We start from the raw sequence: 113,973 nt of genomic DNA on the forward strand, positions 1-113,973 counted from the left end.
CGGAGATCGTGGACAGGGTGTCCAGCATCCTCGGCCCGGACACGCTGTGCTGGCGCTCGGAGTTCTTCCCCAAGTACCCCGGTGACGAGGGCACGGACTGGCACCAGGCCGACAACTTCTCCAACGTGGCCGGCTCGAAGCACCCCCAGATCGTGTGGCCGGAGGACGCCGACTTCGGCGGCACCATCACGGTGTGGACGGCGTTCACCGAGGCGTCGGTGGACATGGGATGCCTGCAGTTCATCCCCGGCTCCCACAGGTCGATGAACTACGACGAGTCCAAGGTCATGGACTACAACCCCGACCTGGTCAACAACGTGGAGAAGTCCGGGGTGCGGCGCGGGTTCTTCGGCTACGACTACCGGCAGCTGCAGAAGGACCCCAACTGGTCTCCCGACGAGGCCAAGGCCGTCTCGCAGGTGATGCGCCAGGGTCAGTTCATCATCTTCTGGTCCACGCTGATGCACGCCTCGCATCCGCACGCGGGCAAGACCGACCAGATGCGGCTCGGGTTCGCCGGCCGCTACCTGCCGACCTCCGTGCAGGTCTACCCGCACTCGGACTCACTCGCCGAGTTCGGTGGCGCGGCGAGCCTGGACAGGTTCGGCAACGTGCTGACCTCCGGCCAGGACCACTTCGGCCACAACAAGTTCGTCGAGTCCACTGTGAACGGTTACCGCTTCCCCGTCCGCGAAGGGGCGCCGGCCTGATGGCGAACGACGACACCGAGACCGGCACCGACACCGTCCAGGCCTGGGTCCTGGCCGCCTGTCAGGACCTCGGGCTGAACGTGGACGCCGACTCCGACTTCTTCCGGGCCGGAGGGTCGTCGCTGACCGCCGTGAAGCTGATCGCCAGGGCCGAGGAGACCTTCGGCGAGGACTCGCTCCCGCCCGAGGACCTGTTCGGCAACAGCGGCATCCGGGAGATCGCCGAGAGCATCGCCCGCAACCGGCAGCAGGTCGACGCACCACAGGCGTAGTGCCCGCAGCGCGTTCCCGGGTTCGTCCTTCGGCGCTGGTCCACCCGCAGGCAGGAAGCAGATCTCAAGGGAGGCGCATGAAGCGGCTCACGGCCGGGCCCGGGGCACGCGCGGTGCACGTTTTGGCCAATGTGGACACTTCGGTTCCCTTTCCGTCGGACAGCAGCGTGAAGGAGCTGTTCGAGCACCGCGTCCGGCAGAACGGTGCGGCGACCGCGCTCGTGCACGGCGAGCGGCGGATGACCTACGCCCAGCTGAACACCTCCGCCAACCGGCTGGCGGATCACCTTCTCCACCGAGGGGTTCAGCCCGGCGAGGTGGTCGGCGTGTGCGTGCGGCGATCCTGCGAGCTCGTCGTCACGCTGCTCGCGATCATCAAGTGCGGCGCGGTGTACCTGCCGTTCGACCCGTCGTGGCCGGACGCGCGCCTGCACACGATGTTCGGCATCGCCGGCTGCGCGCGGGTGGTCACCGACCAGCCGGACGTCCTCACCCCGCGGCTGCCGCGGTGCCAGGTCGTCGCAACGTCCTCATCGGACGGTGACGGCACCGTGAACCCGGCACTCGCGGTGCTTCCCGAGGACATCGCGTACATCAACTTCACGTCGGGATCGACCGGGCGGCCCAAGGGAGTGCCGATCCAGCACAGGTCGGTCGTCCGGCTGGTCCACGACGCCCGCTACGCCCGCCTCGACGAGCGGACCGTCACCCTGTTGCTCGCCCCGGTCACCTTCGACGCGGCCACGTTCGAGATCTGGGGCGCACTGCTCAACGGCGGCACCTGCGTGCTCTACCCCGGCGGTTTCGTCCGGCTGTCCGAACTGGGCCGGGTGGTCCGGCGGCACTCGGTCAGCACGGTCTTCCTGACCACGGCGTTGTTCAACACGATGGTCGACGAGGACATCGACGCTCTCAGCAGCGTGGACACCATCCTGACCGGTGGCGAGGCGCATTCGTTGCCCCACATCGAGAAAGCACTGGCCCACTACGGCACGGGACGGCTCGTCAGCGTGTACGGCCCGACCGAGTGCACCACGTTCGCCACCTACTACCCGTTGACCGGGCCGCAGCCGGCGGATCGGCCGCTGCCCATCGGACGGCCGATCCAGAACACGCGGGTGCACGTCGTCCGCGACGGCAGGCTGTGCGAACCCGGCGAGACGGGCGAGCTGTGCCTGTCCGGCCCCGGCCTGTCCCCCGGATACGCCGGGATGCCGGAGGCGACCGCGCGACGGTTCGTGGACTACGTGGTCGACGGCGTTCCCGAACGGCTCTACCACACCGGTGACCTGGTGTACCTCCAGACCGACGGCGTACTCGTGTTCCAGGGCCGCGACGACGACCAGGTCAAGATCAACGGCCACCGGATCGAGCTCGGCGAGGTCCGGCACGTCCTGGCCGGGCACCCGGAAGTCCGCCAGGCGTTCGTCACCGTGCACGTCACCGGCACCGGCGAGCGGGTGCTCATGGCGTTCGTCGTGTCGGACGGCACGAGCGAGACGTTGCGGAACCACCTGGCGCACCGGTTGCCGCCGTACATGATTCCGGCCGTGATCGAGATCCGCGAGTCGCTTCCCCTGTCCACGCACGGAAAAGTGGACCGCCAGGCACTCCTGTCCTCCCTGCGGCCGGTGTCATGACCGACGACTTCCGCCAGGAGATCCGGTCCGTCCTGGACAAGGCCGTGCTGCCGCACGCCGACCAGTGGGAGCGGCAGGGGCACGTGTCGGCCGACGGGTGGCGCGCACTGGCCGAGGCCGGCCTGCTCTCCTTGCCGCACAACGGTCCCGGCTTCCTGCGCAGCGCCGTCTTCCTGGAGGAGCTGGGCGGCACCGGATACGCGGGCATCCGCGCGTCGATCGGCGTCAGCGCCTACATGGCACCCGCGTACCTGCACCTGTACGGCACCGAGTCGCAGCGGGCCACCTGGCTCACGCCCGGAAAGATCGCCGCGCTGGCCATCACCGAGCAGAACGCCGGCACGGACCTGTCCCGGCTGTCCACAGTGGCCAAACCGGACGGCGGCACCTACCGGCTGACCGGCGAGAAGCTGTACGTGGCCAACGGTTCCGCCGCGGACTACTTCATCGTGCTGGCCAGGACCCGCGACGGCGGTACCGCCCCGGTGTTGTCCGGCGCGAGCCTGCTCGTCGTCGACGGCCGCTCCCACGGCATCACCCGGCACCGGCACGAGACGCTCGGCTGGCGTGCGGCGGACGCGTGCCGGGTGTCGTTCGACGACGTGCCCGCAGCAGGAGTGATCGGCAAGCCCGACCGGGCGCTGATGTACCTGATGCCGGCGCTGGACTTCGAACGGCTGGTCGCGGGCCTCCTGGCGGTCGGCGGCGTCCGGCACTGCCTCGACCTGCTGCGGTCGTTCGTCCGGTCCCACCAGGTGCGCGGCGCCGCGTTGAGCGCCAACCAGGCGGTCCGGCACCGCCTCGCCGACCTCGACGCCCAGTTCGAACTGGTGCGGACGTACGGCTACCAGCTGGCGAACGAGCACTGCGCCGGACGGCTCGACACCAAGGCCGCCGCCGTGCTCAAGCTGACCGCGACCGAGCTGGCGGTGACGGCCGCGCAGGTCTGCGTGCAGTACCACGGGGCACGGGGATACCTCGACGACTCCGTGCCCGCCCGCCTCCACCGCGACGCCATGGCGGGGACCATCGCGGCGGGCGCGAGTGAACTGGTGCGTGAACTGATCTTCGAATCTGGCCGATGAGGAGTTGAACGACACGTGGGAAACCTGGACGCCGCAACGGTCAGCGGTCGCATCCTGCTCGCCATGGCCGTGCTCACGGTCGCCGTGCGGGTCGTCGGCTGGCTGGTGAGCAAGATCGGCCAGCCCAGAGTGCTCGGGGAGATCGTCGCCGGGATCCTGCTGGGCCCCAGCGTGCTGGGCCTGGTGTGGCCAGGGCTGATGGCCTACCTGTTCCCACCTCAGGTGATCACGGGACTGAACGTCCTGGCCCAGACCGGCCTGGTGATGTTCATGTTCCTGGTCGGCCTGGAGATCGACGTGAAGTCGTTGCGCGGGCAGGGACGCAAGGTCACGGTGATCAGTCACGCGTCGCTGCTCGTCCCGATCGCCCTCGCGGTGCCCCTGGCCGTGTGGCTGTACCCCCGGTTCGGGCAGCGGACCGACGAGCTGGCGTTCGTCCTGTTCTTCGCGGCGGCCATGGCGATCACCGCGTTCCCGGTGCTCTCCCGGCTGCTGCGGGAGTCCGATCTGCTGTCGACCCGGGTGGGCGTGGTCAGCCTGGTGTGCGCGGCCATCAACGACATCTACGCGTGGATCATGCTGGCGGTCGTGGTCGCCGTCGCCAAGTCCTCCGGTTCCGAGGACGTGGTGCGGACGCTCCTCCTGTCGATCGTCTACGTCGTCGTGATGCTCGCCGTCGTCCGCCCCCTGTTGCGCAAGCTCGGCCACCCGTCGATCTGGGTGATGGTCGCCGTGGCGATCCTGAGCGCCTGGACGACCGACCAGATCGGCATCCACGCGATCTTCGGATGCTTCCTGGCCGGCGCCGTGATGCCGCGTGACCCCGAGTGGCAGCGCGACGTGGAGGCGAAGCTGGAGAGCATCATCTCCGTGCTGCTGCTGCCGATGTTCTTCGGCCTCGTGGGACTGTCCACCCGGATCGACCAGCTCACCACCGCCGCGCTCTGGCTGACCGCGCTGCTGGTCGTCGTGGTCGCCACCATCGGCAAGCTGGGCGGGGCCACGCTCGCCGCACGCCTGACCGGCGACCGGTGGAACGAGTCGTTGCTGATCGGCGTTCTGATGAACACGCGCGGGCTGACCGAGGTGGTGATCCTGACCGTCGGCGTGCAACTGGGCGTGGTCTCCCCGGCCCTGTTCACGATCATGGTCCTGATGGCCCTGGTCACCACCTTCATGGCGGCACCGCTGATCACCGTCCTGAAGCGGCGCATGGCGGCCGGCCAGGTCACCCCGCCCGCCGGTGATCTCCGCGGCGCCGGTGCCGGACGATGACCCGGTTCGACCACGACGCCTGGCTGCGGAGCTTCCGGCCGCGCCAGGACCACGAGACCCAGGTCGTGTGCCTGCCCCACGCCGGGGGTTCGGCGAGCTTCTACCTGCCGTTCGCCGAGAAGTTGTCCCCGGTGGCCGACGTGCTGGCCGTGCAGTACCCCGGCCGGCAGGACCGCGGGCACGAGCCGTGCGTCGACGACCTCGCCACGCTGGCGGACCTGATCGCCGAAGCGCTGGCACCACTGGCAGACCGCCGGATCGTCCTCTTCGGACACAGCATGGGGGCGATGCTCGCGTTCGAACTGGCACGACGGGTGCCCACGGCACACCTCTTCGTGTCCGGCAGACGTGCGCCGTCGTGCTGGCGCGACGAACGGGTCCACCAGCGAGACGACGACGGCCTGATCGCCGCGATGCAGGAGCTGAACGGAACGAACTCCGCGTTGCTGCACAACAAGAAGATCCTCCGCATGGTCCTCCCCGCGGTGCGCGCGGACTACCGGGCCGCCGAAACGCACCGCTACGCCGACGGCCCCGGCGTCACCGCGCCCACCTCCGTGCTCCTGGGCGACGACGACCCGATGGTGACGCTCGACGAGGCACGTGCGTGGCAGCTGCACACCGCCGGGACGACCCAGCTGCACGTGCTGCCAGGCGGTCACTTCTACCTGGTGGACCACTGGCCGCACATCGCCCGCCTGGTCGAGGACGAGGTGCTGGAGACCGCGACTCCGTCGACGACGAAGCCCGCCGGCCGCAGCGGGAAATGGCCGAATTGATCGTAACGGGGTGTCAGGTATTCCACACCGCGCGTATCATCTGACGCCGGTTCGACCACACGACGAGCCAGGTGTGAGGTTTCGTGGGAAACGGCGCGACGGTGCGACCCACCATCGGCATGATCACGGCAGGCCCGCTCATCGAGCTCGCCGGTGAGCAGTGGCAGGGCGTCAGCGACGGCGCGGCCGCCGGCGGCTGCGACCTCGTCTGCTTCGCCGGCACCGAGCTGGCGCACCCGGACCGCCACAAACGACAGGCCAACGCGGTCTACGACCTCATCGCGCCCGGCCGGATCGACGCGCTCGTCATCTGGACGACGCGGATCAGCCAGCAGATCGGCGAGGCCGCGATGCGCGAGTTCGCCGTCCGCTACGCGCCCATCCCGATCATCAGCGTCGAGGCGCACCTGGCGGACTGGCCGACGGTGCTGATGGACAACCGCGCCGGCATGGACCAGGCGGTCAGCCACCTGATCGAGGTGCACGGCCATCGGCGGATCGGCTTCGTGCGCGGTCCGCTGGCCCACGTCGGCGCGCAGGACCGCTACCAGGGTTACGTGGACGCGCTCACCCGCCACGGCCTGCCGATCGAGCCTGGGCTCGTGACCACGCCCGCCCCGTCCTGGGATCCCGCCGCCGCGGCGGACGCGGTCGCCGCGATCCTGGCCGGGGACGCGGAACCGCCGGACGCCTTCGCGGCGGCCAACGACGAGTTCGCGCTGGGCGTCGTGACCGCGGTGCAGGAGGCGGGCCTGCGCACGCCGGAGGACGTGGCGGTCGTCGGGTACGACAACCACACGTGCATCCGCTCGAACGATCTCGGCTACCAGGCGCCCGCGCGGCCGGCCTCCGGCAGCGTGCACCGCCGGGTCAACATCGACGCGGGAACGCCCGCGCTCACGACGGTGCGTGCTCCGTTCTACGAGATGGGGCGCCGCGCCGCCGAACTCGCGCGCGCGTTGGTCCGCGGTGAGCCCGTGCCCGCGCTGGAGATCGTTCCCACCGAGCTCGTCGTCCGCCGCTCGTGCGGCTGCATCCCTTCCGGCGACGGAATCTCCGTACCGGCGCACGGTGTGCTCGCCGTGCCGGAGCACGACACCGCCGAGGCGGTCGCCGCGAACCTGCGGCGGGGGCTCGGTCCGAAGTCGGCCGTGCTGCCGGACGGCTGGGCCGAACACCTGACCCGCCTGTTCCTCGACGTCGGACGACCGGAGGACTTCCTCGGTGTGTTCGCGGAGTACCTGCGCGACAGCGCCCGCGCCGGATGCGCGGCGCAGTCGTGGTGGGCGCCGTTGTTCTACCTGCGCCGGTTCGCTCTCGCGCGCGGCGCCGACGAGGGCGCGACCGAGGACCTGTGGCTGCGGGTGCAGCTGATGGTGTCCGACGTGGTCGAGCGGGAGAGGACGTTCGAGTACCTCCTGCACGAACGGCAGGACCAGACCGTGCGCGAGGCCGGCCAGCGGCTGATCGTCTCGCGGGACGTCGCCGAGCTCAGCGACGCGCTGGTGGCCGAACTGCCCAGGATGGGGATCCCCGGCTGCCACGTGATGACGTTCGAGTCGACCCGTGAGTGGGCGCGCCCGCTGATGTCGTACGAGAACGGCGAACTCCGGCCGGAGCGCACCGCGCTGACGTTCCGGTCCACCGAGCTCACACCCCACCGGATGGACCGGCCGGCGCCGGGCAACTTCGTGGCCGCCGCGCTCTTCGGGCTCGAGGAGCAGCTGGGGTTCGCGCTGTTCGAGGTGGGCGCGATGCCGGGCTGGGTCTACGAGGCGATCCAGCAGCAGCTCAGCAGTGCGTTGCGCGGCATCAGGATGCTCGAGCGGGAACGGCAGGCACTCGCCGAGGCCGAGCAGGCGCGGCACTCGCTCGAGCTGGCCCACGCCGAGCTGGAGGACCGGGTGCAGGAACGCACCGCAGCACTGGTCGACGAGATCGCCGAGCGCGAGCGGCTGGAGGCACAGCTGCGGCACGCGCAGAAGATGGAGGCGATCGGCCGCCTCACCGGGGGCATCGCCCACGACTTCAACAACATCCTGACCGTCATCAACGGCAACAGCGAGGCGTTCCTGCGCCGCTGTTCACCGGACGACCCACGGCGTCCGGAGATCGAGGACATCCGGCACTCCGGTGAGCGCGCGGCGAACCTGACCCGCCAGCTGCTCGCGTTCACCCGCCAGCAGGTGCTGAACCCGGAACGAGTGGACCTCAACGCGGCGATCACCAAGGTGCGGGCCATGCTGGCGACCCTGATCGGCGACGACGTGGAGCTGGCGCTGGACCTGCCCGCGCACGTGTCGCCGGTCTGGGCGGACGCCGGCCAGGTCGAGCAGATCCTGTTCAACCTGGCCGCGAACGCCCGTGACGCGATGCCCGGCGGCGGTGTGCTCGGCATCGGCACGGACGACGTGGTCCTCGAGGCCGGCCACGCCGGCCGCATCGTCGGCGTGCACCCTGGTGACTACGTGGCGCTCCGGGTGAGCGACACCGGCACCGGTATGGACGAGTCGGTCCAAACGCAGATCTTCGAGCCGTACTTCACCACGAAGCCCGTGGGCAAGGGCACCGGCCTCGGCCTGGCCACGGTGTTCGGCATCGTGCAGCAGAGCGGCGGCCAGATCGACCTGACGAGCTCGCCCGGCGCGGGCACGACGGTCGCCGTGTACCTGCCCCGCGCGCAGACGCCCGCCGCACCGCTCCCCCGCGCCACGCCCCGGACGTCCCCTCAGCGGGGCTCGGAGACCATCCTGCTGGTGGAGGACGACAGCCAGGTGCGCGCCGTGGCACGCCACTCGCTGGAACGATCTGGGTACGCGGTGATCGAGGCGTGCAACGGCCTGCAGGCGCTGACACTCGTCGACACCCACGACGACATCGACCTCGTCGTGACCGATGTCGCGATGCCGAAGATGGGCGGACCGGAGCTCGTGGCCACGGTGCGGCGGATCCAGCCTGATCTGCCCGTGCTGTACGTGTCCGGCTGCACGACCGCCGAAGAGCTGGACGACACGGCGGTTCTGCTCGCCAAGCCGTACGCGGAGACCGAACTGCTGGACGTCGTCCGCAGGCTGCTCGACCAGGCGGTCTGATCCCGCATCGCTGGGCGACAGCCTGACAAACACCTGACCGGTTGGATGCGTTGACGACGGAATCGGCCGCCCCTAGCCTGAAAATTGAGAGCGCTCTCATAGAACTGTCCGGGCGCCCACCCTGCACCGGGAGGTCTCGTGCTGAGAGCTGTCCTTCTCACGTCCCTGATGATGTCCGCACTCGTCGTGGCCGCACCGGCGGAATCAGTGGCCGTTGCGCCACAAGTGAATCAGCCCTCTGTCGACTGCGACAACTACTGCGACAACCGCGATCCCTCGCTGCCTCCCAGTGCACGGCGCTCCGCCTACCGGCCTGACACCAAGACGCTGCCGCCGACCGGTGGCCCGCCGTCGACGGGGAACGCCGCGCCGGTCGCCTCGGCCGTCATCTGCAACAGGTACTGCGACGCCCGCGATCCCGCCCTCGCGCCCGCGGACCGGCTCACCCAGACCGTCACCGTCGGCGGACGCCGGGTCTCCCTGCACTTCGACGACGCCGACGCGATGGGCTGGGCGGTGATCTCGGCTGCCGGGCAGGGTGACGAGGTGTGGCTGGACCGGTCCTTCGACGCCGGTGTCAGCTGGGGTTCCGGATCGAGGCTGGGCAACACGGCGGCCCCGCCGGGATTCGGCGAGTGGCGCACCATGATGTTCAACGTCGACGACTGGGCGAACTTCGGCGTCGGCCTGCTGCGAGCCTGCGGACGGCCGGCCGGGTCGTCCGCGATCGCGTGCACCAGTTGGTATCGCACGACGTGGAACGCAGGCGAACGTCGGACGGCCGCGGCGACGGCGTTGATGGAGCGGTACAACCTCGGCAACGGACTGTTCGACACGACCGGCTGGTGGAACTCCGCCAACGCGCTCACCGCGATCATCGACAACAGCCGCCTGACCGGGATGCCCAGCTACCGCTACGCCATCGCCCGCACCTACGACCTCAACCGCCTGGCGTGGCAGGGCAACTTCATCAACGACTACAACGACGACGTCGCCTGGTGGGGCCTGGCGTGGCTGGCCGCCTACGACCTGACCGGCGACAGCAGGTATCTGAACACCGCCAGGGTCGGCGCGGACCACATCTTCCGTTACTGGGACTCGGTGTGTGGCGGCGGCGTGTGGTGGAGCTCGAGCAAGACCTACAAGAACGCGATCGCCAACTCGTTGTACGTGCAGCTCAACGCCGCGCTGCACAACAGGATCCCCGGCGACACCGTGTACCTGCAGCGCGCCAGGGCCGGCTGGACCTGGTTCGTGAACAGCAAGATGATCAACAGCGCCAACCTGGTCAACGACGGTCTGACCACGGCCACCTGCGCCAACAACAACCTGACGCCGTGGAGCTACAACCAGGGCGTTCCGCTCGCCGCGCTGACGGAGCTGTACCGGGCCACCGGCGACGCGAGCCTGCTCGCCAAGGCGCGCACACTCGCCGACGCCTCGACCAGCAGCAGCTTCCTCAACCCCGGCGGCACCCTGTTCGACGACGGCGGTGGCGGGGACGTCCCGTCCTTCAAGGGAATCTACGTTCGAGGTCTGTCCACGTTGAACAGAGCGTTGGCGGACCACCCGTACACGAACTACCTGCGCCGCCAGGCAGACACCGCCTACGCGCGGGACCGCTCCAGCGCCGACTCGTACGACCAGCCGTGGGCGGGCCCGTTCCAGCGCAGTGACGCTGCCCGGCAACACAGCGCGGTGGACCTCATGAACGCCGCCGGTTGATCAGGGCGCGACGTCGATCAGGACCTTGCCGACGGCGCCGTTCTCCACGACCCGGTGGGCGTCGGCGGTGTGGGCGAGCGGGAAGCGCAGCAGAGGCAGGCCGTGTTCCTCGCCGACGGGCAGGGCGCCGTCGGCGAGGGCGGCGGTGACGTCCTCGACGGCCGCGGCCAGGACCTGCGGTCCCGCGGTGTAGAGGACGAGGAACTGGAGGCGGGTGTTCATCACCATGTTCCGCCGCACGTCGAGCTCGACCGGCCGGCCGCCGTCGTTGGCGTAGGTGGAGATCGTGCCGCGGAAGCGCAGGACGGCGAGGTCGAGTTCGAGGTTCGCGCCGAGGGCGACCTCGGCGATGACGTCGACGCCGTCCGGGGCGATCTCGCGGATCGCGGCGGCCGGGTCGCCTTCGCGGTAGTGGATGACGTGGTGGGCGCCGGCGGCGGTGGCCAGCCGGGCTTTTTCCTGGCCGCTGACCGTGCTGATCACGGTGGCACCGGCCCAGCGGGCCAGTTGGATCACGGCGTGCCCGACCGCTCCGGCACCACCCGCGGCGAGCACGACCTTGCCGTCGAGCGCACCGGGGCGCAGGCGTTGAGGTCCGTCCTCGGCGACGGTGAGCGCGCGGTGCGCGGTGAGAGCGGGAATGCCGATCGCGGCGCCGGCCTCGAACCCGACGTCGTCAGGCAGCGGCACGGCCCGGTCAGCGGGCACGACCGTGAACTCGGCCGCGGTGCCCGCCGGTCGCCCTGCTGCGGCCATGAACAGCCACACCCGCTGGCCGACCCTGCCCGGATCGACACCGTCACCGACGGCGTCGATCGTGCCCGCGCCGTCGTTGTGCGGGGTGATCTCGGGGAAGCTCTTGGGGTGAGCGTTGCCGGAACGGGCCTGCGCGTCGGCCGGGTTCACGCCTGAGACGGCAACCCGGACGCGAACCTCACCGGGGCCAGGTGAGGGCAGGTCTCGGTCGACGAGCTCGAGAACTTCGGGACCGCCGGTGTCGCGGTAGATGACGGCCTTCATCGAGATGTCCTCGCCTCTCATCCCTCGGTGGTCGGCCGCAACGCGGCCTGGAGCAGTTCGGCGAGGTAGAGCGCCATCACCCGGTGCGCGATCGGACCGGACCGCTCCCCCGCCTCGGCCGGATCACGGCCCTCGACCTTGACCAGCCACGCCGTCACGCAGCCGCGCACCATCGCGCGCAACCGGTCGATCATGTCCACGACGATGCCGCCGATGACGGGGTCGGTCGTCGCCTCGCCCCAGATCTGCACACCGAACCTGGCCCCGACCGGATCGATGACGGCGGTCATGCGGGCGAGCAGTTCGTCGGGGCCGGGCGGCTGGTCGTCGTCGGCGTACCCGGCGAGCGCCTCGGCGCGTTCGACGAGGGTGGCGCGGGCGGTGGCCTGGATCAGCTCCGCCTTGTTGCGGTAGTGCGCGTAGATCGACCCGGTCGACAGCCCCGACTCCGCCGTGATGTCGGCGATCGACGTTCGCTCCAGACCGCTGCGCCCGAAGCAGCGCACCGCCGCCTCGGTGATCTGGGCACGTCGAAGCTCCTTGCGCGCTTCAGTGAGTCGGGGCACCGCACCTCGCCAAAAAGAGTCGTGGTTCTGTTTGTGACTACGCTAGCAGAACCGGGATTCTGTTTGCCGAGGAACCAGCACTGGACCGCCGGGCTCTGATCACGGCGCCCAGGGTGCGTCGACCGACCAGCCGAGGTCGGGGACGAGGCTCGCGGCCGTGTCCTGGGGACCGGAGCCGCCAGGGGTCGCGAGCCACAGTTCGCTGTTGACGTGCCTCAGGTACGACCCCGGGAAGTTCCACGCGCTGAACCGCACGCCGGTCGGCGCGGAACGGGCGCACCACGTGGCGTCGGCCCGCGTCAGCGTGGTGCCGTCGTCAGTGCTGATCTTCACGCGGCTGTTCTGATGGCGGAGGTAGTAGCCGGGGAAGTTGCGTGACTCCAGGCTGTAGCACCCTCCGGCGAGGCCCGGCACGATCCGCCAGGTCGCGTCGGACTTGAGCAGCGCGGAACTGCCGGAGTCGACGTGTTCGGTGTGCCCCAACGCGTTCTGGTGCCGCGCGTACCGGTCGGTGAAGCCGGGAGTGGTGACGCGCACCGAACGCGGGCCGGTGGGCACGGTGACAGGAGCGCCGTCGTTTCCGGCTGAACCGGGCACCGCGGCAAGCGCGGACGCCCACCGCGCGGCCATCTTGTCGTAGCCCCCGCGGTTCGGGTGCACTCCGTCAGCCAGGTCCGCAGTGGACAGAGCGGCGTGCATGTCGACGAAGTGGACCCGCGATCCCTTGCCCCGCACGATGTCCGGGATGGTGGCGTTGTAGGCGCCGGCCCTGGCCTCCAGCACGGGATCCGACAACGGCACCACGGAGGAGACGAACACGTCGGCGTTCGGCGCCGCCGCACGGATGTGGTCGATCAGGGCGCTCAGCCGTGCAGGGGCGTTCGGCAGGTCGTGGTTCTGCACGATGTCGTTGGTGCCCAGGTGCACCAGGACCGTGCGTGGACCGGTGTCCCGCAGCACGCCGGCGACGATCGCGTCGATCTGGTCGATCCGCCAGCCGGAATGGCCTTCGTGGTCGTGGTCCGGCAGGTCCGCGGGCCCGTTGACCTGGTTGCCCACGAAGTCGGTCAGGTGGCCCGCGCCGGCCAGCGCGCGCCACAGGTTGATCCGGTAGCCGCCGGGCACGTTGAAGCCGTCGGTGATCGAGTCGCCGAGCGGCAGTATTCGCGTGCCGCCGTTGCTCTCCGCGGCGGTCGCCACTCCCCCGAGCACGCCCAGAGCGCACAGAAGAGTCGTCGTGAGGATCGCTGTGCATCGTCGCCACATGTCGAGCTCCCAATTCTGTGAGAGACCTACGGCGCCCAGGGTGCGGCGATGGTCCAGGTGCTGTCGGCGGTGAGCGTCTGCGGCCGGTCGAAGCCCGCTTCGGCGTTGCCGGAGGCGAGGTGCACCTGTGACTCGAAGTGCCGCAGGTACGAGCCCGGCAGGTTGATCGACTCCAGCGTCACGCCCGTGCCGTTCAGGCCTGGCCTGGCGCAGAACGTGGCGTCGGCGCGGAACAACGCCGAGCCGTCGTTCGGCGAGTTCCTGGCCCTGCCGCCGGCGTGGCGCAGGAACTGGCCGGGGAAGTTCACCGACTCGAACGAGTAGCACGACGAGTCGGCGAGACCACGCCGGACGGTGTAGGTGGCGTCGGCCTTCAGCGTCGCGCTGCTGCCGCTGTTCACGATCTCCGTGTACGCCAGGCCGTCCGCGTGCCGGAGGTAGCGGTCGGTGTGACCCCACGTCGCGACCCGCAACGACTGCCGCACGTCCGTGGCGAGCCGCACGGAACTGCGCCACAGCGCCGGATCCGTTGTGCTCCAAGTGGAATCGGCGGCGAACCCCGTCGCGGTGTCCCACGCGTTGGGGCCGCCGCTGCGGGCCAGGTAGACGCTGTCCGCGTAGTGGCGCAGGTACGAGCCAGGGAAGTTCAGCGACTCGAACGACGTGCCGCCCGCGGCGAGGCCCGGCCGCGCGCACCAGGTGGCATCCGACGCGAACGAACCGCCGGTGGACGCCTCGACACGAGCGGTGTTGTTGGCGTGCCTGAGGAAACGGCCGGGGAAGTTCACCGATTCGAACGAGTGGCAGCGCGCGTCCGCCAAGCCCGCCACCGTGCGGAACGACGCGTCCTGGCGGTCGCCGTCACCGCTCGCGGCGCTGAGGACGTCCGTGCGCGCCACCGAGTTCGAGTGCCGCAGGTAGCGGTCGGTGAAGCCCGGCGAGGTCACCCGCAACGACCGGACGTGCCCGAGCGTGAAGGCGACCGGCGAGTTGCGGTTGCGCGAGGCGGCGATCAGGTCGCTGTGCGCGGCCCGCAGCTGGTTGGTGTCGACCTTCTGGATTCGCCGATCGTAGGTGTAGAGGCCGTTGTACTCGCCTTCGACGTCGGTGATCTCCGTGTAGACGTAGGCGGAGACCCCCTTGGTGGTCATCAGCTGCTTCACGTCGCGGACCATGCCGGTGTAGCGGTCGTTGAGCTGCGCGGCGCTGAACACCTGCTCGTAGGCGAAGAAGTCGTTCTTCGGGCTGTACTCGTGGCCGGGCGTGCGCAGCCCGACACCACCGAACTCGCCCAGCACGGAGACGCGCGTCGCGGACGGGCGTGGGGCGTCCGGTCCTGTGTAGACGTGCCAGTCGAGGATGTCGCCGTTGCCGGGATCTCCCTTGGAGACACAGCAGTTGTAGCCGCTGTGGGCGTTCATCAGCCGGGTCGGGTCGTAGTTCTCGAGGTCGGTGCTGACCCTGCGCGTGTCGGCGAGGTTCCACTCGCCCCAGCCCTCGTTGAAGGGGACGTAGGCGACGACGGCGGGTGAGAACCGGTGCTCGTCGACGATCTCGCGGGCCTCGGTCTCGAACTGCGCGATCTGCGCCGGTGTGCGGCTCTGGTCGAACGCGGGTGTGGACGGGACGTCCTGCCACACCAGCAGTCCGAGGCGGTCCGCGTGGTAGTACCAGCGGGCCGGTTCGACCTTGATGTGCTTGCGCACCATGTTGAAGCCGAGGTCCTTGTGCTTCTGCAGATCCGATGCCAGCGCGGCGTCCGTCGGCGCCGTGTAGAGACCGTCGGGCCAGAAACCCTGGTCCAGCGTGCCGATCTGGAACACGAACTCGCCGTTGAGGGTCGGCCGGAGCACGCCGTCCACGACCTTCGTGCCGACCTCACGCATGCCGAAGTAGTTCACGACCTGGTCAACGGTCGCGCCGGCGGCGTTGCGCAGCGAGACCCGCAGGTTGTAGAGGTACGGGTCGTCCGGCGACCAGCGGCGCGCGTTCGGCACGGGCACGGAGAACTCGGTGAACCCGCCGTCGGCGCTGCCCACGACGGTGGTCCCGGCCATCGCCTCGGCCAGCACGGTGTGCCCGGTGGTGTTGCCACGAGTGAAGACCCGGACTCTCGCGGTGTTGTTCGAGAGGTTCGGGTAGACGTCGACGGAGAACACCGACGTGGGCGCGGTGGGTTCGAGCCACACCGTCTGCCAGATTCCCGACGACGGCGTGTAGAAGATCCGGCTGGTGTCGTTGACCTGCTTGCCGACCGGCTGCTTCTCACCGCGGCCGTCCGTCGGGTCGTACACCCGCACGACGATCTCGTTCGTACCGCCGTTGAGCTGCGGGGTGACGTCGGCCTCGAACCGGTCGTAGCCGCCCTTGTGGGTGGTGACCTGGGTGCCGTTGACCCAGACCGTCGCCTCGTAGTCGACCGCGCCGAAGTGCAGTTGCACCCGCCTGCCGTTCCACGCGGGCGGCACGGTGAACGTGCGCCGGTAGAACATCAGGTCGCGGTTGTCGTTGCGCATGATGCCCGACAGCGCCGATTCGATCGGGTACGGCACGAGCACGCGTTCGGGCAGCGTCTGCCCCAGCGGCGGCGCGGCGTACCGGTTGACGTTCCCCGCCCCGTCGGTCGCGGGGTTGAGGAACTCCCACTCGCCGTTGAGGGTCTGCCAGTCCGGCCGGGTCATCTGCGGGCGCGGGTACTCCGGCAGCGGGTTCGTGGTCGACACCTGACTGGTCCACGGAGTGGTCAGCGGCGGCGTCTTGGGCACGATGGCGGCAGACGCGGTGCCGGACGCGGTGGCGACGAGGCCACTCGCGAGCACCAGCGCGGCCGCCGCCCAGGCGGCGAGGGGACGCATCGAACTCCTTCAGGCAGGGACTGGAGGGCTGACACAACTCAGGTACGCGCGAGCGACTTCAACAACAACGCACATGCAGGGTGTAGTGCGTTAACGGGATCGTAACCCAGTTCACCCCTCTGAAAAACACCAAAGACCAACTGGAACAGCGAAAACTCCACCGAAACTCTTGTCGGATTCTGTTGGAGTTTTCCCTCGTGTGTTGAGTGTGAGCGGAAGAGGTCGCTGGTCGTTGTGCATGCGACGGCCGCGGGTGTTTGGCTGGAAGCGTGCCGAAGCGAAGCATCTCCGTCAGTGCGACGGTTCCCGTGTCAGCCGAACGAATCTTCGACCTGCTGGCCGATCCGTCGAAACACCCGTTGATCGACGGTTCGGGATCCGTGCGCGCACCACGGCCGGACGCTCCCGCGCGGCTCGCGCTGGGCTCGTCGTTCGGCATGGACATGAAGCTCGGCCTGGCCTACCGGATCGAGAACACGGTGGTCGAGTTCGAGGAGAACCGGCTGATCGCGTGGCGCCACTTCAACGGGCACCGCTGGCGCTGGCAGCTCACGCCGTTGGACGGCGGGATCACGGAGGTGACCGAGACCTTCGACTGGTCGACCGCACGGATGCCGCTGCTGCTCGACCTCTCTCGCTTTCCGCGCCGCAACAAGGTCGCGATGGAGCGATCCCTGGAACGACTGGCCAGCCTCTTCGGCGCTGCCGCCTGAGCGCTCGTCCGTCCACGCGGCACGCAAGCGAATTTGGCCAGCGCTGATGCTGATCACGAGGTGCGTGGCCAGCGTCCAGCCAGCAATCGGCCACCCGCTCGGCTTTGTCAGAGATGCTGTTCGTCCCTCGATCGAACCAGCTGGTCGCACCTTGCGCTGGACATGTGCGACATGATCCCAAACGCGGAGCACTGGCGGATGTCGATGCGGGAGGCGCAGGAACTGCAGCACGCGATCATGGCCTACCTGCCCGGCTACGCGACTCCTCGCATCGTGTGCGACGTCCCGTACGTCGGCAAGCGTTGGGTGCACCAGCTCGCCGAGTACGACCGGGAGCCCGGGATCTCCCACTGGACCAAGAACTACCGCACCGGGATCGAGCTCGAAGACCCGGAGGCGTTGGACCGCCGTTACCCGCACTACGACCCGATCTCGACGTTGGGCGAGGCCGGCCAGAAGTGGTGGACCGACCAGGCCTGACAGGTCGCGATGGGGCCGTTCTCGGAGCAATTCCAGAAGGCGGTCCCATCGGCATGTTCTCCACTCGGAAGCCACGCCGGAACATCGGCCGAGACCCAGCGGATAGAACGTTGTCGCCATACGGCATGTCGACGTAGCCACAAAGCGCCAACGCTTGTGGGAAAATCGGAAAATCTCAACCGAAGGGGCACGTGGATCTCGCCGTCACCTGGCTGCAGTGGCAGAGACCTGCCATGACTGACGACCGCCCACTATGCACGCGCTTCGCCTCAGTGGTCGTTACAATCTGCCAGGCATCGCCGCGTCAAACCGAGCAGGTCATCGTGTCGATGGTGCACGCGCTCGCCACGAGCACGATCATCCTTGTCCTCGCGGCGACATCGGACTGACTGCGTTCCGCGCGCGGTGCCAGCGAGGACAGCACACCCCTGTGGACACGCAGGTTCTTCGGAATGATCCGCTTGATCGACACGCAGGCGAATGCGAACCTGTTGGACGCGACCCTGGCTTCCGTCTTCGCCGCGTCCCCACGCACGTCTACCCGACTCGCAGGCTCATCAGCGGATTGCTGCTACCGGCGAGCCAGCACGCCTTCTGGTCCTTCTCGCTGGCGAGCAACGACTTCGAGCCAGACACCTCGCCGATTCGCTGGTTGTACTTCATCCCGTTCATCGGACTGCTGCCGTTGATCCCTACTGCGATCGGGTCCAATTCAAGGGAAGCATCACCCTAACCACATCTGTCCACAATAGACTTTCAGGGCCGTGGAAGAATTCCCGCAGGAAACACTTGACCCTCGGTCTGCCCGGCAACGCGCTCGGATTGTTGTCGCACCAGTCCGCGCACCGGAGGCGTCGCAGGGATCACGGCCTACCTGTCGGGCGAGGAATCCACATTCCCACTGGGGCACGATGTTCCTGGTCGTGCTGCCGGCCGCGGGCGCCGTGGTGCTCCATCTCCCAGCTAATGCGAGATCGCCACCCTCGGCGCAACAGGTTCTGGCGACAGGTCCACACCGCCGCGACACTCGCACTCGTCGGAACCTGAGTGACAAGCGGCCTGACCTGGATGGACGATGTCCCGATTCGTGCTGGTCAGACTGGCGGCAGGCGCAGTACCCCTGTTGATCCTGACGACCAGACCGAGAAGAGCCAGGAAACAGGGCGCTCCCGCATGCCATTCTTCTTCGGCAAGGCACTCACCCTCGCCGCGTCCGCGGAAGCGGCGTCCGCAGTTCCTGGAACCCATCACCCGGAAGCACCTGGTAACGCTCACAGCACATGGAAACCTGTACGACCGCCCCCTGCACCGCGGCCCACACGGCGGACAAGGAGTGGCGCGACCAGTTCGCCTGGCTCGTCGATACTCGCGTTGCATCATCACTTCCCACACCACTACCGGCAACTGCGCTACGAACTGGCGGTGATCAGAAAGGCTGACGCACACCCGCGACTGTTCGTCCTCACCCCGCCGTCGTCCCCGTTTCGCAAGGACGGCCACATCAACCCAGCCCAGGCAAAGTGCTGACAGGACTTCGCCGACGAGGCCGCCCAGCCACACGAGAGGTTCGGCCTACCCGGCTACGTCGCCAACGAGAACCCCAGACCGGGCGCCATTGTGACGCTCGATGCCGAGGGCAACTCCGTTGTCCTGTGCCGCAACGCGAAGACCTCGGCCGACTACATCACCGCCATCCGCTCGCATCTGGACGCGATCAAGTCGCAGACCTAGGCGGACTCGCCGGGAACGTGCACCCAGCCCCGGCATTCGAGGCCAGCCACCTTCAGCGTGATCAACGGATCGAACGCGCTGGCGTCGATGCCGTCGTAGCCATGCCTGATCACCGAGCGGTGGATCTGTTCAGACACCACGAGGACGAGTGGCGACGACGTCTGCTGGGAGCGGATCTTGAGAGCGGGAGCGGCAAGCAGCCTGTTGGCGATCTCGATCTCCTCGCCGAACCATCCCGTGTCGTCGCAGGCCACGTCTCCGGCATGGATTGCGATCGCCAGTCGCAGCGGGTGACGGTGGTCCGTGTTGCGGTCGTCGAGCAGTTCCCTGAGCCTCGGCGCGAATCTTGTCAGCAGCCAGGTCTTCGGGAACCGGTCGGCAGGATGGATGAGCACCATCGGGCCGTCGACCCTGTCGACGTAACGGTCGCGGAGATCGGTCGAACTGCCACTGTCCAGCAGTGCCTGCTCGACAAGAGCGTACGTATCCCAGCGCCACTGGGCTTTCACCGAGTTGCTGCAGGCCGCAGTGCCCTGGATGGCTGCCGCGAGGATCACTCGCGGTATGGGGTGGATCGGCTGGATCGACGACAGGGTACTCATGCTCCCCGCCTCCTGACTTCGTCAGCTGGGAGGGCACTTCAGAAAACTTCAGTTTGATCTAGCTGTAAGGTCTATAGTTCAGCGTAAGGCCCGCGTGAAGTCCTAGCAATAGGCGAGACGAGTTGCCCCGGGACTGACCGGAGCGTGACTGAAGTCCGCTGTAATGCCGGGGGGGCGTGCCGCGATGAACCATCGTTGCAGTAACTTGCACTGAAGTTCAGCTGAAGGACGTGATGGCGTGACCTCCGTTGAGGATCCGGCTGTCGAACTGGCGCAGCGACTGCGGTCACTGCGCAAACAGGGCTGGCCAGGCAAGCGCATCACACAGGAGCGACTGGCGGAGGCCTTCGAGGTCAGCGTCCCGCTGATCTCCTCGTGGGAACGGCTGCGGGACCCGGTACTCCCTCCACAGCATCGCCTCGACGCCTACGCGATCTTCTTCGCCACCGCTCGCTCCGTGGAGCGCCTACCGTTCCGCCTGATCGATGATCTGACCGAAGACGAGCAGGCACGCATGGCCGACTTGCTCGCCGATCTCAGCGGGTTGCGCGACCAGGCAGTAGCCGCGACTCCTGTCGACGACTCCATGCCGGACGCCGACAACCTCTGGCGATTCCCCGTCAACGAGGACATCACGATCGTCTGTTCCGAGCTGCCGGCGCGACTCTTCGACGCTCTTCCCTTCGCCGACCCCGAAGATCTCGATTACGTGGAGTCGTACAAGTACTCGGACCTGGATTCTCTGATCGAACTGCACGGGCACATCCGTGCGCTCAACCCCGTTAACAACGTGCATATCCGCACCGGGTCGCTGTCACTTACCGCAGACGAGTTCAGCAGCCACCTGGTACTGCTGGGTGGTGTCGACTGGAACAAGGTCACCGCCGAGGTGCTGCACCGGATGGACCTGCCCATCCGCCAGCAGACTCGGCCCGACGACTCGGACACGGGCGGGTTCGAGGTCTTGGAGCACGGAAAGCGCAAGACCTTCTGGCCCGTGCTGCGCGAGACGGGAAGCCGACGGACTCTCGAGGAGGACGTCGCACACTTCTTCCGTTCGCCCAATCCGTTCAACAAGAAGCGCACCGTCACCATCTGCAACGGCATGTTCTCCCGAGGAACCTTTGGCGTGGTCCGGGCACTCACAGACACCCGGTTCCGCGATCGCAACAACGCTTACGTGCGCGGCCGCTTCGCGGGCCACGACACCTTCAGCATCATCAGCCGGGTACAGGTGCTGCACGGATCTGTCGTAACACCCGACTGGACCATCCCCGAATTCCTCCTGCACGAATGGCCAGTGACCACTAAGTGACCAGAACCGCCCGGATCCGTTCACAGCACCACCACGGCTCACACCGCAGTCTGCTGCACATCGCCTCGCGAGACTCATCTCAGGCGAAGGTGGACGCGATCATCGTGCCTACCGCCCGCAACCCGCTGGCGCTACAGCACGCCATCAAACTCGCGGCCGAGCTCAAGTGCGTTCTAGTCGCGCTCTGCAGCAAGTACTCGTCGGCCAAAGCCGTGTTCGCGCGCGCCGCCGGCACCGAAGTGGAGCTGCTCGCAATCGACACGGGCCAACCCACCGAAGGCCTGCTGCCACGGTTCCAGACGTGCGACCTGCTGGAGAAGACAAGGTTCAAGCGGCACACCGACACCAGCCACAAGCGCAATCTGGGATTGCACATCGCGTGGATGACCGGCTGGGAGCGGATCGTCTTCCTCGACGACGACATCGAGATCCCCGAGCCGGAGGATCTCGGCAGAGCGGCGGCACTGACCGACCGGTTCGCGGGAGTCGGGCTGAACATCCACGGATATCCGGACAACTCCGTGGTCTGCCATGCCTACCGCGAAGCCGGCGGGGACCAGGACATGTTCGTCGGCGGCGGAGCGCTGGTAATCGACATCAGGTCGACCTCCTCCTACTTCCCCAACATCTACAACGAGGACTGGTTCTTCCTGCTCAACGGTGAATACCTTCCGCCGACGGCAGTCACAGGCATCGCCCGGCAGAAGCCGTACGACCCGTTCAGGCGCGAGGAGCGAGCCCGGATGGAAGAACTCGGCGACGTCCTTGCGGAAGGGCTGTTCTGGCTGCTCGACGAAGGAATGCCGATCCGGGACGCCAATGCCCGCTACTGGCAACAGTATCTGACCAAGCGGCAGAACTTCATCATCGAGACCATGAACATGGTGCGCGACATGGAGAAAGTCTCCGAATCGCGGCAGAGGATGTTGAACTCACTGAAGGCCGCATGCGGACGCTCTCAAAGCATCAGGCCCGAGCTGTGTGAAGCGTACGTCCAAGCATGGCGTGCGGATCGGCAGGTTTGGCGCGAGCATCTCCAACGAGCCCAGTCGAGCCGTCGGCAGAACCACCGCTCAGGTGATGTCGGCAAGGTGCTGGCTGAACTGGGCCTCGTGTGGCGCAGCCGCTACCTAGCCCGATAGGTCCTTGACCAGCACCTTGCACGTCTCTGCGGCTCGATGCCCGTTGCCGTCACTGGACGCGTAGCACTTCACGTGGCCGTGTTGCCACTCCCGGAAGCCGAGGTTGAGGTAGAGCCTTTCCACGTCCGCATTTCCGAGCACCACCGCCAGTGCCACGTGCCGGTACCCCTTGAGTGCCAGCAAACGCTCCGAAGCACGGATCAACTCGGTCCCGATTCCCTTACGCCACAGGCCGGGGTGAACCTCCAGATGGGTGACCAACGGTGTGCCAGGCAGATGGGTCTGGATCTCCGGCTCCTCGGCCTCCTCCAGCCACAGGTAGACGTCGCCGACCACTACTTCGCCCTGCCACGCGGTGAGCAGCACGCCTCGGCCATCCCGCTGCCGGTCGAGGCGATCGGCGAAATACCGTCGCTGCTCCAGTCTCCTGACCAGCAACGGGAGGTCCTCGGGACGTGCCCGTCTGATACTCAAGCCTCGCATGACACCTCACGACCAACTGTACAGAAGCGCAGCCAGTCCACAGTGGACACAAAGCTGGAGCGATCGCCGTACGCTGACGGCATGGTCGGCGTGTTCGTCAACTATCGCGTCCAGGACCAGCCCGGATACGCCACGCTGGTCCACGAGGTGCTGACCCGGCATTTCGGCTTCAGCCAGGTGTTCCTCGCCTCCAGTTCGATCCGGCTGGGCGACGACTTCGTCGACCAGGTCTTCGACACCCTGCGCCGGTGCCAGGTGCTGATCGCCATCATCGGTCCCGGATGGCGGAATCTTCTCGGCGATCCCGAGCAGGACTGGGTCCAGCGGGAGATCGGCGATGCGTTCTCCCGCGGGATCAGGGTGATCCCGGTTCTCATCGAGGACGCCGAGGTGCCCCGCGAGGCCGAACTCCCCGAAGGCATCGCCGCGCTGGCACGCTGCCAGCACCTCAGGCTTCGGCACTACACGATCGAGGACGACCTGGCTCATCTCGTGCGGGAACTGCGCGGACTCCTGCCGATTATGGCCGACGAGACACGAGCCTCAGGCCCGAGCACTTCCTATCGAGTCGACGAAGGCTCTCCGTGTGAGCTCGCGATCGTGCCCGGTGACATTCTCCGTTGCACCACCGCCGATGTCTGGGCCAACAGCGAGAACACCGACATGCGCATGGCACGCACGAACGACTTCAGCGTGTCGGGTGTCATCAGGTTCTGGGGATCAGTGCGTGACGAGGCCGGCCGTGTCATCGACGACCTGATCTCCGACGAACTCGAAGGGCTGGTAAAACACCAGCGGGTCGCGCCCGGCACCGCGATCGTCACCGGCGCCGGCGAACTGACGCGTTCCCACAACGTTAAGCACGTGATCCACGTTGCCGCTGTGCACGGTGAACCCAACGTGGGCTACCGCCAGGTGGGTGATGTCGGTGGTTGCGTGCGCAATGTTCTCGCGGTGGCCGAAAAGCTCGAGCACCTGCCGCTGGGAAGCGTGTTGTTTCCTTTGCTGGGAACAGGTGCGGCCCGCGCCGACGTCCTGTCCACATCCGAGTCGATGGTCTCCGCGGCAATGGACCATCTCGTCGATCACCCGGACACCCGGCTGCGGCGCATCCAGTTCCTCGGATACAGCCGCCGAGAGCACGCCGCGCTCACGAGGGTTTTCCGGTTGCACCCGTTGACCGCACTTCATTGACAATAACCTGACACACCAAAGAAAGGTCGCGCGGAGCGGGTAGCTTCCCGGCAGGAGTCAACGGTCGAGGCAGGATCAGGGTGACGACTGAACCGACGGACACCGTTGTAGTGCTGACGGCCCTGGAAACCGAATACATCGCTGTGCGGGATCTGATCGAGTCCCCCACGACGTATCGCCACGCCACCGGCACCCATTTCGCGGTGGGTGCGATCAGGGGACGGGCGGGACGCGTCGCCTTGGCTCTGGTCGGCGCCGGCAATCAGTCTGCAGCGGTGCTGACCGAGCGCGCGATCGCGGAATTCCGGCCACGTGCGGTGTTCTTCGCCGGAATCGCCGGCGCACTGCACGACGACCTGGCACTCGGCACCGTGATCGTCGGCACGAAGGTGTACGGCCACCACGGCGGTTACGAGGAGAGCTCGGGCTTCGGCGCCCGGCCCCAGGCCTGGGATGCCGACCACGAACTGGAACAGATCGCGCGCGTCATCAGCCGCGACGACACCTGGTACGGCGGACGGCCCGACGCGCCCACCGTGCTCTTCCGCCCGATAGCGGCAGGTGAGGTGGTGCTCAATTCCCGGGAAACACCGACGGCTCAGCAACTTCGCCTGCACTACGCGGACGCGGCTGCCATCGAACTAGAGAGCGCAGGCACCGCGAAAGCCGCGCACCTGAACCGCGCGCCGTTCCTGACCATCCGCGCCATCAGCGACAAGGCAGACGGGCACAAACACGAGACCGACGGCAGGGGCTGGCAGTCGATAGCCGCGAGGAACGCCGCAGCCTTCACCATCGCCGTCGCCGCCCACCTGCTGGCGTCGACTCCCCCACGACCCTCGCCCAGGGCCATCACGTGGAGTGGGCTGAACAGACCGCTGGACGTCGACTGGCGCACGGATCTCACTGGCACCAGGTCGGCTGTCGAACGTTGCGCCGTGGAGACGCTCATCGTTCCGGTGGACGACTACGGGCGCCTCGAACCGCACACGCTCTCCCACATCCGGGACTCGCTTCCCGCCCACGGCAGGGCATGCGGCCTCTTCAAGGACACCGATCAGTTGACCACCGCCTTCTCGGGCGAGGTCGCCTGGGTGCGTTCGGCGCCGAGCCCGTCCGGTCACAGCGGCCTGGCCGTACATCGCACCGGCCAGCGCACGACCTGGTCCCCGCTGCCCAACGACCATCTCGGTTCGGTGCTCGACCGCGACAACCTGACCAAGCAGATCGAACGGTCACTGCGGCTGCTGGCAGAGATCCCCGATCTCCCTCCGCCCATCACGGTGGCCCTGGCCGCCGGGCTGGAGCCAGTGGCCGGGCTCACCGAGGACAACGCAGGTGCGCCGAGGCGGCAGGCGAGCACCTCACGCGTAGCTCCGCACGTCAGAGTCCATCCCATGAACGTGCTGCCGTTCACCACGCTGCTGACACACATGGCGGAGGCGGCCGACGAACTCTCGGCCCGGCTGCACCTGGCGTTCCAGCAGGCCCGCTGAAGGGTCAGGCTCCCGCACCTCCGTCGACCGGCAGAGTCGTGCCGGCGAGGCCGTCACCGAGACCTTCGCGCGCAGGGCCATCCTCACCGGGACGAACCGGACGACCGGCGACACGATCAGCAGCAGATGCAGGTCACGGTCGAGGTGCAGAGGTGCCTTGCCCGCAGCGATGAAGGTCCAGGTGGCCCGTCCCAGTAGCGTGAGGCCGGAGGACGTGATCGTGGGCAGGTAGACGTTCTGCTCGCACGTACACGGGCTTCCAGTGCCAGCGGCACGGCCTCGATCTCGATCTCGATCTCGATCTCGAACGACAGCGTGGCCTTGCGGGTGGTGGTGAGTTTGACCGGCTCTGCCGAGATCTCGGCGCGGGGGCTGAGGTCGATGATCTGGGCGTTCGGTGTGGCAGCGAAGTCGACGGTGAGGCGCACGTAGCGGAAGCGGCATTCGGGGTGCGGATCTGCGGTACAGCGTAGAGTGACCTCCAAGGCGGACATGCCGTTGCCCAGGTCGACGCAGTCGGTCTCGGACCGCCACAACGACAACGAGTTCGGCAGTGTCCAGGCCGAGTTCGACGTCGAGTCACTGCACTTTCAACTGCCTCCAGTCGCCGACCAGGACGAACCCGCCCGAGTGGTAGAAGTGACGTCCAGCGTCGCCTCACGCAGCGCGTCGGCCCGCGACATCGTGACGTCATGTTGGTGGAACGCGGCAATAGTCGTTGTATCGACTCGTCTCGTACCCGATCAGCCCAATGAGGTCAGCGCCGAACCTCTCGAACAGCCGCAGCCTGCGCAAGAGCAACCTCGCGGGCAACTACAAGATCGTCACCGGAATCATTACCTGCAGAGGTGAGCAGAACCGCTATGCCACCGAGCACCCACTCAAACTGTTGTTGGGGGCGTTCGCCGCAGCGAGGCCCACAGGGCAATTTCCCACCCCTGTGGCAGGTTGAGCTCGATCGCTACGCACGTCATGGATCGAACCCTTCTCGAACCGTTCCAAATGGACAGCAAGCTCAAGTACAGGCACGAGCAGGTGCTCCACGACAACACAGCCTCGATATGCAGGTTGCGCCAACGGGACGAAGACAGTCGGATTCTGGCGATGAAGAAGGCGTTCCTCAAAGGGGGCATCCTCGAGCAGGACGGCGCGCGGCGAGACACCCAGACCTGCACCCCAGCAGGTGAACTTGTCGCCGTTGCTGGCGGACGCCGCTTTGTCGGCCCTATGACGAGCACGTCGACCGGGCCGCAGGAGAACCGAACTCCGCCCAGGCGAGCGATCCAAGCACAATACCTGGGAGTTCGGTCTGCTCACTCATCAGTGACACCCCAACCACACTGCCCCGACGTTTGTCTGTGCAGTGTTGCGTGACCATCGAAGCACCGTCAGTATTGAAGTATGTCGAAGCAAGAGTCGGGCTGCTGCGGGTCGCTGTCCGGGCAACCACTGGCCGAGGAGCAGGCGGCGGACCTCGCGGCGACGTTCAAGGCGCTGGGCGATCCGGTCCGCCTGCGGCTGCTGTCGTTGATCGCCTCGCGGGACGAGATCTGCGTCTGCGACCTGACGCCGGCGTTCGAGCTGTCGCAGCCGACGATCTCCCACCACCTCAAGCTGTTGCGGCAGGCGGGCCTCGTCGACTCCGAACGCCGCGGGACCTGGGTGTACTACCGGGTGCGGCCGGAGACGACCGACCGGATGGCCGCGCTGCTGAGCAGTGTCAGAGTTGGGCGCGAGACGCCCATCGGCGCCGGAGCCAGAGGCTGACGTAGACGAGCGCGACCAGCACGGGCACCTCGATCAGCGGCCCGACCACTCCGGCCAGCGCTTGGCCGGAGGTCACGCCGAACACGCCGATCGCGACGGCGATGGCGAGCTCGAAGTTGTTGCCCGCCGCGGTGAACGCGAGCGTGGTCGTCCGTTCGTAGGACAGGCCGGACGCCTTGCCGAGGGCGTAGGAACCCGCCCACATGATGGCGAAGTAGACGAGCAGCGGCAGCGCGATTCGAACGACGTCGAGCGGGCGGTTCGTGATCGTCTCGCCCTGCAGTGCGAACAGGACGACGATCGTGAACAGCAGGCCGTACAACGCGATCGGGCCGATGCGCGGCAGGAACTTCGACTCGAACCAGGCCCGGCCGCGTGACCGCTCCCCCAGCTTGCGGCTCAGGTAGCCGGCCAGCAGCGGGATGCAGAGGAAGATCAGCACGGACTTGGCGATCTCCCACGCCGAGAAGTCGACCGCGGCGGTGCCCAGGCCGAGCCAGCCGGGCAGCAGGTCGAGGTAGAACCAGCCGAGCACGCCGAACATGACGACCTGGAACACCGAGTTCAACGCCACCAGCACCGCGGCGGCCTCGCGGTCGCCGCACGCGAGGTCGTTCCAGATGATGACCATCGCGATGCACCGGGCGAGGCCGACGATGATCAGGCCGGTGCGGTACTCCGGCAGGTCCGCCAGGAAGATCCAGGCCAGCGTGAACATCAGCGCCGGGCCGAGCACCCAGTTCAGCACCAGCGACAGCACCATCGTGCGCTTGTCGCGGGTGACGGTGTCGAGCCTGTCGTAGCGGACCTTCGCGAGCACCGGGTACATCATCAGCAGCAGGCCGAGGGCGATCGGCAGCGACACCTCGCCGATCTTCACCGCGTCCAGCACGCCCTGCAGGCCGGGGACGAACCGGCCGAGCAGCAAGCCGGCGACCATGGCGACGCCGATCCACACCGGCAGGAACCTGTCCAGGAAGGACAGTCGGTGCAGCACGTCCGGTGCCGTTGTTTCCTTGGTGCTCAACAGGTTCTCCTGGGTGCGGTCAGTCGCAGCACGCGCTGGCGTCGCGCAGCGGGCCGCCCGGCGCGAGCACCGCGGCGAGGGTGTCGATGGCGGCGTTGTCGATGCGGTACCAGCTCCAGGTGCCGCGGCGTTCCCTGCTGAGCACGCCTGCCTGCACGAGGATCTTGAGGTGGTGGCTCAGCGACGACTGCGGCATGTCGAACTGGTCGGCCAGGTCGCAGAAGCACGCCTCCTGCCCCTCGGTCCGGCGCACCAGGCTGACCAGCTCGACGCGGACGGGGTCGCCGAGCGCCTTGAACAGGCGGGCGGCGGTCGTCGAGTCGAGCAGCGCCTGGTCCGGGCTCGTCATGACGACGACCATAGCGGCTTGGATTGACAAAAGTCGATTCACGGGATGTGATCTGCACTGTGTCCAAGACTCCCGAGGTGTTGTTCGTCTGCGTGCACAACGCGGGCCGCTCCCAGATGGCCGCGGCACTGCTGCAGCACCACGGCATGGGCCGCGTCTCCGTCCGCTCGGCCGGGTCCGAGCCCGCCGAGAAGGTCAACCCGGCAGCCGCCGCGGCTTTGGCGGAGTGGGGGCTCGACATCACCGCCGAGGTGCCGTCAAAGCTCACGACCGAGGACGTCGAGGCGTCCGACGTGGTGATCACGATGGGCTGTGGCGACACCTGCCCGGTGTTCCCCGGCAAGCGCTACCTGGACTGGCAGCTCGAAGACCCCGCAGGACAGGGCATCGACGCCGTGCGGCCGATCCGCGACGACATCGACCGCCGCGTCCGGGACCTGATCGCCGAACTGCTCGACTAGCGCGGAATGCTGGCGGTCGACAGCACGGCCGCGAGCACGCCGATCACGCCCAGCACCACGAACACCGCCGGGTAGCCGCCCAGCCACGCCGCCAACGCACTGCCCGCCCACGGCGCGATGGCGGCGGTGAGCATGACCGGTGCGGTGAGCAGGCCGTTGAGCTGTCCGTAGTGGACGGCTCCCCACCGGTCCGTGATCGCGGTCGCCTGCACCAGCGTGAAGATCCCCCGCGTGACACCGGCGAGCACCGAGCCCGCGATCAGCAGCAGCGCCGGACCGGGCACCACGCCGAGCAGAGCGGTCACCACCGCGCTCGCCAGGAGGATCAGCAACGTGCGGGTGCGTACCGAGGTTCGGGCAGCCAGCCTCGCGTAACCGAGCCGGCCGAGCACCTGGCCGACCCCGCCGAGCCCGAGGGCGATCGCGGCGGCCGAAGTGGTCATGCCGCGTCCGGTCAGCAGCGGAACGAGGTTGATCACGACGGCGTACACGCTGAACGCGGCCAGGCTCATCGCGACCACGAGCACCAGGAACGGCCTGCTGCGCGCCACCGCCGACGGAGCGTGGGCGGTCTCGTGCTCGACCGCCGGCCACGGCAACCGCAAACCCCACAGGTGCAGCGGAATCGTCGTGACAGCGAGGAACCCGGCCAGGACGAGGTAGGTGCCGCGCCAGTCCACGTGCTCGTTCAGGACGGCGGTCAACGGCGCGAACACGGTGCTGGCCAGCCCGGCGACCAGCGTGACGGCGGTCAGCGCGGTCACCCGGCGTGACCCGTACCAGCGGGTGAGCGCGGCGAACGCGGGTGCGTAGAAGATCCCCGCCATGGCGACGCCCGCGAGCAGCCACGCGGCGGTGAACCACGCCAGCGTCTTGGCGGTCGCCAGCACCACGAGGGCGAGCACGGCGACGACCGAGCCGGTGGTCATGATGGCGCGCGGGCCGTGCCGGTCGAGCAGTCTGCCCACCGGGATTCCCACCAGGCCCGCGACGATCTGGCTCGCGGAGAACCCGGCCGTGATCGCCGCCAGCGACCACCCGGTGCGCGCGCTGATGGTCGGCAGCAGCACCGGGAACGCGTAGTAGAGCACGCCCCAGCTGATGATCTCGGTGGTGCACAACACGATCAGCACGCGGCGCAGCCCGGCATCGATGCCGGGCCGCGCCGTCGTGTCAGCGGGCACTGGGCGTGAGGCCGATCGTCACATCGACGGTCTCCGGTGCGCTGCAACAGCCGCCGCTGTTCTCCACGGGAGCGTCGAACACCCCTGCGCCACCGCAGACCCCGGTCTCGGGCAGCACCAGCTCGACCCGCCCGGCCGCCTCGTGGTCGCCGGCGATCGCGGCCACGACGGACCGCGCCTGCTCGTAGCCCGTCAGCGACAGGAACGTCGGTGCACGGCCGTAGCTCTTCATGCCCACCAGGTAAACACCCGGCTCGGGGTGCCGCAGCTCGTTTTCACCATGTGGATAGACGGTGCCGCACGAGTGGACGTTCGGATCGATCAACGGCGCCAGCCTGGAAGGCGCCTGCAGCACCGGATCCAGGTCGAGCCGCACCTCCGACAGCCACGACAGGTCGGGCCGGAACCCGGTCAGCACAACGACTTCGTCGACGCCCTCGACCCGGTGGCCGTCGAACGACTCCAGCGTGAGGCTGCCGTCAGCCGCACGTTCGACCGCCGCCGTGCGGAACCCGGTCGCGGTCTCGACGTACCCGGCCTCGGCCGCCTTCCTCGCCCGCAGTCCCAACGCGCCACGGGCAGGGAGCTGGTCGGCCTCACCGCCGCCGAACGCGTTGCCGACCGCGCCGCGCCGCAACAGCCACACGATCTTCGTGCCGGGCTCCTGCTCGGCGAGCTCCGTCAGCACCACCAGCGCGGTGAGCGCGGAGTGGCCACTACCGGCGACCGCGATCCGCTTGCCCGCGTAACGAGCGCGCTCCGCCACGAGGTCCGGCACGCGGTAGGTGATCTTCTCGGCGGCCGCCTGCTCCCCCACCGCGGGAAGTCCGTCTCCACCCAACGGGTTCGGCGTGCCCCAGGTGCCGGAAGCGTCGATCACCGCGCGCGCCGTGATCCGCTCTTCCCCGGCCGCGGTCCGCACGTGCACGGTCAGCGGTTCGGCTTCGCGCCCGGCGTCCACGATGCGGTCCCGCCCCCGCCGCGCCACACCCACCACACGCGCACCGAACCGCACCCGGTCGCCCAGCACCTCGGCCAGTGGCCGCAGGTACCGCTCCGCCCACTCCCCGCCGGTCGGGTAGGCGTCCCCGTCCGGGCGCACCCACCCGGTCGGGCTCAGCAGGCGCTCGGCCGCCGGGTCGACGAGTTCGCTCCACTGCGAGAACAGTCGCACGTAGTTCCACTGCGACACGGCCGCACCCGCACGGTCACCCGCCTCCAGCACGAGCACCTGCTCGCCCCGCTCGACCAGGTGCGCCGCCGCGGACAAACCCGCGGGTCCGGCACCCACCACGACGACTGGCAACTCACTCACGACGCACCCCTTGTATCGACATATTTCGAATCAACGTGGTGGACTGTATCGACCGACGTCGATTCACGCAATCATCGATCTGCGTCGATGCTTCGGTCCTTCGGGCGTCAGGTGTCCGACATTCCTGCTTCTGCGCTATCCCCGAAGACGGATCACGGCTTACAGTCGTCACGTACTAGATCAAAGACCTGGGGGTCGTGTTGAAGTACGCACTGGGGATGACGGCTGCCTTGGCGCTGTCACTGTTGGCTGCTCCGGCAGCTTCGGCGGAGTCCGACTTCGCCACCATCACGCTCACGAAGGTGTCCGGCTGGACCGGCCCGGAGGGTGGCTTCTGGTACACCAGGGGCCACCCGGTCACGCGGCAGAAGTTCGACGTCGACATCAAGAACGTCGCGGGCCACGGTGAGCAGGGCCTGGACCTGTTCATCTCGTTCCCGACCGACCGGCTCGACGTCACGAGCTACGCGGGCAGCGGCTGGGACTGCTGGGACGTCAACGAAGGTGTTGGCGCCGAAGGCATTCGCTGCACGCAGGACTCGGCGATCGCGGACCAGCAGGCGTGGCCGAAGCTGACGGTCGAGACCAAGGCCTTCAGCATCTACACGGAGGACACCATCGACGTGTACGCCGAGGCCGGCGGCCACGCCGAGGTGCACGCACAGCAGGCGTTCCTGATCGACACCAGCACCTGATCGACCCTGTAGGGCGAACGGGCGGTACCGGTCCTTCCGGTGCCGCCCGATTTCGTGTCAGGCGCCCGCACCACCGTCGACGGGCACGATCGCGCCGTTGACCATGGACGCCCGGTCGCTCAGCAGCCAGGCCGCCACCTCGGCGACCTCGTGCGGTTCGGCCATCCTGCCGACGGGGCTCGTCGCGGTGATGTGCGCGGTGACGCCGGGGGTGGCCGCCTCCCACTGTTCGATCATCGCCGTCGCGGTGCCGCCGGGCGTGATGCCGTTGACCCGGATGCCCTCCTTGCCCCACGTCACGGCCGCGCTCTCGGTGAGGCTGTTGAGCGCGCGCTTCATGGCGCCGTAGGCGGGGAGCACCGGGTTCGCGCGGCGGCTGCCGATGCTGGAGGTGTTCACGATCGCGCCTCCGCCGTGCCGCCGCATGAGCGCCGCTTCGGCGGTCATGGCGGTCCAGTGGCCGCGGAAGTTCACCGCGAACTGCTCGTCGATCTCGTCGTCGCTGGTCGTGTCGAGCGGGCCTGGCTGCTGGACGACCGCGCCGTTGTTGAAGGCGCCGTCGAGTCGTCCGTGCAGCTGCTCGACCTGGTCGACGGCGGACCGGATGGAGGCGCGGTCGGCGAGGTCCATCGTGATCGCGTCGGCGGTGCCGCCCTTGGCGCGGATCTCGGTGACGACGCGGGTCAGGGCGTCGGTGCCGCGGGCGGCCAGCACGACGGCCGCGCCTTCCTGGGCGAAGAGCCTGGCCGCGGCCTCGCCGATGCCTCGGCTGGCGCCGGTGACGAGCACGACCTTGCCGGTGAGAAGTCCGTTGTTGTTCATGACTCCAGCGTCGGCTCCGCGGGGAAACGGAGACAGGCACAGGCTGTACCAGGCTGAGCGGCCACCCGGCGCGGATACTCGATGTATGGACAAGCAGCAACTCGGTGCGTTCCTGCGGAGCCGGCGCGAGCGTCTCCGGCCGGAGGACGTGGGTCTGCCCGCGGGGCCGCGCCGCCGGACGTCCGGTCTGCGCCGCGAGGAAGTGGCCGTTCTCGCGCACATCTCGACCGAGTACTACCAGCGCCTCGAACAGGGCAGGGCGCCGCGTCCGTCGGCCGAGGTCCTCGCCGGGCTGGCGGGTGCGCTGCGGCTCACGGACGCCGAGTCCGACCACCTGCACGTGCTCGCGGGCACGGCGCCGAGTCGTACCGGACGGCATCGGCGGGACGTGCGGCCCAGCATCCTCGCGCTCCTCGACCGGCTTCCGCAGACGGCCGGGTTCGTCATCTCGGCGGCGTTCGAAGTGTTGGCGTGCAACGATCTGATGGCCGCGTTGATGGAGGACTTCCGCGAACTCGCCCCGAAGGACCGCAACCTGGCGCGCCGCGCGTTCCTCGGGCCGCAGGGGCTGTACGGGGTCTCGGACGCCGCCGAGTTCCGGCACCACGTCGTCATGCAACTCCGGACGACCCTCGCGCGGTATCCGACCGACCCCGTGGTGTCCGGGCTGGTGGACGAGCTGCGCGAGGGCAGCCCGGAGTTCGCCCGGCTGTGGGAGCGGCACGACGTGCAGGGCGAAACGGTGCTCACGAAGACGTTCCGGCACCCGCTCGTCGGGGAGATCACCGTCGACTGCGACTCGCTCGCGCTCACGGACAGCGATCAGCACCTCGTGCTCTACAGCGCGCCGCCCGGTTCTCGCGACGCCGAGGCGCTGGCGTTGCTGAACGTGTTGGGAGCACAGAACTTCACGGGCTCCAGCTCCTAGGCGACGACGACCTCGACGCCCGCCGCCCGCAACCGGTCCAGTTCCTCGGCGGGCGCGGACGAGTCGGTGATCAGCACGTGCACTTCGGAGATGGCGGCGATGCGGGAGAACGCGCGCTTGCCGACCTTCGACCCGTCCGCGAGCACCACCACCCTGTCGGCGGTGCGCAGCAGGCAGTTGTCGGTCTGCGCCTCGACCTCGTCGTGGGTCGCGATGCCGGTGCGGGCGTCGATGCCGTCGACGCCGAGGAAGACGAGGTCCAGGCTGATGCCGGCGAGAGCGCGGTCGGCGAGCGGGCCCACCAGTTCGTAGCTCTCCGGGCGCACGCCGCCGCCGGTGACCACCAGGTCGATCAGCGGGCGCGGGCACAGGTCCGAGGCGATGTTGAGCGCGTTCGTCACGACCTTCAGCGGCCTGGAGACCGCGAGCAGGCGCGCGAGTTCGGTGGTCGTCGTGCCGCCGTTGAGGCCGACGGAGTGGACGGACTCGGTCACGAACCGCGCGGCCGCCTCGGCGATCTGACGCTTCTCCTCGCGGCGGCCCACCCGGTAGCGCAGCGGCAGTTCGTAGATGACCTCGACCGCGACCGCACCGCCGTGGGTGCGTTTGAGCAGCTTCTGCTCTTCCAACGACTGGAGGTCGCGGCGGATCGAGGCGACGGACGTGTCCAGGTCCTCCGCGAGCCCGGTCACGCTCACCGAGCCCGCGTCCGCGAGCTTGCCCAGAATCGCAGCAAGACGCTGCTCTTGACGCATTCGATCACTATAGCGCATGAATCATGCTCGATTTAGCGCTTATTGCGCACTAACCACGCACTTTGCCTGCTCGTTATCGCAGAGCAGGCGGCAACAGGTCCGCGTGCGCGGCCGTCATCGCCGCGACGAGGTCGTTGATCTGGTCGACGGTGAGGGCCGCGGCGGTCGCCGGGTCGCACAGCGCGGCGTGCCGGACGTGGTCCGGATTGCCTTCCACGGCCGCGGCCACGGTCAGGTCGACCACGTTCAGGAAGCTCCGGTTCACCGCGGCCAGCTGGCGGGGCAGGTCGCCGACGCGGTGCGGGTGCACGCCGAGACGGTCGAGGGTGGCGGGCACCTCCACGGCGGCACCTTCAGGCAGGTTCGAGATCAGGCCGCGGTTCGCGACGTTCACCTGGATCGTGCGCGGACGTCCGGTGACCAGGCTGTGGATCACCTGCGGCGCGTACTCGACGGCGTCGTCGGCCAGCGGCGGCAACGCCTCCCCCGCAGCCAGTGCGTTCCGGGTCTTCTCATACGTGGCAACGTTCTCGGCGCTGATCGTCGCGTACTCGCGGACCGGGACGCGCAGTCGCTCCACTTCGGACTGGTGCCCCAGGTACCACGGCACGTACTCGGAGGAGTGCTCGCTGGTCTCCGTCGGGTAGTAGCCGAGCCTGCGGTACAGGTCGACGCGCACCCGGCGGGCCAGCTCCGGGTCGGCCGCGATGGCGGCGTCGAGCGCCGGATAGAGGTCACGACCCTCGTGCTGCCACCGCAGGATCCACGCCTGGTGGTTCACGCCCGCGGACAGGAAGTCGACCTCCTCGTGCGGAACGCCGACCAGCGCGCTCAGGTCGTGGATCGTCCAGTGCACCGAGTGGCACAGGCCGGCCACCTTCAGCCGCGGGGCGACGGTCGCCAGGTACTGGACGTTCATCGCCATCGGGTTGGTGTAGTTCAACAACCACGCGTCCGGGCACACCGCGAGCATGTCGGCGGCGAGCCCTTCCAGGAACGGGAAGGTGCGCAGCCCGCGGAAGATCCCGCCGATGCCGAGCGTGTCTCCGATGGTCTGCCGCAGGCCGAACGACTCCGGCACGTCGAAGTCCCGCAACGTCGCCGCGTGGCCGCCGATCGCGACCATGTTGACGACGACGTCCGCGCCCTCCAACGCTTCTCGGCGCGAGAGCGAGGTGCGGATGTGCGTCGCGCCGGCCAGTCGCGCCAGTGCCGCCGCGACCTCCAGTCGTTCCGGATCGATGTCGTGCAACGAGATCGAGCAGCCGGCGAGTTCCGGGAACGACAGGACGTCGCGGAGGAGCTGGCGGGTGAACTCGACGGAACCCGCGCCCACGAACGCGATGGTGAACATTGATCAACCTTCCAGTGCCCGGATGAGTGGCGCGTTGAGCGTGCCGGCCGACGTCCTCACGGCGTGCCGTCGAGGATCACCGACCGGGTCAGGTTGCGCGGGGTGTCGGGGTGCAGTCCCCGCAGCAGCGCCACCTCCACGGCGAGCCGGTGCACCGCGACGAGTTCGGCGAGCGGGTCGCGGTCGCGGGAGATCCACCGGCCGCCGGCACCGGCGACGTCGAGTTCGAGGCCTTCCGGTGCCGTGCCGAACACCCAGACCAGCGAGCCCTCGTCGGTGATCGCGATCGGCCCGTGCCGGTACTCGGCGGCCGGGTAGGACTCGGCCCAGCTCAGCGACGCCTCGCGCATCTTCAGCGCGGCCTCGGCGGCCAGGCCCGTGGTCCAGGGCGCGCCGCCGAGGAAGGTGAACTGGTTGCGCTCCACCAGGTCCGGGGTCAGCGGGTCGGCGAGCGCCTGTTCGGCGTCGAGGATCGCGCGCTCCAGGTGCTCGCCGAGGTGGGCGCGCAGCAGCACGAGCGCGGTCGTCGCGAACCGCGTCTGGACGACCGACCGTTCGTCGGCGAACTCCAGCGCGACCACGTGGTCGGCCAGTTCGGTCGCGGGCGTGCCGGGGGTGCCGACAACGACGGTCGTGGGCACCCCGGAAAGCCGCCGCAGCACGTCGATCACCTCGGTGGTGGTGCCGGACCTGGTCAGCGCCACAACGCGGTCGTAGCTGCGGCTGAACGAGAACTCCGAGGCGGCGAACGCGTCGGTCTCCCCCAGTCCCTCGTCCTCCCGCAGCCGGGCGTAGGCCTGGGCCATGAAGAACGACGTGCCGCAGCCGACGACCGCGACGCGCTCACCGCGTGCGGGCAGGGCGGCGACGACGGCCGGGTCGGCGGCGAGTGCGATCGCCCGGCGCCAGCAGGCGGGCTGGGACGCGATCTCGGCGGTGGTGTGCAGCTGCGCGGCATTGGTGTGCATGGCGGAGTCCTTTGGTTGTCACTTGATGCCCGCTGCGGCCACCGACCGCACGAAGAACCGCTGGGCGAAGAAGAAGACGAGCAGGACGGGCAACTGGCTCAGCACCGTACCGGCCATGAGCTTCGGCCAGTTGGTGGTGTGCGCGCCCTGGAAGCTCTGCAGTCCCAGCTGGACGGTCATGACCTCCGGGCTCTGCACCGCGATGAGCGGCCACAGGAAGTCGTTCCAGGTCTGCAGGAACGTGAGCACGGCGAGCGTCGCGAGGGTGGGCCGCATCAACGGCAGCAGCACCTGGAGCAACGTCCGCAGCCTGCTCGCGCCGTCGATCCGCGCGGCCTCCTCCAGCTCCCTGGGCAGGGTCGTGAAGAACTGCCGCATCAGGAACACCCCGAACGCGGTGGCCAGGTTCGGCGCGATCAAAGCGCCGAGGGTGTCGATCAGTCCCAGCGACCGCATCATGATCAGCAGCGGCAGCATGACGATCTGGAACGGCACCATCAGCGTCGCGAGCATGAGCACGAACGCGACCCTGTTGCCGAAGAACGGGATGCGCGCGAACGCGTAGCCCGCCAGCGAGCAGAGCAGCAGGTTGCCGGCCACGCAGACGACGGACACCACGAAGCTGTTGACCAGCCACGATCCCAGCGGCGCGTCCCGCATCGCCGCGAGGTAGTTCTCCCACTCGATCCCGCTCGGCAGGCCGGGCGGGAAGCGCCGCGACTCCGCCTGGGTGGACACCGACACCAGCAGCATCCAGACCAGCGGCGTCACCATGACGACGGAGAGCGGGAACAGGATCAGGTGCAGTGCGCTCGGCCTTCTCATCGGACCTCGTAGTGCGACGTGCGGCGGTTGAACCGCAGCTGGGCCAGGGTGAACACGCCGATGATCAGGAACACCGCGCAGCCGATCGCCGCCGCGTACCCGCCGTCGAAGCTGACGAACGCCTCGTTGTAGAGGTGGTAGACGAGCACGGTGGTCGCGCGCAGCGGTCCGCCCTTGGTCGTCACGTAGACCGCGTCGAAGAGCTGCAGGCCGTTGATCGTGAGCCACACCAGCAGAAAGCCCGTCGCGGGCGCCACCAGCGGCAGCTCGACGTGCCAGAACGACCGGGCCCGCCCGCAGCCGTCCAAAGAGGACGCTTCGAGCAGGTCCTTCGGCACGTTCTGCAGCGCTGCCAGGTAGATGATGACCGCGAACCCGAGCCAGCCCCACACCGTCATCGCCACCACCGCGAACAGCGCCTGGCCGGGATCGGAGAAGAACCCCTGCTTCGGCAGCCCCACCGCGTCCAGCGCGGCGTTGACCAGGCCGAACTGCGGGTTCGCCAGCCAGCTGAACATGATGCCGGTCGCGACCGTCGAGGTCACCAGCGGCACGGACACGGCGAGCCGGTAGAACACGACGCCGCGGATCTTCTGGTTGAGCATCACCGCGATCGGCAGCGCGAACACGAGCGTGATCGGCACGAACAGCACGACGTAGACGAGCGTGCGCCGTGCGGCGTCCCAGAACAGCGGGTCGGCGACGAGCTTGGCGTAGTTGTCGCCGCCCGCGAACGTCCCTGGCGAGGTGAGGTCGGTGTGCTGGAAGGACAGCACGATCGACCACACCACCGGGACGAGGCCGAACACCCCGATCAGGATCACCGCGGGCGCGGCGAACCCCCACCCGGCGGTGTGGTCGGCCAGGCGGCGCCGGTCGAGCGTCATGAGCCCGCCAGCACCTGGTCGACCTCGGTCCGCGCCTGGTCGAGCGCGGCCTGGGGCTCGGCCTGGCCGAGCAGTACCGACTGCACGGCGGTGCCGAGGACCTGCGAGATCTTGGGGTACTGCGGGATGTTCGGCCGCGCCTTCGTCACGTTCTTCGCGAGGTTGTCGACGAACACCTTGGTGCCGGGGTACTTGGCCTCGTACTCGACGTAGGCCGGGAGGTCCACTTCGGACTGCCGGATCGGCAGGTGGCCGGTCTCCATCGCGAACTCCAGGTGGATCTCCGCCGAGAGCAGCCACTTCAGGAACGGCAGCGCGTTCTTGCGGCCGTTGTCACCGAAGACGACGAACGTGTCCGGTCCGGCGATCGTCGCGTGGGTGACCTTGCCGGGCAGGATCTGCACGCCGTAGGAGACGTCCTCGTTGATGGAGCCGAGGTCCCACGGGCCGGTCCACAGCATGCCGACGCGGCCGGAGTTGAAGAGGTTGAGGTACTGCTGGTCGCCCGCGTCCAGGTACACCGACTTGTCCGTGACGGCCATGTCCCGCAACAACTGCATGACCTGCCGGCCGGCGTCGGAGGAGAACGCGGCCTTCTTGCCGTCCGGGGACAGCAGGTCGCCGCCGGCCTGCCAGAGCAGGGCGAGGAACCGCCAGACGGTGTCCTCGGTGCCGTCGTTGACGTAGGCCCAGCCGAACCTGCCGTCCGAGGTGAGCTTCTGCGCGGCGGACCGGAAGTCGTCCCACGTCCAGGACTCGGTCGGGTGCTCGATCTTGGCCTCGTCGAACAGCTTCTTGTTGTAGACGAGCGAGAGGTTGTCGACCAGGGCGGGGACGCCGTAGATCTTCCCGTCCACCGTCGCGGCGTCCCGGCCCGCCGGGAACAGGTCGTCCCAGCCGAACCCGGCGTCGCGCCGCAGGTCCTCGGTCAGGTCCTGCGTCTGCGGGCGGCCGGTGAGCCCGGTGATCGAGGAGCCGTACTGGTAGGCGACCTCCGGCGGGTTGCCCGACGCGAAGGACGCCAGCGTCTTCTGCAGCGCGTTGTCGTTGCCGCCGTTGAACACCAGCTCGACCTGCTGGTCGGGATGCGCGGTGTTCCAGCGCGCCGCGAGCTTGTCGAACGCGGCGGCCTCCTTGTCGGTGTAGCCGTGCCACACCTTCACCTTGCCGTTCCCGCTGGAGCCCGTTCCACAGGCGGCCGTCATGACGAGCGCGGCACCCATCGTGAGCACCGCGCGGCGACTGAACCCTCTGCCGTCCGCCATGTCGACTCCCTCGCGTTCGTGGATGCGGCTGTGTGGTCGCGAACACTAAGCCGGAATCGCTCAAACAAGCAAGACTCGTGACCGATTGAGATTGGTTACTAGCTCGTCACGCGGGATCTCGTTAGAGTCGCTCACACTCAATCACCACTTGTGAGCGATCAAGGAGATTTGGCGCCTATGACCTCCCCTGCCCGCGCCCTCACCGGTACCGCGTTGGCCGCAGTCGCACTGGCCGCCTGCGTGGCCGGCCCCCTGTCCTCGTCGAGCCAGGCCGACGACATCACGGCCGCCGCGGTCCAGCTGCCCCCTGCCGGCGCGGTCCTCGACTACCAGCTCGGCGCCGCGTACACGCCACCCCAGGGCGTGAACCTGGTGACCCGCGACAGCACGGCCTCACCCGCGCCCGGCATCTACAACATCTGCTACGTCAACGGTTTCCAGACGCAGCCCGCGGACCGGAACGTCTGGCTGAACCAGCGCGGTCACCTGATCCTCAAGGACTCGTCTGGCAAGCCGATCATCGACCCGAACTGGCCGGACGAGTTCCTGCTCGACACGTCCACGTCGGCCAAGCGCACCGAGCTCGCCGGCATCATCGGCGCGAGCATCGACCAGTGCGCGAACAAGGGCTTCAAGGCCGTCGAGGTGGACAACCTCGACTCCTACCTGCGTTCCAAGGGCAAGCTGAGCGTGAACAACAACCTCGCCTACGCGAAGCTGCTCGCCGACCGCTCCCACGGCCGCAACCTCGCCATCGGCCAGAAGAACTCGGCCGAGCAGGCCGCGCGCGGACGCTCCGAGGTCGGGTTCGACTTCGCGGTCTCCGAGGAGTGCCACCGCTGGGAAGAGTGCGGGTCCTACTCCGAGGTCTACGGCTCGCACGTCATGGACATCGAGTACACCGACGACCTGCGTGGCACGTTCGAGGACGTGTGCAACGACCCGGACACCCCTGCCACCACGACGTTGCGCGACCGCTACCTCGTCGGGCCCGGCCAGTCCGGGTACGCGTTCGACCACTGCTGACAGCCGGCTCGTGAACGAACCGCCTCGCCGGGCGGTTCGCTCACGAGCCCGCCGCGGCGCGTTTCGCGATGCTGCCCAGCACCCCTGAGAGCACGAGCGCGACGACCACCGCGCTCGCCGGCACCACGAGGACGGGCACCGACAGGTTCAGCGACGAGGACAACAACGCCTCCGCCGCCGCGTACCCCAGACCGCACGCGAGCACGACTCCCAGTGCCCACCCGCGCAGCACCACCCCGCCGCACGCCGCGGGCATGAGCGTGACCGCCAGCACGGGCACCGCCATGGCGACCACCAGCACCGCCGTCGCCGCCAACTGACCCGGCAACGGCGACCTGCTCACCCACAACAACCACAGCACCGGCCCGAACCACAGTGCGGCGGCCACACCCGCTGTCACGACAAGACCCCACCGCAGCCTCGTTCCGCGTCTGCACGTCAGCGCCACGGCAGCGACCGTCGCCCCGGCCATGACCCCGACCAGCACCACCGCCGCCCAGAACTCGTCCCCCACCACCAGCGCCGGGGCCAGGAGCGACAGCCACAGCGAGGACTGGCCTGCGAACGCGTCCAGCCGCCAGGCGTGATGGCGACGGCCCATCAGGTCCCACGCCGTCCAGAGCAGGTTGAACGCGAGGAAGCCGACCAGGAGCACCAACGCGACGAGGCCGCCGGACGGCAGCGGCAGCCCGTTGGCGCTCCCCAGGAACGACAGCCCGAAGTTCATCGCCGTGAGCAGGGTCCAGCCGCTCAGCAACAGGAACGCCGCGGTCATCCCCAGCCCTGCCATCAGCGCCACCACACCCAGCAGGACCAGCCGGGGATCGCGGTGGCGGATCGGCACGGACGAGTGCACGTGCAGGTCTCTCATCGACCCGGACTGCACGATGCTGCCGTGAACCTCTCCGTGCATCGTGTTGTGGGTCAACGGTTCTTGAGGTGCGGACATGAGCACGACCCCCTCGTCTCATCCGAGGTCGCAGCGTAGTGACGCACGGCCCTCGCCCGGACGGGAATCGTGAGGGGGTCGCCCAGGTGGCGCAGCCCTACTGGGAGTAGTCCACGAGACCGCGGTGGACGGCCACCCGCCCACCGCGGCGCTCATCTGATCAGCACTTCACCCAGTAGTTCGGCGAGGACTGCCGGATCGTGCTGGTGGTGAAGGTGTTCCACAGCCCCAGGGCCTGGTTCGATCCCAGCGCGTAGGTCTGGCCCAGGTTGGCGTAGGCGCGGGCGGCGACGGTGTGGGCGTAGTTGCTCGCGGTGACGCACTGCGAAGTCGGCGGTGTGGTGGTCGTGGTGGTTGTCGTCGTGGTCGTCGTGGGCGGTGGTCCGCTGGTGCTCAACGCCTTGACCATGTTCACCACGGCGGTCATCTGCGGGCCGGTCTTGAGCGCGTACTGCGCCGACTGGTAACCCCACCAGTCCCAGCACCCACGCGGGTTCCCGGTCATCGTGGTGGCCTGCGGATACAGCACGATCATGTTGTTGGTGTCGGCGTACTCGTTGAGATAACCCTTGTCCATCAAAGCGTTGCCGATCAGGCCGTAGTACTGGTAGCAGCCGTGCAGCGTCACCATCAGCTTGCAGGGGCCGGTGTCGCACGCCCTTGGCACGTAAGCGAATCCCTCACGTCCCATGCTGATCGACGCCGCGTTGCCGCCCGGCGCGTAGGAGTTCTGGTCGAACTGGACGAGCTTGCCGGACAACGTCGAGGCGGCCGCGTTCACCGGACCGAACAGGTGGCCCAGCATCTCCTTGACGGGGTCGGTCGTGCCGCACTTGTTGATGTACGGCGAAGTCGTGACACCGCAGGCGTTCGGGCCGATCGGGCTGACCCATGCGTGCCCCGCCGCGCTGGTGTTGTTGTAGGCGACCCGTACGCCGAAGTCGCGGTAGTAGGTGGCCAGATCGTCGTTCACCACGCGGTCGACCGTGTCGTCGGCGCTGCCGTGGAACAGCCACACCGGGTCGCCGGAGAGGTTCCCCGGCGGATCGACCGTGCCCGCCGCCGCACGGGTGCGGGTCAGCTGCTCCAGTTCGGCGGGGGTCTTGCGCGCCTGGAAGGTGTCCATGCACGCGAGAAGCGCGGTGTTGACGTTGTTCTGCGCGCAGTCGTAGGCGCCGGCGGAGAAGATGCCCGCGCCCTGGAACACGCTGGAGTACGCGACGTGGAGCTGGTTGGCGAGGTAGCCGCCGGACGACACACCGCTGACGTAGGTGCCGGTGATGTCGTACTTGGTGAGCGTGCCGGGCTGCGGTGGCGGGACCGCCGCGAGCGAGATCGACAGGGAAGCCGCGGCCAGGCCGGTGGCCGCCGCGAGGGCCACGAGAGCGTTCCTCAATCGCATGTGTTCGCCTCCGTCATTGCAGGCAGGACATGGTTTTGAGGTTAAGAGCCGATAACTGGACCGCACCACGTGTGAGGTCGCCACCTCGCGGAGCGGTCAGACGTCGAGCGGCACCATTGACAGTAGGTTGGCCTCATGCGGACGTTCAGCCAGGTCGACGTGTTCACCGACGAGTTCATGAAGGGCAACGCGCTCGCGGTCGTGCACGACGCGGAGGGCCTGTCCACGGAGGAGATGGCGGCGTTCGCGAACTGGACGAACCTCGCGGAGACCACGTTCCTGCTCCCGCCCACCGACCCCGCCGCCGACTACCGGGTGCGCATCTTCACGGTGAGCCGCGAGCTGCCGTTCGCGGGCCATCCGACGCTCGGATCCGCCCACGCGTGGCTGACCGCCGGGAACACCCCGCGCGACCCGGACCGGCTGGTGCAGGAGTGCGGCGCCGGGCTGGTGGAGGTGCGCCGCGACGGCGACCGGCTGGCGTTCGCCGCTCCCCCGCTCCTGCGCGGCGGCCCGGTCGAGAACCTGGGCGACCTGGCGGCGGCGCTGGCGATCGCGCCGGAGGAGATCGTGGACGCCCAGTGGGCCGACAACGGGCCGGGCTGGGTCGCGGTGCTGCTGCGTTCCGCCGAGGCCGTGCTGGCCGTGCGGCCCGACTACCAGCGGTTCGGCGCGTTCACGGACATCGGCCTGGTCGGCCCGCACCCGGACGGGGGTGACGTCGCGTTCGAGGTGCGGGCGTTCGTCAACGAGGACGGCAAGTTCGCGGAGGACCCGGTGACGGGCAGCCTAAACGCCTCGATCGCGCAGTGGCTGATTCCGGCGGGAATCGCGCCGCGGCGGTACGTCGCCGCCCAGGGCACCGCGCTCGGACGACGTGGGCGAATCCACCTCTCGCAGGCCGAAGGCCAGATCTGGGTGGGCGGGAACACCGTGGTCGGCGTCACCGGACAGGTCGCGCTGTGATCGTCCTTTGAGGACGCCGTACCCACTCCGCACGCGTGTCAAACGTTGTTCTTGATCCGCTTTGGATGAGACACTGGGGGACGTGGTCACGGTTTCCAGCTGGTTGCGTTCGCCGTGCCCCGCGCTCGTCGTCGACGCCGTCGGTGCGGTGCACGGCATGAACGACGCGGCCAAGACGCTCTTCACGGAACAGGTCGTACCGCCCCAGTGGCGGCACGGCGAGTCCGTGCACGTCGCGGAACGCAGCTATGCCGCGCACCGGGTCGACAACGAGGACGGCTCGGTCACCTGGTGGTTGCTCGACGAGACGGACCTGCTGCTCGAACGGGAGCGGGCCGCGCTGCTGGCGCGGATGTCCAGCGCCCTGATGACCTCGCTCAACCCCGAGCGGTGCATGACCGTCGTCGCCGAACTCGCCGCCGCGCACCTCGCGGACGAGGCGCTGGTGATCGCTCCCCAGTCCGACCACGGCCACCCCGTCACGCGGTGCCTGCGCGGCGAGTCGCCGACGTACGAGCTGCAGCACGTCGACATCGAGGAGGTCGTCGGGCTCAGCGAGGCGTTGCGCGGTTTCCCGCCGGTGCCGTCGCGCTGGATCGACCCGGCCGCGGCGCCGGACTGGCTGGCCCAGGACGTGGTCTCGATCGTCGTCACCCCGCTGCCCGGCCACGGCGTGCCGGCCGGTGCGTTGATCCTCATCCGGCGGGACAAGCAGTTCACCGACGACGAGGAGGCGTTCGCGCGGCTGTTCGCCTCGCGGGCGGGCGTGGCGATCTCGGCGGCGAGCCTGTTCACCCAGCAGGCCGAGATCACCGACCGGCTGACCCACGACCTGCTGCCGCCCGCGCTGCGCCGCTACGAGCGCGTCGAACTGGCCGGCCGCTACCGGGCCTCGGGCGACACCGAACGCGTCGGCGGCGACTTCTACGACGTGCACGAACTGCCGAACGACGAGTTGTTCGTCGTGCTCGGTGACGTGTGCGGCAAGGGCCTCGACGCGGCGGCGCAGACCGGCAAGGTCCGCACGGCCCTGCACGCGCTACTGCAGGTCGTGACGGATCACGACAAGATGCTGCACGCCCTCAACCAGGCGCTGCTCACGACGGACAAGTCGCGCTTCATCACGACGGTCGTGGGCACCGTGCGGCCCGTGGACGAAGGTCTGCGCGTGACGCTGACCTCGGGCGGGCACCTGCCGCCGTTGATCGTGCGGGCGAACGGCACGGTCGAGGCGGCCAGGACCAAGGGCACGCTCGTCGGCATCCTGCCGCGGATCGTGACGGCGACCGACGAGGTGCTGCTGGCGCCCGGTGACTCGTGCCTGCTCTACACCGACGGCATCACCGAGGCCCACGGCGGCCCGCTGGGCGACGAGGAGTTCGGCGAGGACCGCCTGCGCCGCGCTCTCACGGGCTGCGGCGGTATGCCGGCCGAGGCACTGGTCGAACACGTGCACATGCTCGCCGCGCAGTGGGTCGGTGGCGGCGCGCACGACGACATGGCGGTTCTCGCGATCACCGCACCGCGCAGGAGGTCCTCGTGAAGGCGGTCGACGCCTTGTGGGAGGCCGCGCTCGACGGCGACGAGCACCGCGCGACCGACGTGGTGCTCGAAGCGGCCGGTGAGCACGGCCACGAGGTCGTGCTGCTCGACGTGGTCGGCGCGGTGCAGCAGCGGGTCGGCCGGGAGTGGGCCGCGAACCGGATCAGCGTGGCGCAGGAGCACGCGATCACCGCGATCAACGACCGCGCGGTCACCGCGTTGTCGATCACCAGGCCCCGTACGAAAGCGGTCCACGGGCGCGTGACGGTGGCGTGCGTGGACGGCGAGTGGCACGCGTTGCCCGCGCGGTTGCTGGCGGAAGTGCTGGCGTTGCGCGGTTTCGCCGTCGACTACCTGGGCGCGCAGGTGCCGGCGCCGCACCTCATCACGTACCTGCACCGCACCAGCCCGGACGTGGTGGCGCTGTCCAGTTCGATCGCCACCCGGCTCCCGGTCGCGCACGCCACGATGACGGCGTGCCAGGCGACGGGCGTGCCGGTGATGGTCGGCGGCGCCGCGTTCGGCGTGGACGGCGTGTACGCGCGGCGGTTCGGCGCGAACGCGTGGGCCGCCGACGCCCGGTCCGCCGCGGACATGCTGCTGTCCCAAACGATTCAGCCGCCGAGCGCGCCGCACCAGCCCGTCGACGACCTGCCGCACCTCGCGGACCAGGAGTACACGCTGGTGACGCGCAGCGCCCGCGACCTCGTGCGGTCGGTGTACCGCGGCCTCGAGGAACGCGTGCCCACGATGGCGTCCTACACCGACGAACAGCGGCAGCACACGGCCGAGGACATGGCGCACATCGTGGAGTACCTGGCGACCGCGCTGTACGTGGACGACGACTCGTTGTTCCGCGACTTCCTCTCCTGGACCGGCGAGGTGCTCAACGCCCGCGGGGTGCCGGCGCAGGTACTGGAACCCGCCCTGGACCTACTCTCAGTAGAACTTCGGGACTTCCCGCGCGCCCAGCGGATGCTCGCCGCACCCGATCGGTCACTGCCCGTATAGGTCCTTTGTGGACGGACGGCGCACACGCGGCGTGTTCGCCTGATCGCACAACGATTTCCCTGGTACCAGTGTCCACACCGGTCTTGTGTCGCATAGATTCGAAATGTTTTCATCTCGACCATGGAAATGGGGACGCTCACTCCGATCGCTGCCTACGTCGTCGCGGTTCTCGGCTCGGTGCTCGGTCTCCTGTCCGCTGAACGCGCGCGAAACGCCTCCAGGACGACCCGGAACTGGTGGATCGGCGTGGCCGCCGTGTCCATCGGCGGGCTCGGCATCTGGGGCATGCACTTCACCGCGATGCTCGGCACGTGGATGGGTGCGAACGTCTCCTACGACATCCCGATCACGTTGCTGAGCATGCTCGTCGCGATCGTGGTGGTCGCCGCCGGCCTGTTCCTCGTGCGGCGGTACGGCGTCGACGGCGACACGCGCTTCTTGCCACTGGCGCTGGGTGGGCTCGTCACCGGGCTCGGCGTCGCCGCGATGCACTACACCGGCATGGCCGCGATCGTGATCAACGCCGACGTCTCCTACAACATCGGTCTCGTCGCGCTCTCCATCGTGATCGCCGTGGTCGCCTCTACCGTCGCGCTGTGGTTCACGCGGAAGGTCAGTGGCTTCGCCGCCGTCATCGGCGCCGCCCTGGTGATGGGCGTGGCCGTCACGGGCATGCACTACACCGGCATGTACGCGATGAGCATGGCGCACGACCACAGCGCGTCGATCGTCGTCGGCAACTCGCAGGAGCTGATCACGTCGCTGATCATCGGCGGCGCGGGTGTCAGCGTGATCATCATCTTCCTGCTCGCCCTCACGTCCAGCGACGACGAGGGCAGCGAGGAAGCCGAGCTGCTCGCCCGCGTCATGCGGCGGACCAGCGAACGCTGAGCTACCTGAGGTGCACGAGCACCATTCCGTCGTTGCCGGGAGCCGTTTCGACGCGCTTGTAGAGCTTCTTGACGTGCGGCTGCTTCAGCATCGCGAGCACGCGCGCCTTGAGCTTGCCAGAGCCCTTGCCCGTGATGATCTCGACCAGCGGCACCTTCTGCCCGGCCGCGCGGAACAGCGCGGCGCGGACGGCCTGGGCGATGTCCTGGTCGCTGCGGAAGATCGGGTGCAGGTCGACGGTCAGCTTGTCGGGCACGCCGCTCATTCTGCCCGAGCGGTCCCGGTGGCCTCGAAGACGCGGTGGATCAGCAGTTCCGCGCCCTCGGTGAAGGCGTTGACGGTCACTTTGCGCCCGTTGACCAACCTGATCTGACAGGCGACGTCTCCGCCGAAAACCTTGGACAGAAACGTTTTCTTGCCAACGTCGGTGACGGTGGCGACGTCCGTCCACGGCACGGTGATGGTCTTCGCGCCCCACGAGTGCACGAATCCGTGCTCGTGCAACGTGAAGTGCTCGCCTCGGCGGGTCACGGACTGCACGGCGAGGATCGTCCCCATCACGGCCGCGCCCAGGCCACCGCCGAGGAAGATCCCGGCGAAGAACATGATCGACCCCGCCCGGCCGACGTCGATCGTCAGGAGCACGAACGTCCCGAGCACGACGACGGGAGCGCCGACCGTCACCGCCAGCGCTCCCGTCACCGCGCGACGGCGGTTGCTCGTCTCGTACCGTTCAAGCTTCGCGCCCAGATCCGTCACGAGCCGGGACACTAGACACGGCTGCGCGGGACCGGTCCCAGAACACCAGCCCCGCCAACGCCCCGCCCGCGGTGACGACGCAGGCGACGCTAACGGCGGCGTGCAGCGACAGCGTTTGCGCGAGCAGAGGTCCCGCCAGCGCGCCGACCAACGTCGCCAACGCCTCCGCCGACAGGAAGACCGCGCTGATGCGGCCGAGCGCCTCGTTCGGCACCACCCGCTGCAACGCCGTCTGCGGCGTGACCAGGGTCATCGAGCCGAACACACCGATCGCGACGGCGGCCGGCAAGGCGACGACCAACGACGACGAACTGAAGAGCACGAAGAACGCCACGGCGGTCGCCAGCTGGGTCGCCGCGAGCAGGTAACGGGGTTGCACGCGGTCGACCAGCCTGCGGATCGCCACGGCGCCGAGCAGGAACCCGACGCCGAGCGCCGACACGACGAGCCCGATCTGTTCGGTGCCACCGAGTTCCTGGATCCCGAACGGCACGAGCAAAGCGCTCAGCGAGGCGTTGGCCGCCAGGAAGATCGCGGTGAGCGGCAGTAGGACGACCGCGATCGGTGTGCCCCGCAGCACCGTCCACCCGCCGGCGAGATCGACCGGAGCCCGCTTCCCCGGCGGGATTTTGCGACGGGTCGTCAGCGCGATCGCGGCCGCCGAGACGAGGTAGCTCGCGATGTCGATCCAGATGAGCGCCTGGAAGCTCGTGAGCGTCATGACCGCGGCGCCGAGCGGTGGCGCGACGAGGCGGACCGTGCCGTCCGTGAACGCGTTGAGCGAGTTCGCGCTGCTCAGCCCGCTGCCCGTGCCGACGACGACCGGGATGTGGGCCTGCGCGGCCGGACGGAACAGCACGGCGCCGGTGCTCTCGGCGATCAGCGCGGCGTAGACCAGCCAGAGCGAGTGCCCGGCCGTCGCGAACAACATCAGCGTGACCGCTCCGGCGCGGAACAGGTCCGCGGCGACCATCACCCGCCGGCGGTCCCACCGGTCGGTCAGCACACCCGCGACCGGGCCGAGCAGCAACGGCGGCAGGTACTCGGCGACGAGCGTGAGGCCGGTCGCGAGCAGCGAACCGGTGAGCGCGTAGACGTGCGCCGGGATGGCGATCACCAGCAGCCACGAGCCGAGCAGGCTCACCGTTCGCCCGGCCCACAACAGCCGGAAGTCTCTGATCTTGAGCGCTTCGAGCACCGATCACCCCCCAAGGGTGTTCAGATCACTGGCTGCTGATGCTCGCGACCAGGTTGATCGTCGTGGCCAGCACACCGGTGCCGAACAGGTACGACAGCAAGGCGTGCTTCAGGGCCGTGCGGCGCATCTCGCGGCCCGACAGGCTCGTGTCGGACACCTGGAACGTCATGCCGATGCTGAAAGCGACGTACGCGAAGTCGCCGTAGTCCGGCGGTTCGGACTGGTTGAAGTCGATGCCGCCGTCCGCGCCGTAGTAGTAGAGGCGGGCATAGCGCAGCGTGAAGATCGTGTGCACGACAGCCCATGACAGCACCACGGACAGCACGCCGAGGCCGACGCGCAGCAGTTCGGACGCGCCGGTCGTGTGCGCCGCACGGGCCAGTACGAAGCCCACGGACACGAGGCTCGCCAACGCGGCCACGAGCAGCAGCACCTCGGCGACGCGGCGGGTCGGGTCGTTGCGGACGGCGTGCTGAGCGGTTTGCTCGGCGTCCATCGGCCAGATGACCATCCACGCGCGCACGAGGTACACGAGGGTCGCGACGTCCCAGCCGACCAGCAGGCCGAACTCGCCGTGGCCGGTGAACGTGACGGCGAGGCCGCACACCAATCCCGCCGCCACCGCCACGACGATCTTGGTGCGGTCCAGTACGAAGCCGTCCGGCATCGGGCGGGACGGCAGGTCAGCCATGCAACGCCGCGTCCAGGTCGAGGTAGAGCTCCAGCGTCTGGTTCAGCGTGGTGGCCTTCAGCGCCCGCAGCACGCTTCCCCTGGGCGACACCAGGCGCAACGGGATGCCGCTCTCCTCGCCGCGCAGGTGGAACTCCACGAGCACGGAGAGACCGATGGACGCGAAGAACTCGACGGCGCTGAGGTCCAGCACGACGGGAAGACCCGCGCCGAACGCCTCGGACAGCTTGTCGCGCAACAGATCCGCGGTGTACGAGTCGACCTCGCCCTCGGCGCGCAGCACGACGGCGTTCGGGAGCTGCTCCGACTCGACCTTCAGCAGAACCTCGTCCATCTCACGCCTCCCAAGCCTGCGTCAGTGCGCGCCCGAACAGTTCGACGGGCTGAGCGCCGGACACGGCCAGACGTTCGCCGACGACCACGAACGGCACGCCCGAGACCCCGATGTCGCGAGCGCGCTGCTCGTCGGCGCGCACCTCGTCGGCATAGGCGGTGGGGTCTTCGAGGACGGTCTTGACGTCCGCGGCGTCGAGCCCGGCCTCGGTGGCGATCTCGGTCAGCGACTCCGGCGTGAACAGCGAGCGCGCCTGCGCGAAGTTGGCGCGCAGCACGGCGTCGAGCACTTCGTGCTGGATGCCCTTCTCGCCCGCCAGGTGCAGCAGCCGGTGCACGTCGAACGTGTTGCCGACCTCGCGGTCCAGCCGATATTCGAGGCCCTCGTCGCGCGCGAGCTGGGCGACGGACTCCTCCATCTCGGCGGCGCGCGGGCCGAACTTGGTGGCGAGCATGTCCTGCACGGACTCGACGCCGGTCTTGGTGGGATCCAGCTCGAACGCGCGGTGCACCACGGTGATCTCCGCGCGGTGCTCGAATCCGGCGAGCGCTTTCTCGAAGCGCGCCTTGCCGATGTAGCACCACGGACAAATGACGTCAGCCCAGAACTCGACCTGCATCGTTCGATCATGTCACGTCCCGCCCTCGCCGTCCGTTCAGAAACGACAATCATTGTCATGTAGGCTGCGCGTCATGGCAGCACGGGTCGTATTGGTAGCCGGGTTCACCCACCACGACGTGGCCGACGAACTCTGGCGGGCGTCACCGGAGTCGTCGCTGGTCAGACACGATCTGAGCAGCCTGGCCGAGGGGGTGGTGCGGCGCTGGGCGGACGGCCGGCTCACCGTCCTGGAGCTCGCGCACGGGTGCGTCTCCTGCACGTTGCGGCTGGACCTCGTTCCGTTGCTCGAGGGGCTGGACGGGCGCGTGATCGTGCAGCTGGACCCGATGCTCGAACCGGAGGCCGTCTGCTTCGCGCTGAGCGGGACCGAGGTGGAGATCGAGGCCGTGGTCACGGTGGTCGACACCGCGACCTGGCTCGACGACGCGACCGGTGCCGACTCGCTCGCCGACCGGGGCATGCGCGCGGCCGAGGGTGACGAGCGGATGGTCGCGCAGGTCGTGGTCGGGCAGGCGGAGTTCGCGGACGCGCTGGTGCTGACCGGTCCTGGCGACCCGGTGCTCACCGCGGTGCTCGACCGGCTCTCCCCCGGCGCGCCGCGTCAGCAGCTGGCCGAACTCGACGTCGTCGCGTTGCTCGCCGCGATTCCCGCCGACGCGCGGCGCGGTGAGATCGACGACGGCTTCGGGTCGCTGTTGTACGGGCGGCCGTCGCTGGAACCGGCGCACGGCGTGTCCGTCGTCCACTTCACCGACCGGCGCCCGTTCCACCCCATGCGGCTGCACAACTGCATCGACGTGCTGCTCGACGGCGTGGTGCGGGTGCGCGGCCGGGTGTGGGTGGCGAGCCAGCCCGACGCGGCGCTGTGGCTGGAGTCCGCGGGCGGCGGGTTGCGCGTGGGCAACCTGGGGCCGTGGGAGGGCGACCGCGACCAGGAGCTCGTCGTGATCACCAAGTCCGCCGACGCGAACGAGATCGCCGCGGCACTGCGGTCGGCCCTGGTCACCGACGAGGAACTGGCGCTGGTCACCGAGCTCGACTTCGCCGACCCGTTCGCCGACTGGCACGAGGAAGAGATGGAACTCTGATGCGCACCCCTGTGACCGTGCTGTCCGGTTTTCTGGGCTCCGGCAAGACGACGCTGCTCAACCACGTGCTCACCAACCGCGAGGGCAGGCGGGTGGCGGTGATCGTGAACGACATGAGCGAGGTCAACATCGACGCGGCGCTGGTCGACCGCACCGTCGAACGGCTCGTCGAACTCACGAACGGCTGCATCTGCTGCACGTTGCGGGAGGACCTGCTCGACAGCGTCGGCGAGCTGGCGCGCTCGGGCCGGTTCGACACGATCCTGGTCGAGTCGACGGGCGTCTCCGAGCCGATGCCGGTGGCGGCGACGTTCGAGTGGACCTTCGAGGACGGCACGAGCCTGTCCGATCACGCGCGACTCGACACGATGGTGACGCTGGTGGACGCGGAGGGTTTTCTGCGCGGACTGGCCGCCGGTGAGGTCTCGGACCTGCTGGTGGACCAGGTGGAGTTCGCGAACGTGCTGGTGGTGAACAAGACCGACCTCGTCGGCCCGGATCAGCTCGCGAAGCTCGACGCCTTGCTGCGACGCCTGAATCCGTCCGCACGGCTCCTGCACACGCGCAACGGCGTCGTGGACCTGGCTGACGTGTTCGACACCGGCTCGTACGACCCGATCACCGCCGCGCAGGCGCCGGGCTGGGCCCAGGAGCTGGCCGGCGGGCACACCCCGGAGACCGAGGAGTACGGGATCAGGTCGGTCACCTATCGCGCGTCACGGCCGTTCCACCCCACCCGGCTCGTGGAGGCGCTCGCGGACTGGGAAGGTGTGTTGCGCAGCAAGGGTTTCTGCCACATCGCGTCCCGGCCGGACGTGCTCGCCGTGTGGTCGCAGGCCGGTCCCAACCTCGTCATCGAACCCGGTCAGCTGCTCGACGTGCCCAGCGCACGCCAGGAGCTGGTGTTCATCGGGGTGGACCTCGACGTGACGGAGCCCGCTCAGCGCCTGGATCCCGCGCTGCTCACCGACTCCGAGCTCGCGGCGGGGCCGGAGGTGTGGCGGACGTTCGCGGATCCGTTGCCGGAGTGGGACTTCAGCGACCTGCACGACCACGCGATGACGACGAGCGTGACCAACGCGAACGCCGGGTAGGCCCAGCCGACCAGCGACAGCCAGCCGGGCCGGCTGATCGTCCAGATCGTCGGCTGCCGGTCCAGCTGGAACGCGATCACGTCCAGGAACATCACCGGAACCCACAGCGCCAGCAAGGTGACGCGAACCCACGGCGCGATCTTCTTGTGCACCAGCCAGATCAGCAGTGGCGCCACCCACACCCAGTGGTGGTCCCAGGAGATCGGCGAGAGCAGCAAGCCCAGGAACTGGACCGACAGCACGCCGATCAACGCGTCGCTCGCGCGCACCGACGCCCGCAGCGCGAACAACGCGATCACGGTCGACACCAGGGCGGCGATGATCCACGGCCAGGACATGCCGACGTCGTAGCCGAGGCTGCGGGACAACGCGCCGCGCAACGACTGGTTGTGCGCGGTGGCGATCGGCCCGACCCGGTCCGGGTCGCCGAACAGCACGAACCAGTACTGCCTGGCCTGCTCGAAGTTCACCAGGAACCCGAGGCCGACGCTCGCCGCGAACGCCGCCACCGACCACACCGCGGCCTTCCACCTGCGGGTCGCGAGGAAGTACAGGCCGGAGATCGCGGGCACGAGCTTCACCCCGGCGGTCAGGCCGATGCCCGCTCCCGCGACGCGCGGGTCGCGGGCGACCAGCGCGGCCAGCACGACCGCGGCCAGCACCAGGTTGATCTGGCCGAACTCGAAGGTGTGGAAGACCGGCATCATCCACAGCAGCACGGCGGTCCACAGGATCGCCCGCTGCCGCCACACCTTCGCGTCGGCCGTCCACGACTCCCCCGCGACGAGCCGCAGCGCCACGCGCACCAGCCAGTACAGGCACAGCACGGTCAGCAGGCGGAAGCTCCACTGCGCGGCGCCCCAGAACAGCCACGTCATCGGCAGGAACACCAGCGCGCCGAACGGCGGATAGGTGAACGGCAGCGGGAAGTCCGGCGGCGAGTGCGGCGAGACCACCTGGTAGAGGTCGCCGTCGAGCACGTGCGGGGCCAGCGACCAGTACACGTACAGGTCGATCGATTCGTTGCCGAAGCCGGTGACGATGATCCACGTGCGTGCGAGCATCGAGATCGCCAGCAGCCACGGCGCGACGGCGAGCAGCCGCCGTTCCAGCTTCGCGAGGGGCTTAGGTCGCAACACGTTCTGCCTTCGGGATCGGGTCGAGCAGCTTCGGCGTCAGCGCCAGGGTGAGCAGTGCGAGCGCCGGGTACACCCAGCCGAGCGCCGCGAGCGGCCACGGTCTCGGGATCTCCCAGATGGACGGTTGCAGGTTGATCAGGACCGTGATGACGTCCGAGAGCACCGCGACCACCCAGACGCCGGCGAGCCACAGGTTCCGTCGCGCGTAGATCAGCCACAGGACCAGCGGGATCACCCACAACCAGTGGTGGCTCCACGAGATCGGCGAGACCAACAGCCCGAAGACCTGCACGATGATCACGGCCGCCAGGGTGTCGCCGACCTTCACCGCCGCCCGCAACGCGAAACCGGTGAGCACGACGGACACCGCCACCGCGACCAGCCACGGCCAGGTCATCTCGACGTCGTAGCCGAGCGAACGCGACAACGCGCCGCGCAACGACTGGTTGATCACCGAGCCCACCGGCCCCACCCGGTCGGCCGCGCCGAGCAGTTCGAACCAGTAGCGCCACGAGTCCGCGGCGGACACGAGGAAGCCCAGCGCGACGGTGATCGCGAAGCCCGCCACCGACCACAGCGCGGCCTTCCACCGGCGCGTGACCAGGAAGTACAGGCCGGAGATCGCCGGCGTCAGCTTCATCCCGGCGGCGACGCCGACACCAAGGCCCGCGACGGCCTGCCGGGTCGCGACCATCGCCGCGAACGTCCCGGCGATCAGGACGAGGTTGATCTGTCCGAAGTCGAGGGTCTTGCGCACCGGTTCGAACCACAGCGCGATCGCCGTCCACAACAGAGCGCGGCGCTCGTCGTACGGCAACTCGGCCTTGTCCGCCAGCAACTTCAGCGCGGTGCGCACCAGCCACCACAGGCAGACCAGCGACAGCACCTGCCAGACGATCTTCGCCGCGAGCCACGGCTGCGCCGACAGCGGGAGGAACACCAGTGCCGCGAAGGGCGGATAGGTGAACGGCAGCGGGAAATCGGCCGTGAACGGCATGTCGATCGAGTAGAGCTCGTCGGTGAGCACGTTCGGAGCGAGGCTCCAGTAGACCTTGAGGTCGATCATCCCCCAGTTCGCCGTCGCGGCGTAGATGCCCAACGACAGGCACAACACCAACGGCGCGAACCTCAGCACACGCTGCTCACTCACCGGTTCCTCCAGCCACCGGGGCCGGCTCACGCACGGGGTGCAACAGCGCCCGCCCGACCCACATCCCTGCCACAACAGTGGCAGCCAGGTACGGCCACCACACCCAGGGGTTCATGGAGTCGTACGTCCAGCGCGCGACGATCGTGCCGTCGGGCAGGGTGACCAGCACCATCCACACCGAAACGCCCGCCAGCACGGCGATCCGGCGGTCCTTCCACGCGAACGCCGCTCCCAACGCGAGCGCCCACGTGAAGTACCACGGCAACACCGAAGGCGCGAGCAGAGACGCGGCGAGCAACGCGATCGTGGCGCGTCTCACCGCTTCCACACCGCCCTCGCGTGCCAGCCACCACTGCCGCACGAGCACTCCGGCGAGCAGGACCACGCCGGCCGCGCGGAAGAAGGTGAGGAAGCCGAGGTGCGTGAACCCCGGTACGACGCGGCCGATCGAGAAGTAGAGGAGCTCCGCCGCGGCGCACGGCAACGACATCCACGTGAGCAACGGCCCCTGCGACCGCAGCACGCCGATCCAGCCGAGGTCGACGCCCGCCACCACCGTCGCCGCCGCGAAGACCACGACGAACACCGCTCCAGCGGCGCCGGCGGCGGTCAGAAAGCGTTGCCGTGCCGCACCTTCCAGCCGGGCCGCCCACACCCACACGAGGAACGGCGCGACGAGCAGCGCGGTCGCCTTCACCGCCGTCGCCAGCGCGATCAGCGCGAACCCTCTCAGGTGCCTGCGGTCCAGCACCATCAGCACGCCCGCCGCCATCAACCCGACCATCAGCACGTCGTTGTGCGCGCCACCGATGCCCAGCGCCACCACCAGCGGGTTCGCGACCGTCAGCCACAACGCCGTAGAAGTCCGCCCGCCCAGGTGCCTCGTCAGACCGGGAATCGCCCACGCCAGCAACACCAGCCCGGCGAGCACGGCGACGCGCATGACGATCGCGCCGAGGATGACGTTGTCGCCGGTCAGCCACACCGTTCCCTTACCCAGCAGCAGGAACAGCGGCCCGTACGGCGACGGCGTCTCCTGCCACAGGCCCGCGACGTTGCCCCGCAACGGCAGGTCGAGCACGGCGGCGCCACGCGAGTAGGGGTCGAAGCCGCGCAGCGCCACCGCGCCCTGCGCCAGGTAGCTGTAGACGTCACGGCTGTAGAGCGGCGGCGCGATGATCAGCGGCGCGGTCCACGCGGCGGCCGTCACCGCCACCGTCCTGCCGCCCACAGCACCTGCGAGCACCAACCGTCCCAGCCGGACCCAGGACAGCACCATCAGCGCCAGCCCCGCGAACAGGACGATGAACGCGAGGTCGTGGCCATGGCCGTACCTCATCGCGTTCAGGACGGTCCCGCTCAGCAACGGGTCCCTGCGGACGATCGCGCCCGCTCCCAGCCCACCGATCGCGAGCAGGACGGCACCGAACACACCAGGCCACAGCACGTTGCGCGGAACTCGCCGGAACAGCTCCGCAACAGCGGTCACAGCCGAATCCACCCTCTTGACGTCTCTTGCCACGAGGTAATCGCAAGGGCGGGGCGCCAGCCAGGAAGAAGGGCATGAAGATCAGGTTCTTCGGGTGGTTCTTCTAGCCGGTGTGCGTGTCCATCACGACGTGGGCACCGAGTTCGCCGAGCAATCTGATCAGGTCCGGGCCGAGGCAGACCGAGTCCTGTCCCTCCTTCGGCGACCAGGAGACGAACAGGTCCACGTCACATCGGGCTGCGACCTGGACCAGCGCTTCCCGGTGCTCGGCGAGCACCGCCTCGACGAGTTTCAGCAGGTCGTCCAGGTGCAGGTCGCCGCCACCGGCGTCGACGCACCAGAGCCTGTCGCTGCGCTCGGCACCGTCGATCTTCAGGGCGGCGGCGATCTCCGCGACGGTCATCTCACCCGCCCACACCCGCAGCGTGGCCCTCGACCAGGGTTCTTCCTCCACGGGCTGAATCCTCGCAGCCCGCGCAACTCGGATCCGTCGTGGAACGTCACCCGATCATGATCTGGAAAGCGCTGAGCACGTCCGGAGTGATCCTCGCGGCGGCCCTGGTGGCGTCCCCGGCCCAGGCCGCGCCGGGCCAGGTGGTGACGGAGGTGTCCGCATCGGACCGCGCCGCCGCCCTGGCCCACTGGACGCCGGAACGGATGAGGGCCGTCGGCGACGGCGACCTCCCACCCGCCGAGAAGATCTCCCAGCCGTACGAGGGCACGGCGCCGGGCGTGGGCCGGTTGTTCATGTCCACCTCGACGGGCCAGGACCACTCCTGCACGGCCACGGTGGTGCCGAGCGCGACCAGGGACGTCGTGCTGACGGCCGGGCACTGCGTCAACGGCGGCCTGGACCGGTGGGACAATCCGATCAAGATCCTCAACGTGGTGTTCGTGCCCGGCTACGACCACGGAACGCGGCCGCACGGCGTGTTCGTGGCGCGCGCCTTCGCCTGGTCCGACACCTACAGCGGGCCGTCGAGCGGTCTGGACGACGACGCGGTGATCGCGCTCGACCCGGTGGACGGCCGGCACGTGCAGGACGTGGCCGGGACGCAGGACATCTCGTTCGACGCGGTGGGCTCGCCGACGGACCAGACGACGCTGGGATATCCGGTGTCGGCGCTCGAACGCGGCGAGAAGCTGCTCTCGTGCGCACGGCCGGCGACGTTGAAGGTCAACTCGGTCCTGTCGGTGTGGGAGACGGACTGCGATCTCGCGGGTGGGTCCAGCGGTGGGCCGTGGTTGCGCGGGTTCGACCCGGCCACGGGTAAGGGGACGATCTTCGGGGTGACCAGCCGGGGCACGATGAACGAGGACCTGGTCACGACCGACCTGAGCGCGGCGAAGCTCACCGATGCCGTGCGCGCGTTGTACGTCAGCGCTGATCACCTCTGACGACCGGTTGCTCCATTGAGACGAATGTCATCTGGGCGCATCGTCGGCCCTCGGCTGGGCATCCTTCCCAACAAGGGGATCACCACCAGGGAGGGGTGTCGAATGAACACCAGGTACAAGGCAGGTCTGAGCGTCGCCGCACTGCTCGCCGCCACCGCGTTGCCGCTGGTGGCGGCGACCGCGTCCGCCAACCCGTCCGACCAGCCGTGCGACGTCTCGGACCTCGTCGTCTCGGTGACGCAGGATCCGCACTCGTCCGCAGGTCAGCAGGCGTTCGTGCTGCACTACGCCGCGGCCGGCGAACACACGAACTGCAAGCTGCAGGGTGCGCCGACGGCCGTCACGTTCACCAAGGGCAGCGGGCACAGCGAGGGTGACGGCAGCGGTATCGCCGTCGTGCTGGACGACCCGAACGGCACGCCCGCGCCGGTGAACGTGCGGCCGGGCAGGGACGCCGAGTCGCGGATCCTGATGTCGTCGCAGGCGCCGGTCTCGTTCCAGCCCGACGTCGTCAACCTCGACCTGCCGGCCGAGGGCGGTCACACGACGACCGTCAGCTGGCCGAGTGGACAGCCGTTGCGGGGATCGTCTGTGGAGCTGACGTTCGTGTCACCTGCCTGAAAGCCAGCAGCCCCAACACCATGACGGTCAGCCACACGTAGGTGTCGAACTCGTGCAGCCGTGTCACGAACACCAGGAACACGGCGGCGAAGGCGACCCAGTTGCCGCGCAGTGCGACGAACACCAGCACCGGCACGCACCACACCCAGTGGTGCACCCAGGAGACCGGCGAGGCCAGCAGCCCGGCACCCGCGATGACGAACAGCGCGACGAGGTCGTCGCGGGTCCGCCGGGCCACCAGGAACGCCGTGGCCACCACAGCGGCCGCGAGCACGACCCACAGCAGCGTTTCCACGCCGGGTGCGAGACCGAAGCCGCGCAGCAGACCGCGGATCGACTGGTTGGTGGACAACGACATGTCGCCGATGCGGTCGGGGTTCAGCAGCGAGTGCAGCCAGTACTGCAGCGAATCCGTTGGCGCGATGAGGAATCCCGCGACGACGAGTCCGGCGAACGTCGCCATCGACGTGATCGCGGCCCGCCAGTCGCGCTTGACGATGAAGTACAGCACGAACACAGCTGGCGTCAGCTTGATCGCGGCGGCGACGCCGATCAGCACGCCACGCCAGCGCTTGTCGGTGACCAGCAGGACGTCGATCACGACCAGCGCCAGCAGGAACAGGTTGATCTGGCCGTAGCCGTAGGTCATCCACACCGGGTCCAGCGCCAGCGCGCCGATCGCGGCCAGCGGACCGGCCGTCCACTTGAGATCAGGACGGACCTTGCCCGCCACCGCCACGCACACCGCTGTGAGCGCGACGAAACCGGCCGCGACCACCAGCAGGGTGTGCCACCCGCCCGGCACGAAGCTCAGGCCGCTGAACAGCACCGCCGCGATCGGCGGGTACGTGAAGGGCAGCTGCGGGTCGAGCGGCGGGCCGGTGAACCCGACGTAGAGCGAGCGGCCTTCGAGCCACGCGAGGCCGCCGAGCCGGTACACGTCGAGGTCGATCGGGTAGTGACCGGACCAGGTGAACAGCAGCCACGCCAGGGCGGCCAGCCAGAGGGCAGCACAGAGCCGCACTGGGTTTGCGAGGGACACACCTCGAAGCTAATTTCGGCCGGGAAAGTTCACCTTGCTGAACAACCAGCAGAAGTTCCGGCAGAAATGTGGTTCTGAAGCAGCGCTACCCCGGTGCCAGGCGTCTACCTGTCAGCACCATGCGCTGAAGACATCAGGGGGTAGCGCAGTGAGCACGACCGCGTTCGGGGATTTTCTCCGCTTTTATCGATCGCGCGTTCCGTTGACGCAGGAAGAGCTGGCCGAACGCACCGGCCTGAGCACGCGCGCGATCAGTGACATGGAACGCGGCCGCACGCTCAGTCCGCAGTTCCGCACCGTGCAACTGCTGGTGGGCGGGCTCGGGCTCGGCGGCGAGGAGGCGGCGGAGTTCGCCGCGCTCGCCCGCGCCAGCCGGGTGGCCGGAGCCGACGAACGCCCGGACGCGCCGTTCGCCGTGACGTCCTGCTCGCTGCCACCGGTGCTGATCGAGCTCACCGGCCGGGAAGGCGAGAAGAAGCTCCTGGACGGGTTCGCCGCGGACGCCTCGTCGTCGTCACGGCTGCAGATCGCGGTGGTCCACGGCGCGCCCGGTGCCGGCAAGACCGCGCTCGCCGTCGACGCGGGACACCGGCTGGGCGCGCGGTTCGCCGACGGCTGCGTGTTCCTCGACCTGCGCGGCACCGACGAGCCGCTGACCCCGGACAAGGCCGCGCACCGGCTGCTGCGCTCGTTCGGCGTGGACGAACGCCAGATCCCCGCCGACCCGGACGACAAGCTGTCGCTGTACCGGTCGCAGCTGCGCGACCGGGCCGTGTTGCTGGTGCTCGACAACGCGGAGAACGAGGCGCAGGTGCGTCCGCTGCTCGCGTCCAGCCCCGGCACGCTGGTGCTGCTGACCAGTCGCCGGACCATGACCGGCCTGGATGCCCGGCACCGGCTCCCGCTGGAGTTGTTGCCGCTGAACCGTTCCGTCGAACTGCTGCGCGCCGTGACCGGCCCTGACCGGCTCGACGCCGAACCGGAGGCGGCCGAACGGGTCGCCGAGCTGTGCGGCGGCCTGCCGCTGGCGTTGCTCATCGCGGGGAACCGGCTGACGAGCAGACCACAGTGGACGATCGGTCACCTCGCCGAGCAACTGGAGGACGAACGACGGCGGCTGTCCGTGCTGCGGGCGGGCGACCTGCAGGTGCGGGCGGCGTTCGAGATCTCCTACCACCAGCTCAGTCCGGGTGCCGCCACGTTGTTCCGCAGGCTGGCGCTGGTCGCGAGCCCCGAGGTGAGTGAGGACCTGGCCGCCGTTCTGGTCGACGACGCCGAGGAGGCGTTGGAGGAACTGGCCGACGCGAGCCTGCTCGGCATCAGCGAGACGCCGGGCCGGTACACGCGCCACGACCTGCTGCACGTCTTCGCCGCCGAACGACTGGAACTCGACGACGACCCGGCCGCCGTCCTGAAGACGCGCACACGTTTGCGGCACTGGCTCATCGACACCGCCACCGGAGCGGCCCTCTTCTTCGACCACGACAGGCCCGCCGGGCGTGCGGGTCCGGTGCACGACAAGGAATCCGCGGACCGGTGGCTCGACCAGGAGCTGGAGAACTGGCGCGGCGCGGTGCGATCGGCCGTGGCGGAAGGCGAGCACGACCGCGTTCTCGAGCTGGCACAGGCGATGCACTGGTACTCGGACATGCACGGCGTCGGCGAGCTGTGGCGCGAAGTCTTCTCGGCCGGTGCTCACGCGGCCCGGCAACTGGGTGACGCCAAGGCCGCCGCCGAACAGCTGAACTACCTGTCGTGGGCGCTGTACGCGTTGTGCGGGCAGCCCCACGAAGCCTTGGCCGTGCACGAGGAGGCCGCGGCAGAACCGATCGACTCCCTCACCGAGGCGTGGAACTGCTACTACGGATCGGCGATCCGGCGGCGGCTCGGCGAACTGAACGAGGCGGTGTCACTGGGCCGCCGGTCCGTCGAGGGGTTCCAGCGGGCCGGCTACCTGATCGGCGAGAACCTGGCGCTCTCCCTGCTCGGTCTGATGCTGCACACCGCGGGCGATCTGGGCGAGGCCGCCGAGGTGCAGCAACTCAGCGTGGACCAGCACCGCAAGTCAGGCGGTGACGACGAACTGCTGTCGATGCTGCTGATCCGCCTGGCGACGACGCTGGCGGCGGCAGGCCAGGTCATCGCCTCGATGGACCTCCTCGACGAGGCCGAGTCGTTGTTCCACCGGCACTCCAACACCGCGGGAACAGCACGGGTGCGGCACCACCGCGGCCTGGTGCTGATGGACGCGGGCCGGTTCGGCGAGGCGCGGGAGCAACTGCTGTCGGCACTGGGCGAGGCGCGGCTCTCCGATCACCGGGTCGAGATCCTGGCCAGGCTCGCCGAACTCGCTGACGCCGCAGGGGATTCGGCGCAGGCCCGCGAGTACCGGGTGCGGGCGCTGGCCGAGTGCGATCGCTACGACACCCCGGCGGTCCGTCTCACGGCGGCGAAACTGGTGGCAGCGCTGAAATGAGTGCCGATCCCGCTCTGAGGCGGGATCGGCACCGTCAGGTCAGCAGGCCGAGGCCACTGGTTCGTTCGAACCGGTGTCGACGAAACCGTCGCTGATCCACTTGCCGTCCTCGAGCCGGTTCCACAGGTCCGTGCGGCCCCAGACTCCCTCGACGGCCTCGCCGCGGCTGGTGCACGCGATGGACACCGTCGCGCCGTCCGCGACCGTGCCCGCGACGGAGTAGCTCAGGCCGGGGCCGGAACGCAGGTTCACCGTGGTGTTCGGTCCCGCGTCGACCGTGCCGGTGGGCAGGGTCGTGCCGTCACCGCCGTAGTTCGTGACCCTGCCGCCGACGTTCACGCGCGTGCTGCCGCGTTGCGCGTAGCCGCCGTACGCCTGCGAGCCCTCGTAGAAGGTCCAGCCGCCGATCGTCATCCCGTTGACGCTCACGTGGGTGTTGCCGCGCAGCAACGAGAAGTGCACGTGCGCCCCGGTGCTCGAACCGCCGCACGGCAGCTCGTTGCCGATGTTGCCGAGGTACGTGCCGGTGCGCACGGCGCTGCCGTCAGCGAGCGTCGTCAGGTTGTACATGTGGTAGTAGGTGGTGCTGTAACCGTTGTCGTGCACCACCTTCACCAGTGCGCTCCGGCCCACGATGCAGCTCTTGTAGACACGGCCGTTGCCCGCGGACAGGACGCGGCCGTCACCGCCGTTGAAGTCGATGGAGCTGAACGGCCGGCTGTTGCCGCTGTTGCCGTGCGGGCCGCCGCCCATCCACCAGGCCACGTTCACCGGCCACGGCAGGCCGAGTCCGGTGGGCGCGAGCGCCTGGTTGCTCTGGTTGGCCGCGAAGGTCCGCTTCTCGCCGTCGCTGAGCACGCCGGACGGCGCCTGTGCGGCCAGGGCGGCGAATCCGGCGGTGCCGTCGAGCTCGACCCGCCAGGTGGACCTTTCCTTGCGTGCCAGGAACAACGCCATGTGCGGCGCCCCGTGTTCCTGACCGTGGGCCAGTGGAATGGTGGTGCTGCCGAACACCCACGAACCAGACGTGCGAGTCGGCTCGAACAGCGGTTCACGCAACGTCTGCGTGTCCCACTGCTGTTTCAACGCCTCGCCGTGTTGCTGGAGCATGGTGGCGCGAACGGTCGTGGCGAGGTCGGGTGCGGCGGTCGCGGACGGCGCGACCAGCACCGCGGCACCGGTCGCGAGTGCGGAGAACAACGCGGCGATTCGCCGCGCGGACAACGGACGGGACATGTGCCCTCCAGGGGGAAATCGGCACAGGGCAGGGATTCGGCGGCTCTTGCAGGGGGCCGCCGCGCCGATGACATACCGGTGCTCCGACGCGGTCAAGGTCACCTCCGGCAGGCGACCCACCACTGTGGAACGCCCTCCAAAACTGTGGAGGGATACCTACGTTTGTCGGTCATATCGGGCGCAATCGGCCTTCTAAACTGTTTTCTCCACAGTCGAGGGGGTGTGCGGTGGTCGTTCCTCCCGATGACGAGGTCGACGTGCTGCTGCGCGCCGGTCCGTTCCACGCGGCGCTGCGGGCCGCCGTCGAGCGCAGCGGCCTCACCCTGGAACGCCTGCGCGACCGTCTCGACCGCCGGGGCATCCACGTCAGCCTGTCCACGCTGAGCTACTGGCGACTGGGCCGCAGCCGTCCCGAACGCGCCGACTCGTTGCGCGCGGTCCAGTCCATCGAAAGCATCCTCGGCCTGCCCAGGCATTCTCTGGAAGCGCTGCTCGGGCCGCCGCGCCCGCGTGGCCGATGGGTGTCGAAGCAGCAGCAGACCCGTGACTACGGACGGATGCTGGAACCCGCGCAGTCGCTCGCGGAGATCGTGCGGGCGCTGGTCGGCCCGTCCGACGGCGACCTGCGCCTGTGGTCGCAGGACGACGCGGCCACAGTGGACGAGCACGGCGCGCTCCGCACGATCCACACCAGACAGGTGCTGCGCGCGATCGCCGGCAACCCCGACCGCTACCTGGCCGTGTACTGCGCGGACGCCGGCACACCACCGGACGCGTTGGGCGTGGAGGCCGTGCGCGACTGCCGGCTGGGACGCGTGCGGCGGCACCCCGGAGCACCGGTGATCGCCGTGGAGCTGCTGTTCGACCAAAGCCTGCGCGCGGGTCAGACGCACCTGCTGGAGTACCGCTTCACCATCGCGGAGAACGGCGCGCGGTCACACGACTACCGGCGCGCGTTCCGTTACCCCGTGGGCACTTACGTGGCGAGCGTGCAGTTCACCGAACCGTGCCTCCCGGTCCGCTGCTACGCCCTCGCCCAGCCCGGCGTGGACGCGACGCAGGTGCACGGCGACGAACTCGCGCTCACGCCGGGGCGGGTGCTGCACCTGACGGCGAAGGACGTGCGGCCGGGCGTGCTCGGCATGGGCTGGGACTGGTCCTAGGCCTTGACCTTGGTCCTGGCCGGCAACGCCACACCGCAGGCGACCGCCCACAGCAGCACCGGGAAGGCTGCGATGCGTTCCCACAGACCGAACAGCGCTGGACCGCCGACCTGGGCGAACAACAGCACGAGGGCCACCGCCGCCACGATCGCGGCGCCGGCACCGATGCGGCCCAGGAGGCGCCACCGGGTGGTGCCCGCCAGGGCGAGGCCGGTCAGCAGCATCGCGACCTCGCCCACCGGGATGGCGACGACCGCGCCGGCGACGTGCAGCGTCCGGCTGGTGTCCTCGGGGTTCAGGCCGACCACGGCCAGGGCCAGCCCGGTGACGACGAGGAGCACCAGACCGGCGCGGGCCGTCCGCACGTCCGGGAACAGCGGCCGGACCAGCAGGGCTCCCGCGGCCAGGCACAGCCCCGCGAGCGTCCAGGACACGCCGGAGACGACGTGCCACGGCGAACACACCCAGCGCTCGACCTGGTCCGACTGGAAGCAGGTGGCCGCACCCAGGTCGCTGATCGCGTTGCTCAGCCAGCTGTACGGAACGTCCCAGCGGGCCTCCACCACGAACAGCAGCACGAAGTACTGCGCCACCAACACCCACAGCACCGCGCCCAGCCGCGTTCGCCCGTCCACGCGGCAGAGTGGAACATAGATCATTTCGCCGCGCCGGACGGGCTCCGCGGCTACCGCTCGCCGACGAAGGCGAGGACCGCCTCCGCGAAGGCGTCGGGTTCCTCGACGTTGCCGAGGTGCCCGCTGTTCTCCAGGACGACGAGCCGGGAGTCCGGGATCAGCTTCTCGAGCTCCTCCGCCCAGCGGACACCGCACACGACGTCGTGCCGGCCGACGATCACCAGGGCCGGCACCGCGAGGGAGCCCAGCTCCTGCCGGTCGTCGATGACGTCGGGAACGAGGTGCTCGTCGAGGCTGGAAAGGTACGAACCGCTGATCGCCGCCCGAAGTGGGGCGAACTCCGTTTCCCTGCCCCAGTAGTCGGCAAGGTAGGCGGGCAGCAGTCCACGAAGGACCTCGGTCATCTGCTCGTCGGTGGAGATGGCGCCGGTCGCCTGCAACGCGCCGAGCACCGCGGGCAGTTCGGGGTTGTCCGCGTTCCTGCCGGCGAAGATCTCCACCTTCGCCATCGCCTCGGCGACGTGTTCGGGCCCGGTCAGCGGCGCGCTCTCGTAGAGGATGACGCCGGTGAAGCGGTCGGGGTGCCGCAGGGCGCAGCGTTGCGCGACGAACCCACCGTGGGAGTGTCCGAGCAGGTACGCCTCCGACAGTCCGAGGTGGTCGAGCAGCCCGATGACGGCCTCGGTGTAGCGGTCGCGGGTGTAGCCGTGGGGGTGCGAGCCGAGGCGGCCGGAGCCACCCGTGCCGAGCGGCTCCACGTAGACCATCGTGAGGTGGCTTTCCAGCGCGGGCGTGCGCAGGTACTCCCAGAACACTCCCGGGCCGCCGGGGTGCGCCAGGCAGACCGGGCCCTCGCCGTGCACGTGGTAGCGCTGGAGCACTCCGCCGATCTCGGTGGTGTGGGTGCCGGGCGCCAGCGGGTCGCGTGCTTGGGGATTCACGGTGTTTCTCCGATCAGGTGGTGTCAACGACACCGGCAAGACCAGGAGAACGGGCGAAAGTTCGATCCGCGGGGGTGTGACAGCCGCCACTACTCCGAGACGGCGGGGTGGAACAGCCGCAACTGGCTCACGCGGCCGTCCTCCAGGGACATCACCCAGGTCACGGCGGGCGGGCAGTGCCGGGGGTTGTCGGCGGGGTTGAGGATGTCCATCTCCCAGATCGTGATGTCCCGGCCGACGACCGTGTCGGCGAAGCGCTGGCGGACTCCGGCCTCCAGATCACCGGCAGCGCCGCGCACCAGGAAGTCACGTCCTCCCACGGGGTCGCGGCCGTCGAACAACATCGCGTCGGGCGCCCACCGTTCGGCCATCAGCCTGCCGAGGTCTCCCCTGTGCATCGCGTCCAGGGTCTCCAGCCCCTCCGCACGGCTGGCCACGGCCAGTGCCGCGACGTCGTCGTGCGCGGTGGCCGCGGTGGCCTGCAACGCCGCACCGAGTTTGGCGCGGGCCTGACTCAGACGGCTGCGCACCGTACCCACGGGCACGCCGCAGAGGGTCGCGATCTGCTCATAGGTGCTCGCCCTGCTGAAATGCCGCAACAGCACGGTCATGCGCAACGCCGGCGCGAGGTCTCCGATCGCGTGCCAGAGCCAGTCCCGCATGGCGTGCTGCTCGACGATCCGTTCCGGGCTCTCGTCGCTGATGAGTTCCAGGTCGGCCACCGGTCGCGCGAGACCGGCCGAACGCAGCCTCGTGCGGCACCCGTTGCGCACGATCATCCGCAACCACGCGCCGACCGCCGCCGGTTCCCTGACGTCGCCGATGCGGCTGAGCGCGACCAGCATCGCGTCCTGGACGGCGTCCTCGGCGTCCGGACCGTGCCCGGCGATGCTCAGCGCCACCGCCCGCATGCCGGCCTCGTGCCGCGCCAGCAGAACGCCGAGCGCGGTGACGTCACCGGCCTGAGCAGCACGGGTGAGCTCTTCGTCCGAAGACGGCTGCGGTGCCAACCCGTTCCTCCTGCCATCACTTCTGTGTTCTGGGCCCACGAGGCGCAGGATTGTAGGCGCAGGCCCCTCGATCGAGCGGAGATGGCGGCCGATGGCAGACGACTGGGTGTTCGGATTCGGGTCCTACTCCTGGGAGGACCTGGTCGGAAAGCTGTTCGGCGGACCGGAGGAACCGTCCGCGACGCGGCGCACCGACCGCTTCGGACGCGACCTCACCGCCGCGGCGCGGGACGGGCTGCTCGATCCGGTGGTCGGCCGGGAGGACGTGATCGACGAGGTGCTCGAGGTGTTGTCGCGGCGCACCAAGAACAACCCCGTCCTGATCGGCGATCCCGGCGTGGGCAAGACCGCCGTCGTCGAGGGCATCGCGGCCCGGATCGCGAACGGCGACGTGCCCGCCACGCTGAGCGGCAGGCGGCTGATCTCCCTGGACATGGCGGGCATGGTCGCCGGGGCGAAGTACCGCGGCGAGTTCGAGGAACGGCTGCAGGGCGTCATCGACGAGGTGTCCGCGACGGACCGGACGGTGGTCCTGTTCATCGACGAGCTGCACGTCGTGGTGGGCGCGGGCAGTGCGGAAGGCGCGCCGATGGACGCCGCGACCATGCTCAAACCGGTACTCACGACCGGACGGGTCCAGGTCATCGGCGCCACCACAGCCGAGGACTACCAGCGCTACATCGCGAGAGACGCCGCGCTGGAACGGCGATTCCAGCCGATCCAGGTCGCCGAACCGTCGGTCGACGAGGCGATCGCCATCCTGCGAGGCCTGCGCAACCGGTACGAGATGCACCACGGCGTGCGGATCTCGGACGAGGCGATCGTGTCCGCCGTGGAGCTGTCGGCCCGCTACGTCACCGACCGGTTCCTGCCGGACAAGGCCGTGGACCTGGTGGACCGCGCGGGTGCGCGCGTCCGGTTGCGGGAGAAGTCCCCGATGCCGGCGGACCCGGTGCGGCTCGAGCAGCGGGTGCGCCAGCTGGAGCGGGAGAAGGTCACCGCGCAGGACGGGGAATCCCTCGCTGACGAACTCGACCGGGCCGTGGCCGAGCTGGAGGCCGCCCGCGCCGCCCTGGCCGACGCACCCGAGGTCGTGGCGAACGACGTAGCCGAGGTCGTGTCCCGCAGCACGGGCATCCCGGTAGCCCAGCTCACCGAGGCCGAACGGCACCGGTTACTACATCTGGAAGACCACCTCCACCAGCGGATCGCCGGGCAGGACGAGGCGGTGGAGGCGGTAGCGGACGCGGTCCGCCAAGGCCGCGCGGGCCTCAAACACCCGAACCGACCCGTCGGCTCCTTCCTGTTCCTCGGCCCCACCGGCGTGGGCAAGACCGAGCTCGCACGAGCGCTGGCCGAAGCGCTGTTCGGCTCGGAGGACCGGCTGATCCGGTTCGACATGAGCGAGTTCTCGCAAGCGCACGCGGTCACGCGGCTGATCGGCGTGCCACCGGGCTACGCGGGCCACGAGGACGCCGGCCAGCTCACCGGCGCGGTCCGCCGCGCTCCGTACTCGGTACTCCTGCTCGACGAGATCGAGAAGGCCCACCCCGACGTCTTCAACACCCTCCTGCAGGTGCTGGACGCGGGCAGGCTCACCGACGCCGGCGGACGCACCGCCGACTTCACCAACACCGTCATCATCATGACCAGCAACATCGGCGCCGACCAACTCCTCGCCGCAGCCACCTCAGGCGTGCTGGCGGAGCAGCTGAGGGAACCGCTGATGGCGGCCGTCCGCCGCAGCTTCCGCCCGGAGTTCCTCAACCGCCTCGACGAGATCATCCTGTTCCGCGGCCTGAACGCCGCCCAGCTGCGCCAGATCACCGCCCTGCTGCTCGACCGCACCCGCCAACGACTGCGCGAGCAGAACATCACGCTGGACGTGGACGAGCAGGCCGTCGACTGGCTCGCCGCCCGCGGTTATGTGCCCGAGTACGGCGCGCGGCCGTTGCGCCGCACCATCGGCAGGGAGCTCGACCGGCGCCTGTCCCGTGCGCTGCTCGCGGGCGAGCTGCGGGGCGGGCAGCACGTCGTGGTGACGGTCACCGACTCGGACCTGACCCTGACGATCAGCGACACCCCGGACTGAGCGTGCAGCCGAAGACCAACCCGCAGCTGTACAACCCGTGTGTCTCCCAGTATGAAATTACTTGCTGGTGAGGAGCGCCAAGGTGGTCGCACCGTCGGACACCACCTGGGCGTTGGCGGACGCCACCACGGCTTCAAGTGCCTTGATCGCCTCCTGTTTCGGCCGCTCCAACTCTGCTCTCCGCTGAACCGAGCCAGACGTGAGTGCCCGATGGACCCACTCACCCAGCCGTAGGGCCGCCACAGCGGACAGCTCCTGGTGTCCGGAACCGACGACCATGCTGTACACCGCGATCACTCCGTCCACCTGGGCGTTCCGCAGGTCGGCGGTCTCGGCCGCCGACTGCCCGACCTCGGGCTGCACCCTGCTCTCCAGCACCTCGGCGATCTTCAGGGCGGCGGGTGCCCACACGTCGGCGGACAGGACGGATCCTGTGTAGGACAACAGACGCATGATCGAACCGGTCTCCTGCTGCGCCTCCGCGTGGGCACGTTCCAGCAGGACGTGGGGCCGCAGGTCGACCGCCTGCAGGCCGTCACGAACATAGCTTTCCTTGACACCAGGCGGTTCCAGTCCGGCGAAATGCTCCAGCAACAGCCGGTGCGCGAACATGTAGCCGCCGCCGACCTTGAGCATGAGAGTGCGGTCCACGGCGAAGTCGAGGAACCGCAACAGGTGCGCGGGCACGATGCCCGCGCGGGCCAGCAGCAGCCTGGCGAGCCAGTAGGCGACGACGCCGCGCCCGGAGTACCCGTATCCGATAGCGAGTCCGACGACCACACCGGTGACGATCCCCGGCACTCCGTAGAAGAAGCCGAGCACCGCCGCCACCGGCACGCCTGCCAGCAGCACGTACGCGGTGCAGAGCCACACCGCATCCCCCATTCCCGACCCGGACGGCCGATCGCGCAGACTGTTGCGCTTCCCGGCGAACGGATTCGTGGTGCCCGCTGTCACCAGGAAGCTCAACAACACGCCACCGGCCAGGCCGACAAGACCGCCGTGGAACACCGCGCCGAAGAACCTGTCGTCGCCCGTCAGCAACCGCACCACGCCCAGAACGAGGCCGCCCACCAGGCCGAACACGCCGCCGATCAGGCCCATGATCCCGGCCGTCAGCGTGCCGAAGAACGCCCAGTCCTCCAGGTCGTCCGCCAACTGGCTTCGACGGGTCAAGTGCCACGGGTACCTCAACTCGACCGCGTCGTCGAGCAAGGCCACCGCACCCACGACGAACCCGCTGACCAAGCCGAACCCGAGCCCGATCGGCCAACCGAAGAACAGTCCCATCGGCAGCCCGATCGCGGTACCGGATAGGAGTGCGGTGGGCACGGCCGTCGCCACCACCACCAACCGGCGCGATGATGTGGCCAGCCAGTTCGTGCCGACGGCCTCGAGGAAGAAGTAGGTCTCGAGTTCCTGTCCCAGCGCTCGGGCGAGGTAGGCGAGCATCCGCACCGCGTCCGGCGTCTCGACCTTCGGACCGCTCTTGCGCCTGGCGAAGGCGCGGTCGACGAAGGTCCTGACCAGCTCGGCCTGGCGTTGCTCCAGCGTGCCTTCCGTCGCGATGTCTCCGGCGGGCAACCCGTGGTAGGCGCGCACCGCGACGCTGAGCAGGAACGGGGTCCGCAACAACTCCCACAGCGACGGCTCACCGCGCAACGCCTCCCGCAAGCCCGCGAGCGGCTCGCCGAAGCGATCGAGGTAGTCCTCGGTCTGCGGACGCGTCAACGGCTGGATGAGCAGCGCGGTGTCGAGGGACAGGCGCAGGCCGAGCGCGTCGTAGTCGGCGATCCGGCTGGACACGATCACCGGCAGGATCTGGTGCGCCCGGTGGAAGTCGTCGATGGCCCGCGCACATGCGAGCCTGTGGCTGAGCGCGACTTCGTCGAGGCCGTCGAGCAATGGCAGCACGCGGTCGTTGCGGATCCAGTCCTCGGCCAGGTCCTTCGGCACCCCGTAAAGAGGTCCGGTGAGCTCCTCCACGAACCACACCGCGAGGGGTTTGCCACTCGCGGGCCAGGACGACAGCTGGAAAACCACGGGGATGGGCGCGACGTCGTCACGGCGCGCCTCGTCGAGCAGGTCCTCGAGGAAGGTGAGGAGCATCGTCGTCTTGCCCGCGCCGGGGGCGCCGAGCACGAGCAGTCCGCGGTGGCGGTCGACGACGTCGACCAGCGCGGTGTCCCTGTCGAGCTGGCGGGCGGCCTCGGCGCCGTGCTCGACGACGATGTCCCACGACCGCTTGAGCAGGTCAGGGCGCTCGTCCAGGTCGAGGTCGATCAGCGTGCGCCGGTAGAGCGACCTGTCGAGCACGCCTTCGATCCACACGGTCCGCAGGCGGGCGAGCATGGCCCGCCTGCTGAACGCGGCCCGGTCTCTGGACACCGGCTGCCGGACACCGTCACCGCTGTTGCCATGGAGCTTGATCGCCACCGGAATGCCGCCCACAACCAGCACTCCGAGAACCGGCCACGCGATCCACAGGTGAGGACGCCACTCCTCGGGCACGACCTCGGTGGCCAGGTTCGTCATGACCGCGACCAAAGCCGTGAGCACGTCGGCGATGATCACAACCCACAGCACCCGATTGTTGCCGCGCATGCACCACCTCCTGCCGCACAACACCCTAAAGCAGCAGATCAACGCCTTTAACGTCCCAGACACGTATAGAGCAATCCCCGTGAAGGAACTCGAGACGCCGGTGGAGCGCTGCTAGGTGTTCAAACCGGTGTATGACCCCGCAGGGCGAAATCATCGCGTTCGTCGGTTCGAAGGCACCTGAGCCTGGACCAACGTCCTGCAGGACGTCACGCGAACCCGCAGGAGTTGAGAGGTCCATAGTGGACTGCGCCCGAACAGTCGGTGATCAGGCCTTGACGAGCGACTTCCTGACCATGCTCTGCCCGGCCGCGATGACGGCCTCCGCGGCCGGACGTGGCTGCCAGCCGAGCAGGCGGCTCGCCTTGTCGTGGGAGATGACCTTCACGAAGCCGAGTTCGGCGGCGACCGACCTGAGGTCCGGGTTGACGCGGGCGGCGAGCTTGACCACGAAGTTCGGCAACGTCCGGGTGGGCACGTGCTGGGCGGCGGCACCGAGGTTGTCCTTCAGCAGTGCGCCGATGTCCTTCATGGCCGTCGACGGGCCGCTGGCGACCAGGAACCGCTGGCCCGCCGCCTCTGGTGCGGTCATGGCGAGGACGTGGGCCGAGGCCACGTCGCGGACGTCGACGATCGGCATCCACATGTTCGGGTAGCCGGGCATGTCGCCGTCGAGGATGCGTTGCACTGCGTGGTTGGCGCCTGAGATGTCCTTGCCCAGCACCGGTCCCATCACCGCCACCGGCAGCATCGTGACCAGCTCCATGCCGCGGCCCTCTGCTGCGACGAAGTCCCACGCTGCGCGTTCGGCGAGGGTTTTGCTCCTGCCGTAGGCGTCCATGCCGGGTCCATTGAGGACGGACCAGTCTTCTTCGGTGAACGTGCCGTGCGTGTGTGGGTGGCCGAATCCGACGGCGTGGAAGGCGGAGGTGAGCACCACGCGTCGTACGCCGGCATCGCGGGCCGCGCGGAGTACGCGCAGGGTGCCTTCTCGTGCGGGCCTGATGACGTCGTCCTCGTCCTTGACCTTCTCCAGGTGCACGGGTGAGGCGACGTGCAGCACGTACTCGCACCCGGCGACGGCTTCGGTCCAGCCGGTGTCGCTGGTCAGGTCTGCGGGGACGAAGGTCAGTGCCGAGTCGTCGGCCAGGCCCGCGTCGGCCAGCACGGCTCGGACGGTCTTCTCCTTGCTCAGCGAGCGCACGGTGGTCCGGACCCGGTGGCCCTCGCCGAGGAGCCGCATGATGATGTGGCCGGCGATGAAGCCGGAGCCGCCGGTCACCAGAACGTTGGTCATGTCGTCACTTTCCCTGGTCAGATGTGGTGTAAGACGATCGTTCGCCCGAACGTGTCCCGCTGCCAGGGCCCTGGTCAGCCTGGGGAGTGACAGGGCCCCTCACGGTCGTTGCCGTCGTCCTACGGTGGTGGCATGACCGACGACCCGAACCTGCTCGGCGACTTCCTGCGGGCCCGGCGTGAGCTCGTCACGCCGGAGCAGGCCGGCATTCCGGTGCACGGGGTGCGGCGCGTCTCGGGTCTGCGCCGGGAGGAGGTCGCGATGCTCGCGGGCATCAGCGCCGACTACTACCTGCGGCTCGAACGCGGCCGCGACCGGCATCCCTCGGTGCAGGTGCTCGAGTCGCTCGCGGGCGTTCTGCGGCTCGACGACGACACACGCGAGTACCTGCTCAGCCTCGCCGCCGACAAACCACGTCGGCGTCGGCGCGCCAAGAAGGAGACCGTTCCCGTTGGCACGGCCAAGTTCCTGGCGATGCTGCAATTCCCCGCGTTCGTCGAAGGGCGCTACCTCGACGTGCTCGCCGCCAACCCGTTGGCGACCGCGCTCTCGCCCCGGCTGACCGTGGGCGCGAACCGGCTGCGTGACGTGTTCCTCGATCCGGAGGAGCAGGCGATGTTCCCGGACTGGGAGATGGCCGCCGCCTACCTGATCGCGGGGTTCCGCCAGGCGGCCGGCACCGCCACCGACGACCCGCGCTTCATCGAGCTCGTCGGCGAGCTCACCCTGGTCAGTCCGCTCTTCCAGAGGCTCTGGGCACGCCACGACGTCCGGCCCCGCATGAGCGCCACCGTCCGGTTCGCCCACCCGCAGGTCGGCGAGATCACCCTCAACCGCGAGAAGTACCTGGTCTCCGGTACTGAGGGCATCATGCTCGTCGTCTACCACCCGGACGCCGGAACCGAGGACGCCGACAAGCTCGCCCTGCTGGGATCGGCGGCGGCGGCGGAACATTCGAGAACACGCCTCTGACCAGCGCACCCGTCTGGCAAAATCCGCCGCACCAAGCGGAACCACCAGGGGGAATTACGCCATGCAAAGCCGCACACGAAGAGCCGGAACCGCCGCGCTCGGCGTTCTGCTCGCCGCCGGACTGCTGGTGCCGACGGCCGCCGCGGCCGCCGAGCTGCCGACCAACATCAGCGTCGGGTCCAACGCGCTCTCGGTCGAGATCAGCCCCAACGGGGCCCTCGCGTACGTGACGAACGCGGCCGACCGCACGGTGTCCGCCATCGACACCGCGACCAGGACGGTCACCGGCACGATCGGCGTCGAGCCGCAGCCGGAGGGCATCGGCTTCAGCCCGGACAGCCGTACCGCCTACATCGCGCACGGCGACCTCACCGCCACCACCGGCAAGGTCTCGGTGATCGACACCGCGACCCGCACCGTGGTCAGGACCATTTCGGTCGCCCCGATGGGGCCGGCGGAGGCGGTCGTCGTGTCACCGGACGGCAAGAAGGCGTACGTCTCCGGGTACAACTACATGGCGGTGATCGACACCGCGACCGGCGTCTCCCGCGCGATCCGCGTCGGCAACAGCTACGGGGCGGACATCACGATCTCCCCGGACGGCTCCCGCGTCTACATCGCGGACTTCTACACCTCGAAGATCTGGGTGGTCAGCACCGCGACCGAGCAGGCGATCGCCACGGTGCAGCTGCCCACCGCGCCCAGCCACCTCGCCATCACGCCCGACGGCCTGCGCGTGTACGTCACCAGCTACCAGGCGAACAAGGTCTACATGATCTCCACGGCCGCGAACGCGGTCCACGCCACGCTGGACGTGCCAGGGAACCCGCTGGGCGTGGCCGCCGCACCGAACGGAAGCCGGATCTTCGTCACGGGTTATGAGGGACACACCCTCACGACGGTGAACGTGGAGAACAACGCGATCGTCCAGACCAGGCCGATCGGCCGTTACCCGCGATCGGTGGCGATCTCGCCGAACGGGCTGGAGGCCTGGGCGCTCCAGGACTACTACGTCACGGTCTTCGACGCCACCACCGGAGGCGAGCCCGGTCCCGACCGGGTGGTGCGCGGGGAGACCCTGACCGCCGGGCAGTCCCGGATCTCGCCCGACGGCAGGTACAAGCTGCTCATGCAGGGCGACGGCAACCTGGTGCTCTACGTCGTGGCGACCAACCGGGCGCTGTGGGCCAGCAACACCTACAACTCCGGCGCCATCCGCGCGACCCTGCAGCACGACGGCAACTTCGTCGTCTACGCCGCGAACAACGTGCCCAAGTGGAGCACCAACACCTGGTCCACCGCGGCCGACCGGCTGATCGTGCAGAACGACGGCAACCTCGTGCTCAACGGCCCCAACTCGACCCGCTTCTGGGCCCGCTGACCACCGGCGGTGGCCGCGCGAGCGGCCACCGTCACCCCGAACGCCCGGCGATGCGGTCGGCCGCGTGGTGCAGGTTCTGCCCGCGGTAGAGGTCGATGGCCTCCTGCCAGCACCGCTCCGCCTGATCACCCTCGCCCAGTTCGCGGTGCGTGTCTCCCAGCGCGGCAAGGGTTCCCGCCTCCCGGTAGGTGTTGTCGAGGCCACGCCACACCGCCAGCGCGCGCTCGTAGTGGTGCAGGGCCTGGCGGTGGTCGCCGGTGTTCCCGGTGATCGCGCCGAGGCTGTCCAGCGTGTCCGCCTGGCCGTACAGGTCGTTGTGCCGCAAGCACAACGCCAGCGCGGACTCGCAGAAGGCGCGCGCCCGCACGTGATGGCCGAGCCGGGTGTACGCGGCACCCATCATGCTCAGCACGCGGATCTCCCACTGCGTGTTCCCGCTGCGCCGGTACAGGTTCCTCGCCTCGGTGAGGTGGGCCAGCACGCCGTGGTCGTCCTTCTTCCACGTCAACGCCAGCGCGAGAACCACGTGCGCGCCCGCCTGACCGAGCGTGTCGCCGACCTGAGCGGACAGCGCGAGCGACTGTCTCAAGTGGAGCGATGCCTCCTCGTCCCTGCCCAGCGGCGCGTACACCAGGCCGAGCCGCCGGTGGGCGCGGGCCTGCACGGCGAGGTCGCCCAGCCGTTCCGCGGCGGCAAGCCCCACCTGCCAGGAGGCGATGTTGTCGTGCAGGTGCCCGCGGCGGTAGTGGAAGTTGTCCAGCGACCAGGCGAGCTGCCACACCACCGTGTCCCAGCCCGCGTCCTCGGCCGCGATCCGCGCCGCCAGGACGTTGCGGTGGTTGGCGTCGAACCACGCCATCACGGCCGCGCTGCCGGACATCGGGTGTGGCACGCAGTCGGCCGCCTCGAGTGCGATCGGCGGGTGTTGCCGGTCGAGCACCCTGCTGCCGTTGTGCGCGGTGTGCAGGTAGTAGCCGACGACTCGCCGTAGTGCCTTGTGCCGCAACGCTTCCGGCTCGTCCGTCACGGCGACGGCGTGTGCGTGCTGCCGGACCAGGTCGTGGAAGCGGTACCGGCCGGGCGCGGGTTCCTGCAGCAGGTGGTCGTCGACGAGACTTTCCAGCAGCCGTTCGGCTTCGGAGAGGTCGACGGCCGCGAGCGCCGCGGCGGCGTAGGCGTCGAAGTCCGGGCCGGGGTGGATGCCGAGCAGCCGGAACAGGCGCTGCTGCGGTGCGTGGAGGTGTTGGTAGGACAGGGCGAACGCGGCGGCGACACTGCGGTCCCCCGCCTCGAACTCGGTGAGCGGGGAATGGGCCTGGCGCAACCGGTTCGCGAGATAGCCCACCGTCCACGCGGGACGGGCGCGCAGCCGGGCGGCGGCGATGCGGATCGCCAGCGGCAGGTGCCCGCACAACGCGACGACCTCGTGCACCGAACCTTCGGCGCGACCTCCGGCAACGCTGATGAACAGGGCGACGGCGTCCTGCTCCGGCAACACGTCGAGCGACACGACCTGGGTGGCGTCGAGGTCGACCAGGCGGCGACGGCTCGTGATCAGCGTCAGGCTGCGGGACGTGCCGGGCAGCAACGGACGCACCTGCGCCGCGTCGGCGGCGTTGTCCAGCACGACGAGCACCGAACGGGTGGCCAGTTCGGCACGCCACAACGCCGCCCGCGCGTCCGGGTCCTGCGGAATCCGGTCGGGCGGCACGCCCAACGCCCGCAGCAACGCGTCCAGCGCCGTCATCGCCGTGACGGGACGGTGGCTGGACGCGTGGCCGTGCAGGTCGATGAACAGCCGGTCGCGGTAGTGCTCCGCGAACCGGTGTGCCGCGTGGACGACCAGCGTCGTCTTGCCGACACCGGCCATCCCGTCGATCGCCTGGATCACCACGGCCCGGCCCGCGGCACGCGCGGAGGCCAGCGCGGCGAGTTCGGCGTCACGGCCGGCGAAGTCCGCGATGTCACCGGGAAGGTCGTCACGGGCCGGTTCGCTCGCCGCGATGGCGGGCACGCCGAACAGCCGGGCGTCGTTGTCCAGCACCTGCTGGTGGATCTCGGACAGCCGCGGTGAGGGATCGAGACCGAACCGCTCGATGAGCGCGGTGCGGGCCCGCAGGTAGGCGTCGAGCGCCTCGGCCTGCCTGCCCGCCCGGTACAACGCGGTCATCAGCTGCCCCCACAGGCGTTCCCGGCCGGGGTGCTCGCCGGTCAGCGCGGAGAGCTCCTCGACCAGCGTCACCCCCGCGCCGGTCGCGAGGTCGGCGTCGACGCGGTCCTCGACGGCGCCGAGGCGCAGGCCTTCCAGCCGTGCGGCCTCAGCCCGCAGCACCGGCGTCACGGTGAACTCGCCATACGCCTCACCCCGCCACAACCTCAACGCGAGCGACAGCTGTTCGGCGGCGTCCGCGGGCCGTCCCGCGGCCAGGGCGTCGCGTCCCGTCTCGACGAGCCGTTCGAACCGACGGGCGTCGACGACATGCGGTTCGAGCCGCAGCACGTATCCCGCCGGGTGCGTGACGATCAGCCGGTCGACGGCGAGCGCACGGCGCAACCGCGAGACGTAGCTGCGCACGGTGCGGTGCGCGTCAGGCGGGGATTCCGGTCCCCACAACGCTTCCACCATCGTGCCGACGGTCGTCACCCTGCCCGCGTTCGCCGTCAGCAACGCGAGCAGCGTCCGGATCCGCGGACCGCCCAGGTCGAGCACCTCGTCTTGCACGCGCACCTCGAACGGCCCCAGCACCTGGAACTGCGGCTGCAGTGCGACGGAGTCCGCTCCCACGCAAGACAAGGAGTTGGCCGAGCCGGCCGGGATACCGTCGTGGACGAGGCAGACCACCGCTTCCGTCGCGAGGGGACGAATACCGCCTATCAGCGAGAAACCCGTCAGGCGCGGGCCAATCGACCATATCCGCCGTCGTAGTGGACCAGCGGCAGCCGGCCGGGCGAGCCGCGCTCGACGGCCACCACCAGGCCCACGACGAGGGCGCTGCGGCCCACACGGACCCGTTCCACCGGAGCGATCCGCCAGCGGGAGAGAACCCCGTGCAGCGCGGGCAGTCCCGCGCTGTCGCGGTACCAGCGCGTCTCCGGTCCGAACTTCTCCGCACCCGGCCTGCTGAACGCGCGGGCGACGTCCTCCTGGTCGTCCGCCAGCAGGTTCACCGACACGTGCTCAGCGGTCTCGATGACCGCCCACGACGCCGACCGCGTGCTGATCGCGAACGACAGCACGGGCGGGTCGATGGACACGGGCGCGAGCGAGGTGGCGCAGAACCCCACCGGTGTGACGAGTCCGGCGGTGACGACGGCGACTCCCTTGGCGTGCTGGTGCAACGCCACGGAAAGCCCGTCCGGGACCGTGGTCGTCACGCCACACGCTCCGCGATCTGCACCGCGTGAGGCGAGGTCTCCTCGCCGTACGCCGCGAGGTGCGCTTCCCAGTCCGCACGGGCTCCGGCGTCGTCGCCGACGGCCAGCCGGCTCACGCCCCGGAAGTACAGCACGTCCGGATCGTCGGCTCCGGCGGCCAGCGCGGCGTCGAGATCCCGGACGGCCTGGCGGTGGTTTCCCAGTTCCTGCAAGGCGATCGCGCGGTTCACGCGGAGCATGCCGTCGTCCGCGAGACGGATCGCCTCGGTGAGGTCCTCGACCGCCTGGCGCGGCCGTCCCGTCGTGAACGCCAGGACCGCGCGGTTCGCCCACGCCGCCACCAGCGCCGGATCCAGCGCCAGCGCGGCGCTGTAGTCCGCCCAGGCCGCGTCGTGCTCACCGACGTCGGCGAGCAGGCTGCCGCGGGCCGAGAGCAGTCGCGCGTTGTGCGGATCCAGCACCAGGCCGTGGTCGACGTCGGCGGACGCCCGCGCCATGTCCCCGTTCGACAGCAACAGGTCCGCCCGGTTGACGAGCGAGTCGACGTGGTCCGGTTCGAGCTCCAGCGCGTAGTCCAGGTCCCGCAACGCGCCCTCGTCGTCACCGAGTTCGCGCAGCAGGTCCGCGCGGTTGTAGTGCGCCTCGTGGAAGGGCGGGCTCAGCCGGATCGCCTCGGCGTAGTCCTCCAGCGCCTCGGCGGTGCGGCCCGCGGCGCGCCGGACGGTGGCCCGGTCGAAGTAGTACTCGCCGTAGTTCGGATCCCGCCGGATCACGTCGTCGTAGTCCAGCAACGCCGCGGCGTGCTCCCCCATCGCCGCGAGCACCTGGGCCCGGTTGTGCGTGAGCACCGAGCGGTGCAGCAGCTGTTCCTCGTGCCCGAGGTGGGAGTCGGTCATCCCGATCGCCTCGTTCACCAGGTCCAGCGCGGCCTTGAGGTCGCCCCGGTGCAGCTCGACCAACGCCTTGCCGTTGCGCATGAACGCGCCGTTGAAGGTGCGCCGTTCGGGCTTGGGGTAGTTGTCGGCGAGGACGATCGAGATGTTGGACCACTCCAGCGCGAGGTCGTGGTCGAGGGTGTCCTTGGGCAGGTAGCGGGTGTGCAGCATCGCGGTCATGTAGCTGGACCGCATGTGCATCTCGGCGTCGGTGGTGTGCCGCAGTTCCCCGAGATAGCGCGCGGCCTCCTCCCCCGGTCCGAGATAGGACAGGCAGGCCGCGACCTTGGTGGTCAGGTTCCAGTACAGGTTGGGCTGCTTCTCGGCCGAGACCAGCTCCCGTCCGCGCAGCGCCAGGTCCATCGAGGCGTGGTAGTACCCCAGTTCCAGACACCGGGTCGTGGCCGCCAGCAGTGCCTCGCCGCCCGCGACCGCCGGGTCCGTCCCGCGTTCCAGGTGGAACGGGAGGGCGCCCAGCTCGAAGCTCGGTTCTCCCCGCGCCGCAACGACTTCCGCCCGTTCGCTGTGCCGGCGGGCACGTTCGTCCGGCGCCAGTTCGTCGTACGCGCGCAGGACGGCCTCGTCGTCGAGGACGCCGTCCGAGTCGATGTACAGCTGCGCCAGGTCGTCCCCCACCACGGGCTTGCGGGCGCGGCGGGCCCCGGTTCGGGTGTACTTGCCCAACGCGTCGGCGAGCGCCGTGTCGTCACCGGGATCGTCGAGTTCGACGACGACGGTCAGCCGCCGGGGATCGCAGCGGCGCAACAGGACCCGCAGCAGTTCGCGGTCGGTGGCATCGGCCTGCGCGACGTGCGTGAACGCGACGACCACACCGTCCGGGTGCAGCACTCTCGCCCAGTCCATCAGCAGTTCCGCGATGCCGTGCACCAGACGTTCGGTGCGACCGGCGGAGTAGAACCGGGTGCGTTCCCGCGGTTCGGCCGCCTCGGTGAGCGTCTTCTCCGGCAACGGCAGCACAGCCGCGAGCTCCGGTGCGATCGCCACGATGTTCGTGGTGCGCGGGAGCACCAGATCAGCGTTGTGCGCCAACAGCTCCGGCACGATCTGCCGCAACAGCGCGCCTGCACCGGTGTACGGCCCGCGCGATCGGCGGTGGCACATCGCCTCGACGTGCGGCGCGGGCGCCAGGGGCAGCGTGTCCGAGGTGACCGCCCAGCTGTGCCAGGCCTGCGGTGATGTCATGCGAGCGCTCCTTGCTCGACTCTGGTGCGGTTCCGGGCGCGCCGGTCCCGCACGGTGACGTAGATCAGCAGACCCAGCTGTGCGACGGCCATGCTGAGGAAGATCAACGTGTCGATCACTTCCGAGGTCGGCGTGTCCGGTGCGGTGACCCGGTCGAACACCGTCGACCAGAACCGCCACACCGTCGGGATTCCGGCCCAGGCGAGGCTGCCCAGCGAGAACCCGTACCCGAGCACCAGCAGCGGCGCGTACCAGCGCGCCACCACGAGATCCCGGTCCGTCCACTCGGCCTCCGGCACCGGAGCGGACCGCCCCAGCCACCGCCGCACCCGCGACCGGATGAGGAACCGGGTGGCGTTCTGCAGGTCCGCGCACCGCAACGCCGTCGCGATCACGTGGTACAGATCGGTTTCCAGGTAGAACATGAACTGCCACACCAGGCGCAGCAACGTGCTGAACGAGATCGCGAGCAGCATCCCCGGCACCCACGCGGGCACCGCCTGACCCATCAGCCAGCCGGCCGTCAGCGTCAGCACGGACACCAGAATCGCGTCCAGCAGCATCCCCGCCAGGAACGGCAGATAACGCTGCCGGCGCGGCACGCTGAGCAACGCGTCCAGCCGGGTCTCCGCGACCAGGTAGTACAGGCGGCGGCCGATGCCCAGCGTCGACGGCAGCCCGAGCCGTCGGCCCGCCAGCACGTGGAACCACTCGTGCAGCAGCACCAGCGGGATCTGCGTGAAGGTCAGCACGATCGGGATCAGCGAGATGTGGTCGGTGAAGAAGAAGACCTCGTAGGACGGCCGCAGCGACGGGACGCGGACCATCGCCACGACCGCGCCCACCATCAGCGCGACGTACAGGCACCAGGCCGGCCACGAGAACGCCCACCGTCCCGCGCGCTGCCACCGCACCGGTTTCGCGACCGGCGCGTCCGCGTCCTCGGCCACCAGGAAGCCCAGTTCGTCGAGCACCTCGAAGAAGTCGTCGAAGTCGAGCGGAGTGCCGCATTCGCGTTCGTACCAGGCGGCGACCTCGTCGACCGGCTTCCCGGCTTCCAGCAGCCGCAGCGTCTCCGCTCCCTCCTCGGGGAACAGCGCGTACGAACCGGTGTCCGGGCGGCCGACCATGACACCGTCGCGTTCCGCCACCATCGTGAGCCGGTGCAGGCGAACGGACATGCGGCACACCTTTCTGACGAAGAGATGGATAGGGCCGGGGCTGGACGCGCCATCCGCAGGCCAGCCCCGGCCCACGTCACGCGATCAGCTGGCCGAGCACGGGCAGTAGTAGCTCGGGCTTGTCAGGCGGATCGTCCCGGCCTTGCGAATCGACATCTTCTGCATGGTTCCTCCTCTGGTTCGGACAACACCGAGGACGGTGCCAGGGGCCGTCGACAGTCCACCGACAGTCCGGCGACGATCGGCGGACAAGGCCGCGCTCAGAACAGGCGGCCGTCCTCTTCCGGCGAAGGCCCTTCGAGCTCCAGGAGAAACCGCTTGCGGTCGAGCCCGCCCGCGTAGCCGGTCAGGCGCCCCTGCGAACCCACGACCCGGTGGCACGGAACGATGATGCTGATCGGGTTCCACCCGTTGGCGTTGCCGACCGCCTGAGCGGCCGCGGGTACGCCGAGTTCCGCGGCCAGCTGCCCGTACGTGCGCGTCTCGCCGTGAGGAATCGACATCAGCAACGCCCACACGCTTTTCTCGAACGCCGAACCGCGCGGCGCCAGTTCCAGTTCGAAACCGCGCCGCTTCCCGTCGAAGTACTCGTCGAGCTGGCGACGCACCTCCTCGAAGCCCGTGCTGGTGCGTGGGCCGAGGCTGTCCAGGCGCGGAGTGCGCAGGTGGCCGTCGAAGTAGAGGCCGAGCAACGCCGTGCCCTCGCCGACCAGCGTCAGCTCGCCGATCGGTGAGTCGACGACGGTGTGGTGAACGTCCATCCCCGGATTCTCCGGTGGTGCTTCCGACAGGTGCGGGGAAGGCATGTAGACCTGGCGGGCGCGGCTCCGACGTCTCGGGTGAGGATGGGTCGTCCGGACGCGTCCACGACATCGCACCAGGAGCCGACGGTGAAGTACGTGATCATGATTCACTCGAACCCGCAGCCGTGGGGGCACCCGACCCCGGAGTACCTGCCGCAGTACCAGGACATGCCGCGGGAGCAGCGGGATCGGATCAACTCCGAGTTCGAGCAGATGCTCGGCGAGCTGCAGGAGAGCGGCGAGCTGCTCTCGGGGGAAGCGCTGGGCGCGCCCGAGTCGTCGCGGCTCTACCGCTGGGACGACGGGAAGCCGCTGGTCACCGACGGCCCCTACTCGGAGGCCAAGGAACACCTCGCCGGGTTCTTCCTGATCGACGTGGACAGCCAGGCCCGCGCCGAGGAGATCACCGCGCGCTTCGCGGGCCCCGGCGAGACCGTCGAGCTGCGGCCTGCCATGTGGCCCGGCGGTGACGCCTGATGGACTCGCGGGTGGTGGAGGACGTGTGGCGGCGCGAGTCGTCCCACGTCCTCGCCGCCCTGCTGCGCAGATACGGCGACCTGGGTGACTGCGAGGACGCGGCGCAGGAGGCGGCCGAGGCGGCGGCGTCGCAGTGGGAACGCGACGGCGTGCCGGACAACCCCCGCGGCTGGCTCATCCGGGTCGCCTCTCGGCGGATGATCGACCGGGTGCGCGCCGACAGCGCTCGGGCCGGGCGGGAACAGGCCGTGGCCGCGGCACGGCCCAGCGACGCCGACCTCGCGCCGTCGGCCGACCACGGGCAGCACGGCGACGACACGTTGCAGCTGTTCCTCCTGTGCTGCCACCCCAGCCTGAGCCGGTCCTCGCAGGTCGCCCTGACCCTGCACGCCGTCGCCGGCCTGAGCACGGCCCAGATCGCCGCCGCCTACCTGGTGCCGGAGCGCACGATGACGCAGCGCCTGACCAGGGCGCGGTCCACGTTGCGGGCGGCGGGTGCGGTGTTCGGGCGGCCGGCCGAGGCGGAGGTACCCGCACGGATCGCCGCGGTGCTCGACGTCTGCCACCTCATGTTCACCGAGGGGCACACCCGTTCCACCGGGGACGCGCTGGTGGACTCGACCCTGGCGGAGGAGGCCATCCGCCTGACCCGGCACCTGCACGCGGCGATCCCCGACCACGACGAGGTCGCGGGCGCCCTGGCCCTGATGCTGCTCACCCACGCCCGCGCGAGTGCCCGGACCTCCGGTGGCGACCTGGTGCCGCTGGCCGAACAGGACCGTTCGCGGTGGGACCAGCCGCGCATCGCGGAAGGAGTGCGCATCCTGGAGCGCGTGCTGCCCCGCGGGCACGTCGGCAGGTTCCAGCTCCAGGCCGCGGTCGCCGCCGTGCACGCGGAGGCCGTCACCTGGGAGAGCACCGACTGGCGGCAGATCAGCCTGCTCTACGGCATGCTCGCCAGGGTGGCCCCCAGCCCGATCGTGACGCTCAACCAGGCGGTCGCGGTCGGGATGGCATTCGGCCCGCGGGACGGCCTGGCCCTCGTCGACCCGCTGCTCGACGACCCGGCGATGCGACGGCACCACCGCACCCACGCCGTGCGCGCCCATCTGCAGGAACTGGCCGGCGACCCGGCGGGAGCGCTCGACAGCTACCGCCAGGCCGCCCGGCTCACCACGAGCCTGCCGGAGCAGCGTTATCTCAACGCCCGGATCCGCCGCCTGGAGCAGGCCTGATCCACTGGGGCGAATTTTTCTGTTATCGGCGGGCGGGCGGGACATCTCCTGGTCAGAAGATCCCCTGAACCCTGCCGAAAGGTTTCTCGATGCCCCACGTCCTCACCTCACGACTGCGGCGGCGCGTGTGGATCGCCGCCCTCGCCGTGGCAGGCGTCGCGGCGTCCGCGGTGACCGCGAACGCGATGTTCTTCACCCCGCCCGCGCCACCCAAGGCGAGTCCGACCTCCTCGGCCACGACCGTGACGACCATGTCGGCTCAGGCCGCGGGCACCCCGACGCAGGCCGGCACGCCCACGCAGGCGGCCGAGACGACGAAGGCCGCCGCGGTCGCCCCGGTGAAGCCGCAGGAGCCGATCCCGCCGAACGCGGTGCGCGTCGCGGAGTTCGTCGCCGAGTGCCCGTTCACGCACCGGCTGCCGGACGACCCGATCGTCCTGCCGAATCTGCCCGGCGCCTCGCACATGCACAGCTTCTTCGGCAACGACTCGACCAACGCCCGCTCGGACGTGACGAGCCTGGGCAAGGGCGCCAGCACGTGCAACCCGAAGGTCGACCTCTCGTCGTACTGGGTGCCGACGCTGCTGGTCGACGGCCAGCCCGTCGAGCCGACCGGCACGACGTTCTACTACCTCGGCGAGGGCGTGCGCGACGACGTGACCGCGCGCATCCAGCCGTTGCCGCACGGACTGCGCATCGTCGCGGGCAACGCCAAGGCCACCGCGCCGGACAACACCACGATGTCACGCTGGTCGTGCCTGCACGCCGGGCACGTCGGGGCGTCCAAGGACTTCGTGAACTGCCCGGCCGGCACCATGATCGAGTCCTATTTGGACTTCCCGCAGTGCTGGAACGGCAAGGACCTCGACTCCGCGGACCACAAGAGCCACATGTCCTATCCGGTCAACGGCGACTGCCCGGCCACGCACCCCGTGCCCGTGCCGAAGCTGCGCCAGGTGCTGCGATACCCGGTGAGCGGCGACCCGGCGCGGTTCAAGCTGTCGTCCGGTCCGGGCTTCACGATGCACGGCGACTTCTTCAACGTCTGGCCGGAAGCCGAGATGGCGCAGCGCGTGCGCGACTGCATCAACCGGATCGTCAAGTGCGGACCGGACGGCCGCCCCTAGTGCGGGTCCTCCTCCTCGCGGCGCTCCTGCTGGTGACGGGGTGCGGCACACCGATCGACACTCCTCCGTCCGACCTCAGCGCCACCGATCTGGCGTTCGTGGACCTGGTGATCCCCCAGAACGAGTCCGCGCTCGCCGCGCTCGCCCTGGCGAACCGGCCCGGTTCCGCGCTGCGCCCGGTGGCCGCTCAGGTGGAGGACCGCTATCGGGCCGAACTGGCCCAGGTCCGGGAGCTGCTCGCCAGGACCGGCCGGCAGGAGAGCGACCAGCACGAGGGCCACGACATGCCCGGCATGATCACGGCCGCCGAGCTGACCGCCGTCGGGTTCGCCGAGGGAACCGCCTTCGACCAGCAGCTGAAGGTGTTGCTGCGCGCCCAGTTCGAGGAGGCACGCACCGTCGCCCGCGCGGAGCTGTCGTCGGGCACGAGCAAACCGGTGCTGGAGCTGGGTGCCCGGATCGACAGCACGCGAGCGGAGTTCCTCGCGCTTCTGGGAGACGCCCCGAAGTCGCCGTGACCTGTGGTTTGATCTGCTGAACGCCTCGACCGTGAACCCGGTCGGGGCGTTCTGCCGATAACAGGGCGAAGACCCTTCGCTCGAAAGGCCACCATGACAGCAACCGACGCGGAGCTCATCGAGGCGTCGCTGCGCGTGACGGAGAAGTTCGCGGTCATCTTCGACCGGCACGCACCGCACATCCAGCGCTATCTCGCCCGGCGCCTCGGTCAGCAGGTCGCCGACGACCTGCTCGCCGAGACGTTCCTCGTGGCGTTCTCGAAACGGGGGCGCTACGACTCCTCCCGCCCGGACGCCCGGCCGTGGTTGTACGGCATCGCCACCAACCTGGTCGGTCAGCACCGGCGCGAGGAGGTGCGCCGGTACCGGATGCCCGCGACCGTGCCCGACGTGGACGACCACGCCGACCGGGTGGCCGCGGACGTCACCGCGCAGGCCATGCGGTCGATGCTCACCGGCGCGCTGGGGGCGTTGTCCGTCGAGGACAGGGACGTGCTGCTGCTGGTCGCCTGGGAACAGCTCAGCTATCTCGAGGTCGCCGACGCGCTGGCGATCCCGGTGGGCACGGTGCGGTCGAGGCTGAACCGCGCCCGCCGCAAGGTCCGGACGGCGTTGGGAACCGACAACCACACCGAGGTCGAGGAGCTGCTCAACAATGGATGACCTTCAGCTCGTCCGGGAACTGGACGAGACCCCGCTCAAGTCCGCCGACCAGCTGGCAGCCGCCCGCGCGCAGTTCGTGGCGGGCATGAAAGCACCCCGGCGCGGTCGTGCCGGGATCATCGCCGTCGCCACGATCGCCGTGGCGGCAGCGGCCGCCGGCGTGGCGCTGGTGCTGCCGTCCGGCTCCCCCGAACCGGCCCACCACGACACCGCGGCCCCGGTGGTGGACTCCGCCGTGCAACTGCTGAACCACGCCGCCGCGGCAGCCCGTTCGAAGCCCGACGTGGTGCCACGACCCGACCAGTTCTACTACGTGCGCACCGGCGGGCGGGAGGACTGGTTCTCCGTCGACGGCACCCGGGACGGCCAGATCATCCAGGCCGGGGGCGCCCCGCCGATCCCCGTGCCCGGCTGCGCCGGCGGCCGCAGGAAGGTGCTCGACAAGTACGACCAGCCGACGGGCGCCGTCGAGGAGTGCACGCCGGACCGCTCGTACCGGGACGACCTGCCCACCACGGCCGACGAGATGCTGAAGGTCCTGCAGGGCAACAACAAGGGCCAGTCGGTCAACGCGTACGGCAAGGACGTGCTGGGCCTGGTCATCAACTCGTACCTGCCGGGTCCGCAGCGGGCCGCGCTGTTCGAGGCGGCGACCCGCGTGCCGGGGCTGACGGTCGTGGAGAACGTCTCGTCCGGCCGTCCCGGGGTCGGGATCAGCTGGCCGGTGCCGGAAGGCTCGGCGCCGTGGGCCGAGCCGGTGGTGATGGTGTTCGACAAGGACACCTACGAGTACCTCGGCACGAAGAACAGGCCGCAGGACGCGTCCGGGTTCGTCGACCAGGTGGGCGACCGCGTCTAGCTCAAGTCGTTCAACGCCGCGACGGTGTGCTCGACGATCCGGTCCTGTGCCTCGGCACGGGACCGGGTCGGCACACCGTCGCCCGGTTGGTCGCCGTAGTCGCCGAAGTACGCGTGGACGGCACCGGCCACGACCTCGAAGTGCGTGCCCGCGGGCAACAGCTTCCGCGACTCGGCGACGTCCTGCGGTGTGGTGAAACCGTCGCGTTCGCCCGAGATGGACCAGGCGGTGAGGTTCTCGCGGGTGGAGAGGTCGTCGACCGGATAGGACGCCCACAACACGAGCCCGCGCACGGATCCATCGGCGAGAACGTCCTGGGCGGCCGCGACGCCACCGAGAGAGTGGCCACCGACCGCCCAGACCGGGACGTCGGGATGGTTCCTCCGCACCTGCGCGGTGTCTCCGCCGAGCAGCGCGATTCCCACCGGCTCCTTCACCACCACGACGAGAAACCCTTCTGCCGCAACGCGTCGCAGGAGCGGGAAGTACGCGCGGTGGTCGACCCTGGCGCCGGGGTGGAAGACCAGCCCGGCGCGCACCGGACCATCAGGGCGCAGCACCGCCGTGGTGGCGGTGTTCTCCGCCATGACGATCGTCGTCGCGCCGAACGGCTGCAGGTACACCGTGGGAGCGACGAGCAGAACGGCGACCACGACGGCGAGCCACGCGGGGACTCGCCGCCACAACGCCATCGCGATCCCCACCGCCACCACCACGGCGAGCAGCACCAGGTGGACCGGATGTCCGCTGCTCAAAGGACCCCAGCCGAGCAGGAGCAGCACCGGCGGAACAACGATGCAGGCGGCCACGGCACACCGTCGCGCCCATGTTCGGATCATCGGACGGACGATACCGAGCGCCTGGGTTTCTCAGCTCAGAGCCACGCGGGTGAAGTCGACGGGCACGTCGAGCGCGACGTTGATGTAGTTGGTGAACACGTTCAGCGCGACGTGCGCGACCGTCTCGACGATCTCCTCCTGGCTCAGGCCCGCGTCCCGCGCGGCCTGGACGTCGGAGTCGGCGATCTGGCCGCGGTTCTCGACGAGGGCGGTGGCGAGCGTGAGGACGGCGGCGGTGCGCGGGTCGTCCGACTTGCCGCTCTGGGCGTTTCTCATCTCCGCCGCGGTGACGCCTGCCTTCCTGCCGAGCATGGTGTGCGCGGAAAGGCAGTAGTCGCACCGGTTCTGGTCGGCCACGGCCACGGCGATCTGCTCGCCGATCTTCGCTCCGAGCGTGCCGCCGCCCAGCGCGCCGAACTGCGCCCACATGCTGCGCAGCGCGGCGGGTGAGTTCGCCACGGCCTTGAACATGTTCGGCACCAGGCCGAAGGCGCCCTTGATCTGCGCCAGGGTCTCCGCGCGCTCGTCGGTGATCTGGTCGGGGTCGGTGAGGTCGATGCGGGACATGGTGGTTCTCCTTCTGGTGATGGGGTGGGGCGGATCAGGTGCAGGTGCCGTCGATCGCGCAGACGGCCGGTGGCACGGCGCCGTCGAGCAGCCGCGTCACGGCCGAGGCCAGCGTCATGTCGTCGAGCGGGCCGAGTTTCTGGGCGCGCAGCATGCCGTCGCGGTCGATGAGCACCGTGGTGGGCGTGCCCTGCATGCGGTAGCGGCTGAACGTGACCGGCGCCGGGTGCGCGCTGCGCAGGGCGTCCACACCGACCGGGAAGGTGATCCGGTACTCGTGCAGGAACGCCTTGAGGCTCGCCGGGGTCATCGCCGCGTGGTGTTCGAACACGGTGTGCAGACCGATGACGGCGAGGTCGTCGCCGAACGTCCTGGCCAGGCGCGCGGCCTGCGGGAGGGCGTGCGACACGCAGCTCGGGCACAGCATCTGGAACGCCTCGAGCACGACCACGCGGCCGTGCAGGCGGGCCAGGTTCAGCGGTTCGCTGTTGAACCATTCGCTTGTCTCCCAGGGCATCGCGGGAGTCGCGAGTCCGTTCGACGTGGGCAGGAGGAGGCTCATGCCCACCACCTTGTCACAAACTAGGTAGGACTCCTACCTACTTCTGCGTGATCCAGGTCTCACCCCGAGCGGCACGTACCATCGCCGGGGACGTTCTACTGGCGAGGCGGATCGCATGACTGACACCGACGGCACGGCCGGGCTCGACCGGCGGCTGGCCGACGCGCTCGAGCGGCTCGGGCACGGCATGCGGTCACTCGCGCAGCGCACGGCACGCGAGCACGGCCTGTCGCCGCTGCAGCAGCAAGCCGTGCTGGCGCTGGCCCAGCACCCGCAGACCCGCCGTGAGGTGGCCGCGCTCGCCGCCGAGTTCGACGTCACCACGCCGACCATGTCCGACGCCGTGACCGCGTTGGAGCGCAAGGAACTCGTGACGCGCTCGCCCGGCGCGGACGGCCGCCGCCGATCGCTGGCGCTGACCGGCACCGGCCAGGAGGTGGCCCGTGGTCTGTCCTCTTGGGACGATCCGCTGACGGACGCCCTCGCCGGAGTTCCCGAGGCCGACCGCGCCACCACGTTGCACACCCTCCTGCGGGTGATCGCGGACCTGCAACGCGCGGGCGTGGTGAGCGTGACGCGCATGTGCACGACGTGCCGCTTCTTCGGCCGCGACGAACACCCCGACCCGGCCGTGCCCCACCACTGCCACCTGCTGCGCACCCCGTTGCCGCTCACGGACCTGCGCACGGACTGCCCGGAGCACGAACCGGAGCCGTCCGATGCCCCGGCGGCCCGGCGGAAGCAGCGCACCTCCGCTCGGTGAGGTCAGCCGCGCGCCAGCAACCGCCGGATGCGGCCGGCGTCCTCGGCTCGATGTTGTGCCTCGCACAGGTCGAGGGCCTGCCGCCACGCCGCCGCGGCCCTGTCGTGGTGACCGAGCGCGTGATGGGTGTGGCCGACGCGTTCCAGCGTCGCGACCTCGTGGTGGTCGTACCCGAGGTCGCGGAGCAGGCCCAGCGCCAACTCGTAGAGGTCGAGCGCCTCGGCGTGGTGGCCGGTGTGGTGGGCGATGTAGCCGAGACTGTCCACTGTGGTCGCTTCCAGCTCGCGTTCGCCGTGCCGGCGAGCCATGACCAGTGCGGCCTCGCAGTGGGCGCGGGCCTGGTCGTAGAGCCCCAGCCGGGCCTGGTGCCAGCCCACCTGGGTGTATCCCCAGGCCTCCCAGACCGTCATGCCGAGGTCCTGGAACAGGCGCAGCGCGGGGGTCGCGTGGTCCAGCGCTCGCCGGTCGTCGTCCAGGTCCTCCCAGATGGAGGCGATGAGGTGGTGGGCGTGGGCCTGGCCGGGGAGGTCGCCCGCCTGCTCGCTGATCCGGAGCGCGTCGCCCAGGTGCCGCAGGGCTTCTGACTGCCGGCCCAGACCGCTGCACGCGTCGCCGAGGTGTCTTCTGGCTTGAGCCTGGGCGGCCCTGTCGCCGGTGTGGTCCGCGGCGGCCACGCCGGCCCGCCACACGACGACGGCGTCGTGGTAGTCGCCCCGTCTTCGGAAGTACGTGTTCAAGGTCCAGCCCAGGTGCCACACCTGGTCGTGCAGGCCTTGCCCGGCGGCGAGTTCCTGCACTGCCAGCAGGTTCGGGAACTCGGCGGTCAACCACTCGGTCGCCGCCGTCTCGTTCTCGAACCCGAGCAGGACGCACCCCGGTGCGGGCACCCCGATCGCGAGTGGTTCGCCGAGCGGATCCAGCACCCGCTCGGCGGCGAACGCGGTGTGCACGTAGAAGTCGACCACCCTTCGCAGCGCGGCGGGGTCGTGGTGGGCGCGTTCGCTCGCGTACAACCGGACGAGGTCGTGCATCCGGTAGCGGCCGGGGGCGTGCTGACCGACCAGGTTCGCCTGCTCCAGTTGCCGCAGACAGGCGCGGACTCGGGCGACGGGCAGCGCGGTGAGGCTCGCGGCGGCGGGCAGGCCGATGTCCGTGCCGGGTGCGAGACCGAGGGCGCCGAACACGGTGGCCGCCTCGGTGGGCAAAGCGTTGCAGGACCAGGAGAACACGGCTCGGAGACTCACCAGGTCCTCACCGGCGTCCAGGGCGTCCAGCAGGTCGTTCTGCTCGCGCAGCTCGTCCGCCAGCACGGACAACGGGAAGCCGGGATGCGTGCCGGCACGGGCGGCCACGATGCTGATCGCCAGCGGCAGGCCCGCGCAGCAGGCCAGGAGCGCTTCTGCCACAACGGGTTCGGCGGCGAGCCGGTCCTCACCCAGGTGCGTCGCCAGCAGCCGGCGTGCTTCCTCGTCGCTCAGCCGGTCCAGGTTCAGCGCACGCGCGCCGTGCGCGGCGACGAGACCGGTGAGCTGACGGCGACTGGTGACCAGGACGCAGGCAGGGCCGCCGGGCAGCAGCGGCACCACCTGGGCGGTGTCGGCCGCGTTGTCCAGGAACACCAGCATCTTCCTGCCCGCGACCAGGCTGCGGTACAGCCCGGCCTGCGCGTCCGCGTCGGCGGGAACGGCGGACGGGGCGACACCGAGGGCGTCGAGGAAGCCGCGAACCGCGGTCGCCGCGGACATCGGCTGCCCGCCGGGATCGAAGCCGCGCAGGTTGACGTACAGCTGGCCGTCGGGGAACCGGTCGAGGTGCTGGTGCGCCCACTGCGCCGCCAGCCAGGTCTTGCCCATGCCGCCCAGCCCGCCGATGGCCGAGATCACCACGGCGTCGTCGTCGCCGAGCGCGGCGTCGAGGTCGGCCAGTTCGCCGCTGCGGCCGGTGAACCGGCGCGGCCGGGCCGGAAGCTGGTGCGGCACCACGGTTGTGTGCGGCCGGACGAGTGCCGTCAGCGCGGGGTCGGTGGCGAGGATCCGTTCGTGCAACTGCCGCAACGGCGGGCTGGGATCGGTGCCGAGTTCCTCCGCCAACCGCTTGCGCACCTCCTGGTAGTGCTCCAGGGCGTCGGCAGGGCGACCGCAGTTGTACAGCGCGAGCATGAGCTGGCCGGCCAGGCGTTCGTCCAACGGGTTGCCGGCCGCCCATGACGACAGGTCGGGCAGCAGTGCCGCGTGCAGACCGAGGCGGAGCTGGATGTCGACGAGCTCGAGCCGAACGGCGTGCCGGTGCTGGATCAGCGTGGCGCGCAGGGAGTCGAGCCAGGCGGTGTCCAGCCCCGCGAACGGTTCTCCTCCCCACAACCTCAGCGCCTCCTCCAGCAACGCGGCGGCCCGGCCGTCGTCACCAGCGGCGCGGCCGCCTTCCACAAGACGACGAAACCGGTGCAGGTCAACGTTGTCAGGATCCACGGTGAGCTGATAGCCGGTCGATCGGCGGGTGATCGTCACGCCCGCGGGCGTCAACACACCGCGCAGCATGGTCATGCTGTGCTGAACGGCCGCACGCGGTTTGCGGGGCAGAGGCCGATCGCTCCAGACCCGGTCCACCAACTGGTCGACCGACACGACCTGGTTCGCCTCGACCAGAAGTACTGCCAGCACAGCACGAAGCTGCGCGTAGCCGATCGCGATCGGACTACCGTGCACCCGCGCCTCGACGTCGCCGAGCAGCCGGAACCGCACAGTCATCCGGCGTGCCCTCCCCGAGCCCCCAGCACCATGTTCCATGCATACCGGGGAATCGGGGAGGAAGTCACGTCACGGCCAGATCTGCCACCACTGATCGTTGTAGCCGAGGATGCAGTTGTAGCTCACGGCGTTCCCACCGTTCTGCCCCTGGTTCGACGGAACGGCGAGGCAACGGCCGCTCTTGTAGTTGCGCAGCCGGTGGTGCACGTTGTCCGGCATCAGCTCGGGCAACCACCACTGGTCGTAGTAGCCGTCGACGCAGTCGTACTGCACGACCTTCGCGCCGTTGTTGGGGTTGGCCGCCGCGACGCAACGGCCGGTGTTCTGGTTGCGGAGCCGGTAGTACCCCGGCGCGGCCGCGATGGGTTCGAAGAGCCAGTACTGGTCGGTGAACGACGAGTAGCAGTCGTAGTGGATCAGCGGCTTGCCGTTGCGGTTGTCCGCCGAGTTCACCGCGAGGCACTTGTGGTGGTAGTTGTTGATCAGGTTCTGGTACGTGCCCGGATTGATGCCCTGCACCGCCGGTTGCTGCTGCTCCACCGCAACCGCCGCGGCCGGCGTCAGGAACAACGCCGCAGCCGCGGTCATCGCGAGCGCCAACGCCTTCCGTAACCCGATTCTCATCCGTCCTCCAAGAGGCAAGGGCTGTGTGACGGGCACAGCCTTGCCGCCGGTGCACGGGCAGTTCGTTGGCAGCGCGTGAGCGCGCTGGTCAGGCCGCGCTACTGCCCGACGACCACACCGGTGCGGGCGGCGCGCAGCACGCCCCAGTCGTAGAGCGCCTGAAGCGCCGGTCCCAGCGACCGGCCCTCCTCGGTGAGCGAGTACTCGACGTGCGGAGGCCGCTCGACCCGTGCCACGAGGCCCGCCTCCTGCAGCTCGCGGAGCCGCTGCACGAACATCTTCTCGCTGATGCCGGGCACCTTGCGGCGCAGCTCGCCGTAGTGGTGCGGGCCCTCCTTGAGGTGGGCGAGGACGACCGCGCGCCACTTGCCACCGATGACGTCGAGGGCGAGCTCGACCGGACAGTGGTACATGGGCGCTCCTCACCAAAAGGTGCGTACTTGCCGGGCTTTTCGCCTGGTGCTGGAGTGGGCGTCGTGATCAACGACCAGTCAACACCTTCTCTGTACACCTGGGCCGGTGGCTCAGCGGCGCTGTTGAAGCTGACCGAGGCGTTCTACCGGCGCGTCGCCGACGACGCCGTGCTCGCGCCCGTGTTCGCCGGGATGGATCCCGGCCATGCCCGTTACGTGGCGTTGTGGCTCGGCGAGGTGTTCGGCGGCCCCGCCGCCTACACCGCCGAGCGCGGCGGCTACGAGTTCATGCTGGCCAAGCACCTCGGGCGGGCCATCACCGAGGAGCAGCGCCGGCGCTGGCTGAACCTCATCATGGACGCGGCCGACGAGGTGGCGCTGCCGGACGACCCCGAGTTCCGTGCCGCGTTCGTGTCCTACCTGGAGTGGGGCACGCGGCTGGCGGTGCAGAACTCGGCGCCGGACGCCAAGCCCTTCCACGGGGCGCCCGTGCCGAAGTGGGGCTGGGGCGAGGCGCCGCCGTACGTCGAGAAATGACCCCTTCGAAAAAAGTTCTGGAGAAGGTGTCGGATCCGGGACGGGGCGTTCGTAGCTGAGGTGAGGCCGCGAGAGAGCGGCACCGAAGCGAAGGAACCGCGATCATGAAGCTGACCACCATGTCCCAGATCACGCTCGACGGAGTGGTGCAGGGCAACGGCGGCGCGTCGGAGGAGGACCGCAGGAACGGGTTCGAGCGCGGCGGCTGGGCCCGCGGCAAGGGCGACGACGGGACCAGGGCGTTCATCAACGAGACCTACCAGCGCGCCGACGCGTTCCTGTTCGGCCGGCGCACCTACGACCTGTTCGCCGGCTCTTGGGGGTCCCTGACCGAGGCGGACGTCCCCGGCTCGGAGCCCGTCCTGCGGGCGTTGAACGCGCAGCCCAAGTACGTGGCGTCGACGACGCTCGCCGACCCGGCGTGGGCGGGCACCTCCGTGCTGTCCGGTGACCTCGCGGCCGCCGTCGCGGACCTGAAGGCCAAGCCCGGCGGCGAGCTGCAGGTGCACGGCAGTGGCACGCTGATCAGGTGGCTGCTGGCGAACGACCTGGTCGACGAGATGACGCTGATCGTGGTGCCGGTGGTGGTCGGCCAGGGCTTGCGGCTGTTCCCGGAGAACGGCCCTGACCTCGCGCTCGACCTGGCCGAGTCGCGAGTGGACTCGAAGGGCGTCGCGACCCAGGTCTACCGGACCGCCGGGCGTCCTTCGTACTGGCCGAACTGAAGCACCCCACCAGGAGAGGACCTTCCCATGCGGTATCTGGTTTCCGTGATCGACGACAAGAGCAATCCGGGCAGCACGGACCGGGGGCCCGCCATCAGCGCGTTCAACGAACGGCTGATCGCCGACGGCCACTGGGTGTTCGCGGGCGGGCTCGCGGACACCGACTCGGCCACGGTCGTCGACAACCGGGGCGCGGAGGCGCTGTTCAGCGACGGGCCGTTCGTGGAGTCGAAGGAGTACCTCGCCGGCGTCTGGGTCTGGGAAGCCCCCGATCTGGACGTGGCGCTCAAGCTCGCCACCGAGGCCTCGAGGGTCTGCGATCGCAAGATCGAGGTGCGGCCATTCCAGTGAACGACGCCGCAGCGGCGGTCACCCGCGCCCACCGCGAGGAGTGGGCACGGGTGACCGCCGCCCTGACCAGGCGCTTCGGTGACCTCGACATCGCGGAGGAGGCGGCGGCCGAGGCGTTCGCGATCGCCGTCGAGCGCTGGCCCGCCGACGGTGTGCCGCCCAACCCCGGCGCCTGGCTGACCACCACCGCCACCCGCCGGGCCATCGACCGGATCCGCCGGGAGAGCAAGCGCGACGACAAGCACGAGGAGGCTCGGATGATCCACGACGACACCCCGCACGAGCCTCTCGGCGCCATCGACGACGACCGGCTCCGGCTGATCTTCACCTGCTGCCACCCGGCGCTGGCGGCCGAGGCGCGCGTGGCGTTGACGCTGCGCATGGTCGGCGGGCTGACCGTGCCCGAGATCGCCCGCGCCCTCCTGGTGGCCGAAAGCGCTGTGGGGCAGCGGATCACCCGCGCGAAGGCCAAGATCAAGGCCGCGCGCATCCCGTACCGCGTGCCGTCCGCCGACGATCTCCCCGCCCGCGTGTCCGGGGTGCTGACCGTGCTGTTCCTCGTGTTCAACGAGGGCTATCTGGCCACCGGTCCCGGCACCGATCCCCTGCGGCACGACCTGACCGCCGAGGCGATCCGGCTCACCCGCCTGATCCGCGCCCTGTTGCCGGACGACGGCGAGGTGGCAGGGCTGCTGGCGTTGATGCTGCTCACGGAGGCACGCCGGGCAGCCCGCGTCTCCCCCGGCGGCGAACTGGTCGCCCTCACCGAGCAGGACCGCGGCGCCTGGGACACGACACTGATCGCCGAAGGCCACCGGCTGGTGCGAGAACGGCTGGCCGCCGGGGTGGCGCCTGGTCGCTACCAGATCCTCGCCGCGATCAACGCCGTGCACACCTCAGCCCGCGACATGCGCGACACCGACTGGTCGCAGATCCTCGCCCTCTACGACCAGCTCGTCCGCGTCGATCCCTCGCCGGTCGTCGCCCTCAACCGGGCCATCGCGGTCGCCGAGCTCGACGGCCCGGAGGTGGCGCTGGCGGCCGTCGACCGTCTGGAGGACCGGCTGTCCGGCTATCACGCCTTCCACGTCACCCGCGCGGACCTGTTGCGCCGCCTGGGCCGCAGCCAGGATTCGCGCGCCGCCTACGACAAGGCCATCGAGCTGGCGGGAAACACCGCGGAGGTCGCCTACCTGACCCGGCGCCGCGACCAGCTGCTCACCTGATGCGGCTCAGGAGGTCCGCGACTCGTTGCGCCCCAAGGCGATAGCCGGACGTCGCGTGCAACGCCGCCGCCTCCTCCGCGCGGCGCCGCGCGTCCGTCCGACCTTGAGCGAGGTCTGCTTCGGCGAGCACGCGCAGGCTCTCCCCCTCGATCAGCCGATGCCCGGTGCCCCGGCTGATCTCCAGCGCCTCCTGGGCCAACGCGCGGGCGGAGTCGTGTTCCTCGTGCCTCAAATGCAGTGCCGCCAACGAGATCAGGGCGTCGCACCGGCCGCGTTGGTGGGACGTGGCGAGCGCCAGGTCCAGCGCGGTGCGCAGTTCGGTCCGGGCGGCGTCGTCGTAGCCGAGCAGGAGGTGGGTGCTGCCGAGCACGTGCCACGCGCTGATCTGGGTGCGCCGCATACCCAGGCGCGTCGCGATCTCCAGCGCCTCCCGCGCCGTGTCCAGGGCGAGGTCGTACTTCTCCAGGTCGCGGTAGGCGCCGGAGAGGTTCGCGAGGTTGCCGGCCTCCTCCGCCGGTTCGGCGAACTCGCGGCACAACGCCAGACCGGCCTCGTAGTGCTCGATCGCCCGTTCCAGCCGCCCGAGCGCCTGGCAGGAACGGCCCGCGTGCGTCTCACCGAGCAGCACGCCGAAGCGGATCCCCTTGTCGCGCGAGACCTCGATGGCCTCGGTGTGCAGCGCGTAGGCCTGGTCCAGTTCGCCGAGCTCCCAGTACGCGTCGCCGAGGACCAGCGAGCCGACGGTCGGCCGGCCGTCCTGCCGCCAGAGCTCACGCGCCCGCTGGTAGTAGGTGGCGCAGTCGCGCGGCCGGCCCATCGAGATCGACGTCCGGCCCAGCGCGCAGAGCACGACGCGGTAGAACTCCTTGTGTCCCAGCTCTTCTGCGGCGCTGAGGGCTTTGCGCAGGAACGTCAGCGACTGCTCGTAGTCGCAGCCGCACCAGTGCGCGTCGCCGATGATCCGCAACGCGTGCGCCTCGGCGAGCAGGTCGCCGCTACGCCGGGCGGCCTCCAGGACCGCCGTGCCGGTGTCGAGCCAGACCACCTCCATGCGGTGGCGTTCGAACTGCGAGTGCAATGCGATCAACAACTGCACCGCGAGCCGGGTGTGGCCTTCCTTCGCGGCGGCGTGCGTGGTGGCGACGAGGTTCTCGGTCTCCACGTCGATCCACGTGTTCGCGATGATGTCGTCGATGAACGTGGTGTGGCGGTAGTCCTCGGCCAGCACGTGCCGGTACGTGCGCGGATCGACCCGTTCGCCGGCGTTCAGCAACGTCAGCGCGAAGTGGCCCCACAGGCGTTCGGCCGCGGCTTCTCGTTCGGTGTCAGCGAGTTGGGCCGCGTGCAGGCGCAACAGGTCGTGGAACGTGTACCGGCCGGGCCGGTGCTCGTCGACCAGGTGCGCGGCGGTGAGCAGGTGCAGGCAGCGCTCGGTCTCCGCCGAGTCGAGCGCGGTCAGCGCCGCGATGGCGTCCGCGGTCAGGTCCCGGCCCGGCATGTGGCCCATCAGCCGGAACACCCTGCGCGCGGCGGGTTCCAGTGCCTCGTACGACAGGTCGAACGCCGCGCCGACCGCGGTGTCGGGGTCGCCGGGCGCCGCCAGCGAGGCGAGCCGGTCGCCGGAGCGCAACGCGGCCACGTATCCGCCGATCGTCCGGCCGCTGAGCAGGTGGGCGGCGGCGATGCGCAACGCCAGCGGTAACCCCGCGCACAGGCCCACCAGGTCGGTGACAGCGCCGGGCTCGGCCGCGACCCGCTGCTCCCCCAGCACGTGGACGAGCAGGGCCCGCGCCGCGTCCGGGTCCAGTTGCTCCAGCTGGATCCGCCGGGCGCCGTCACGCGCGACCAGGCCGTCCAGGCGGTACCGGCTGGTGACGAGGACGAGGCAGCCCGGCGAGCCCGGCAGCAGCGGCCGGACCTGGCGGGCGTCGACCGCGTCGTCCAGCACGACCAGCACGCGCCGATCCGCCAGCAACGTCCGGTAGGTGGCGGCGGCGGTCTCGGCGTCGGCGGGGACCTTGGCGCGTTCCAGCCCGAGGCCGACGAGCAGGTGGGTCAGCGCTTCGAGCGGCGTCACCGGGGCGCCGCCGCCGTGCCCGCGCAGGTTCAGGAACAGCTGCCCGTCCGGGAACCGCGACCGGGCGCGATGAGCCCAGTGGACGGCCAGCGTCGTCTTGCCGATGCCCGCCATGCCCGCGATCGCGGACACGACCACGGCGTTCGACTCGTGCGCGAGCAACGCGTCCATCGTGAGCAGAACGCCCTCACGACCCGTGAAGCCCTGCACGCTCGCGGGCAGCTGTGCGGCCACCACCTGACCGGACGGCTCAAGATCGGCCCGGGGCGTGGACGGGCGCGACGCGGCGGTGACCAGGCCCGACTGCTGCTCCGAACTCAGTCGCAACGCTCTGGCCAGCCGCGTGACCGTCTCGCGGTGGGGGTACCGGCGAGCCCCGCGTTCGAGCGCGCCGATGGCCTGAGCACTGATTCCGGCCTGCTCGGCGAGCGCTTCCTGAGTCAGCGCCGCAGCCAGCCGGTGATGACGCAGCAACGCGCCGAAAGACCCGTCCACACAGCCCTCCCCTACACCGACTGTATCGGTGGGTTGTGCGGGTTGTCGCTGTCGCCACCGCCGTTCGGGCTAAAGAATGAGGTCAGTTCAGGTGGCCGGTACGGGATCCGGGGGACGGCCACCTTCCGAGAGGACCGGTTGCCGCGACGGGGGCGGCAACCGGTCTTCGTTCTCAAGGCACGTCGAGCTTGAAGGGGTCGTGCTCGGTCAGCAGCTTGTCGAGCCGGGCCTTGTCCACTCTGCTGGTGATGTAGGTGTCCTCCTGCCGATCCCTGAGCACCTTGGCCAGGGTGAACGCCGAGGTGACCGTGTAGAGCATCGCGATTCCCAGGAACGCGCGGACCCATCCGTCGACGGGCAGGAACACGACTCCGATGCCGACGGCGGTCAGCGAGAGCCCGAACGAGAGGACCGCCTGCACGTAGAAGGCAGCGGTCGTCGGGGTGTGCGAGGGCGCGGAAGACGTCATGATCCGAGATTCCTGCGTCACACCCGGACTGTCATGAGTACGGCTACTCAAGTCGAGATCATCCGCATGGGTGTGCGCGCATTTGCCCTAACGAAAGCTGCTCCTTTTGCGACTGGTCAGGGAAATGGACACCCGCTACCGATTAGTTTCGCGAACAAAGCGGTGAGCCCTCACAGCGAAGTTGCCACCGCTAGGGCCTTCTGACCTGTGTTCACCCAGCCCGCCCAGGTCCGGAACCTCTTTTATTGCATCAGTTTCGTATGCGTGGATTGTTCGTGTTGAGACATCTCGATAGGGTCCGCGTATCAGTACAGGGCATCACGTTAAGGGCGGCTTTCTTTGATCGGGCAGCGTGGACGACCGCCGTCGGATGCCGACCTCATCGATGCAGTCAGAGATGGCCAGGTCGAGGAGTACGGCAAGCTCTACGAACGTCACGTGCGCTCGGCGAACATCCTTGCGATGCAACTGTCCTCGTCGTCCTCGGACGCCGATGACCTTGTGGCGGAAGCGTTCGCGAAGGTTCTCGCCGCGCTGCGCGGCGGTGGCGGCCCCGGCGCCGCGTTCCGGCCGTACCTGCTGACGGCCGTGCGGCACGCGGCGTATGACCGCACCCGCAAGGAAAAGCGGGTCGAACTGGCCGGTGACATCGAAGAGGTTCCCGGCGCCACGAAGGCGACCAGCGTGCCGTTCCGCGACAAGGCGATCGAGGACCTCGACCAGGCCATGGCGGCGACGGCGTTCGCGACGCTGCCCGAGCGGTGGCAGACAGTCCTGTGGCACACGGCGATCGAGGGTCAGTCGCCCGGTGAGATCGCGCCGTTGCTCGGCTTGACCGCGAACGGCGTGTCCGCGATGGCGTTCCGTGCGCGCGAGGGTCTGCGCAAGGCGTTCCTGCAGGCGCACGTCAACCAGGAGCCCGCGGAGAAGTGCCGCTCCACGGTGACGAAGCTCGGTGCGTGGACCCGCGGCGGGCTCAAGGGCCGCGACGCCGTCCACCTCGACGAGCACATGGACACCTGCGCGGAATGCCGCAAGCTCGCGCGAGAACTGTCCGACGTCAACGGCGCGTTGCGCGGACTGGTCGCCCCGATCGTGCTCGGCACGGGCACCACCGGGTACCTCGCCGCCGCCGCGACCGCGACCAAGGGCGCCGTGGTCACCCTGAGCGCCTCCACGTGGCTGGGCGTCGCCGCTTCGGCCGCCGCGGTCGTCGTGGTCACCGCCAGCGGCGTCGTGAGCTCGGACAGCACCCCGCCCACCACGGTCCTCGGCGCCGCTCCGACGACCAGCACGAGCGCATCGGCGGAATCCGGGCAGACCGAACAGCCCGGCACCACGCAGAGCGCCGGCAGCACCCCGACGACACGCCGTTCCGCCGGTGCCACCACCGGCGCCGACCCGACCGAGGCCACCGAACCGGAAGAGCCCACGGACAACAACACGATCGCCCCCTCGTCGGCCAAGCTGTCCGGGTCCGGGCCCGGCACGATCGCCATGACCACCGACGGCCCGCCGAACGAGATGAACATCAGCATCACCAACAACGGCACGTCCCCCACGACGTTGCCAACGTTGACGCTGACCATGCCCGACAAGGTCAAGACGGTCGGGCCGGGCAAGAGCTCGGTGGGATTCGTGGGCTGCCCGGCCGGCAAGGGCACCGTGACGTGCGAGGGCGGGGAGCCGCTGGCGCCCGGCCAGACGCTCACGTTCCGGGCGCGACTGCAGGCGGGTCCGAAGGCCGGGGACGGGGTCATCACCGGGGTGGCGGGGCCGGTGCAGGTGAGCGTCACCATCACGATCGCCCAGTCGTAGAGTCCACTTCGGACAGCGCGATCGGCGTGAGCACCGCACCATGAACGGGTGGAGGAGCTCACGGCGGCGTTGCAGGAGCTCGAAGCGCCGTTCCGCACGCTCGTCGACGACTCGGAGTGGGCGCACGCGAGCGTCGAGGGGCTGGTGCTCGACGTCGGCGGGTGGTGGTCCGCCGACGACCGGACGCGCCTGCAACCCCAGGTGACGTTCAGCGACGCCTTCAGCGAGGCGGGCCGGCACCAGGGCGGCGTGTACGTCGAGGGATACCTCTGGACGGACGGCCAGGCGGTCGCGGCCGCGTGGTGCGGGCTTGGGACCGCGGTCGTCTACGGACCGCGCGCGGAGGCCTATCTGGGGGTGGCGCTGTCTCCCCACTTCTGCCGCCGGATCCAGCAGCGCAACGGCACAGCCGCGGTGCTCATGAGCAAGCATCCGCGGCTGTTGCCGTTGCTGCGGGACGGGTTGCCGCGCGGCGCGGTGCTGCCCGGCGGGAGGCCGGGCCCGCGCTCAGTCGGTGCCTAGCGCGGCGAACCTCTCGTCCGCCTCCCGCTGGTGCCGGGCCGCCTCGACGGGATCCGCGACCGCACGTGCGAGGTGCTTGTGCGCGTTCGCGGCCTCACGCCGGTCGTCGATCCGTTCCGCCAGTTCCAACGCCTCACGCAACGGCGCCAAGGCGTCAGCGGGACGTCCGGCCGCCGTCAGCACCTCACCGAGGTAGTTGAGCACCACGGTTTCCGTTGTGACGTCACCGATCGCGCGCACGGCCGCCAACGCCGACTCCAACGCCTCCAGCGCTTCGGAGTGCCGGCCCATGGCGTGCAGGATCATGCCCAGCGCGCTCTGGGTGTCGGCCTCGTCGCGGCGGCTGCCCATCTCGCGCATCAACGCGAGCGCGGACGTGCACGCCTGCAGCGCCTCGTCGTACCGGCCGAGCGCGCTGTAGATGTTGCTGACGTTGCTCATCGCCTGCGACTCGAGGTGCCGGTCGCCGAGCTGCCGCGCCACCGTGATGGCCTGTTCGAGCAGGTCAGCGGCCTCGGCGTGGCGGCCGAGAGACCGGTAGACCAGCGACTGGTTGTTCAGCGTGCCCGCCACGCCCTGCAGGTCGCCCAGCTCGCGGAGCATCTCGATCGCGCGCTCGTTGTAGTGGATGGCCCTCGGGTACTGCGCGGTCTGCCAGAACACCATCGCGTAGTTCTTGGTCGTGATCGCGAGGGCGACCGGCTCGTCCTTCGCCGCCTCCAACGCCAGTTCGTTGATCGTGGCCCAGTCACGCGTGTGGCCGCGCACCATGCAGAAGAACGTCAACGCGCGCGCGAGCTGCCATGTGTGCGTGCGCCAGTCACCGTCGAGCGACAACGCCACGGCGGCGACGAGCGTCTGGCGTTCGGTCTCCAGCCACTCGACGGCGTGGTCGTAGTCGCGCAGCACGAGCCGCGACTCCGGCCGGTAGGTGATGTCGACCTCGTACTTGCGCGCGGCGGGCGACATCAGCCTCGTCGCCTGGTTCGCCGTGTCCAGGAAGTGGTCCAGCAGCCTGGTCAGCGGCTCACGGGTGGCGTGCACTTTGGACTGCGCGTACTGCCGGAGCAGGTCGTGCATCCGGTACCGGCCGAGCGTGGTCGCCTCCAGGAGGTGGACGTCGACGAGATCCTCGAGCATCCCGTCGCACTCCAGCAGGTCGAGCTCGCCCAGCGCCGCGGCCTGGTCGACGTCGAAGTCCGTGCCGTGGTGCAGGCCCAGCAGGCAGAAGAGCCGCTGGTGACCGGTGGGGAGCTGGCCGAACGACAACGCGAAGACCGCGTCCAGCTCGGATAATCGTCCCTCGCGCAGCCGCGTCGCGAGGTGGGCGGTGTTCCAGGTCGGACGGCTGCGGAGCCGTCCGGCGGCCAGTCGCACGGCCAGCGGCAGCCTGCCGCACAGCTCGACGACCTCGCGGGCCGCCGGGTCGGTGCCGCGTTCGTCGCCGACGATCGTGGCGAACAGCTGCAGCGCCTCCGCCTCGGACAGCACGTCCAGCGTGAGCGTCGACGTGCCTTCCAGCTCGACCAGCCGCGCACGGGACGTGACCAGCACCAACGAGCCCGGCACGCCCGGCAGCAGCGGCCGCACCTGCTCGGCGCTCACCGCGTTGTCGAGCACGACGAGCAACCTGCGCTTCGACAGTTCGCCGCGCCACATGGCGGCCCGTTCGTCGAGGCCGACCGGGATCTCTTCCAGGCCGAGCGCGCGCAACAGCACGTCGAGCGCGTCTGTCGGTTCCACGGGCGCACGGCCCGCGGTGTGCGCGTGCAGGTCGATGAACAACTGACCGTCCGGATACTCCAGACGGTGCGCCAGGTGCACGGCGAGTGTCGTCTTGCCGACGCCCGGCATGCCGTCGATCGCGGAGATCACGACGGCGGACTTGCCGGTGACGGCCCTGGTCAGTCGCTCCATCTCGGACTCGCGGCCGGTGAAGTCGGCGACGTCGCGCGGCAGCGTGTTCAGGGCGGGCCGCGGCTCGTCCCCGCGCAGCAGCCGCGCGTGCAGTTCCCGCAGGTCGTGGCCAGGATCGACGCCCAGTTCGGCGGCGAGCAGCACCCGCACGTCCTCGAACGCCTGCAACGCCTCGGCAGGCCGGTTGGCCCGCTGCAGCGCGTGCATGAGCTGCAACCAGAGCTGTTCCCTGAGCGGGAACTGCTTGGTCAGCCGCCGCAGTTCGGCGATCAGCCGCTCGCCCTGCCCCAGCTCGATCGACAGCCGCGCGTGCTGCTCGGCGACTGTGAGCCGCCGTTCCTGCAACAGCGTGAGCTCGGCTTCGAGCCGGGGCCCCACGGTGAGGCCGTCCAGCGACGGGCCGCGCCACAACGCGAGTGCCTGTTCGTACTCGGAGACCGCCGTCCGGTGCTCCCCCTGCTTCAACGCCTCGTCGCCCGCCGCGCACAGCCGTTCGAAGACGGCGACGTCGACCTCTCCGTCCGGCACCTTGAGCCGGTATCCGCCGGGAACGGTGACGAGGTCGTCCAGCACGAGCTTGCGCAGGGCGGCGACATAGGTTCGGATGTTCGATTCAGGAGCCGCGGGTGGAGATTCCCACACCGCTTCGCTCAGATGTTCAAAACTGACCGTCTCGTTGGCGTGCAGTGCCAACGCTGCCAGCAGTGCCCGTTGCCGGGGCCCGCCCAGCCGCAGTTCCACGCCCCCACGCCAAATCTGCAGCGGCCCAAGAAGCCGATACCGCACTAGCCCTCCTCGGTGGGCATGCTGCCAGAACTCGGCGGTGCTGTGCGGAATTTGTGCGGACGATCTTGGAAACTTGGCCGACGCCGCTGTGAAGAGGGGGAACGAAGATGGACCTGAGCAGATCATGGTCCGGCCAGGCAGCCTAGGATGACCGCATGACCGAGACGGCGAAGCGACGTCCCGGCCCCCGGATCGAAGAAGTCGCGCGGGTGGCCGGAGTGTCCAAGTCGACCGTCTCGCGCGTGATCAACGACGAGCAGTACGTCAGCGCCAAGGCCCGGGAGGCCGTGCACGCCGCCATCGCGGAGTTGGGCTACTCCCCCAACCAGGCCGCGCGGTCGCTCGCCGGCAACCGGGCCAACGCCATCGCCCTGGTGGTCTCGGAGCCGACCGGCCGCGTCCTGTCCGACCCGTTCTTCGCGGGTGTCCTGCGGGGCGTGCACGCCGAACTCGCCGGCCGCCACATGCAGTTGCTGCTGATGATGAGCCAGCCCTCCGACACCAGCGACCTGGTGACGTACCTGAGCAGCGGCCACGTCGACGGCGCGCTGCTGGTCAGCCTGCACGGCGAGGACCCGCTGGTGCCGATGCTGGCCGAGATCGGCCTGCCGGTCGTCTCCGGCGGCCGTCCACTCGGCACCCCCGTCCCGTTCGTGGACGCCGACAACTTCACCGGCGCCCTGGAAGCCGCGCGCTACCTGGCGTCGTTGGGCCGCAAGCGGATCGGTACCGTCGCCGGCCCGAAGGACATGGCCGTGGGCGCCGACCGGCTCAGCGGCTTCAAGCGCGGCCTGAGCGAGGCCAAACTCACCAGCGACCTGGTCGCGCACGGCGACTTCACGCCGGAGAGCGGCGCACGGGCCATGGAAGCGTTGCTGCGCAAGGCTCCCGACCTCGACGCGGTGTTCGTCGCCGCGGACATCATGGCCCTCGGCGCGTTGCAGGTGCTGCACGCGCAGGGCAAGCGCGTCCCTGAGGACGTCGCGGTTGTCGGGTTCGACGACTCGGTGTTCGCCGCGACCGCGACGCCACCGCTGACGACGATCCGGCAGGACGTCGAGGAGCTGGGCCGCACCATGACGTGGCGGCTGCTCGCGGAGCTCGCGGGCGAGGACGGGCTGCCGCCGTCACTGCTGCTGCCGACCACGCTGATCAAGCGGTCCAGCGCCTGATCAGTTCGATCACCTCGTCCACGTGCTCGCGGTGAGTGCGGTGGCTGAGCACGCAGATCCGCAGCGTGAACTTCCCGCCGAGCCTCGTGCTGGACAGGAAGAACCTGCCGGACTCGTTGAGGCGCTTGAGGAGTTGCTCGCTGTCGGCGCTGCGGAACACGACGACGGTGAGGTCGGACGGGAGCACCTCGACGCCGTCGATCTTCGCGAGTTCGGCGCGCAGGTGGTCGGCGAGGTCGTGCTTCTCGTCGAGCGCCTCGCGGAACGCCGCGACGCCGTGCAGGTGCAGCGGCAGCCAGACGCGCAGGCCGCGGAACTCGCGGGTGAGCTCGGGGCCGAGGTCGGCGTAGTCGGGCAGGCCGGTGCCGTGGTCGAGGTCCTGCAGGTAGTCGCCGTCCGCCACGTGTGCGGCGCGGAGCCGGGCTTCTGAGCGCACGAGCAGGACGCCCGTGCCGTACGGGAGGAAGAGGCTCTTGTGCGGGTCCCACGCGATCGAGTCCGCCCGGTCGACGCCGGTCAAGATCGCGCGGCCGCGTTCGGTCAGCTGGAACGCGCCGCCGTACGCGCCGTCCACGTGGAACCACAGGGATTCCCGCTCGGCCAGCGCGGCGATGTCGTCGAGCGGGTCGACGACGCCGGTGCTGGTCGCGCCCGCCGTGCCGATGATCAGGAACGGGCGCAGGCCGTTCGCGCGGTCGTCGGCGATCATGGCTTGTGCTTGCGCCACGTCCATTCGGAGTGCGGTATCGGTGGGGACGACGCGGATTCGTTCGGGCGGGAAGCCGGTGATGTGCGCGGCCTTCGCGACGCAGTGGTGCGTGTGCGGCGTTACGTAGATGGTGCCGTTGGGGTCGTGGGCGCCTAGGCGGTCCTGTCGTGCCGTGTGCACGGCCGAGAGAGTGGCCAGTGACGCGCCGGTGGTGAAGATGCCGCCGGAGCCTTCCGGGAGGCCGAACTCGGTGCACAGCCAGCGGATCACGCTGTGTTCCAGCGCGACCAGCGCGGGTGCTGTGGAGGCGACGCCGGTGTAGCGGTTGGTGGCCTGGGCCAGGAACTCGGCGAGCACCGAGCTGTAGAGGCCGCCCGCCGGGAAATAGGCGAGGTAGCGCGGGCCCGCGGTCTCCACCGCCTGGCCGGCCGCGTCGCCGAACCGGGCGAGCAGGTCAGCGAGTTCGCCGGGGGTCTCCGCCGGCGGAGGAGGCAGGAGTGCCGTGCCCGGCGACGATGCGGGCGCGGCCTCCAGTACCTCGATGAAATCCTCGACGAAGGCCGTCACGGACTTCGTCCACTCGGCCCTGGTCTCGCGGTCCGGTTGCAGCATGAGCACACCGTACGAAGTTCGCCCCGCCGTGTGCTCGCGGGAATCCGTCGCGCAGTTCGCGCTACGCCCGCCACGGCGTGTCCAGCGCCATTCGCCCTCCTGTGGGTGAAGGTGTTGCGCCCTTTGGCTCAACGTAGCGTGGAAACGCTCTCTCGGGAGTCCCGTGTCTCAGCCGGACAGCGAGGAAACGCTTTACATCGGTGATCATCGACCGTCCGTGACGAATCGGGCCAATTTTCACCCGTTCGGCACAACTTTGCGGCACCGTCAGTAACACCTGGAGTGGGCCTTCGATGGTCTGGCCGTACGAACCCACCCGAGGGAGTTGCGACAGTGATCGAGAACTCGGCCGCCGGTCTGGTGATGGTCCCCGGCGAGGTGACGGTGACCGTCACCGGCGAGCAGCGCCACCAGGACGTGCTCTCCCGCTACGCCGTCCCGGGCGGCGTGACGCGGCACGTCGCCGTGAACCTGACGTGGTGCATGATCGCCGCCGGGAGGCACCGCGGTCAGCGCGGGATCGAGGTGCGCCTCGACGGGTACCGCGTGGGCGAGCTGACCTTCCTGATGTCGCAACGGTATGCGCCCGTGCTGATGCACGTGGAGTCCGGCGGCGGGGCAACCGGATGCACCGCGTACGTCCAGCTCGGCGACAACGGGCTGTTGCAGATCTTCCTGCGGATGCCGCGTGAGATTCCCCGTGGCGCGGTGGTTCCGGTCGTGGCGCCGCGCAAGTCGTGGGTGGCGCCGGTGGCCATCAGCGCGGCCAGCCTGCTCGCGTTCTTCTTCGCGATCGGCATCGTGGGGGCCGCCATCGGTGGTGATCCGGCGACCAAGAGCAACGCGTCCAGCCTCACGACGACGGCAGCGCCCACAACGACGACGACCACGACCGTTGCGCCGCCGACCAGCACCACCACTACGACCACGACAACCACCACCACGACTACGACGACCACCGCTCCTGCGGCCGTCGCGCAGCCGAAGCCGCAACCCCAGCCGCAACCACAGCCCAACCCGCAGCCGAATCCCCAGCCGCAGCCCCAGCCCGCGCCGCAACCCGCGTGCGACAAGAACTACAGTGGCTGCGTGCCGATCGCGTCCGATGTGGACTGCGCGGGCGGTACCGGGAACGGCCCCGCGTACGTGCGAGGCCCGATCCAGGTCATCGGCACGGACATCTACGGCCTGGACAACGACAAGGACGGCACGGCCTGCGAGTGAAGATCCCCGAGGATGTCCTGCACGCGGTCGGCCCGGACGCCGTGTGGTCCGACGACCACGAAGGCCTGTCCGGTGACGTCTGGCAGGTCGGGTCCAGCTACGTGAAGCGCTCGGGCGTGGACGAGTACGACCGGTTGCTGTGGCTGGGCCGGCACTTCGAGGTGCCGGAGATCCGGGCGTTCGCCGAGGACTGGCTGGTGCTGGCCGATGTCGGCGCACCCTCGCTGACCTCGGCCGATCCCGTGATCGCGGGAACGGTCATGGGCACCGTGCTGCGGTCGCTGCACGCGTTGCCGGTGGCCTCATGTCCTTACGACGCCACGATTCCCGTTGTGCTGGAACGGGCTCGGCACAACGTCGAGGCCGGACTGGTGGACCCGGACGACTTCGACGACGACAACCTCGGTGTCACACCTGAGGAGTTGCTGCGACGGCTGGTGGCCACCGCTCCGCCGGCCGAGGACCTCGTCGTGGCGCACGTGGACTTCTGCCCGCCGAACGTGTTGCTGCGCCCGGACGGCTCGACCGTGCTGATCGACGTGGCACGGCTGGGCGTGTCCGACCGGCATCGCGACATCGCGCTGGCACAACGGGAACTGGGCGAAGAGGCCGTAGCCGCGTTCGACCGCGCCTACGGCCTCACCCCCCGCCCGGAGATGCTCGCCTGGTACCGGCTTCTCGACGAGTTCTTCTAGCCCCGCTCGTACGGCGTCTTCTCCCCCGCCTCCACGCCGAACGACAGGTGGTTGCCCGCGGGCGGCAGCGGGCAGGTGGCGAAGTCGGTGAACGCGCACGGCAGGTTCGTCGCGCGGTTGAAGTCGAGCACGACCTTGCCATCATGCGGTGTGGCGGCGATCTGCCGGTTCGCCGCATAGGTCGTGACGCCGCTGGTCTCGTCGGTGAACAGGATGCTCAGTCCGCCGTTGCGGCCGTTGAACGCCGTGAGTGTGTGCTCGGCGCCGTTGAAGTTGAACCGCACACGGCCCGGTGCCTCGTAGACGTGGCTGAGGCCCTCGACGACCGCGCCGACGGTCGTGGGAACGGGCGCGTCGAACGGTTCGTACTCGCCCTCCAGCACCCACTTCTCGTGCGGTTCGTACGACGGCACGCCCTTGAAGTCGTTCAGCACCGGGGCCTTGGGATCGTGCACGCGGATCAGGTACCCGCCGCGCCGGGCGATCTCGATCTCGACGTCACCCGCCACGACCCGTTCACCGCCGCCGCTCTGGACGAGTTCGAACCGCTTGGTCTCCCCGTCGTTGCGCCAGTAGGCCGCGTCGTCGTCTTGCCACCACTCGCCCGGTAGGCCGTCATAGGTGCGTGGGGCCGTCTCCAGCCAATCGAGCGAAACCAGCGCCAGCCACCCGTACGGGTCCGCCAGGTTGGTCTCGCGCTCCGTCTTCCAGGTCTGCCAGTCCTCAGCGAAGCTCATGTCCTGGGCAACGACGGACTCGCGGCGTCGCTTCCCTGTTCCACTGAGTGGGAAACCAGAGCGTCGCCGAGTTCCGTGCGGGCGTAGACGACGCTGCGCCCGTGCCGTTGCGAGGCCAGCAGACCGGCGTCGCGCAACGCTCTCAGGTGCTGGTTCACCGCCGAGGCCGTGACGCCCGTGCGTCGTGCGATGTCCGTGGACGAACACGGCTGCGCCAGCTCGGCCAGCAGATCCGCCCGCACCTGCCCGAGGACGCCGGCCAGCGCGTCAGGCCCCCGGACCAGCCCCGTCTCCCACACCGTGCCGGCGCCGCGAGCCGAGTAGATCAGCAGCGGCGGCGCACCGGGGTCGACGGGCACCGCCGTACGCCGTGCGAACACGCTCGGAACCAGGGTGAGCCCCTGTCCCCCGGCCTCCACCCGCCGCGGTTCGGCACCGGCGATCCGCACCCCGACCACGGGACGGGAGAACGTGATCCGGTCCGAGATCCCCGCGAACATCGCCGCCAGGCCGTGCTGGGCCATCTCCCGGCCCCGATGCGCGATGTCGGCTTCGAGCACCGCGCGCATCCGGTCCCACTGGCGGGCCAGGGCCGCGTGCCAGTAGTTCTCCAGCGCGCCGAGCATCCGGCCGTGGTCGCGCAGAACGTCCGGCACATCTCCGAACACCGCGCGGAGGTCGCGGCGCAGGGTGCGGACGGGGATCTCGCGCAGCGCCGCGAGCTCGTCCTCGATCCTGGTGAACGGCGTCAGCGGGCGAGGGCTCAGGAAGTCCGGCGTCCAGCCACGGTCGCTGGACAGGGCCAGCAACACCTCCGTGTCGACATCACGGATCCGGCGCACCCACGGCACGTGCAACGGGTACTTGGCCGGGTCTTTCAGCACGCGCAGGCTGAGCGTGAGCTCGCTGAGCGGCGAGACGGCGAACCGCACGTCCACCAGATCGGACTCGCCGAGCACGAACTCGATCATGTAGCACAACGCTACATCAGTTACGCCTGCGCAGCACTCGCGTCAGGCTTCGCGACCATGTGGAACGACATGCGGCTCGCGTTGCGGATCGCTTACCAGGCAGCGGAAGTCGCGGAACGGGCGTACATCGCGGGCGACCACGGCGTACGGCTCAAGGAGGACGGCAGCGAGGTCACCCCGGCCGATCTCAAGGTCGAGGACCTGGTGCGCCGGCTGCTGGCGGAAGCGGTGCCCGACGACGGTGTCATGGGCGAGGAACGTCCTGAGCGCGCGGGAACCTCCGGGCGACGCTGGCTGGTCGACCCGATCAGCGGCACCGCCGACTTCGTGGCCGGACGGCCGACGTACTCGGTGGACCTGGCGCTGGAGGGCGCCCTGGCCGTGTCCGCGATGCCGTCGCTGGGCATCACGATGGCGGCAGGACGGGGCATCGGCTGCCGGGTCTTTCGGGGCAAGCAAGAAGAAATCGCTCGGGTGTCCTCACGCGACACCGTCGACGGCGCGCGCGTGTGCCTGCACGGCAAGAGGAAACCAGTGCTGGAGCACTGTGTCGTCGTGGACGGTTCCACGTCGGTGCTGGACCTGATCACCGGCCGGGTGGACGCGGTGATCGCGGCGGGCGCCGGTCTGGACGAGTTCGACCTGGCGTGCCTGCCGGTGCTCGTCGAGGAGGCGGGCGGCCGCGTGACGGTGGTCGAGGAGGACGTCGTGCTGGCCACCAACGGTGTCCTGCACGACGCCTTCCTCGCCCTGCTGGTCGCGCGTCCTGGTGTCGAACCAGGCACCCCAGGCTTATGAGGCCTGGGTGATCGCCGGATCCCGCGCGCTGGGGTGACCGACCGGACTCGCACCGGCTTCGGCCAGGATCACAACCTGGCGCCTCGACTGCTTCGGCTTCGGTCACAGCTGCCCGTCGAGGACTCGAACCTCGATCTCCGCGTCCAGAGCGCGGCGTCCGTGCCAATTGGACCAACGGGCATCAAAAAAGCCGCCTCGTCGCGACGGCGACGGGACGGCTCCCCGGAGACATGAGGGTCAGCTCATGCCGAGGAGCACCAGTCGTGCTGATGGCTCATGTGTTGCTGCATCACGGCTGGCTCCTTCCTCCGGTCTGGTGGGATCCACTCTGACGGATGGCGTGGCGGGCTTGCAACGCAATATTCCGGGCTGCAAAAGTTTGCAGATCATGCGCAACATGTTTAGCAATCCTCAAGCCGACTTGCGGAAAACTTTTGCAACGTCTTTCCTGGACCGCTGACACACCCCATCGGAAGGCATGGACATGTCCCAGGACTGGTGGCGCCACGCCGTCATCTACCAGGTCTACGTGCGCAGCTTCGCCGACTCGGACGGCGACGGCGTCGGTGACCTGCCCGGCATCCGCTCACGCCTGCCCTACCTGCGCGACCTGGGCGTCGACGCGGTCTGGATCACGCCGTTCTACGCGTCGCCGATGGCCGACGGCGGCTACGACGTGGCGGACTACCGCGCGGTCGACCCGCAGTTCGGCGGGCTGGACGACGTGCGCGCGTTGGTGGACGACGCGCACACGCTCGGCATCCGGGTGATCGTCGACATCGTGCCGAACCACAGCTCCGACCAGCACGCGTGGTTCCAGGAGGCGCTGGCCGGACGTGGCCGTGAGCGGTACATGTTCCGCGAGGGCGTCGGGGACCAGCCGCCGAACGACTGGGAGTCCGTCTTCGGCGGGCCGGCGTGGACGCGGGTGGCCGACGGGTCCTGGTACCTGCACCTGTTCGCGCCGGAGCAGCCGGACCTGA

General features: G+C 69.4%; 103 protein-coding genes, 3 tRNA genes and 2 pseudogenes (2 of these 108 only partly in view). 50 read left to right on the plus strand and 58 right to left on the minus strand.

What is annotated here, in order from left to right; genetic code table 11:
• The 8 genes from ACH413_RS07640 to ACH413_RS07675 all read left to right on the plus strand — a co-directional run.
• A protein-coding gene (locus ACH413_RS07640) for a chlorinating enzyme (protein ID WP_360033655.1) crosses the window boundary here: on the plus strand, positions 1-710 show its 3' portion. 226 nt of this gene lie to the left of the window's left edge; the window shows 710 of its 936 coding nt (coding positions 227-936); its start codon lies off the left edge, out of view; it ends in the stop codon at positions 708-710.
• On the plus strand, positions 710-982 hold the full coding sequence (locus tag ACH413_RS07645; protein ID WP_360033652.1) for an acyl carrier protein: 273 nt from the start codon (positions 710-712) through the stop codon (positions 980-982). The genes ACH413_RS07640 and ACH413_RS07645 overlap by 1 nt, the downstream gene beginning before the upstream one ends.
• A gap of 167 nt (positions 983-1,149) precedes the next feature.
• A complete protein-coding gene (locus ACH413_RS07650; protein WP_396424922.1) occupies positions 1,150-2,622 on the plus strand; it encodes an amino acid adenylation domain-containing protein in 1,473 nt (490 codons plus the stop codon).
• Positions 2,619-3,707 carry an acyl-CoA dehydrogenase family protein gene (locus tag ACH413_RS07655; protein WP_360033646.1) on the plus strand — a complete coding sequence of 363 codons (1,089 nt, stop codon included), beginning with the start codon at positions 2,619-2,621 and terminating at the stop codon, positions 3,705-3,707. Before ACH413_RS07650 ends, ACH413_RS07655 begins: the two co-directional genes overlap by 4 nt.
• Positions 3,708-3,722: 15 nt before the next feature.
• Complete coding sequence (locus tag ACH413_RS07660) at positions 3,723-4,982, plus strand: cation:proton antiporter (protein ID WP_360033643.1); 1,260 nt, start codon at positions 3,723-3,725, stop codon at positions 4,980-4,982.
• The gene (locus ACH413_RS07665) at positions 4,979-5,761 is read left to right on the plus strand and encodes an alpha/beta fold hydrolase (RefSeq protein WP_360033640.1); all 783 of its coding nucleotides are present in this window, start codon (positions 4,979-4,981) and stop codon (positions 5,759-5,761) included. The genes ACH413_RS07660 and ACH413_RS07665 overlap by 4 nt, the downstream gene beginning before the upstream one ends.
• 101 nt (positions 5,762-5,862) lie before the next feature.
• Positions 5,863-8,853, plus strand: a complete 2,991-nt coding sequence (locus ACH413_RS07670; RefSeq protein ID WP_360033637.1) for a substrate-binding domain-containing protein — start codon at positions 5,863-5,865, stop codon at positions 8,851-8,853.
• Between the two features lie 138 nt (positions 8,854-8,991).
• Positions 8,992-10,578 carry a glycoside hydrolase family 76 protein gene (locus tag ACH413_RS07675; protein ID WP_360033635.1) on the plus strand — a complete coding sequence of 529 codons (1,587 nt, stop codon included), beginning with the start codon at positions 8,992-8,994 and terminating at the stop codon, positions 10,576-10,578.
• Here ACH413_RS07675 and ACH413_RS07680 read toward each other — a convergent pair whose 3' ends face one another.
• From ACH413_RS07680 to ACH413_RS07695, 4 genes are all read right to left on the minus strand, one after another.
• Positions 10,579-11,598 (minus strand): NADPH:quinone reductase, encoded by a 1,020-nt coding sequence (locus ACH413_RS07680; protein ID WP_360033632.1) that lies wholly within the window; start codon positions 11,596-11,598, stop codon positions 10,579-10,581.
• A 17-nt stretch (positions 11,599-11,615) separates the two neighbouring features.
• Positions 11,616-12,164, minus strand: a complete 549-nt coding sequence (locus ACH413_RS07685) for a TetR/AcrR family transcriptional regulator (protein ID WP_360033629.1) — start codon at positions 12,162-12,164, stop codon at positions 11,616-11,618.
• A 99-nt stretch (positions 12,165-12,263) separates the two neighbouring features.
• Positions 12,264-13,430: an AbfB domain-containing protein gene (locus tag ACH413_RS07690; protein ID WP_360033627.1), complete on the minus strand. Its 1,167-nt coding sequence runs from the start codon at positions 13,428-13,430 to the stop codon at positions 12,264-12,266.
• A 26-nt stretch (positions 13,431-13,456) separates the two neighbouring features.
• On the minus strand, positions 13,457-16,285 hold the full coding sequence (locus ACH413_RS07695) for an AbfB domain-containing protein (RefSeq protein WP_360033624.1): 2,829 nt from the start codon (positions 16,283-16,285) through the stop codon (positions 13,457-13,459).
• Positions 16,286-16,554: 269 nt separating this feature from the next.
• On the opposite strand from ACH413_RS07695, the gene ACH413_RS07700 reads away from it, so the two are divergent.
• Both ACH413_RS07700 and ACH413_RS07705 read left to right on the plus strand, forming a co-directional pair.
• Positions 16,555-16,998, plus strand: coding sequence for an SRPBCC family protein (locus ACH413_RS07700; protein ID WP_360033621.1), 444 nt, complete (start codon positions 16,555-16,557; stop codon positions 16,996-16,998).
• Positions 16,999-17,082: 84 nt separating this feature from the next.
• Positions 17,083-17,478, plus strand: a pseudogene (locus ACH413_RS07705) (lysine 2,3-aminomutase); the annotation flags it as partial.
• A gap of 537 nt (positions 17,479-18,015) precedes the next feature.
• Here ACH413_RS07705 and ACH413_RS07710 read toward each other — a convergent pair.
• Both ACH413_RS07710 and ACH413_RS07715 read right to left on the minus strand, forming a co-directional pair.
• Positions 18,016-18,150 carry a hypothetical protein gene (locus ACH413_RS07710; protein WP_360033618.1) on the minus strand — a complete coding sequence of 45 codons (135 nt, stop codon included), beginning with the start codon at positions 18,148-18,150 and terminating at the stop codon, positions 18,016-18,018.
• 1,055 nt (positions 18,151-19,205) lie between these two features.
• Complete coding sequence (locus ACH413_RS07715; RefSeq protein ID WP_360033615.1) at positions 19,206-19,811, minus strand: hypothetical protein; 606 nt, start codon at positions 19,809-19,811, stop codon at positions 19,206-19,208.
• A 238-nt stretch (positions 19,812-20,049) separates the two neighbouring features.
• On the opposite strand from ACH413_RS07715, the gene ACH413_RS07720 reads away from it, so the two are divergent.
• The gene (locus tag ACH413_RS07720) at positions 20,050-21,126 is read left to right on the plus strand and encodes a helix-turn-helix transcriptional regulator (protein WP_360033612.1); all 1,077 of its coding nucleotides are present in this window, start codon (positions 20,050-20,052) and stop codon (positions 21,124-21,126) included.
• An 89-nt stretch (positions 21,127-21,215) separates the two neighbouring features.
• Entirely contained in the window at positions 21,216-22,268 is a 1,053-nt protein-coding gene (locus tag ACH413_RS07725; protein WP_360033609.1) for a hypothetical protein, read from the plus strand.
• On the opposite strand, the gene ACH413_RS07730 is transcribed toward ACH413_RS07725, so the two are convergent.
• The gene (locus tag ACH413_RS07730; protein WP_396424923.1) at positions 22,257-22,742 is read right to left on the minus strand and encodes a GNAT family N-acetyltransferase; all 486 of its coding nucleotides are present in this window, start codon (positions 22,740-22,742) and stop codon (positions 22,257-22,259) included. The genes ACH413_RS07725 and ACH413_RS07730 overlap by 12 nt on opposite strands.
• A 90-nt stretch (positions 22,743-22,832) precedes the next feature.
• Here ACH413_RS07730 and ACH413_RS07735 point away from each other — a divergent pair, with 90 nt between their 5' ends.
• Both ACH413_RS07735 and ACH413_RS07740 read left to right on the plus strand, forming a co-directional pair.
• The gene (locus ACH413_RS07735; protein ID WP_360033603.1) at positions 22,833-23,945 is read left to right on the plus strand and encodes a TIR domain-containing protein; all 1,113 of its coding nucleotides are present in this window, start codon (positions 22,833-22,835) and stop codon (positions 23,943-23,945) included.
• Positions 23,946-24,025: 80 nt separating this feature from the next.
• Positions 24,026-25,441, plus strand: coding sequence for a 5'-methylthioadenosine/S-adenosylhomocysteine nucleosidase (locus tag ACH413_RS07740; RefSeq protein ID WP_360033600.1), 1,416 nt, complete (start codon positions 24,026-24,028; stop codon positions 25,439-25,441).
• 116 nt (positions 25,442-25,557) lie between these two features.
• Here ACH413_RS07740 and ACH413_RS07745 read toward each other — a convergent pair whose 3' ends face one another.
• Positions 25,558-25,935, minus strand: coding sequence for a hypothetical protein (locus ACH413_RS07745; protein ID WP_360033597.1), 378 nt, complete (start codon positions 25,933-25,935; stop codon positions 25,558-25,560).
• A gap of 907 nt (positions 25,936-26,842) precedes the next feature.
• Between ACH413_RS07745 and ACH413_RS07750 the strand changes: the two genes are divergently transcribed.
• Positions 26,843-27,208 (plus strand): metalloregulator ArsR/SmtB family transcription factor, encoded by a 366-nt coding sequence (locus tag ACH413_RS07750; protein ID WP_360033594.1) that lies wholly within the window; start codon positions 26,843-26,845, stop codon positions 27,206-27,208.
• Here the strand turns inward: ACH413_RS07750 and arsB are convergent.
• Positions 27,162-28,235, minus strand: a complete 1,074-nt coding sequence (gene arsB / locus ACH413_RS07755) for an ACR3 family arsenite efflux transporter (RefSeq protein WP_360033591.1) — start codon at positions 28,233-28,235, stop codon at positions 27,162-27,164. The genes ACH413_RS07750 and arsB overlap by 47 nt on opposite strands.
• A gap of 19 nt (positions 28,236-28,254) precedes the next feature.
• The gene (locus ACH413_RS07760) at positions 28,255-28,584 is read right to left on the minus strand and encodes a metalloregulator ArsR/SmtB family transcription factor (protein ID WP_360033588.1); all 330 of its coding nucleotides are present in this window, start codon (positions 28,582-28,584) and stop codon (positions 28,255-28,257) included.
• Positions 28,585-28,643: 59 nt separating this feature from the next.
• Between ACH413_RS07760 and ACH413_RS07765 the strand changes: the two genes are divergently transcribed.
• Positions 28,644-29,045 carry an arsenate reductase ArsC gene (locus tag ACH413_RS07765; RefSeq protein ID WP_360033585.1) on the plus strand — a complete coding sequence of 134 codons (402 nt, stop codon included), beginning with the start codon at positions 28,644-28,646 and terminating at the stop codon, positions 29,043-29,045.
• Here the strand turns inward: ACH413_RS07765 and ACH413_RS07770 are convergent.
• Both ACH413_RS07770 and ACH413_RS07775 read right to left on the minus strand, forming a co-directional pair.
• Complete coding sequence (locus tag ACH413_RS07770; protein ID WP_360033582.1) at positions 29,042-30,229, minus strand: MFS transporter; 1,188 nt, start codon at positions 30,227-30,229, stop codon at positions 29,042-29,044. The two genes, ACH413_RS07765 and ACH413_RS07770, sit on opposite strands and share 4 nt — an antisense overlap.
• Positions 30,219-31,544, minus strand: coding sequence for an FAD-dependent oxidoreductase (locus tag ACH413_RS07775; protein WP_360033579.1), 1,326 nt, complete (start codon positions 31,542-31,544; stop codon positions 30,219-30,221). The genes ACH413_RS07770 and ACH413_RS07775 overlap by 11 nt, the downstream gene beginning before the upstream one ends.
• Before the next feature lie 218 nt (positions 31,545-31,762).
• Here ACH413_RS07775 and ACH413_RS07780 point away from each other — a divergent pair, with 218 nt between their 5' ends.
• Positions 31,763-32,239: a hypothetical protein gene (locus tag ACH413_RS07780; RefSeq protein WP_360033576.1), complete on the plus strand. Its 477-nt coding sequence runs from the start codon at positions 31,763-31,765 to the stop codon at positions 32,237-32,239.
• Between the two features lie 57 nt (positions 32,240-32,296).
• On the opposite strand, the gene ACH413_RS07785 is transcribed toward ACH413_RS07780, so the two are convergent.
• On the minus strand, positions 32,297-33,061 hold the full coding sequence (locus ACH413_RS07785) for an SDR family oxidoreductase (protein ID WP_360033574.1): 765 nt from the start codon (positions 33,059-33,061) through the stop codon (positions 32,297-32,299).
• Between the two features lie 85 nt (positions 33,062-33,146).
• Between ACH413_RS07785 and ACH413_RS07790 the strand changes: the two genes are divergently transcribed.
• Positions 33,147-33,989, plus strand: coding sequence for a helix-turn-helix transcriptional regulator (locus tag ACH413_RS07790; protein ID WP_360033572.1), 843 nt, complete (start codon positions 33,147-33,149; stop codon positions 33,987-33,989).
• On the opposite strand, the gene ACH413_RS07795 is transcribed toward ACH413_RS07790, so the two are convergent.
• From ACH413_RS07795 to ACH413_RS07820, 6 genes are all read right to left on the minus strand, one after another.
• Complete coding sequence (locus tag ACH413_RS07795; protein ID WP_360033569.1) at positions 33,986-34,744, minus strand: DeoR/GlpR family DNA-binding transcription regulator; 759 nt, start codon at positions 34,742-34,744, stop codon at positions 33,986-33,988. The genes ACH413_RS07790 and ACH413_RS07795 overlap by 4 nt on opposite strands.
• Positions 34,745-34,817: 73 nt before the next feature.
• Positions 34,818-36,098, minus strand: a complete 1,281-nt coding sequence (locus ACH413_RS07800) for an alpha-glucosidase/alpha-galactosidase (protein WP_360033566.1) — start codon at positions 36,096-36,098, stop codon at positions 34,818-34,820.
• A gap of 56 nt (positions 36,099-36,154) precedes the next feature.
• Positions 36,155-37,066, minus strand: a complete 912-nt coding sequence (locus ACH413_RS07805) for a sugar isomerase (RefSeq protein WP_360033563.1) — start codon at positions 37,064-37,066, stop codon at positions 36,155-36,157.
• Positions 37,067-37,084: 18 nt separating this feature from the next.
• The gene (locus tag ACH413_RS07810) at positions 37,085-37,891 is read right to left on the minus strand and encodes a carbohydrate ABC transporter permease (RefSeq protein WP_360033560.1); all 807 of its coding nucleotides are present in this window, start codon (positions 37,889-37,891) and stop codon (positions 37,085-37,087) included.
• The gene (locus tag ACH413_RS07815) at positions 37,888-38,778 is read right to left on the minus strand and encodes a sugar ABC transporter permease (protein WP_360033557.1); all 891 of its coding nucleotides are present in this window, start codon (positions 38,776-38,778) and stop codon (positions 37,888-37,890) included. Before ACH413_RS07815 ends, ACH413_RS07810 begins: the two co-directional genes overlap by 4 nt.
• Positions 38,775-40,043, minus strand: coding sequence for an ABC transporter substrate-binding protein (locus ACH413_RS07820; protein ID WP_360033554.1), 1,269 nt, complete (start codon positions 40,041-40,043; stop codon positions 38,775-38,777). Before ACH413_RS07820 ends, ACH413_RS07815 begins: the two co-directional genes overlap by 4 nt.
• Positions 40,044-40,220: 177 nt before the next feature.
• Between ACH413_RS07820 and ACH413_RS07825 the strand changes: the two genes are divergently transcribed.
• Positions 40,221-41,069, plus strand: coding sequence for an endo alpha-1,4 polygalactosaminidase (locus ACH413_RS07825; protein ID WP_360033551.1), 849 nt, complete (start codon positions 40,221-40,223; stop codon positions 41,067-41,069).
• A gap of 40 nt (positions 41,070-41,109) precedes the next feature.
• On the opposite strand, the gene ACH413_RS07830 is transcribed toward ACH413_RS07825, so the two are convergent.
• The gene (locus ACH413_RS07830; RefSeq protein ID WP_396424924.1) at positions 41,110-41,982 is read right to left on the minus strand and encodes a hypothetical protein; all 873 of its coding nucleotides are present in this window, start codon (positions 41,980-41,982) and stop codon (positions 41,110-41,112) included.
• Positions 41,983-42,178: 196 nt separating this feature from the next.
• The gene (locus ACH413_RS07835) at positions 42,179-43,420 is read right to left on the minus strand and encodes a PHB depolymerase family esterase (protein ID WP_360033546.1); all 1,242 of its coding nucleotides are present in this window, start codon (positions 43,418-43,420) and stop codon (positions 42,179-42,181) included.
• Between the two features lie 135 nt (positions 43,421-43,555).
• Here ACH413_RS07835 and ACH413_RS07840 point away from each other — a divergent pair, with 135 nt between their 5' ends.
• The 4 genes from ACH413_RS07840 (at position 43,556) to ACH413_RS07855 (ending at position 47,830) form a co-directional block, all read left to right on the plus strand.
• Positions 43,556-44,386, plus strand: a complete 831-nt coding sequence (locus ACH413_RS07840) for a PhzF family phenazine biosynthesis protein (protein ID WP_360033543.1) — start codon at positions 43,556-43,558, stop codon at positions 44,384-44,386.
• A gap of 82 nt (positions 44,387-44,468) precedes the next feature.
• Positions 44,469-45,929 carry a SpoIIE family protein phosphatase gene (locus ACH413_RS07845; RefSeq protein WP_360033541.1) on the plus strand — a complete coding sequence of 487 codons (1,461 nt, stop codon included), beginning with the start codon at positions 44,469-44,471 and terminating at the stop codon, positions 45,927-45,929.
• Positions 45,926-46,939 carry a cobalamin B12-binding domain-containing protein gene (locus ACH413_RS07850; protein WP_360033538.1) on the plus strand — a complete coding sequence of 338 codons (1,014 nt, stop codon included), beginning with the start codon at positions 45,926-45,928 and terminating at the stop codon, positions 46,937-46,939. Before ACH413_RS07845 ends, ACH413_RS07850 begins: the two co-directional genes overlap by 4 nt.
• Positions 46,940-47,059: 120 nt before the next feature.
• Entirely contained in the window at positions 47,060-47,830 is a 771-nt protein-coding gene (locus ACH413_RS07855; protein ID WP_360033535.1) for an MHYT domain-containing protein, read from the plus strand.
• 1 nt (position 47,831) lies between these two features.
• On the opposite strand, the gene ACH413_RS07860 is transcribed toward ACH413_RS07855, so the two are convergent.
• Genes ACH413_RS07860 through ACH413_RS07885 form a run of 6 tightly spaced genes read right to left on the minus strand, consistent with a single transcriptional unit; the run spans position 47,832 to position 51,431 of the window.
• Positions 47,832-48,095 (minus strand): Smr/MutS family protein, encoded by a 264-nt coding sequence (locus ACH413_RS07860; RefSeq protein ID WP_360033532.1) that lies wholly within the window; start codon positions 48,093-48,095, stop codon positions 47,832-47,834.
• Complete coding sequence (locus tag ACH413_RS07865) at positions 48,092-48,589, minus strand: hypothetical protein (protein WP_360033529.1); 498 nt, start codon at positions 48,587-48,589, stop codon at positions 48,092-48,094. Before ACH413_RS07865 ends, ACH413_RS07860 begins: the two co-directional genes overlap by 4 nt.
• Complete coding sequence (locus tag ACH413_RS07870; protein WP_360033526.1) at positions 48,564-49,787, minus strand: MFS transporter; 1,224 nt, start codon at positions 49,785-49,787, stop codon at positions 48,564-48,566. The genes ACH413_RS07865 and ACH413_RS07870 overlap by 26 nt, the downstream gene beginning before the upstream one ends.
• Positions 49,788-49,812: 25 nt before the next feature.
• Positions 49,813-50,478: a DUF1345 domain-containing protein gene (locus tag ACH413_RS07875; protein WP_360033523.1), complete on the minus strand. Its 666-nt coding sequence runs from the start codon at positions 50,476-50,478 to the stop codon at positions 49,813-49,815.
• Positions 50,471-50,812 (minus strand): STAS domain-containing protein, encoded by a 342-nt coding sequence (locus ACH413_RS07880; protein WP_360033520.1) that lies wholly within the window; start codon positions 50,810-50,812, stop codon positions 50,471-50,473. Before ACH413_RS07880 ends, ACH413_RS07875 begins: the two co-directional genes overlap by 8 nt.
• A 1-nt stretch (position 50,813) precedes the next feature.
• Positions 50,814-51,431, minus strand: coding sequence for a DsbA family oxidoreductase (locus ACH413_RS07885; protein WP_360033517.1), 618 nt, complete (start codon positions 51,429-51,431; stop codon positions 50,814-50,816).
• Positions 51,432-51,504: 73 nt separating this feature from the next.
• Here ACH413_RS07885 and ACH413_RS07890 point away from each other — a divergent pair, with 73 nt between their 5' ends.
• Both ACH413_RS07890 and ACH413_RS07895 read left to right on the plus strand, forming a co-directional pair.
• The gene (locus tag ACH413_RS07890) at positions 51,505-52,521 is read left to right on the plus strand and encodes a GTP-binding protein (protein WP_360033514.1); all 1,017 of its coding nucleotides are present in this window, start codon (positions 51,505-51,507) and stop codon (positions 52,519-52,521) included.
• Positions 52,521-53,615 carry a GTP-binding protein gene (locus ACH413_RS07895; RefSeq protein WP_360033511.1) on the plus strand — a complete coding sequence of 365 codons (1,095 nt, stop codon included), beginning with the start codon at positions 52,521-52,523 and terminating at the stop codon, positions 53,613-53,615. The genes ACH413_RS07890 and ACH413_RS07895 overlap by 1 nt, the downstream gene beginning before the upstream one ends.
• A gap of 215 nt (positions 53,616-53,830) precedes the next feature.
• On the opposite strand, the pseudogene ACH413_RS07900 reads toward ACH413_RS07895, so the two are convergent.
• The 4 genes and pseudogenes from ACH413_RS07900 to ACH413_RS07915 form a co-directional block, all read right to left on the minus strand.
• Positions 53,831-54,679, minus strand: a pseudogene (locus tag ACH413_RS07900) (glycosyltransferase 87 family protein); the annotation flags it as partial.
• A gap of 61 nt (positions 54,680-54,740) precedes the next feature.
• Positions 54,741-55,904 (minus strand): glycosyltransferase 87 family protein, encoded by a 1,164-nt coding sequence (locus tag ACH413_RS07905; RefSeq protein ID WP_360033508.1) that lies wholly within the window; start codon positions 55,902-55,904, stop codon positions 54,741-54,743.
• Entirely contained in the window at positions 55,897-57,393 is a 1,497-nt protein-coding gene (gene mptB / locus ACH413_RS07910; RefSeq protein ID WP_360033505.1) for a polyprenol phosphomannose-dependent alpha 1,6 mannosyltransferase MptB, read from the minus strand. Before mptB ends, ACH413_RS07905 begins: the two co-directional genes overlap by 8 nt.
• 103 nt (positions 57,394-57,496) lie before the next feature.
• The gene (locus tag ACH413_RS07915; RefSeq protein ID WP_360033502.1) at positions 57,497-57,847 is read right to left on the minus strand and encodes a hypothetical protein; all 351 of its coding nucleotides are present in this window, start codon (positions 57,845-57,847) and stop codon (positions 57,497-57,499) included.
• Between the two features lie 56 nt (positions 57,848-57,903).
• Between ACH413_RS07915 and ACH413_RS07920 the strand changes: the two genes are divergently transcribed.
• Positions 57,904-58,791 (plus strand): hypothetical protein, encoded by an 888-nt coding sequence (locus ACH413_RS07920; protein ID WP_360033499.1) that lies wholly within the window; start codon positions 57,904-57,906, stop codon positions 58,789-58,791.
• 102 nt (positions 58,792-58,893) lie between these two features.
• Positions 58,894-59,412 (plus strand): DUF4232 domain-containing protein, encoded by a 519-nt coding sequence (locus ACH413_RS07925; RefSeq protein WP_360033496.1) that lies wholly within the window; start codon positions 58,894-58,896, stop codon positions 59,410-59,412.
• Here the strand turns inward: ACH413_RS07925 and ACH413_RS07930 are convergent.
• Positions 59,345-60,454, minus strand: a complete 1,110-nt coding sequence (locus ACH413_RS07930; RefSeq protein WP_360033493.1) for a glycosyltransferase 87 family protein — start codon at positions 60,452-60,454, stop codon at positions 59,345-59,347. The genes ACH413_RS07925 and ACH413_RS07930 overlap by 68 nt on opposite strands.
• Positions 60,455-60,602: 148 nt before the next feature.
• On the opposite strand from ACH413_RS07930, the gene ACH413_RS07935 reads away from it, so the two are divergent.
• On the plus strand, positions 60,603-62,930 hold the full coding sequence (locus ACH413_RS07935; RefSeq protein ID WP_360033491.1) for a helix-turn-helix domain-containing protein: 2,328 nt from the start codon (positions 60,603-60,605) through the stop codon (positions 62,928-62,930).
• 39 nt (positions 62,931-62,969) lie between these two features.
• Here the strand turns inward: ACH413_RS07935 and ACH413_RS07940 are convergent, their stop codons facing one another.
• Positions 62,970-64,166 (minus strand): peptidoglycan DD-metalloendopeptidase family protein, encoded by a 1,197-nt coding sequence (locus tag ACH413_RS07940; protein WP_360033488.1) that lies wholly within the window; start codon positions 64,164-64,166, stop codon positions 62,970-62,972.
• Positions 64,167-64,393: 227 nt separating this feature from the next.
• On the opposite strand from ACH413_RS07940, the gene ACH413_RS07945 reads away from it, so the two are divergent.
• Positions 64,394-65,329: a hypothetical protein gene (locus tag ACH413_RS07945; RefSeq protein WP_360033485.1), complete on the plus strand. Its 936-nt coding sequence runs from the start codon at positions 64,394-64,396 to the stop codon at positions 65,327-65,329.
• On the opposite strand, the gene ACH413_RS07950 is transcribed toward ACH413_RS07945, so the two are convergent.
• From ACH413_RS07950 to ACH413_RS07960, 3 genes are all read right to left on the minus strand, one after another.
• On the minus strand, positions 65,326-65,964 hold the full coding sequence (locus ACH413_RS07950; protein ID WP_360033483.1) for a DUF998 domain-containing protein: 639 nt from the start codon (positions 65,962-65,964) through the stop codon (positions 65,326-65,328). The two genes, ACH413_RS07945 and ACH413_RS07950, sit on opposite strands and share 4 nt — an antisense overlap.
• Positions 65,965-66,014: 50 nt before the next feature.
• On the minus strand, positions 66,015-66,905 hold the full coding sequence (locus ACH413_RS07955) for an alpha/beta hydrolase (protein ID WP_360033480.1): 891 nt from the start codon (positions 66,903-66,905) through the stop codon (positions 66,015-66,017).
• A gap of 89 nt (positions 66,906-66,994) precedes the next feature.
• A complete protein-coding gene (locus tag ACH413_RS07960) occupies positions 66,995-67,915 on the minus strand; it encodes a sigma-70 family RNA polymerase sigma factor (protein ID WP_360033477.1) in 921 nt (306 codons plus the stop codon).
• 91 nt (positions 67,916-68,006) lie between these two features.
• Here ACH413_RS07960 and ACH413_RS07965 point away from each other — a divergent pair, with 91 nt between their 5' ends.
• Complete coding sequence (locus ACH413_RS07965) at positions 68,007-70,007, plus strand: ATP-dependent Clp protease ATP-binding subunit (RefSeq protein ID WP_360033474.1); 2,001 nt, start codon at positions 68,007-68,009, stop codon at positions 70,005-70,007.
• Between the two features lie 57 nt (positions 70,008-70,064).
• On the opposite strand, the gene ACH413_RS07970 is transcribed toward ACH413_RS07965, so the two are convergent.
• Positions 70,065-72,611 (minus strand): hypothetical protein, encoded by a 2,547-nt coding sequence (locus ACH413_RS07970; protein WP_360033471.1) that lies wholly within the window; start codon positions 72,609-72,611, stop codon positions 70,065-70,067.
• A gap of 265 nt (positions 72,612-72,876) precedes the next feature.
• Positions 72,877-73,905: an aldehyde reductase gene (locus ACH413_RS07975; protein WP_360033468.1), complete on the minus strand. Its 1,029-nt coding sequence runs from the start codon at positions 73,903-73,905 to the stop codon at positions 72,877-72,879.
• Positions 73,906-74,037: 132 nt separating this feature from the next.
• Between ACH413_RS07975 and ACH413_RS07980 the strand changes: the two genes are divergently transcribed.
• On the plus strand, positions 74,038-74,877 hold the full coding sequence (locus ACH413_RS07980; protein WP_360033465.1) for a helix-turn-helix transcriptional regulator: 840 nt from the start codon (positions 74,038-74,040) through the stop codon (positions 74,875-74,877).
• A gap of 61 nt (positions 74,878-74,938) precedes the next feature.
• Positions 74,939-76,258, plus strand: a complete 1,320-nt coding sequence (locus tag ACH413_RS07985) for a hypothetical protein (protein WP_360033462.1) — start codon at positions 74,939-74,941, stop codon at positions 76,256-76,258.
• Between the two features lie 31 nt (positions 76,259-76,289).
• Here ACH413_RS07985 and ACH413_RS07990 read toward each other — a convergent pair whose 3' ends face one another.
• The 5 genes from ACH413_RS07990 to ACH413_RS08010 form a co-directional block, all read right to left on the minus strand.
• Entirely contained in the window at positions 76,290-79,043 is a 2,754-nt protein-coding gene (locus tag ACH413_RS07990) for a BTAD domain-containing putative transcriptional regulator (protein WP_360033459.1), read from the minus strand.
• 104 nt (positions 79,044-79,147) lie between these two features.
• The gene (locus ACH413_RS07995; RefSeq protein ID WP_360033456.1) at positions 79,148-79,633 is read right to left on the minus strand and encodes a flavin reductase family protein; all 486 of its coding nucleotides are present in this window, start codon (positions 79,631-79,633) and stop codon (positions 79,148-79,150) included.
• The gene (locus ACH413_RS08000; RefSeq protein ID WP_360033453.1) at positions 79,630-81,771 is read right to left on the minus strand and encodes a tetratricopeptide repeat protein; all 2,142 of its coding nucleotides are present in this window, start codon (positions 81,769-81,771) and stop codon (positions 79,630-79,632) included. Before ACH413_RS08000 ends, ACH413_RS07995 begins: the two co-directional genes overlap by 4 nt.
• Complete coding sequence (locus tag ACH413_RS08005; protein WP_360033451.1) at positions 81,768-82,952, minus strand: hypothetical protein; 1,185 nt, start codon at positions 82,950-82,952, stop codon at positions 81,768-81,770. The genes ACH413_RS08000 and ACH413_RS08005 overlap by 4 nt, the downstream gene beginning before the upstream one ends.
• A gap of 260 nt (positions 82,953-83,212) precedes the next feature.
• Positions 83,213-83,713, minus strand: a complete 501-nt coding sequence (locus ACH413_RS08010) for a methylated-DNA--[protein]-cysteine S-methyltransferase (RefSeq protein ID WP_360033448.1) — start codon at positions 83,711-83,713, stop codon at positions 83,213-83,215.
• Positions 83,714-83,842: 129 nt separating this feature from the next.
• Here ACH413_RS08010 and ACH413_RS08015 point away from each other — a divergent pair, with 129 nt between their 5' ends.
• From ACH413_RS08015 to ACH413_RS08040, 6 genes are all read left to right on the plus strand, one after another.
• Positions 83,843-84,232, plus strand: coding sequence for a YciI family protein (locus ACH413_RS08015; RefSeq protein WP_360033445.1), 390 nt, complete (start codon positions 83,843-83,845; stop codon positions 84,230-84,232).
• A complete protein-coding gene (locus ACH413_RS08020; protein WP_360033442.1) occupies positions 84,232-85,467 on the plus strand; it encodes a DUF6596 domain-containing protein in 1,236 nt (411 codons plus the stop codon). Before ACH413_RS08015 ends, ACH413_RS08020 begins: the two co-directional genes overlap by 1 nt.
• 89 nt (positions 85,468-85,556) lie before the next feature.
• A complete protein-coding gene (locus tag ACH413_RS08025) occupies positions 85,557-86,594 on the plus strand; it encodes a DUF1996 domain-containing protein (protein ID WP_360033439.1) in 1,038 nt (345 codons plus the stop codon).
• On the plus strand, positions 86,594-87,112 hold the full coding sequence (locus tag ACH413_RS08030) for a DUF305 domain-containing protein (protein WP_360033436.1): 519 nt from the start codon (positions 86,594-86,596) through the stop codon (positions 87,110-87,112). The genes ACH413_RS08025 and ACH413_RS08030 overlap by 1 nt, the downstream gene beginning before the upstream one ends.
• 93 nt (positions 87,113-87,205) lie before the next feature.
• Positions 87,206-87,775 carry an RNA polymerase sigma factor gene (locus ACH413_RS08035; protein WP_360033433.1) on the plus strand — a complete coding sequence of 190 codons (570 nt, stop codon included), beginning with the start codon at positions 87,206-87,208 and terminating at the stop codon, positions 87,773-87,775.
• A complete protein-coding gene (locus ACH413_RS08040) occupies positions 87,768-88,634 on the plus strand; it encodes a CU044_5270 family protein (protein ID WP_360033430.1) in 867 nt (288 codons plus the stop codon). The genes ACH413_RS08035 and ACH413_RS08040 overlap by 8 nt, the downstream gene beginning before the upstream one ends.
• Here the strand turns inward: ACH413_RS08040 and ACH413_RS08045 are convergent.
• Genes ACH413_RS08045 through ACH413_RS08055 form a run of 3 tightly spaced genes read right to left on the minus strand, consistent with a single transcriptional unit; the run spans position 88,631 to position 90,602 of the window.
• Positions 88,631-89,473: an alpha/beta hydrolase gene (locus tag ACH413_RS08045; protein ID WP_360033428.1), complete on the minus strand. Its 843-nt coding sequence runs from the start codon at positions 89,471-89,473 to the stop codon at positions 88,631-88,633. The two genes, ACH413_RS08040 and ACH413_RS08045, sit on opposite strands and share 4 nt — an antisense overlap.
• 30 nt (positions 89,474-89,503) lie before the next feature.
• Positions 89,504-90,040 carry a peroxidase-related enzyme gene (locus ACH413_RS08050; RefSeq protein ID WP_360033425.1) on the minus strand — a complete coding sequence of 179 codons (537 nt, stop codon included), beginning with the start codon at positions 90,038-90,040 and terminating at the stop codon, positions 89,504-89,506.
• Between the two features lie 34 nt (positions 90,041-90,074).
• Entirely contained in the window at positions 90,075-90,602 is a 528-nt protein-coding gene (locus tag ACH413_RS08055; RefSeq protein WP_360033422.1) for a redoxin domain-containing protein, read from the minus strand.
• Between the two features lie 115 nt (positions 90,603-90,717).
• On the opposite strand from ACH413_RS08055, the gene ACH413_RS08060 reads away from it, so the two are divergent.
• The gene (locus tag ACH413_RS08060; RefSeq protein WP_360033419.1) at positions 90,718-91,365 is read left to right on the plus strand and encodes a MarR family winged helix-turn-helix transcriptional regulator; all 648 of its coding nucleotides are present in this window, start codon (positions 90,718-90,720) and stop codon (positions 91,363-91,365) included.
• A gap of 2 nt (positions 91,366-91,367) precedes the next feature.
• On the opposite strand, the gene ACH413_RS08065 is transcribed toward ACH413_RS08060, so the two are convergent.
• The 3 genes from ACH413_RS08065 to ACH413_RS08075 all read right to left on the minus strand — a co-directional run bounded on the left by ACH413_RS08065 (position 91,368) and on the right by ACH413_RS08075 (position 95,149).
• Complete coding sequence (locus tag ACH413_RS08065) at positions 91,368-94,112, minus strand: BTAD domain-containing putative transcriptional regulator (RefSeq protein ID WP_360033416.1); 2,745 nt, start codon at positions 94,110-94,112, stop codon at positions 91,368-91,370.
• A 69-nt stretch (positions 94,113-94,181) separates the two neighbouring features.
• Positions 94,182-94,736 carry an RICIN domain-containing protein gene (locus ACH413_RS08070; RefSeq protein WP_360033413.1) on the minus strand — a complete coding sequence of 185 codons (555 nt, stop codon included), beginning with the start codon at positions 94,734-94,736 and terminating at the stop codon, positions 94,182-94,184.
• A 98-nt stretch (positions 94,737-94,834) separates the two neighbouring features.
• Positions 94,835-95,149: a helix-turn-helix domain-containing protein gene (locus tag ACH413_RS08075; protein ID WP_360033410.1), complete on the minus strand. Its 315-nt coding sequence runs from the start codon at positions 95,147-95,149 to the stop codon at positions 94,835-94,837.
• Positions 95,150-95,212: 63 nt separating this feature from the next.
• Here ACH413_RS08075 and ACH413_RS08080 point away from each other — a divergent pair, with 63 nt between their 5' ends.
• The 4 genes from ACH413_RS08080 (at position 95,213) to ACH413_RS08095 (ending at position 97,988) form a co-directional block, all read left to right on the plus strand.
• Positions 95,213-95,686, plus strand: a complete 474-nt coding sequence (locus ACH413_RS08080; RefSeq protein ID WP_360033407.1) for a group II truncated hemoglobin — start codon at positions 95,213-95,215, stop codon at positions 95,684-95,686.
• Between the two features lie 104 nt (positions 95,687-95,790).
• The gene (locus ACH413_RS08085) at positions 95,791-96,411 is read left to right on the plus strand and encodes a dihydrofolate reductase family protein (protein ID WP_360033404.1); all 621 of its coding nucleotides are present in this window, start codon (positions 95,791-95,793) and stop codon (positions 96,409-96,411) included.
• A gap of 27 nt (positions 96,412-96,438) precedes the next feature.
• Positions 96,439-96,762 carry a YciI family protein gene (locus tag ACH413_RS08090; RefSeq protein WP_360033401.1) on the plus strand — a complete coding sequence of 108 codons (324 nt, stop codon included), beginning with the start codon at positions 96,439-96,441 and terminating at the stop codon, positions 96,760-96,762.
• On the plus strand, positions 96,759-97,988 hold the full coding sequence (locus tag ACH413_RS08095) for a sigma-70 family RNA polymerase sigma factor (RefSeq protein WP_360033398.1): 1,230 nt from the start codon (positions 96,759-96,761) through the stop codon (positions 97,986-97,988). The genes ACH413_RS08090 and ACH413_RS08095 overlap by 4 nt, the downstream gene beginning before the upstream one ends.
• Here ACH413_RS08095 and ACH413_RS08100 read toward each other — a convergent pair.
• Both ACH413_RS08100 and ACH413_RS08105 read right to left on the minus strand, forming a co-directional pair.
• Entirely contained in the window at positions 97,981-100,560 is a 2,580-nt protein-coding gene (locus ACH413_RS08100; RefSeq protein WP_360033396.1) for a tetratricopeptide repeat protein, read from the minus strand. The genes ACH413_RS08095 and ACH413_RS08100 overlap by 8 nt on opposite strands.
• Positions 100,561-100,732: 172 nt before the next feature.
• A complete protein-coding gene (locus ACH413_RS08105) occupies positions 100,733-101,029 on the minus strand; it encodes a YiaA/YiaB family inner membrane protein (protein WP_360033393.1) in 297 nt (98 codons plus the stop codon).
• 339 nt (positions 101,030-101,368) lie between these two features.
• Here ACH413_RS08105 and ACH413_RS08110 point away from each other — a divergent pair, with 339 nt between their 5' ends.
• Both ACH413_RS08110 and ACH413_RS08115 read left to right on the plus strand, forming a co-directional pair.
• Entirely contained in the window at positions 101,369-102,847 is a 1,479-nt protein-coding gene (locus tag ACH413_RS08110; RefSeq protein ID WP_360033390.1) for a sigma-70 family RNA polymerase sigma factor, read from the plus strand.
• Positions 102,848-102,895: 48 nt separating this feature from the next.
• Complete coding sequence (locus tag ACH413_RS08115; RefSeq protein WP_360033388.1) at positions 102,896-103,369, plus strand: hypothetical protein; 474 nt, start codon at positions 102,896-102,898, stop codon at positions 103,367-103,369.
• Here the strand turns inward: ACH413_RS08115 and ACH413_RS08120 are convergent.
• Entirely contained in the window at positions 103,355-106,027 is a 2,673-nt protein-coding gene (locus tag ACH413_RS08120; RefSeq protein WP_360033385.1) for a BTAD domain-containing putative transcriptional regulator, read from the minus strand. The genes ACH413_RS08115 and ACH413_RS08120 overlap by 15 nt on opposite strands.
• Positions 106,028-106,227: 200 nt before the next feature.
• On the opposite strand from ACH413_RS08120, the gene ACH413_RS08125 reads away from it, so the two are divergent.
• The gene (locus tag ACH413_RS08125) at positions 106,228-107,244 is read left to right on the plus strand and encodes a LacI family DNA-binding transcriptional regulator (protein WP_360033382.1); all 1,017 of its coding nucleotides are present in this window, start codon (positions 106,228-106,230) and stop codon (positions 107,242-107,244) included.
• Here the strand turns inward: ACH413_RS08125 and ACH413_RS08130 are convergent.
• Entirely contained in the window at positions 107,225-108,565 is a 1,341-nt protein-coding gene (locus ACH413_RS08130) for an aminotransferase class V-fold PLP-dependent enzyme (protein ID WP_360033379.1), read from the minus strand. The two genes, ACH413_RS08125 and ACH413_RS08130, sit on opposite strands and share 20 nt — an antisense overlap.
• Positions 108,566-108,898: 333 nt before the next feature.
• Between ACH413_RS08130 and ACH413_RS08135 the strand changes: the two genes are divergently transcribed.
• Positions 108,899-109,789, plus strand: a complete 891-nt coding sequence (locus tag ACH413_RS08135) for a hypothetical protein (protein WP_360033376.1) — start codon at positions 108,899-108,901, stop codon at positions 109,787-109,789.
• Positions 109,786-110,484 (plus strand): aminoglycoside 3'-phosphotransferase, encoded by a 699-nt coding sequence (locus ACH413_RS08140; protein WP_360033373.1) that lies wholly within the window; start codon positions 109,786-109,788, stop codon positions 110,482-110,484. The genes ACH413_RS08135 and ACH413_RS08140 overlap by 4 nt, the downstream gene beginning before the upstream one ends.
• On the opposite strand, the gene ACH413_RS08145 is transcribed toward ACH413_RS08140, so the two are convergent.
• Together ACH413_RS08145 and ACH413_RS08150 are read right to left on the minus strand one after the other, a co-directional pair.
• Positions 110,481-111,221: a DUF1684 domain-containing protein gene (locus tag ACH413_RS08145; protein ID WP_360033370.1), complete on the minus strand. Its 741-nt coding sequence runs from the start codon at positions 111,219-111,221 to the stop codon at positions 110,481-110,483. The two genes, ACH413_RS08140 and ACH413_RS08145, sit on opposite strands and share 4 nt — an antisense overlap.
• Positions 111,218-112,192: a DUF5937 family protein gene (locus ACH413_RS08150; RefSeq protein WP_360033367.1), complete on the minus strand. Its 975-nt coding sequence runs from the start codon at positions 112,190-112,192 to the stop codon at positions 111,218-111,220. The genes ACH413_RS08145 and ACH413_RS08150 overlap by 4 nt, the downstream gene beginning before the upstream one ends.
• 69 nt (positions 112,193-112,261) lie before the next feature.
• Here ACH413_RS08150 and ACH413_RS08155 point away from each other — a divergent pair, with 69 nt between their 5' ends.
• On the plus strand, positions 112,262-112,990 hold the full coding sequence (locus ACH413_RS08155) for an inositol monophosphatase family protein (protein WP_396424966.1): 729 nt from the start codon (positions 112,262-112,264) through the stop codon (positions 112,988-112,990).
• Here the strand turns inward: ACH413_RS08155 and ACH413_RS08160 are convergent.
• From ACH413_RS08160 to ACH413_RS08170, 3 genes are all read right to left on the minus strand, one after another.
• Positions 112,947-113,018: transfer RNA gene (locus ACH413_RS08160), tRNA-Ile, on the minus strand. The two genes, ACH413_RS08155 and ACH413_RS08160, sit on opposite strands and share 44 nt — an antisense overlap.
• A gap of 1 nt (position 113,019) precedes the next feature.
• Positions 113,020-113,096, minus strand: a tRNA-His gene (locus ACH413_RS08165).
• Between the two features lie 2 nt (positions 113,097-113,098).
• Positions 113,099-113,171, minus strand: a tRNA-Gln gene (locus ACH413_RS08170).
• Positions 113,172-113,474: 303 nt separating this feature from the next.
• Between ACH413_RS08170 and ACH413_RS08175 the strand changes: the two genes are divergently transcribed.
• Positions 113,475-113,973: the 5' end (the start) of a glycoside hydrolase family 13 protein gene (locus ACH413_RS08175; protein ID WP_360033843.1), read on the plus strand. The gene runs 1,043 nt beyond the window's last position; the window shows 499 of its 1,542 coding nt (coding positions 1-499); the start codon lies at positions 113,475-113,477; its stop codon lies off the right edge, out of view.

The sequence above is a fragment of the Lentzea sp. NPDC020367 genome (assembly GCF_044387305.1).
Lineage (GTDB): Bacteria > Actinomycetota > Actinomycetes > Mycobacteriales > Pseudonocardiaceae > Lentzea.

What these genes read in the sequence shown, in the direction of transcription:
- ACH413_RS08045 (WP_360033428.1), bottom strand. Translation starts at nt 89,473, where the DNA reads ATGATCCGAACATGGGCGCGACGGTGTGCCGTGGCCGCCTGCATCGTT.
- ACH413_RS07880 (WP_360033520.1), bottom strand. Translation starts at nt 50,812, where the DNA reads ATGGACGAGGTTCTGCTGAAGGTCGAGTCGGAGCAGCTCCCGAACGCC.
- ACH413_RS07745 (WP_360033597.1), bottom strand. Translation starts at nt 25,935, where the DNA reads ATGTCCGCCTTGGAGGTCACTCTACGCTGTACCGCAGATCCGCACCCC.
- ACH413_RS08025 (WP_360033439.1), top strand. Translation starts at nt 85,557, where the DNA reads ATGCCCCACGTCCTCACCTCACGACTGCGGCGGCGCGTGTGGATCGCC.
- ACH413_RS07890 (WP_360033514.1), top strand. Translation starts at nt 51,505, where the DNA reads ATGGCAGCACGGGTCGTATTGGTAGCCGGGTTCACCCACCACGACGTG.
- ACH413_RS07690 (WP_360033627.1), bottom strand. Translation starts at nt 13,430, where the DNA reads ATGTGGCGACGATGCACAGCGATCCTCACGACGACTCTTCTGTGCGCT.
- ACH413_RS07820 (WP_360033554.1), bottom strand. Translation starts at nt 40,043, where the DNA reads ATGGCGGACGGCAGAGGGTTCAGTCGCCGCGCGGTGCTCACGATGGGT.
- ACH413_RS07735 (WP_360033603.1), top strand. Translation starts at nt 22,833, where the DNA reads ATGGTCGGCGTGTTCGTCAACTATCGCGTCCAGGACCAGCCCGGATAC.
- ACH413_RS07785 (WP_360033574.1), bottom strand. Translation starts at nt 33,061, where the DNA reads ATGAACAACAACGGACTTCTCACCGGCAAGGTCGTGCTCGTCACCGGC.
- ACH413_RS07655 (WP_360033646.1), top strand. Translation starts at nt 2,619, where the DNA reads ATGACCGACGACTTCCGCCAGGAGATCCGGTCCGTCCTGGACAAGGCC.
- ACH413_RS08125 (WP_360033382.1), top strand. Translation starts at nt 106,228, where the DNA reads ATGACCGAGACGGCGAAGCGACGTCCCGGCCCCCGGATCGAAGAAGTC.
- ACH413_RS07815 (WP_360033557.1), bottom strand. Translation starts at nt 38,778, where the DNA reads ATGACGCTCGACCGGCGCCGCCTGGCCGACCACACCGCCGGGTGGGGG.
- ACH413_RS08075 (WP_360033410.1), bottom strand. Translation starts at nt 95,149, where the DNA reads ATGTACCACTGTCCGGTCGAGCTCGCCCTCGACGTCATCGGTGGCAAG.
- ACH413_RS07875 (WP_360033523.1), bottom strand. Translation starts at nt 50,478, where the DNA reads ATGGCTGACCTGCCGTCCCGCCCGATGCCGGACGGCTTCGTACTGGAC.
- ACH413_RS07710 (WP_360033618.1), bottom strand. Translation starts at nt 18,150, where the DNA reads ATGAACGGGATGAAGTACAACCAGCGAATCGGCGAGGTGTCTGGCTCG.
- ACH413_RS07715 (WP_360033615.1), bottom strand. Translation starts at nt 19,811, where the DNA reads ATGAGTACCCTGTCGTCGATCCAGCCGATCCACCCCATACCGCGAGTG.
- ACH413_RS08055 (WP_360033422.1), bottom strand. Translation starts at nt 90,602, where the DNA reads ATGAGCCTCCTCCTGCCCACGTCGAACGGACTCGCGACTCCCGCGATG.
- ACH413_RS08005 (WP_360033451.1), bottom strand. Translation starts at nt 82,952, where the DNA reads ATGTCCGTTCGCCTGCACCGGCTCACGATGGTGGCGGAACGCGACGGT.
- ACH413_RS07645 (WP_360033652.1), top strand. Translation starts at nt 710, where the DNA reads ATGGCGAACGACGACACCGAGACCGGCACCGACACCGTCCAGGCCTGG.
- ACH413_RS08155 (WP_396424966.1), top strand. Translation starts at nt 112,262, where the DNA reads ATGCGGCTCGCGTTGCGGATCGCTTACCAGGCAGCGGAAGTCGCGGAA.
- ACH413_RS08130 (WP_360033379.1), bottom strand. Translation starts at nt 108,565, where the DNA reads ATGCTGCAACCGGACCGCGAGACCAGGGCCGAGTGGACGAAGTCCGTG.
- ACH413_RS07800 (WP_360033566.1), bottom strand. Translation starts at nt 36,098, where the DNA reads ATGTTCACCATCGCGTTCGTGGGCGCGGGTTCCGTCGAGTTCACCCGC.
- ACH413_RS08000 (WP_360033453.1), bottom strand. Translation starts at nt 81,771, where the DNA reads ATGACATCACCGCAGGCCTGGCACAGCTGGGCGGTCACCTCGGACACG.
- ACH413_RS07750 (WP_360033594.1), top strand. Translation starts at nt 26,843, where the DNA reads ATGTCGAAGCAAGAGTCGGGCTGCTGCGGGTCGCTGTCCGGGCAACCA.
- ACH413_RS07895 (WP_360033511.1), top strand. Translation starts at nt 52,521, where the DNA reads ATGCGCACCCCTGTGACCGTGCTGTCCGGTTTTCTGGGCTCCGGCAAG.
- ACH413_RS07980 (WP_360033465.1), top strand. Translation starts at nt 74,038, where the DNA reads ATGACCGACGACCCGAACCTGCTCGGCGACTTCCTGCGGGCCCGGCGT.
- ACH413_RS07790 (WP_360033572.1), top strand. Translation starts at nt 33,147, where the DNA reads ATGGACAAGCAGCAACTCGGTGCGTTCCTGCGGAGCCGGCGCGAGCGT.
- ACH413_RS07665 (WP_360033640.1), top strand. Translation starts at nt 4,979, where the DNA reads ATGACCCGGTTCGACCACGACGCCTGGCTGCGGAGCTTCCGGCCGCGC.
- ACH413_RS08070 (WP_360033413.1), bottom strand. Translation starts at nt 94,736, where the DNA reads ATGAGAATCGGGTTACGGAAGGCGTTGGCGCTCGCGATGACCGCGGCT.
- ACH413_RS07680 (WP_360033632.1), bottom strand. Translation starts at nt 11,598, where the DNA reads ATGAAGGCCGTCATCTACCGCGACACCGGCGGTCCCGAAGTTCTCGAG.
- ACH413_RS07985 (WP_360033462.1), top strand. Translation starts at nt 74,939, where the DNA reads ATGCAAAGCCGCACACGAAGAGCCGGAACCGCCGCGCTCGGCGTTCTG.
- ACH413_RS07940 (WP_360033488.1), bottom strand. Translation starts at nt 64,166, where the DNA reads ATGTCCCGTCCGTTGTCCGCGCGGCGAATCGCCGCGTTGTTCTCCGCA.
- ACH413_RS08020 (WP_360033442.1), top strand. Translation starts at nt 84,232, where the DNA reads ATGGACTCGCGGGTGGTGGAGGACGTGTGGCGGCGCGAGTCGTCCCAC.
- ACH413_RS07855 (WP_360033535.1), top strand. Translation starts at nt 47,060, where the DNA reads ATGGAAATGGGGACGCTCACTCCGATCGCTGCCTACGTCGTCGCGGTT.
- ACH413_RS07810 (WP_360033560.1), bottom strand. Translation starts at nt 37,891, where the DNA reads ATGAGAAGGCCGAGCGCACTGCACCTGATCCTGTTCCCGCTCTCCGTC.
- ACH413_RS08010 (WP_360033448.1), bottom strand. Translation starts at nt 83,713, where the DNA reads ATGGACGTTCACCACACCGTCGTCGACTCACCGATCGGCGAGCTGACG.
- ACH413_RS07920 (WP_360033499.1), top strand. Translation starts at nt 57,904, where the DNA reads ATGATCTGGAAAGCGCTGAGCACGTCCGGAGTGATCCTCGCGGCGGCC.
- ACH413_RS08085 (WP_360033404.1), top strand. Translation starts at nt 95,791, where the DNA reads ATGAAGCTGACCACCATGTCCCAGATCACGCTCGACGGAGTGGTGCAG.
- ACH413_RS08105 (WP_360033393.1), bottom strand. Translation starts at nt 101,029, where the DNA reads ATGACGTCTTCCGCGCCCTCGCACACCCCGACGACCGCTGCCTTCTAC.
- ACH413_RS07695 (WP_360033624.1), bottom strand. Translation starts at nt 16,285, where the DNA reads ATGCGTCCCCTCGCCGCCTGGGCGGCGGCCGCGCTGGTGCTCGCGAGT.
- ACH413_RS08090 (WP_360033401.1), top strand. Translation starts at nt 96,439, where the DNA reads ATGCGGTATCTGGTTTCCGTGATCGACGACAAGAGCAATCCGGGCAGC.
- ACH413_RS07965 (WP_360033474.1), top strand. Translation starts at nt 68,007, where the DNA reads ATGGCAGACGACTGGGTGTTCGGATTCGGGTCCTACTCCTGGGAGGAC.
- ACH413_RS08065 (WP_360033416.1), bottom strand. Translation starts at nt 94,112, where the DNA reads ATGACTGTGCGGTTCCGGCTGCTCGGCGACGTCGAGGCGCGGGTGCAC.
- ACH413_RS07780 (WP_360033576.1), top strand. Translation starts at nt 31,763, where the DNA reads ATGACGGCTGCCTTGGCGCTGTCACTGTTGGCTGCTCCGGCAGCTTCG.
- ACH413_RS07795 (WP_360033569.1), bottom strand. Translation starts at nt 34,744, where the DNA reads ATGCGTCAAGAGCAGCGTCTTGCTGCGATTCTGGGCAAGCTCGCGGAC.
- ACH413_RS07925 (WP_360033496.1), top strand. Translation starts at nt 58,894, where the DNA reads ATGAACACCAGGTACAAGGCAGGTCTGAGCGTCGCCGCACTGCTCGCC.
- ACH413_RS08150 (WP_360033367.1), bottom strand. Translation starts at nt 112,192, where the DNA reads ATGATCGAGTTCGTGCTCGGCGAGTCCGATCTGGTGGACGTGCGGTTC.
- ACH413_RS08050 (WP_360033425.1), bottom strand. Translation starts at nt 90,040, where the DNA reads ATGTCCCGCATCGACCTCACCGACCCCGACCAGATCACCGACGAGCGC.
- ACH413_RS07805 (WP_360033563.1), bottom strand. Translation starts at nt 37,066, where the DNA reads ATGCACACCAATGCCGCGCAGCTGCACACCACCGCCGAGATCGCGTCC.
- ACH413_RS07860 (WP_360033532.1), bottom strand. Translation starts at nt 48,095, where the DNA reads ATGAGCGGCGTGCCCGACAAGCTGACCGTCGACCTGCACCCGATCTTC.
- ACH413_RS08145 (WP_360033370.1), bottom strand. Translation starts at nt 111,221, where the DNA reads ATGAGCTTCGCTGAGGACTGGCAGACCTGGAAGACGGAGCGCGAGACC.
- ACH413_RS07975 (WP_360033468.1), bottom strand. Translation starts at nt 73,905, where the DNA reads ATGACCAACGTTCTGGTGACCGGCGGCTCCGGCTTCATCGCCGGCCAC.
- ACH413_RS07830 (WP_396424924.1), bottom strand. Translation starts at nt 41,982, where the DNA reads ATGCACGGAGAGGTTCACGGCAGCATCGTGCAGTCCGGGTCGATGAGA.
- ACH413_RS07885 (WP_360033517.1), bottom strand. Translation starts at nt 51,431, where the DNA reads ATGCAGGTCGAGTTCTGGGCTGACGTCATTTGTCCGTGGTGCTACATC.
- ACH413_RS08035 (WP_360033433.1), top strand. Translation starts at nt 87,206, where the DNA reads ATGACAGCAACCGACGCGGAGCTCATCGAGGCGTCGCTGCGCGTGACG.
- ACH413_RS08040 (WP_360033430.1), top strand. Translation starts at nt 87,768, where the DNA reads ATGGATGACCTTCAGCTCGTCCGGGAACTGGACGAGACCCCGCTCAAG.
- ACH413_RS07840 (WP_360033543.1), top strand. Translation starts at nt 43,556, where the DNA reads ATGCGGACGTTCAGCCAGGTCGACGTGTTCACCGACGAGTTCATGAAG.
- ACH413_RS07825 (WP_360033551.1), top strand. Translation starts at nt 40,221, where the DNA reads ATGACCTCCCCTGCCCGCGCCCTCACCGGTACCGCGTTGGCCGCAGTC.
- ACH413_RS07970 (WP_360033471.1), bottom strand. Translation starts at nt 72,611, where the DNA reads ATGCGCGGCAACAATCGGGTGCTGTGGGTTGTGATCATCGCCGACGTG.
- ACH413_RS08060 (WP_360033419.1), top strand. Translation starts at nt 90,718, where the DNA reads ATGACTGACACCGACGGCACGGCCGGGCTCGACCGGCGGCTGGCCGAC.
- ACH413_RS07835 (WP_360033546.1), bottom strand. Translation starts at nt 43,420, where the DNA reads ATGCGATTGAGGAACGCTCTCGTGGCCCTCGCGGCGGCCACCGGCCTG.
- ACH413_RS07760 (WP_360033588.1), bottom strand. Translation starts at nt 28,584, where the DNA reads ATGACGAGCCCGGACCAGGCGCTGCTCGACTCGACGACCGCCGCCCGC.